Origin of the sequence: Streptomyces sp. NPDC047049 (assembly GCF_040643995.1) — a bacterium.
In the GTDB taxonomy this organism is placed as follows: domain Bacteria; phylum Actinomycetota; class Actinomycetes; order Streptomycetales; family Streptomycetaceae; genus Streptomyces; species Streptomyces mooreae.
In genome coordinates, this window is sequence record NZ_JBEYVM010000002.1 from 513,837 (window position 1) to 625,200 (window position 111,364).

Sequence of the window (111,364 nt, forward strand, 5' to 3'; positions counted from 1 at the left end):
CTCCATGGGGAAGACCCGGTGCTTGCCGAAGCGGTCCTCCAGGGTGACCGTCGGGCCCTGCGCCGTCTTCTCGCAGCGGATCACGGCGCCGCAGAAGCCCGAGGTGACCTCCTCGACGACCAGATCGGGCTCGGCCGGCACCTCGGGCGCGGGCCGCTGCTTCTTCCACGGTGGGGTGAGGTCCGGGCTGTAGTGCCTGTTCTGCATCGTGTGGGGCCTGTTCCGTCGGGAGGGGGCGGGCAGGGGGTCAGGAGCGGGGTCAGGAAGGCGCCACGCCGAAGCGGGCCGCCAGGGCGTCGCGTTGGGCGCGGACGAAGCGGGCGTCCACCACGGCGCCATGGCCGGGAACGTACCGCGCCTCCTCGCCGCCGAGGGCCAGCAGCCGGTCCAGCGCGCCGGGCCACTGCCGCGGCAGGGCGTCGGGGCCCGCCTGGGGTTCGCCGGACTCCTCGACCAGGTCACCGCAGAAGACGATCTCCGGCTCGCCGCCCCGGCCCGGTACCAGGACCGCCAGATCGTGGGCGGTGTGCCCGGGGCCGACATTGGCGAGCAGCACCTGCCGGTCGCCCAGCTCGACGGTCAGCTGGCCGTGCACCTGGTGGTGCGGGGCGACGAGCAGATCGGCGGCCTCCGCGGCGGCGTCCCGCGCGACGCCGTGCCGGATCGCGTCGTGCCGCAGCTCGTCCTTGCCGCGGCGCAGCAGCTCGCCCAGTCCGGCCGCCCCGAACACCGCGACGCCCGCGAAGGCGGCCGTGCCCAGCACATGATCGAAGTGGGGGTGGGTGAGCGCGATATGCGTCACGTCCCGGCCCAGCACCCCGCGGATCGTCCGGCGCAGATCCGCGCCGTCGCGCAGGGTCGCGCCGGTGTCGACGATCATCACCCCGGTGCTCCCCGCGATCACCCCGATCGTCTCGTCCCAGCCCGGCATCCGGCGCCTGGCGACACCGTCACCGAGCCGTTCCCAGCCGGCCTCTTCCCAAGCAGTACGCATACCGAGACGCTAGCGCCATCGCGATAGCGTTGCCCGACAGATCGGCCGATCACGGTCATCGGACGGGTACTCCGCGCGCCCGCCCTTGCCGCGCCCGTGCTACCCGGCCGTACACTGGCTCAAGGTCTGGCACTCGGCCCGTGTGAGTGCCAGGAGAAACGAAGCGGCGGACGGCCGGACTGGAGGTGCGCGGGATGCTCAGTGAACGCAGGCTGGAGGTGCTGCGCGCCATCGTCCAGGACTACGTCGGGACGGAGGAGCCGGTCGGCTCCAAGGCGCTCACCGAACGCCACCGGCTCGGGGTCTCCCCGGCCACCGTCCGCAACGACATGGCGGTCCTGGAGGACGAGGGGTTCATCGCCCAGCCGCACACCAGCGCCGGGCGGATCCCGACCGACAAGGGCTACCGCCTGTTCGTCGACAAGCTGGCCGGCGTCAAGCCGCTGTCCAGCCCGGAGCGGCGGGCCATCCAGAACTTCCTGGACGGCGCCGTCGACCTCGACGACGTGGTGGGCCGCACGGTCCGGCTGCTGGCGCAGCTGACCCGGCAGGTCGCCGTCGTGCAGTACCCGTCCCTGACCCGGTCCACGGTCCGGCACGTCGAGCTGCTGGCCCTGGCCCCGGCCCGGCTGATGCTCGTACTGATCACGGACACCGGCCGGGTCGAGCAGCGGCTCATCGACTGCCAGGCACCGTTCGGCGAAACCTCCCTGGCGGATCTGCGGGCCCGGCTCAACAGCCGGGTCGTCGGCCGCCGGTTCGCGGATGTGCCGCAGTTGGTGCAGGATCTTCCGGAGTCCTTCGAGCAGGACGACCGCGGCACGGTCTCGACAGTGCTGTCGGTGTTGCTGGAAACTCTGGTGGAAGAGACCGAAGAGCGCCTGATGATCGGCGGCACCGCCAATCTCACGCGCTTCGGACACGATTTCCCCCTGACCATCCGGCCGGTGCTGGAAGCCCTTGAGGAGCATGTGGTGATGCTCAAGCTGCTCGGGGAGGCCAAGGACTCGGGCATGACCGTACGCATCGGGCATGAGAATGCCCATGAAGGCCTGGCGTCCACATCGGTCGTCACGGTCGGCTACGGTTCGGGCGACGAGGCAGTCGCCAAACTCGGCGTGGTCGGACCGACCCGCATGGACTACCCCGGAACGATGGGAGCGGTACGCGCAGTGGCACGTTACGTCGGACAAATCCTCGCGGAGTCGTAAGTGGCCACGGATTACTACTCGGTCCTCGGCATCGGCCGCGACGCCTCGCAGGACCAGATCAAGAAGGCCTTCCGCCGGCTGGCGCGCGAGCTGCACCCGGACGTGAACCCGGATCCGAAGACCCAGGAGCGGTTCAAGGAGATCAACGCCGCTTACGAGGTGCTGTCGGACCCGCAGAAGAAGCAGGTCTACGACCTCGGCGGGGACCCCCTCTCGCAGGCCGGCGGCGGCCAGGGCGCGGGCGGCTTCGGTGCGGGCTTCGGCAACTTCTCCGACATCATGGACGCCTTCTTCGGCACCGCGTCGCAGCGCGGACCGCGCTCGCGCACCCGCCGTGGCCAGGACGCCATGATCCGGCTCGACATCGAGCTGAACGAAGCCGCCTTCGGCACCACCAAGGACATCCAGGTCGACACCGCCGTCGTCTGTACGACCTGCAGCGGTGAGGGCGCGGCCCCCGGCACCTCGGCGCAGACCTGCGACATGTGCCGCGGCCGCGGTGAGGTCTCCCAGGTCACCCGGTCCTTCCTCGGCCAGGTCATGACGTCCAGGCCGTGCCCGCAGTGCCAGGGCTTCGGCACGGTCGTGCCGACGCCGTGCCACGAGTGCGCCGGCGACGGCCGGATCCGCTCGCGCCGCACGCTCACCGTCAAGATCCCGGCCGGTGTCGACAACGGCACCCGCATCCAGCTCGCGGGCGAGGGCGAGGTCGGCCCCGGCGGCGGCCCCGCCGGTGATCTCTACGTGGAGATCCACGAGGTCGCGCACTCGGTCTTCCAGCGGCGCGGCGACGATCTGCACTGCACGGTCACCATTCCCATGACGGCGGCGGCGCTGGGCACGAAGTGCCCGCTGGAGACGCTGGACGGCGTGGAGGAGATCGATGTCCGGCCCGGTACCCAGTCCGGCCAGTCGATTCCGCTGCACCAGCGCGGCGTGACCCATCTGCGCGGCGGCGGCCGGGGCGACCTCATCGTCCACGTCGAGGTGCAGACACCGTCCAAGCTCGACCCCGACCAGGAAGATCTGCTGCGGCGGCTGGCCAAGCTCCGCGGGGAGGAGCGGCCCACGGGGCAGTTCCAGCCCGGACAGCAGGGTCTCTTCTCGCGTCTGAAGGATGCGTTCAACGGGCGATAGCCCCAGGTGAGCCCGGGGGCCGCAGCCGTTCCACCCGGCGGCGCGGCGGCCTCGGCCCCGGTTCGGAACGGTGCGGTGGGCGTGACACGATGTGCTCATGCCCACCGCACTGACCGATCTCTGCCGCCATCCGATCGTGCAGGCCCCGATGGCGGGAGGCGGCTCCGGACCGGAGCTGGCCGCCGCCGTCTGCGGCGCCGGCGGCCTCGGCTTCCTCGCCGCCGGCTACAAAACCGCCGACGGCATGTACCAGGAGATCAAACAGCTGCGGTCGCTGACCGACCGGCCCTTCGGCGTCAACCTCTTCATGCCGCAGCCCTCGCTGGCCGACGGCTCCGTCGTCGAGGTCTACCGCGAACAACTCGCGGGCGAGGCCGCCTGGTACGAGACCGAGCTCGGTGACACCGACGGCCCCATCGACGACGGCTACGAGGCCAAGCTCGCGACCCTGCGGGACGATCCGGTGCCGGTGGTGTCCTTCACCTTCGGCTGCCCCTCGCGCGCCGTCCTCGACTCCTTCGCCGCGGTCGGCACGTACACGGTCGTCACGGTCACCACCGCCGCCGAGGCGCAGGCCGCCCAGTGGTCGGGCGCCGACGCGGTGTGCGTGCAGGGCGTGGAGGCCGGCGGCCACCAGGGCACCCACCGGGACGATCCGCATGCGGACGGGACCGGCTCGGGGCTGGGGCTGCTGGCGCTGCTCGGCCAGGTCCGTGAGGCCGTGCAGATCCCGGTGATCGCCGCGGGCGGGCTGATGCGCGGGGCGCAGATCGCGTCGGTGCTGGCCGCCGGGGCGAGCATGGCGCAGCTGGGCACCGCTTTCCTCGCCACCCCCGAATCGGGCGCCAACCCGCTGCACAAGCAGGCGCTGACCAACCCGCTGTTCACGCATACCGAGCTGACCCGGGCGTTCTCCGGGCGGCCCGCCCGCGGACTGGTCAACCGCTTCCTGCGCGAGCACGGCCCGTATGCCCCGGCCGCCTACCCCGCCGTCCACTACCTCACTTCCACGGTGCGCAAGGCCGCGGCCAAGGCGGGCGACGCGCAGGGCATGAGCCTGTGGGCCGGCCAGGGGCACCGGCTGGCGCGGGAGCTGCCCGCCGGGCGGCTCGTGGACGTACTGGCGGTCGAACTGGACGCGGCGCGCGCCGCGTTGAGCCGCCCACGCGCCGGCGGCGCCGCATGACCGCTCCGGTGTTCCTCGTCGATTCGCTCGCGGACGTACGGGCCGGCGGCACGCTGACCCTGGACGGCCCCGAGGGCCGGCACGCGGTGTCGGTGCGCCGGCTGCGGGCCGGCGAGGAGGTCGTCCTGACGGACGGCCACGGCACCGGCGCGCACGGCACGGTCGCCGCCGTCGAGGGCAAGGACCGGCTCACCGTCGCGGTCGCCGAACTGCGCACCGAGGCGTCGCCGGACCCCACCATCACCGTCGTCCAGGCGCTCCCCAAGGGCGACCGCGGCGAGCTGGCCGTCGAGACGATGACCGAGACCGGTGTGGACGCCATCGTGCCCTGGGCGGCGGCGCGTTGCGTCACCCAGTGGAAGGGTGAGCGGGCCGCCAAGTCACTGGGCAAATGGCGTGCCACGGCCCGTGAGGCGGGCAAGCAGTCGCGCCGGCTGACCTTCCCCGAGGTCGCGGACCCGCTGACCACCAAGCAGGTGGCCACCCTGCTCGCCGACGCCGACTTCGCCGCCGTCCTCCACGAGGAGGGCAGCTCCCCGCTCGCCACCGCAGAACTCCCCGCCGAGGGCCGGATCGTGCTCGTCGTCGGGCCGGAAGGCGGGGTCTCCCCGGAGGAGCTGACCCTCTTCGCCGAGGCGGGCGCCAGGCCCTACCGCCTGGGCACGACCGTGCTGCGCACCTCCACGGCGGGCACCGCGGCCACGGCGCTGCTGCTGGGGCGCACCGGGCGCTGGAGCTAGGGAGACGCGTTCCCCGGCCTTCGGGGTGACGGGCGCTCCCGTGCGGTGTGCGGCCGGGCCGGCGCGGGGACCGCGCGGCGTGGGGTGGGGTGGGCGCCCGGGTACGGCCTGCCCGGTAGCATCCGAGGCCGTGCGCACCGTGCGCAGGACGGATGACCCGGAAGGAGCCACCGGTGGCGGGAGAACCGCAGGCCGACTGCCTGTTCTGCAAGATCGTGGCGAAGGAGGTTCCGGCGACGATCGTCCGGGAGACCGACACCACCGTCGCGTTCCGCGACATCAACCCCCAGGCGCCCACCCACGTCCTGGTGATCCCCAAGGCGCACTACCCGGACGCGGCGAGCCTGGCCGCCGCCGAACCGCAGATCATCGCCGACATACTGCGCGAGTCCCGCGAGGTCGCCGCCGAGGACAAGGTCGAGGACCGGGGCTACCGGGTCGTCTTCAACACCGGCGCCGGAGCGGGCCAGACCGTCTTCCACGCCCACCTGCACGTGCTCGGTGGCCGCGGCCTGCAGTGGCCCCCCGGATAACGCACCGTGTCCGTACGTGAATTGGTGGTCCTGGGCACCGCGAGCCAGGTGCCCACGCGGCACCGCAACCACAACGGCTACGTGCTGCGGTGGGACGGCCAGGGGCTGCTCTTCGACCCCGGCGAGGGAACGCAGCGGCAGATGCTGCGCGCCGGGGTCGCCGCCCACGACCTCCACCGGATCTGTGTCACGCACTTCCACGGCGACCACTCGCTCGGCCTGGCCGGGGTGATCCAGCGGATCAACCTCGACCGGGTGCCGCACCCGGTCACCGCCCACTACCCGGCCAGCGGCGAGCACTTCTTCGAGCGGCTGCGCTATGCCACCGCGTACCGGGAGACGGTCCGGCTGGTCCAGCGGCCGGTGGCCGTGGACGGGGAGCTGGAGCGCTCGGCGGCGTACGTCCTGGAGGCGCGCAAGCTCTCGCACCCGGTCGAGTCGTACGGCTACCGGCTCATCGAACCGGACGCGCGCCGGATGCTGCCGGAGCGGCTGGCGGCGCACGGCATCGCCGGACCGGACGTCGGGCGCCTGCGGCGGCTCGGCGAGCTGAACGGCGTCACCCTCGACGAGGTGAGCGAGCGGCGTCCCGGCCAGCGCTTCGCGTTCGTCATGGACACCCGGCTGTGCGACGGCGTCCATGCGCTCGCCGAGGGGGCGGACATGCTGGTGATCGAGTCGACGTTCCTGGACGAGGACGTCCAGCTGGCCACCGACCACGGACACCTGACCGCCGGGCAGGCGGCGCGGGTCGCGGCGTCGGCGGGGGTGCGGCACCTCGTGCTGACGCACTTCTCGCAGCGCTACGACGACCCCGCCGAGTTCGAGCGGCAGGCCCGCGAGGCGGGCTTCACGGGCGAGCTGACCATCGCCAGGGACCTGATGCGGGTGCCGGTGCCCAAGCGGCGCTGAACGCCCGGCGGAGGTCCGTCCGCCGGGCGTGCGCCGTGCCGCGGGGAGCGTGCGCCGCGCCCCGCCGGGCGTGCGACCCCTGCTTACGGCAGGAAGTACATCGGGTTCGGCAGCTTGAACGTCCGGTCCCCGGCGCCGCCGTTCAGATCGCTGTACTGGTCACCGAAGTTGGCGACGACGCGGTAGCCGAGGGATTCGATGTGCTTGCGGGTGCCCGACTTGTACTCGACCGTCGTGCAGGTGGCGCCGCAGGGCAGGTAGGCCGGCGGGTGCTCCTTGTTCTTCAGGTAGACGTGCCCGGCGTCCAGGGGCACGTCGTAGCCGACGTTCTTGAGGTTGCGCACGCTCCAGTCGCGCTGAGCCTCCTTGCGGCCGGTCAGGAAGAACACCTCGGCGCCCTTGGCGTGCGCCCAGTTGACCAGCCGGTTCATGCCGAAGACGGGGTCCATGTCGTGGTGGGCCAGGTACTTGTCCTGGCTCTCCTCGGTGTAGTGGAAGCCGACCTGGAGCTCGTAGTTGTAGGTGAGCAGGGTCGTGTCGTCCATGTCGAGGACGATGGCCGGCTTGGGCTGCTTGCCCTGCTTGCCCGTCCGGCCCTGCTGCGCAAGGGCCTTGGACAGGTAAGTGCGGGCCTTGGCCTCGATGCCGCGGACCTGGCGGGCGTAGTTGCTGTGCGGGGAGGCGTAGTGCTCGCCGTCCGCCGTCACCGTGTCGCCGTAGTACGCCTTGATCTTGTCCTGCACCTGCGTGAGGTTGGGGATCTCCTTGTCGGTGCGCGGCACGGAGTGTTCGGCGGTGGCCTGGCCTATGCCGAAGACCGCGGTGCCGGTGACGAGAGCGGCGACCGTCGCGGCGCCGAGCCGGGCCCTTCGGGTGAGGGCGGGGCGGAAACGGGCGGGGCGGGGCATGCGCGGCTCCTTGGGAGGCATCAGTGGACTTCGTAGGTCTAACAGAGCATCAAGTCGGTATCTACGCGCGAAGATTCAACGCTTGGTAAAGGCTCATGGGCACTGGCCGTGGAGATCGCCGCGGTCCGGACGCCGGCCTGGCGGCGGAGGGCACCCGAGAGGGCGCGCGGCCGGCGGCCCCGGGCCGGAGATCACGGACCCGGCCGTGGTCCTGTGCGGGGTGGCCCGGCACGCGTACGGTGAGGCACGGATCGGTGGCGGTGCGCCACAGTGGTCCCGTACGTGATCTTTGAAAGGGGCTGTTCCGATGGCACAGGAAGTGCGCGGCGTGATCGCGCCGGGGAAGAACGAACCGGTCCGGCTGGAGACCGTCCTGGTGCCGGATCCGGGCCCCGGCGAGGCCGTGGTGAAGATCCAGACGTGCGGGGTGTGCCACACCGATCTGCACTACAAGCAGGGCGGCATCAACGACGACTTCCCGTTCCTGCTCGGACACGAGGCCGCCGGCGTCGTGGAGTCGGTCGGCGCCGGGGTCACCGATGTGGCCCCGGGGGACTTCGTCGTCCTGAACTGGCGGGCGGTGTGCGGCCAGTGCCGCGCCTGCCTGCGGGGCCGCCCCCAGTACTGCTTCGACACCCACAACGCCCGGCAGAAGATGACGCTGAAGGACGGCACGGAGCTGTCCCCGGCGCTGGGCATCGGCGCCTTCGCCGACAAGACGCTGGTCGCCGCCGGACAGTGCACGAAGGTCGACCCCCGGGTGGCGCCCGAGACGGCCGGACTGCTGGGCTGCGGGGTGATGGCAGGCATCGGCGCCGCGATCAACACCGGAGGCGTCGGGCGGGGCGACTCGGTCGCGGTCATCGGCTGCGGCGGCGTCGGCGACGCGGCCGTGGTGGGCGCGCGGCTGGCCGGTGCGGTCACGATCGTCGCTGTGGACATCGACGACCGGAAGCTGGAGACCGCGCGCTCCATGGGTGCCACCCACACGGTCAACTCCCGTACCACCGACCCCGTCGAGGCGATCCGCGAACTGACCGGCGGCTTCGGCGCGGATGTCGTCATCGACGCGGTCGGCCGCCCCGAGACCTACCGGCAGGCGTTCTACGCCCGCGATCTGGCCGGGACCGTCGTCCTGGTCGGCGTCCCCACCCCGGAGATGACCCTGGAACTGCCCCTCCTGGACGTCTTCGGGCGCGGCGGTGCGCTCAAGTCCTCCTGGTACGGCGACTGTCTGCCCTCCCGCGACTTCCCGATGCTGGTCGATCTGCATCTGCAGGGCCGGATCGACCTGGGGGCGTTCGTGACCGAGACCATCGGCATCGAGGACGTGGAGCAGGCCTTCGCGCGGATGGAGTCGGGCGATGTCCTGCGTTCGGTGGTGACGCTCTGATGGCGGCCCGCATCGACCACCTGGTCACCTCCGGAACCTTCTCCCTCGACGGCGGCACCTGGGACGTCGACAACAACGTATGGATCGTCGGCGACGACGACGAGGCGATCGTGATCGACGCCTCCCATGACGCCGACGCCATCCTCGAAGCCCTCGGTGGCCGGACGCTGCGCGCGATCGTCTGCACCCATGGGCACGACGACCACATCGACGCGGCCCCGGCGCTGGCCTCCCGCACCGGCGCCCGGATCCATCTGCACCCCGCCGACCTGCCGTTGTGGAAGATGACCCACGCGGACACGGCGCCGGACGCGGAGCTGGCGGACGGCCAGGTGCTGACCATCGCCGGAACGGATCTGACCGTGCTGCACACCCCGGGCCACGCGCCCGGCGCGGTCTGCCTCTACGCCCCCGACCTGGGCACCGTCTTCACCGGCGACACCCTCTTCCAGGGCGGCCCCGGCGCCACCGGCCGGTCCTTCTCGGACTCCCCGACGATCGTGGCCTCGATCCGGGACCGGCTGCTGACCCTGCCGCCCGCGACCCAGGTCCGCACCGGACACGGCGACCCGACGACGATCGGGGCGGAGGCCCCGCATCTGGACGAGTGGATCAAGCGGGGGCACTGAGGGGCGCGGGGCCATTAAGGGGAGGGGCGGCCGTATCCCGTAAGGGTTGCGGAGGCCCCTTGCGGGCCACAACGTGGGGGAAGCGGAGGGTATTCCGGCGGAGGACAGAGGGTGTTCCGCTCCCGGCCTCCGCCCCCTCACACCTCCCTGGCCGCCCGTTCCAGGATGCGGGCGGCCACCGCGGGGGAGTCCACCAGCGGATGCAGCGCCAGCGCCCGCAGCGCGGCGTCCCTGTCCTTGTAGACCGCCGCCTCAACCGTCGCCCGCTCCACCGCCTTGACCTGCAGCATCAGCCCCAACTGGTCCTCGGGCAGCGGCGCGCAGGGCAGCGGCCTGGCGCCCTGCGACGTCACCTCGCACACCGTCTCCACGATCGCGTCCGGCGCCAGCTGCGGCACCGTCGTCCCGTTGCGGACGTTGAGGATCAGCCGGGTCCCGCTGCCGCCCACGATGGCGTGCATCAACGCCAGCGCCACCCGGTCGTAACCACCGCCCTCCAGGTCGTGGCTGTCGCGCTGCCAGCCGCCACTGGCCTCCCTGCTGTGCGCCATATACGTCTCCTCGCGCTCCAGCCGGGTGCGCTCCCACAGCTCGTACGCCCCCTCCGGGCCGCCGGCCGACGCCGCCCGCTCGAAGAAGCCGCCCTGCTGCTGGTCGAGGAATTCACCGCGGGTCTCGGTGGTCTCCCGTACGGAGTCGAGGGTTTCGCGGCGGAAGTAGTAGTAGTGCAGGTACTCGTTGGGCAGCGCGCCCAGGGTCCGCAGCCAGTCGGCGCCGAAGAGCCGGCCCTCCTCGAAGGAGCCCAGGGCGGCGTCGTCGGCGAGCAGCCCCGGCAGCAGCTCGGTACCGTCCAGCGTCAACGACCGCAGCCAGCCGAGGTGGTTGAGCCCCACGTAGTCGTAGTCGACCCGGCCGGTGTCGTCGAAGGCCGCCGGCTCCACGCCGGCCGCCCGTGCCGCCCGGCGCACCAGCCCCACCGGCGAATCGCAGATCCCGATGACCCGGTCGCCCAGCACCTGGGACATCGCCTCGGTGACCGTGCCCGCCGGGTTGGTGAAGTTGATGACCCACGCCTTCGGGGCGAGGGCCGCGATCCGCTCGGCGATGTGCAGGGCCACCGGGACCGTCCGCAGGCCGTAGAGGACACCGCCCGCGCCGACCGTCTCCTGGCCGAGCACCCCCTCGGACAGCGGGATCCGCTCGTCGCGGATCCGGCCCGCGGTGCCGCCCACCCGGATCGCCGAGAAGACGAAGCCGGCCCCGGCCAGCGCGTCGTCCAGCCGGTGCTCGACCCGTACGGGCACCGGCGCCGGATGCCCCCGGGCCAGCCGCGTCAGCACCTCGGCGATCACCGCCACCCGGCGCGGATCGGTGTCGTGCAGCACCACCTCGGAGACGGCGTGCGCCGGGTCGTCCAGCAGCGCGCGGTAGACCAGCGGCACCCGGAAGCCGCCCCCGCCCAGAATCGTCAGCCTCATGGGGCGGAACGTACCGCAGCATCAGGCACACTGGCGGCACGTGCCGATACGAGAGGAGCGAGCACGGTGAGCAGCCGACGCGATGACCTTTTGCCCGCGGGACCGGCCGCAGTGCCACCGGCCCTCGATCCGCTCGCCGCGGTGCGCGCCGACGGCGATCCGTACACCGACGTCTATCTCACCGGCACCGTCTTCCTGGACATCATCTTCACCGGCCTGGACAGCGCCCCCGTCCGCGGCACCGAATCGTGGGCCCGCGGCATGGGCTCCAGCCCCGGCGGCGTCGCCAACATGGCCACCGCGCTGGCCCGGCTCGGCCTGCGCACCTCCCTGGCCGCCGCGTTCGGCGACGACCACTACGGCGAGTACTGCTGGGAAGCGCTCGAACAGGGCGAGGGCATCGACCTGGCGCTGTCCCGCACCGTCCCCGGCTGGCACTCCCCGGTGACCGTCTCCATGGCGTACGAGGGCGAGCGCACGATGGTCTCGCACGGCCACGAGGCACCGCCGCCCGACTTCGCCTTCGACGGCAAGCACGCCCCGGGCTGCCCGCCGCCGTCCCGCGCCTGCGTCGCCTCGCTGGTACCGGGCCGCCGGGAGGGCTGGCTGGGCTGCGCGGCCGGCCGCGGCAGCCGCATCTTCGCGGACGTGGGCTGGGACGACACCGGCCGCTGGGACCCGGCCGACCTCGCCGACCTCGAACACTGCGAGGCGTTCCTGCCCAACGCCGAGGAGGCGATGCGCTACACCCGCACCACCTGCCCGCGCGACGCCGCCCACAAGCTCGCCGACCGGGTGCCGCTGGCGGTGGTCACGCTGGGTGCCGAGGGCGCCTACGCGGTGGACGGGCGGACCGGGGAGAGCGCCGAGGTGCCCGCCATCGCCGTGGAGGAGCTGGATCCCACGGGCGCCGGCGATGTCTTCGTCGCCGGATTCGTCACCGGCACCCTCGCCGACTGGCCGCTCGCCGACCGGCTCGCCTTCGCGGGGCTGAGCGCCGCGCTGTCCGTCCAGGAATTCGGCGGCTCGCTGTCCGCACCGGGGTGGGCCGAGATCGCCGGCTGGTGGCAGCAGGTGCGCGCCTACGAGGCGGGTGCGCCGGGCGCGCTGCGCCGCCAGTACGCCTTCCTCGACGAGGTGCTGCCCGCGGCCTACCGGCCCGCCCCGCTGGCCCGCGCCGTCCCCACGATCGGCTTCCGCCGCCCGGCCTGAGCGGCCCCCGGGCCGGACCGGACGCGCACCGGCCCCCACGGACGCGCACCGGCCGCCCCCGGCGGCGTCCCGGCCCCGGCAGGAAAAGACCTCGGGCTTGTCAGTGCCCCGTCGTACTCTTGTATCCCAAGGAGTCGAGTGCAGGTCATTGCAGGCAGGCACCTCTTACGAGCAAAGGATGGGGGTTGAGCAGGCCACCGAGCCGCCCCATGACGCAGACACCCACGCAACCGCAGGCGCGCGCCCAGTTCACCGTCCCGGCCAAACACCCGATGGTCACGGTCCTGGGATCCGGAGACTCCCTTCTGCGCGTGATCGAAAAAGCCTTCCCGGCGACCGACATCCATGTCCGGGGCAACGAAGTCAGCGCGGTCGGCGACGCCGCCGAGGTCGCCCTGGTCCAGCGCCTCTTCGACGAGATGATGCTGGTGCTCCGCACCGGACAACCGATGACGGAGGACGCAGTGGAACGCTCCATCGCCATGCTGCGCGCGGCGGAGGACGGCGAGGGAGCGGTGAGTGAGACACCCGCCGAGGTGCTCACCCAGAACATCCTGTCCAACCGCGGCCGCACGATCCGGCCCAAGACCCTCAACCAGAAGCGCTACGTCGACGCCATCGACGAGCACACGGTGGTCTTCGGCATCGGCCCGGCCGGCACCGGCAAGACCTACCTCGCGATGGCGAAGGCCGTGCAGGCGCTGCAGGCCAAGCAGGTCAACCGCATCATCCTGACCCGCCCCGCGGTCGAGGCCGGCGAACGGCTCGGTTTCCTGCCCGGCACCCTCTACGAGAAGATCGACCCGTATCTGCGCCCGCTCTACGACGCGCTGCACGACATGCTCGACCCCGACTCCATCCCGCGCCTGATGGCCGCGGGCACGATCGAGGTCGCTCCGCTGGCATACATGCGCGGCCGGACGCTCAATGACGCGTTCATCATCCTCGACGAGGCGCAGAACACGAACCCCGAGCAGATGAAGATGTTCCTCACCCGCCTCGGTTTCGACTCGAAGATCGTCATCACCGGCGATGTCACCCAGGTCGACCTCCCCGGCGGCACCAAGAGCGGTCTGCGCCAGGTCCGGGACATCCTGGACGGCGTCGACGATGTGCATTTCTCCCTGCTCACCAGCCAGGATGTGGTCCGCCACAAGCTGGTCGGCCGTATCGTCGACGCCTACGAGAAGTACGACAGCCGCAACGGCAAGTGAGTGCGGGCCGGCCGGGAGCACCGGCCGGCCCGTGCCCGGCACACAGAAGCGAGAAGCGACCCCCCCCATGTCCATCGACGTCAACAACGAGTCCGGCACGGCCGTCGACGAGCAGGCCATCCTGGATGTCGCCCGCTACGCCGTCGCCCGGATGCGTATCCACCCGCTCTCCGAGCTGTCCGTGATCGTCGTGGACGCCGAGGCCATGGAACAGCTCCATCTCCAGTGGATGGACCTGCCGGGACCGACCGATGTCATGTCCTTCCCGATGGACGAGCTGCGTCCGCCGGCGAAGGACGACGAGGAGCCCCCGCAGGGTCTCCTCGGTGACATCGTGCTGTGCCCCGAGGTCGCCAAGAAGCAGGGCGAGGAGGCCCCGACGGGGCACAGCATGGACGAAGAGCTCCAGCTGCTCACCGTCCACGGCGTGCTCCACCTCCTCGGCTACGACCACGAAGAGCCGGACGAGAAGGCCGAGATGTTCGGCCTGCAGGCGGCGATCATCGACGGCTGGCGGACCGAGCAGGGCCTGACCGGCCCCTCGCCGGCCCCCACCGTGACCTGACGGGACGCCGTGATGACCACCCAGCTGATCGCGGTCGCGGTCCTGCTCGTCGTGATCGCCTGGCTCGCCGCCTGCGCGGAAGCCGGTCTGGCCCGTACGACGAGTTTCCGGGCCGAGGAAGCCGTCCGCTCCGGCCGCCGCGGCAGCGCCAAGCTCGCCGCGGTCGCCGCCGACCCCACCCGCTACCTCAATGTCGCCCTGCTGGTGCGGGTCGGCTGCGAGATGGCCGCCGGTGTCCTGGTCACCTACGCCTGTCTGCGCTCCTTCGACAAGACGTGGCAGGCGCTGACCGTCGCCATCGCCGTGATGGTGCTGGTCTCCTATGTCGCCGTCGGCGTCTCGCCCCGGACCATCGGCCGCCAGCATCCGCTGAACACCGCGACCGCCGCCGCCTATGTGCTGCTGCCGCTGGCCCGCGTCATGGGCCCCGTCCCGCAGCTGCTGATCCTCCTCGGCAACGCCCTCACCCCGGGCAAGGGCTTCCGCAAGGGTCCGTTCGCCTCCGAGGCCGAGCTGCGCTCGCTGGTCGACCTCGCGGAGAAGGAGTCGCTGATCGAGGACGAGGAGCGCCGGATGGTGCACTCCGTCTTCCAGCTCGGCGACACCCTCGTCCGCGAGGTGATGGTGCCGCGCACGGACCTGGTCGCCGTCGAGCGCTTCAAGACCATCCGCCAGGCGCTCACCCTGGCCCTGCGCTCCGGCTTCTCGCGCATCCCGGTGACCGGCGAGAACGAGGACGATGTCGTCGGCGTGGTCTACCTCAAGGACCTCGCCCGCAAGGTCCACATCAGCCGCGACGCCGAGAACGAGCTGGTCTCCACGGCCATGCGCCCCGCCGTCTTCGTCCCCGACACCAAGAATGCCGGTGATCTGCTGCGCGAAATGCAGCAGGACCGCAATCATGTCGCGGTGGTCATCGACGAATACGGCGGCACCGCCGGAATTGTCACCATCGAGGACATCCTGGAAGAGATCGTCGGCGAGATCACCGACGAATACGACCGGGAACTGCCGCCCGTCGAAGATCTCGGCGAAGGCCGCTATCGCGTCACCGCCCGGCTGGACATCGGCGACCTCGGCGAGCTGTACGGGCTGGCCGAGCTGGACGACGAGGATGTCGAAACGGTCGGCGGGCTGCTCGCCAAGCTCCTGGGCCGGGTGCCCATCGCCGGCGCCACCGCCGAGGTCGACCTCTCCGAGGACGTGTCCGACCCGGGCCTGAAGGCGCTCCGGCTGACCGCGGAGTCCCCGGCCGGCCGCCGCAACAAGATCATTACGGTGGTCTGTGAGCCGGTGCGCAGCGAGGGGGCGGACGCGTCCGAGGAGCCCTGGGCGGGCGGCCGTTCCGCCGGCTGAACGGATGCGGAATTCACCGCGTAATTCTTTGTGGCGGCGGGAATAATTCTCGCCACAGAACTCCACAAGGCTACTTATCTCCAGTGCACCGGAAATGTTCTGCAAGTCATTTCCGGTGGGGCTGGATTCTTTCGTGTGCCGCATGGAAAGATCTTCGGGCGGTCGCTGGAAGCGCGGCCGTCACGCGTGAGAGAAATCGTCACAGAGATCTTCCCGCGCAGGCTGCCCCGGAGCGGGGGACCGGGGCAGCCACCTCTCCCTTCCGCCGCGGCGCCGGACCGGCCGCCCCCTTTCCCACCGCCGTCCGCGGCCCCGCATATGCTCGCCCGTATGAGCGAAGCCGCACCGCTGGACCCGGAAGACCGCAAGATCATCACGCTTGCCCGCTCGGCGCGGGCCCGTAACGGCGTGCCGGAGGGCGCCGCCGTCCGCGACGAGACCGGCCGCACCTATGTCGCCGGCACCGTCGCCCTGGAGTCGCTGCAGCTCAGCGCGCTGCAGACGGCCGTGGCGATGGCCGTCGCCAGCGGGGCCACGTCCTTGGAGGCCGCGGCCGTGGTCACCGACGCCGAGCGCGCCGCCGACGCGGACCGTGCGGCCGTACGGGACCTCGGCGGGCCCGCGACGCCCGTCCTGGTCGCCGGCCCCGACGGCACCCTGCGCAGCACCGTCCCGGCGGGCGACGCACCGGCCTGAGCGCGGGGCGGTACGGGCGGACGGGCACGGGTGCCGTACGGACGGAGTGCGGACGGCGTGCGGGGGTGGCCCGCCGGTTGCGGCCCCTCGGCCGCGGCGGGCCGCTCCGTCCCGGCCGCCCCTCCCGGCCACCCCGGGCCGGCCGCCGCGGCCGTTTGGTCGGAGCCGCGCCCGGCATCGGGGAGAATGGGCGCCATGAGCGTTCGTACAGAGTCCTCCGCCGCGCACCGCGCCGGCTTCGCCTGCTTCGTCGGCCGCCCCAACGCGGGCAAGTCCACCCTCACGAACGCTCTCGTCGGCACGAAGGTGGCCATCACCTCCAACCGCCCGCAGACCACCCGCCACACGGTGCGCGGCATCGTGCACCGCCCCGAGGCGCAGCTGGTCCTCGTCGACACCCCCGGTCTGCACAAGCCGCGCACGCTGCTCGGCGAGCGGCTGAACGACGTCGTGCGGACCACCTGGTCCGAGGTGGACGTGATCGGCTTCTGCCTGCCCGCCGACCAGAAGATCGGCCCCGGCGACCGCTATATCGCGGCGGAGCTGGCGGGCATCAAGAAGACCCCCAAGGTCGCCATCGTCACCAAGACCGACCTCGTCGACTCCAAGGCGCTGGCCGCCCAGCTGATCGCCATCGACCAGCTCGGCAAGGAACTGGGCATCGAATGGGCCGAGATCATCCCGGTCTCGGCGGTCGCATTGGAAGAGGCGGGGCGCAGCCCCTCGGACAACGGCGGTGGCGGGCGAGGGGCCGGCCAGGTGGCGCTCCTCGCCGACCTGCTCGTGCCGATGCTCCCGGAGAGCCCGCCGCTCTACCCCGAGGGCGATCTCACCGACGAGCCCGAGCAGGTCATGGTCGCCGAGCTGATCCGCGAGGCCGCGCTGGAGGGCGTCCGCGACGAACTGCCGCACTCCATCGCGGTGGTCGTCGAGGAGATGCTGCCGCGCCAGGACCGCCCCGCCGAGAAGCCCCTCCTCGACATCCATGCGAATGTCTACATCGAGCGCCCCAGCCAGAAGGGGATCATCATCGGCCCCAAGGGCAAGCGCCTGAAGGAGGTCGGCATGAAGTCCCGCAAGCACATCGAGGCGCTGCTCGGCACGCCGGTCTTCCTGGATCTGCACGTCAAGGTCGCCAAGGACTGGCAGCGCGACCCGAAGCAGCTGCGCAAACTGGGCTTCTGAGCCCGGCCCGGCTCCCGGCCGCGGGGCGCCGCGGCCCTCGGAGGCCACGCCCCGGATGCCGCGCAGCCGCTCAGGCCACGCCCCGGATCCGGCGCACCAGCAGCGCCCCCACCAGCCCGACCGCCGCCGCGACGGCGTACAGCATCCGGTAGCCGCCGAGGTGATGGACGATCGGCGCGGCCAGCGCGGGGGCGGCGACCTGCGGCAGCGCGTTGGCGATATTGATGACGCCCATGTCCTTGCCGCGGTGCGCGGCGGCCGGCAGCACCTGCGTCATCAGCGCGAAGTCGACGGCGGTGAAGACGCCGAACCCCACCCCGAGCAGCGCCGCGGCGCACAGCGCGCCCGGCCAGGTCTGCCAGCCGGCCAGCAGCCCGGTCGCCACCGTCATGATCACCCCGGACCACAGCACGAACGGCTGCCGCCGCCCCGCCCGGTCCGACCAGAAGCCCCCGACCACGACCGTGCCCAGCAGGGTCACGCCGTTGACCGCGGTCAGTACCAGCACCCCGCCGCCCGGGTCCGGCCGGTGCAGCACATCGCGCAGGTAGTACAGCAGGTACAGCAGGGCCAGTGCGTTGCCCAGGTTGATCAGGAACCGGGTCAGCCAGGCCCACCCCAGATCGGGATGGCGGCGCGGACTGATCCAGAACCCGGCGGCCAGGGCCCGCAGGCTCAGCGCCGGGCGCCGCCCGGCGGGCAGCACCGGGTCCCGGTGCCACAGCACATACGGCAGGGTGCCCAGCACCACGAAACCTGCGCAGGCCAGATAGCCCGCGGACACTCCCCCCGTGGCCACGCCTCCCTCCGCCGCACCTCCGGCGGCCACGCCTCCCGCTGCCACGCCCCCCGCCACCGTCGCCAGGCCCGTCCCGGCCACCACGCCCAGGATCTGCGCGGCACCCAGCCAGCCGCCCACCGCCCCGCGCTGCCGCCGCGGCACCCGGTCGGGCACCGCCGCGGTGATCGCCGCGAAGGCCGCATTGAGGGTGAGCTGCACCAGACACCACCCCAGCACCATCACCGCCACCGAGCGCGCCCCGGCCAGCAGGGCGAGCGCGCCGGCCCCGCCGGCGACCCCCGCGGCGATCCACGGCGTACGCCGCCCGAACCGCGAGGCCGTACGGTCCGACAGCGCCCCGAAGAGCGGGTTGGCCACCATCGAGACGACGGCCCCCGCCCCCGTCACCCACGCCAGCACCGACTCCTTCGGCGTCCCCGGCGGCGCGAGCTCGGCGGCCTGCAGCGCCAGCAGGATCTGCAGCGGCCCGTACCACCCGACCCAGATCGCCCCGTTGGCCAGCGACAGCGCGGCGGTCCACGCCCGCCCGGCCGGCTGCGACGGCTCCGCAAGCGCCCCGGGAGCCGGGCCGCTCATCCCCGTGCCTGCTCCCGCAGCACGCCTTGCAGCCAGCGGTACGAGGCCTTGGGCGTCCGCTCCAGCGTCGCGTAGTCCACGTGCACCAGCCCGAACCGCCGGGCGTACCCCTCCGCCCACTCGAAGTTGTCCATCAGCGACCACACGAAGTAGCCCCGCACGTCCACCCCGGCCGCCATCGCCGCGTGCAGCGCCCGCAGATGCCCGTCCAGGAACGCGATCCGCTCCCGGTCCTCGATCCCCTCGTACGAGCACCCGTTCTCGGTGATCACGACGGGCGGCAGCCGGTCCCCGTACCGCTCCCGGAACGACACCAGCAGCTCGGTCAGCGCCTCCGGCACCACCGGCCAGCCGAAATCGGTGCGGGGGTAGCCCTCGATCTCCCGTGGCGCGAAGGGAAGTTCGGGCGGCAGCCGGATCCCGCCGAAGTCGGTCCCCGCGGCCTCTTCCGCCCCCGTAGCCTCATCCGTCCCCGCGGCTTTCTCCGTCCCCGGGGCGCCCACCAGCGTCGGCTGGTAGTAGTTGATCCCGTACCAGTCCACCGGCTCCGCGATGACCTTCAGATCCTCCGCGACCGGCCCCGGCAGCAGCGCCGCCAGCTCCTCGTCCGGATACCGGCCCAGCAGCACCGGCTCCGCGAACAGCCGGTTGAGCAGCAGGTCGTAGAGGCCGGCCGCCGCGGTGTCCGCCTCCGACGCGCTCGCCGTCCAGGTCGGCCCGTGGGAGTTGGCGATCCCGATGTCCGTCGCCCCGCGGGCCCGCAGGGCCTGCACGGCCAGCCCGTGTCCCAGCAGTTGATGGTGCGCGGCCGGCAGCGCGTCGAACAGCAGCTGCCGCCCCGGCGCATGCTGTCCCAGCCCGTAGCCCAGCAAGGTCACCTCGGCGGGCTCGTTGAGCGTGATCCACCGCTCCACCCGGTCCCCGAGCCGCCCCGCCACCACGTCCGCATACGCCGCGAAGCGCTCGGCGGTCTCCCGCCGGAGCCAGCCGCCGCGCTCCTCCAGCGCCTGCGGGGTGTCCCAGTGGAAGAGCGTCGGCACCGGTGCGACGCCCGCCGCCAGCAACGCGTCCACCAGCCGGTCGTAGAAGTCCAGCCCCGCGCCGTTGACCGCCCCGTCCCCGTCCGGCACCACCCGCGGCCAGGCCACCGAGAACCGGTACGCCCCGACCCCGAGCTCCCGGAGCAGTCCCACGTCCTCCCGGTACCGGTGGTAGTGGCCGGTCGCCACCCGGGCGTCCGACCCGTCCTTGATCCGCCCGCCCCCCGCCGCGAAGACATCCCAGACGGAGCGCCCCCGCCCGTCTTCCTCCACCGCCCCCTCGATCTGCGGGGCGGACGTGGACACCCCCCATAAGAAGTCACGTGGGAAGCGGGGCAGCGGGGCGGGCACCGGTTCGGTCGTCATGCGCCGGATCTTTGTAACCGGCGGTAACGGTGTCAAGGGGTGGGCGGCGACGGGAAGTCGGGGCGCCGCGCCAGCCACCCCCGGCGGGTGGTAGCGCCCAGGCCCTAAGCCCCTTCCTTCATCACCTTGGTGATCAGCTTGCGCTGTTCGTCCGTGAGCCGGGGGTCGGAGCAGTAGACCGTCCGGCCGTCGACCGTGATCTGGTAGCTGAAGCCGTCCGGCACGCCGACGGGGGGCTCGGTGCGGCCGGTGGCGACGGCGTCCTTGGCCAGGGTCTGCCAGTCCTCGGCGTCCGGGCGGCCCGAGGTGTCGACCTCGGCGCGGCGGTCGACGCCCGCAAAACCGCCGGTGCGATGAACGTGAATGCGCATAACGACTCCTCCGACGTCACGACTCCTCCGACGTCCTCCGACGGACGTCTACCCCGTACGGCCACGCTAACCGTGCGCGGGGCGGGCGCGCCTGCCGGCGGCGCCCGCCCCGCGGACCTCGTGGCGCCGTTACTTCGGGGTCACGCCGACCTGCGTCCAGGCCTTGACCACGGCCTCGTGCTCATCGCCCGCCCCGAAGCGGGCCTGGGCGGCCTTGACGGTGAGGGCGGCGAAGTCGGCGAACTGCGCGTCGGTGGAGAGCTTGCCGCCGGTCAGGACGTCGTACCAGACCTGCCCCGCCCGCTCCCAGGCCTTGCCGCCGAGGGCGGTGGCGGCCAGGTAGAAGGCGTGGTTGGGGATACCGGAGTTGATGTGGACGCCGCCGTTGTCGTCGTTGGTGCGGACGTAGCCCTTCATCGTGGCGGGCTGCGGGTCCTTGCCCAGGACGTCGTCGTCGTACGCGGTGCCCGGAGCCTTCATCGAGCGCAGCGCCTTGCCGGTGACGTTCGGGCCGAGGAGGTCGGCGCCGATCAGCCAGTCGGCCTGGTCGGCGGTCTGGCCGAGGGCGTACTGCTTGATCAGCACGCCGAAGACGTCGGAGACGGACTCGTTGAGGGCACCGGGCTGGCCCTCATAGGTGAGGTTGGCGGTGTACTGGGTGACGCCGTGGGTGAGCTCGTGGCCGATGACGTCGACGGGGATGGTGAAGTCCTTGAACAGGTCGTTGTCGCCGTCGCCGAAGACCATCCGCTCGCCGTCCCAGAAGGCGTTGTCGTACTTCCGGCCATAGTGGACGGTGGCGTTGAGCGGCAGGCCGGCGCCGTCGATGGACTTCCGGCCGTAGATCTTGAGGTAGAGCTCGAAGGTGGCGCCGAGGCCGGCGTGGGCGCGGTTGACGGAGGCGTCCTTGACGGGGCCGTCCTTCTCCGAGTGCACCTTGTGACCGGGCAGGTTCTCCTGGTGCCGGGCGTCGTAGACGGTGCGGTTCGGCTTGTCGGGGGAGGCGCCGGGCTCGCCCGGGGTCAGCCCGCCGCGGGCGGCGAGCTCGCGGCGCTCGATGCGCCGTGCGTGGTCGTGCTCCAGGGTCCGGCGGGCGGGCTCGTGCCGCTCCGGGTCGTCGGACTGCGCCAGGTTGTCGAGGATGTGCGGCGGGATGATCGTGCAGAAGACCGGGGTGTGGCCGGTGGCCTGATCTGACTGCGCATCGTTGAGGTCCATGAACAAACGGTGGCACTGTGTGATGCGGCTGTCACTCCCCGCGTCCAAGATTCCCGAAAAAGTGTGGTTGGTCGCATTTAGGGAACAAAGTCCGCCCGGTCCCGCATACTGATACGCGACCGCCCTCCAGGGCCGACCTCGGCTAAGGTGCTGTGCATCATGCGTTTCGGGCTGCTTCTCCTTAGCTGCCGCGGTGAGGGCCTGTAGTCGTAGGCCGACCCCCTCCCCGCGGAGTTCGGTGTTGCGATCTTTTCGCCCCGTCGGCCCTCCCTGACTCCCCAGGAGCAGGGGGACCCCAGCGGACACACGAGGAGCCCCACGCACCATGACGAATCCGTCGAGCCCCGCAGGCCATCCCGTCGGCCGGCGCACCCCGGTCACCAACGCGACGCAGCTGCAGCGGCCCTCGGGCATGCCGGTCCACAAGTACGGCCGCTACGAAGCCGTCGACATCCCCGACCGCACCTGGCCCGACAACCGCATCACCGCCGCGCCCCGCTGGCTCTCGACCGACCTGCGCGACGGCAACCAGGCGCTGATCGACCCGATGTCGCCGGCCCGCAAGCGCGAGATGTTCGATCTGCTGGTACGCATGGGCTACAAGGAGATCGAGGTCGGCTTCCCGTCCTCCGGTGAGACCGACTTCGCCTTCGTCCGCTCCATCATCGAAGAGGGCGCGATCCCCGAGGACGTGACGATCTCCGTCCTGACGCAGGCCCGCGAGGAGCTGATCGAGCGCACCGTGGAGTCGCTGCGCGGCGCCCACCGGGCCACCGTGCACCTGTACAACGCCACCGCGCCCACCTTCCGCCGGGTCGTCTTCCGCGGCTCGAAGGAGCAGGTCAAGCAGATCGCGGTGGACGGCACCCGGCTGGTGATGGAGTACGCCGACAAGATCCTGGGCGACGAGACGATCTTCGGCTACCAGTACAGCCCGGAGATCTTCACCGACACCGAGCTGGACTTCGCGCTGGAGGTCTGCGAGGCGGTGATGGACGTCTGGCAGCCCGAGGAGGGCCGCGAGATCATCCTGAACCTGCCCGCCACCGTGGAGCGTTCGACGCCCTCCACCCACGCCGACCGCTTCGAGTGGATGTCGCGCCACCTGTCCCGGCGCGAGCACGTCTGCCTGTCCGTGCACCCGCACAACGACCGCGGCACCGCCGTCGCCGCCGCCGAGCTGGCGGTCATGGCGGGCGCCGACCGCATCGAGGGCTGCCTGTTCGGCCAGGGTGAGCGCACCGGCAACGTCGACCTGGTGACGCTGGGCATGAACCTGTTCTCGCAGGGCGTCGACCCGCAGATCGACTTCTCGCAGATCGACGAGATCCGTCGCACCAGCGAGTACTGCAACCAGATGGAGATCCACCCGCGCCACCCCTACGCGGGCGATCTGGTCTACACCGCCTTCTCCGGCTCCCACCAGGACGCCATCAAGAAGGGCTTCGACGCCATGGAGGCCGAGGCCACCGCCGCCGGCAAGACCGTGGACGACATCGCGTGGGCGGTCCCGTACCTGCCCATCGACCCCAAGGACGTCGGCCGCTCCTACGAGGCGGTCATCCGCGTCAACTCGCAGTCCGGCAAGGGCGGTATCGCCTACGTCCTGAAGAACGACCACCACCTGGACCTGCCGCGCCGGATGCAGATCGAGTTCTCCCGGATCATCCAGGAGAAGACCGACACCGAGGGCGGCGAGATCACCCCCACCGCCATCTGGTCGGCCTTCCAGGACGAGTACCTGCCCAACCCGCACAACCCGTGGGGCCGCATCCAGGTCAAGAACGGCCAGACCACCACCGACAAGGACGGCATCGACACCCTCACCGTCGAAGCCGAGGTGGACGGCGCGGAAACCGTGCTGGTCGGCACCGGCAACGGCCCGATCTCCGCGTTCTTCCACGCGCTGCAGGGCGTCGACATCGACGCGCGGCTGCTCGACTACCAGGAGCACACCATGAGCGAGGGCGCCTCCTCGCTGGCCGCCTCGTACATCGAGTGCGCGATCGGCGACAAGGTGCTGTGGGGCATCGGCATCGACGCGAACACCACGCGTGCCTCGCTGAAGGCCGTCGTCTCCGCCGTGAACCGCGCGGGCCGCTGACCCGGCCCGGCAGCCGCACCGTCCCGCACGCGCCCCCGTCGCTCTCCCCGAGCGGCGGGGGCGCCGTGGTGCGACGCCACCTGAAGGTGGGGTTTGAATCCCCTCCATGTCACTCTTGGTGAGTGCGTCAGTACTTTTGGTGACCGGGCGCTCGTCGGACAGGCCGCGACGCCGGACACCAAGGACGTGCAGATGAGCAGACACGGCATGCCCGCACTCTCCCGGCTCCTCCTGGCGGCGGCCGCCTCGCTGGCCGTGGTGGCCTCGGCCCTCGCCCCGGCGGCCTCGGGCGCACCGGCCCGGGTGGCCGACCGTCCGGAGTACGTGGCGCTCGGCGACTCCTACAGCGCCGGCGTATGGGTCCGCCCCTGGGAGGAGGACGACGGCTGCGGCCGCTCCGCGCGCAACTATCCGCACCAGGTCGCCCGTCAGCTGGGGTTCCACCTGACGGATGCGACCTGCGGGGCCGCCGAGGTGGTCGACGGGGTCCTGGGGCCCCAGCCGGCCGCCAAGATCTACGGACCGCCGTCGGTCCCGCCCCCGGGCGGCTGGTCCGATCTGCCCCCGCAGGTGGAGGCGCTGTCCCCCGATACCGACTACGTCACCGTCGGCATCGGCGGCAACTCCCTCGGCTTCGGGTCCATCGTGAGCACCTGCCTCGAACTGGGCATCACCAAGCCCCTGCAGACCAAGCCCTGCACCGACCGCTACACCGGCGCGGGCGAGGGGGCGGGCTGGCTGGAGGAGCGGTTCGCGCAGCTCGACGCCGACTTCGACCGCATGATGACGGTGATCCACCGTCGCGCACCGCAGGCGAGGATCGCCGTCGTCGGCTACCCCGCCATCGTCCCGGACGGCGCCGGCTGTTCGTTCCTGCACTGGAACCAGCTCGGCAGCGTCAAGAAGGGCGACATGCCCTGGCTGGACGGCCTCGAAAAGCGCCTGAACGGGCTGCTCCACCGGCACGCCGAGGAGCACGCCGCGCTCTACGTCGACACCTACGGGCCCAGCCTGAACCACGGGGTGTGCCACAGCGGGGACGCGAAGTGGATGTACGGCGTCCGGGACAACCTCACCGGTGACGGCGACCAGACCGACACACCGTCGGAGCTGTGCAAGGACATCCCCGGCTCCGGCGAGGCCTGCACCTTCGTCCACCCCAACGCCCGCGGCCTGGACAACCAGGCGCACCAGGTGACCCGCGCCCTGATGACCTCGATGGGGTGACGGGAAGCCCGGTGCGCTCCCGCCCTGCCCGCACCGTTTTGGCCAAGCCCGGCCCGCGGCGCCACCGGGGCCCGCGGCCGCCCCGCCCGCCGCCCGCCTCCTGACAGCCACGCAGTTCACCGCGCCCCCAGGCCTCTGCCCCTCCCGTGCAAGGGGGCAGAGGCCTTCGTCATCCGGCCAGTTGTCCGGTACGAGGTGCTGACGCCACATCATGTATGTGGCTAACATCACGTCCCATACGGCGAGGGCGCCATGGGGTACTCCCTGGGAACCCCACCCGTACCCGGAGGGCTACGGGGGAGTTACGGAGGGCTGACGTGAGGCACAAGATGTGTGTGATGGGTGTGCGCACGTCCTGGCGCACCGTCGCCGATGGCGAGTTCTTCTGTCCGGACTGCGGCGGGGACCGCAACTACCTCCGCCGGACCGGTCGCCGCCGTCTCACCGTCCTCGGCGTCCCGCTCATGCCCCGCGGCGCCACCGGCCCGGTCCTGGAGTGCTCGGCCTGCCACGGCCACTTCGGCCCGGACGCCCTCGACCACCCCACCACCGTCCGCTTCTCCGCGATGCTCAGGGACGCCGTCCACACCGTCACCCTCGCGCTGCTGGCCGCCGGGGGCACGTCCTCCCGCGCCGTCCGCGACACCGCCGTCGACACCGTCCGCGCGGCCGGCTTCGCGGACTGCTCCGAGGACGAACTGCTGACCCTGCTCGCCGCCCTCGCCGCCGACACCGGCCGGCTCACCGGCACCTACGACGCGGTGACCGGCGGCCACTGCGCGCCCCAGGGCCTGGACCCGTGCGGCACCGCACTGGCCATCGAGCTCCACGAGGCGCTGGAACCGCTCGCCCCGCACCTCGCCCCCGCCGGCCGGGAGGCGATCCTCCTCCAGGGCGCCCGTATCGCTCTCGCGGACGGCTCCTACACGCCCGCCGAGCGCGAGGTGCTGAGCACCGTCGGCAGCGCCCTGACGCTCCGCCCCGCCGACACCAGCCGGCTGCTGGCGGCGGCGCGCACCCCGTCCTGAGGGGCGGGGCGGCCGGCCGGAGGCGCCGGCACCCACGTGACCGGCCCGCGGCGCGACGGCCGCACGGGAACCCGGACGACCCCGCCACCACAGCAGGGCGACGGGGCCGGACACCGGCAGCGGCCGGGCGGTTCAGGCCGGCGTCAGACGCACCGGCAGGCTGCGCAGACCGCCCGAGATGAAGCCGTCCGTCGGCGCCAACTCCTCCGGCGGCACGGCCAGTTGCATCCCCGGGAAACGGGCGAAGAGGGCCGGCAGCGCGATCCGCGCCTCCATACGGGCCAGCGGGGCACCCAGGCAGTGGTGGACGCCGTGGCCGAACGCCAGGTGCTCCTGACGGGTGCGCCGGACGTCGAAGCCGTCGGCGCTCTCGCCGTGGAACGCGGGGTCACGGCCGGCCGCCGCGTACGCCGGGAGGATCGCCTCGCCCTTGCGGATGGTGGGACCGTCCGGGATCTCGATGTCCGCCACGGCGAAGCGCAGCGGGAGCGCGGCGATGCTGGGTGCCCAGCGCAGCGTCTCCTCGATCACGTCGTTCCAGGGCACCTCGCCCGACAGCACCGCCGTGAGCTGTTCGGGGTGGGTGAGCAGGGCGTGCACGGCGTTGCCGAGGAGGTCGACGGTGGTCTCGTGACCGGCGCCGATGACGAGCAGGAGGGTGTCGAGCAGTTCCTGCTCGGTCATCCGCTCGCCCTCGTCGTCCCGCGCGGAGACCAGCAGGCTCGTCAGGTCGTCGGCCGGGTGCTCGCGCTTGGCGGCGACCAGGTCCGACAGCAGCGCATGGACGGCCGCGCCGGTGGCGGCGGCCTGCTCCGGGGTGGCCGTGGTGTCCATGATGGCCGCGACGAGGCGGGCGAGTTCGGCGCGCTGCTCGCCCTCCGGGAAGCCGAACAGCTCACAGATCACCTGCATCGGCAGCGGATGGTGGAAACGGGCGCGCAGGTCCACGGGCTCGCCCGCGGGGTGCGCGGCCAGGTCGTCCAGGAGGGCCCCGGTGATGGCCTCCACGCGCGGGAGCATGGCGTCGGTGCGGCGGGCGGTGAACGCCGGGGCGATCAGCTTGCGCAGCCGTCGGTGGTCGGCGCCGTACGCGGTGAACATGTTCGTGACGCCGATCCACGACTGCAGCCAGCTGCCGCGGATGTCGTCGCGCTGCCACAGGGGCCAGTGCTCCCGCGGGTTCTTGGAGACCCGGTCGTCGGTCAGCAGCTGCTTGAGCAGGGTGTGGCCGGTGACCGACCAGGCCTCGACGCCGCCGGGCAGCTCGGTGCGCGCCAGCGGGCCTAGCGCGCGGAGACGGGCGGCCTCTCCATGGATGTCGCTTCCGACCGGGTCGATGACGTAGGGCTGCTGTCCCTGTTGTGCCATGGAGTGGCTCCTGCCTGGTCGGGGGTGATCGGGGTGAAGCGGGCCGGGAGCGCGGCCAGCGCCCGGTGGAACGCGCCGTTGCGCCACTGCAACTCGCTCGCGTCCACGGCGAGTTCGATGTCCGACAGCCAGGCGGTCAGCCGCTCGATCGCAGTGGTGGCGATCAGCAGCGCATGCCGCTTCACGGGGCAGGCGTGCGGGCCCGCCGCCCAGGACAGGTGCGAGCCGCCGCCCCCGCCGGGGCCCGTCTGCGCGGTGGTGTCGAACTGGCTGTTGGCGGCCGCGTACGACACCATCACCAGCTGCCCCTTGCGCACCCAGGTGCCGTGGAAGAAGACGTCACGGACCGGGAAGTGCGCGGAGTAGTTGGTCAGCGGCGGGTCGTTCCACAGCACCTCGTTGATGGCGTCGTGCGCGGTCAGCGCGCCACCGGAGAGGGTGTGGTAGTAGCGGTCGTCGGAGAGCATCCGCGACAGCGCGTTGCCGATGAGGTTGGCGAGCGGTTCGTTGCCCGCGCCCATCGTGAGGATGACGTTGTGGATCAGTTCCTCGTCGTTGAGCGCGTTGGGGTGGTCCATGAACCAGGAGGTCAGGTCCGGCCCGCGCTCGGCCTTCTTCATGCCGACCAGCTCCATGATGTAGCTGGTGTAGGCCTCGTTGGCGGCCGCGGCCTCCTCGGGGGAGTTGCCGTCCAGCATGCCCCCGATGGCCGTGATCAGCCGGTCGCTGTACGAATCCGGCATCCCGAAGAGGTTGTTGAACATCAGCAGCGGGATCAGCCGCGCGTAGTCGGCGATCAGGTCGACCTCGCCGTGCGCGCCGAAGCGCCGGATCAGGGAGTCCGCGGCGTGGTGGACGCGGGCGCGCAGCTCGTGCGGCTCGACGAGCTTGAAGCTGTCGACGACCACGTCCCGGTAGCGGACGTGCGCCGGCCCGTCGGCGTAGAAGATGTTGGGGCGCCACATCAGCATCGGCATGACCGGCGAGTCCGCCGGGACCGTGGTCATCCACTCACGGGAGTCCTTGGACCAGGTGGCGTCGTCGTGCAGCAGGTCGAGGGCGGCCCGGTAGTCGGTGACCAGCATCGCGGTCACCTCCGGCGCGATCTCGACCGGCGCCAGCGCACCGAACTGGCGCAACTGGGCATAGATGCGGCGCGGATCGGCGGCGAAGTCCGGTCCGTAGAGCTTCACCGGGGTGTGGGCGTCGGGCCGGCCCGGCGCCTGCTGGTACGGGGCGGCGGCGTGCGCCGGGCAGCCCGGTGGCGGTGCGGCTCCCGGCTGGTGCGGGGAAGTCACGGGTTCGGGTTCTCCTCGGGGGTGTGGGCCAGGACGTGCCCGACCAGCGAGATCAGCGCGTCGACGGACTGCTCCCGGTCGCGGGCGTCGCACAGCACCAGCGGCGTCTCGGGGTGCAGATCGAGCGCTTCGCGGAGCTTTTCGGCGTCGTACTGGGGCGCGTCGGGGAAGGTGTTGACCGCCACCGCGTAGCGCAGCCCGGCTTCCTCGACGATGTCCATCACCTCGAAGGAGTCCGCCAGGCGGCGGGTGTCGGCGAGGACGAGGGCGCCCAGCGCGCCCCGGGCGATGTCCTCCCACAGGGGGCGGAACCGTTTCTGCCCAGGGGTGCCGAACAGATACAGCACCAGGTCCCCTGGCAGCGTCAGCCGCCCGAAGTCGATGGCGACGGTGGTGGTGGTCTTCTCCCGGACGCCGGCGAGGTTGTCGACGCCCGCGCCCGTCTGGGTCATGACCTCTTCGGTGTGCAGCGGCGGGGTTTCGGACAGCGCGCGGATGAGCGTGGTCTTGCCGACGCCGAACGGTCCCGCCACCAGGAGTTTGACCAGGGTCTGGTGCTCGCCGGAGAGGTACATGCTGCCGTTGCTCGCGTCGGCGTGGGCGCTAGGACTTGAGAGAGCGGAGTCCATCGAGAACCCTCTCCAGGATCTGTCGGTCGAATTGCTCGGCTTCGGGAATGGGGGCACGGGCCTTCAGCCGCCCGGCATCGACGAGGTCGGCCACCAGCACCTTCACCACGCTCACCGGCAGGTGAAGGTGGGCGGCGACCTCGGCCAGAGACAGCGCCCCGGGCTGCAACAGCTCCAGGATGCGGTGCTCCTCCGGGCGTACCTCGCTGGTGATCGGCATCCCGACGCTGTGCAGCAGGGTGAGCCGGTCCAGGGTGTTGCGGCTGGGGCGGGCGCGTCCGCCGGTGGCCAGATAGGCCGGTACGAGGCGCCTGCCGCTGCTCTGGCGCGGGGTCATACGGCGTTACCCGTATCCCGTGCCGGGCTGTTCATGACCTTGTTGCCCAGGGTCGTGACCTGGATCTGCATGTGGTGGGCGACGACGCCCATGTTCACCTCCGGACCGGCGAAGACGGCGAGGCAGGTGTTCTCGCCGGCGGGTATCGCGAAGACGAAGCCCTCGTCGGACTCGATGACCGTCTGCCGCAGCCGGGTGTCGTCCTTCCCGGCGAACGCCGCGGTCACGGCACGGCCCGCGCCCTGGAGCGCGGACATCATCGCGGCGACACCCTCGCCGGAGTCACGCTGCAGGCCCGGCGAGGCGCCCTCGATGAAACCGTCACCGGAGATCACGGCTGCGTGAATAACATGCGGCAACTCCATGAGGGGCGCCAGGACCCAGGACTTGTCCTCGGCGACACGGCGGCGGTTGGGGCTGTTCATTACTGAGCGTTCCCTTCGGGACTGCGAGGGGGTTCTGACTGGGCGGCTGCCCGGCCGGTTTCGGTACCGCGCTGGAGCGCGGCCCAACGGGTTCCGGTCTCTTCCGGGGAGCGCGGGGGAGCCGACTCGGTGCGCGGGGCACTCTCGTCGAGTTCGGACACGGGCTTACGGCGGCGCCGGCGCGGCAGCTCGCCCTCGGCCTGCGGGACGGGCGCCTCGTACGAGGCCGCGGAGGGCGTGGCGGGCCCGGACGGCGCGGCGGGGGCGGCAGCTGCCGGGGACGGCGTCGCGGCCCCGGTCGGCAGCGCGGAGCCGGTCCGGTCCGGCACCCCGGAACGGTGCGGCAGGGGAGCCATCACGGACATCGGCTGGGCGCTCTCGTCGAGGACGGTGAGGAGGGGGTCACCCGGGAGGTACACGACCGCCCGCACACCGCCGTACGGCGACGGCTCGACGTGGACCCCGAAGCCGTACTGGCGCACCAGCTGGCCGGCCGCCGCGAACCCGGACCGCGGCGGGTCGCCGAGCTGGGTGAGCAGCAGGTCGTCGTCGCCCGACAGCAGCTCCATCGCGGCCTTGATCTCGTCGTCGTGCATGCCGACGCCGTAGTCGTCGACGATGACCGAGGCGCCGCGGTTGCCCTGCTGCAGCGTGATGGTGACGGGAAGTTCACGGTGCGAGTGGTGCAGCGCGTTGGCCAGCAGCTCGGTCACCACGATCGCGACCGGCTCCACGGCCCGCGCCACCACGGCGACCGGGTCGCGCAGCTGGTTGCTGACCTGCACCCGCTCGTAGCCGCGCAGCCGGGAGGTGGCGCCGACGACCAGCTCCGCGAGGTAGGAGTCCTCACGGGTCAGGCCCGGCCACGCGCCGCAGACGACGCCGGTGGCCTGGACGCGCCGCAGCGCCTGCTCGTTGAGGAAGTCGGCGTTCAGCAGGTCCTGGGCGACGTTCGGGTCGTCGTAGCGGTGCTGCATCTCCTGCAGCGCCGACTGGAGCTGGTAGAGCAGCGCCTGGATGGTGGTGGTGGCGCCGCGCAGGGTGGACTGGGCGGCGGCGTCGACGCGCGCCCGCTCCTTGGTGATCGCGTCGCTGACCTGCTCCAGTACGGCGTTCAGCGCCTGGTCCGTCTCCGTCCCGGCGAACCGCGCGTCCAGCAGCCCCGGTACGGGCACATGCGGGTGGGCCAGCGCCAGCGTCAGGTCGGGGAGCCGGGTACCGGCCAGGTGCCGGATCTCGGCCTCGGTGGCGCGCAGCCGGGCCGTCAGCTCCGTATTGCTGTGGAGCGTGGCGCTGTTCTGTTCCTCAGCGGCGGACAGACGCGATCTCAGACCGGCGCGCTGCCCGCGCGCGCGGATCGAGAGCGCCGCCAGGACCACGGCGGCGGCCGTACCTGCGCTGAGGCACCACAACAGCGCCTCCGGTATGGATGTCATCGAGATCCTCAATTGGGGTACTGACGGGGTCGGCCGGCCTTCACGGCGTTGTGCTGCCGATCATCACGGGATGCTACCGGGCAGGTGACGTGCCGTGAGGGCCACTTCCCTCGAGGGACGGAGAAGTGCGGAAGGTCGCCTTCCGCCCGCGATGCCCCGGACCATAACGTGATGTGGCCCCGTCATCCAGTGGGATGGCGGGGCCTTTGTGTGCCTGGTGTGAACGGTAGGTGAAAGACGGTCAGGCGCCGGTGAAATGCGGGTTTTTGACGGCGTCGACGAACGCGGTCCAGGCGGTCGCGGGGAAGACGATCGCGCGGCCGTCAGGGGCCTTGCTGTCGCGGACGGGGACGATGCCGGGGATGTCGTCGGCGACCTCGACGCAGTTGCCGCCGTCCCCGTCGCTGTAGCTGCTCTTGCGCCAGGAGGCGGCGCCGGGGAAGTCGTGGGCGACCTCGACGCAGTTGCCGCCGTTGGTGTCGCTGTAGCTGCTCTTACGCCAGCGGGCGGCGCTCAGGTCGTACTCACGCATCGTCTGTAGTCCTCCACCGCCGATTCGATCAGGGCCCGGGACGCCTCCGGCGACAGTGCGGCGGCCCTGAGCAGATCGTAGTCCTGCTGTACGCGCTTCACCACGGCCGGATCGTCCAGCAAGTTCCCCGAATACACGCCTTCTGTATAGGCGGTTGGCGGGGCATCCTCGAACTCCATGAGCCGAATTGATTTGCCGATCACTGGATGCGCCCCCGCCGCGAACGGGAGGGTCTGCAGCAGGATTTTGCGCTCGCGTGAGAGCCGCACAATGTGCTCCAACTGGTCAGCCATGACGCCCGGACTGCCTACCGGTACCCGCAGCGCCGCCTCGTGCAGCACAGCCCAGTAGAGGGGTCGTGAAGCGTCCTTGAGGATGACCGTCCGGTCCACGCGGCCGCGTACCTTCTCGTCGATGTACTCGTCCGTCGCGAGCGGGTTGCCCGCGAGCAGCAGCGACCGTGCGTACGACGGTGTCTGGAGCAGCCCTGGCACGATCATGGGCTCGAACTCGCAGATTTTCGCTGCCAGCGGTTCCAGCTCCGCCGCTACTGCAAAATAATCCGGATACCGCTTGTCATCGATCAGCTTCCGCCAGGTCCGCTCGAAAAAGCCATCGGTTTGCAGGACTCCGTCGATCCGGATCGCCACATCCAACTGCGGCTTCCTGATCGCCTGCTCGAACTGGCCGATGTAGCCGCCGGACACGAAGACCATCCGGCCCAGCGCCTCTTGGGTTAAGCCCGCGTCCTCTCTCCGGCGCTTGAGCTCCGTGCCCCAGAATTCCCAGGCGGCCTGTCGCGAAGTATTGGCCATGGCCTACGTCCTTTCTCTGCCCGGCAGTTGCAGTGCCTGCGCCATTGCCCAGCCTAGTTCCGCACCGTCACGCTCTGAATGCGAACAGTGAAACCCCTCACGGAAAGTGCGGACGATCATGAACCAGCCCAAGGAAGTGGAAACCGTGACGACGGATCTGCGGGAAGCCCTCGCCCGCGTCGGCGTCGTGCTGCCTTCCCTGCGCCCCGACCCCGTCTCGTACGAGCATCGGTATCTGCCGCCACTCGTGGAGCTGGGGCGCTGCACGATGGACGTCGCCCGGCGGCTGGCCCGTGCGCTCGACGGGGCTCCGCCGGGCCCGGACGAGCCCGCGCCGCACCCGCAGGACACCGTCGCCGAGCGGCTGAGGATCGCGACCGCGTACGTCAATGCCCGCAGCAGGGGCGAGCGGGCCTGAGGGACGCCCGCCCCCGCCCATGCGCGAGAATGGCGCCATGAGTCTGTTCCGCGACGACGGCATCGTGCTGCGCACCCAGAAGCTGGGTGAGGCGGACCGGATCATCACGCTGCTCACCCGGAGTCACGGCCGGGTCCGTGCGGTGGCGCGTGGGGTGCGGCGGACGAAGTCGAAGTTCGGGGCGCGGCTGGAGCCGTTCTCGCACGTCGATGTGCAGTTCTATGCGCGCGGCAGCGAGCTGATCGGGCGCGGGCTGCCGCTGTGCACGCAGAGCGAGACGATCGCGGCGTACGGCGGCGGGATCGTCACGGACTACGCCCGCTACACGGCCGGCACGGCCATGCTGGAGACCGCCGAGCGGTTCACCGACCACGAGGGCGAACCCGCCGTACAGCAGTATCTGCTGCTGGTCGGCGGGCTGCGGACGCTGGCCCGCGGCGAGCACGAGCCGCATCTGGTGCTGGACGCCTTCCTGCTGCGCTCGCTCGCCGTCAACGGCTATGCGCCGAGTTTCGACAGCTGCGCACGGTGCGGGATGCCCGGTCCCAACCGGTTCTTCTCCGTGGGGGCGGGCGGGGTGACCTGCGGTGACTGCCGGGTGCCGGGGAGCGTCGTACCCTCCTCTGAGGCCATCGGGCTCCTCAGCGCGCTGCTGACCGGCGACTGGGAGACCGCGGACGCCTGCGAGGCCCGTCATGCCCGGGAGGGCAGCGGGCTCGTCACGGCGTATCTGCACTGGCATCTGGAGCGGGGCCTGCGTTCCCTCCGGTACGTAGAGAAATAGCGAACACCACCCTCAAGACACATACGCCCCTCAAGGCAAAAACGCCCTCAAGACACATAGGAGACGTGGGCCGCATGGCACGACGCGGGATTCTGGGCCGTAATCGACGTGAGTACGTGACGCCCGAGCCGCACCCTTCCGGTGCGCGGCCGCCGAAGATCCCCGGTGAGCTCGTCCCGAACCATGTGGCGGTCGTCATGGACGGCAACGGCCGGTGGGCCAAGGAGCGCGGACTGCCGCGCACCGAGGGGCACAAGGTCGGCGAGGGCGTCGTCCTGGACGTCCTCAAGGGCTGCATCGAAATGGGCGTGAAGAACCTTTCGCTGTACGCCTTCTCGACGGAGAACTGGAAGCGGTCGCCCGACGAGGTGAAGTTCCTGATGAACTTCAACCGCGATGTGATCCGGCGGCGCCGCGACGAAATGGACGCGCTGGGTATTCGCATCCGGTGGGTCGGGCGGATGCCGAAGCTGTGGAAGTCGGTCGTGCAGGAGCTCCAGATCGCTCAGGAGCAGACCAAGAACAATGACGCCATGACGCTGTATTTCTGCGTGAATTATGGCGGGCGGGCCGAGATCGCCGATGCGGCGGCGGCCATCGCGGCGGATGTGCGGGCCGGAAAGCTGGACCCGTCGAAGGTGAACGAGAAGACCGTCGCGAAGTACATGTACTACCCGGACATGCCGGATGTGGATCTCTTCGTGCGGCCGTCCGGTGAGCAGCGGACCTCGAATTACCTGATCTGGCAGAGCGCGTATGCCGAGATGGTTTTCCAGGACATTCTGTGGCCGGATTTCGACCGCCGGAACCTGTGGCAGGCGTGCCTGGAGTACGCGAAGCGGGACCGCAGGTTCGGCGGCGCGCAGCTGGCGGAGGGCGAAACCGCGACGTAGGGACGGCGGACAGACGGCGAAGGGCCGCCTCCGGTCGTCGGAGGCGGCCCTTCGCGCTGTCGTGTGCGTGCTGTCTGCCGCTACTGCTTCTCGGCGGCCCGTTCGGCGCACTCCCCGCAGGTCCCGAAGATCTCGATGGTGTGCGCGACGTCCCGGAAGCCGTGCTCCGCGGCGATCTGGTCGGCCCACTTCTCCACCGCGGGGCCCTCGACCTCGACGGCCTTGCCGCAGGCCCGGCACACCAGATGGTGGTGGTGATCGTCGGTGCTGCACCGGCGGTAGACGGCCTCGCCCTCGCTGGTGCGCAGTACGTCGACCTCACCGGCATCGGCGAGGGACTGCAGCGTCCGGTAGACGGTGGTCAGCCCGACCGAGTCGCCCTTGTGCTTGAGCATGTCGTGCAGCTCCTGCGCACTGCGGAACTCGTCGACCTCGTCGAGTGCGGCCGACACCGCGGTCCGCTGCCGCGTCGACCGGCCGCGTACCGGAGATCCCGCGCTCGTCGCCACCGTTGCCTCCCTAGGACGTCAGGACTTCCCCCTGCACGTGCGTCCCGCCATTGTGCCAGGTGATGACGGTGCCACCGGGGGAACGCTTACGCGTACGCCGCTGTGCTCACGCTACCCGCCGGCACCTGCCTGCCCGCGCTCATCCGGCCACGCTCACATCGTCCGGGGCGGCGCGGCCGCCGGGTACCTCCAGGGTGCACCCCTCGGAGCCCTCCGCGGCAGCCCTGGCGCGCTTTTTCGCGAGCGGCGCGGCGAGCGCCGTGAAGAGCACGAACAGTCCGATGGCGAACAGCACGATCGTGGCGCCGGAGGGCACGTCCACGTAGTACGAGGTGGCGGTGCCCGTAAGAGTGACCGCGACACCGATCGCGACGGCCACCGCGAAGGTGAGCGCGAAGCTGCGGCTGATCTGCTGGGCGGCCGCGACCGGGATCACCATCAGGGCGCTGACCAGCAGCAGCCCGACGACCCGCATGGCGACGGTGACGGTGACCGCGGCGGTGACGGCGACCAGCAGATTGAGCAGCCGCACCGGCAGACCCGTCACCCGGGCGAACTCCTCGTCCTGGCAGACGGCGAACAGCTGGCGGCGCAGGCCGATCGTGATCGCCAGCACCAGGGCGGCCAGGATGTAGATCGTCGTCATGTCCTGGGGCGAGACGGTGGTGATCGAGCCGAAGAGGTAGGTGCCGAGGTTGGCGTTGGAGCCGGCGTCGGAGAGGTTCATCAGCATCACGCCGCCCGCCATACCGCCGTAGAACAGCATGGCCAGCGCGAGGTCACCGCGGGTCTTGCCGTACCAGCGGATCAGCTCCATGACGACGGAGCCGGCGATGGCGACGGCGGTGGCCACCCACACCGGGCTGGTGTTGAGCAGGAAGCCGAGGCCGACGCCGGTGAGCGCGACATGGCCGATGCCGTCGCCCATCAGGGCCTGGCGGCGCTGGACGAGGTAGATGCCGATGGCGGGGGCGGTGACGCCGACGATCAGGGCGGCGATCAGGGCCCGCTGCATAAAGGCGTAGTCGAGGATTTCCATCAGCTCAGCAGCCCCGTCCGGATCGGTTCCGCCGCCGCGTCGGCGTGCGGGTGGACATGGTCATGGCCGGGCAGCGCATGCTGGCCCACGGCCTCGGGCGGCGGGCCGTCGTGGACCACGCAGCCGTCGCGCAGCACCACCGCGCGGTCGATCAGCGGCTCCAGCGGGCCCAGCTCGTGCAGCACGAGCAGGACGGTGGTGCCGCGGCCGACCTGTTCGCGCAGTGCGGAGGCGAGCACTTCCTGGCTGGCCAGGTCGACGCCGGCCATCGGCTCGTCCATGATCAGCAGGTCCGGTTCGCCGGCCAGCGCGCGGGCGATCAGCACCCGCTGGTGCTGTCCGCCGGAGAGCGCGTTGACGGAGTCCTTGGCGCGGTCCGCCATGCCGACCAGCTCCAGGGCGCGGTGCACCGCGGCGCGGTCGGCCTTGCGCAGGATCCCCAGCTTCGTACGGGCGAGCCGGCCTGCCGTGACGACCTCGCCGACGGTGGCGGGGACGCCGCCGGCCGCGGTGGTGCGCTGCGGTACGTACCCGATCCGGGCCCAGTCCCGGAAGCGCCGGAACGGCGTGCCGAAGAGGGCCAGCTCGCCGCCGGTGAGCGGGACCTGGCCGATCACCGAGCGGACGGCGGTGGACTTGCCGGAGCCGTTGGCGCCGAGCAGCGCGACGACCTCGCCGGTGCGCACCGCCAGGTCGACGCCGCGCAGTACGGGCCGGGCGCCCAGGGAGGCGGTGGCCCCGCGCAGGTCGATGACCGGCTGGCCGGGCGACTGGTTCATGGTGACCTCCGTCACGTGTGGTGCGGTCTCCGTCACTTGCGGGCGTCCGTCACTTGTCCGGTCTCCGCCGTTCGTCCGGTGTCCGTGGCTCGTCCGGTGTCCGTCACTTGCTGCCGAGCGCCTTCTGGAGCGCGGCGAGGTTGGCGCGCTGCACCCCGAAGTAGTCCCTGCCGCGGGACTTGTCGTTGATCCCCTCCAGCGGGTCGAGGACATCGGTCTTCAGGTGCAGGTCGCCGGCCAGGGCCTTGGCGGTGGCCGGGTTGGCGATGGTCTCGAAGAAGACGGTCGAGACGTGGTGCGCGGCGGCGAGGGTGTGCAGGTCCTTGATGCGGTGGGCGCTGGGCTCGGACTCGGGGTCGAGGCCGCTGATGGCCTCCTCGGTCAGGCCGTAGCGCTCGGCGAGGTAGCCGAAGGCCGCGTGGGTGGTGAGGAAGGTGTCCGAGGACCGCTTCTTCAGCCCGTCCCGGAACTCCTTGTCCAGCCCCTCCAGCTTCTTCACCAGCGCGTCGGTGTTCTTCTGGTAGTCGGCCCGGTGGTGCGGGTCGGCCTTGGCGAGGGTCTTGTTCACGCCCTCGGCGACCTCGGCGTACTTCACGGGGTCGAGCCAGATGTGCGGGTCGTCGCCGCCCTCGGACCCGGAGTGCGAGTGGTTGTCGCCGGTGGTGTGGTGGTGGCCGTCGACCTCGGTGCCGTGCTTTTCGAGGGAGGTGAGCGCGGCGGCGTCGGCGACGTGCTGGTTGCCGGACTGCGCGACGGCGTCGTCCACGGCGGGCTGCAGGCCCTTGAGGTAGACGATCGCGCCGGAGTCGCCGAGCTGACCCGTCTGCTTCGGGGTGAGCTCCAGGTCGTGCGGCTCGACGCCCGGCTTGGTGAGGTCGGTCACCTCGACGTGCTTCCCGCCGATCTGCCGGGCGAGGAATTCCATGGGGTAGAAGGACGCTGTCACCCGCAGCCTGCCGTCCGCGGTGCGGGCCCCGCCGGCGGGGGAGCAGGCGGAGACGGCCAGCAGGCCGAGCACCGAGACTCCGGCGAGGGCCGCGGTGGATATGTGACGGCGTATGTTCATGACACTCATTTTCAACAATGTTGGAAACGATTGTCAACAACGTCTGGGCGGGTGTGAGCGGGGCGACAACGGGGCGGGAACCGATTTGATCCAGAGGGTACGGCCGCCGGTACCCTGAACTATTCGCCCACCCGTCTCCCCACCACCACCCCCCATCGAGGCGTTCGGGCGCCGCCCATCCATCGTTCGTCGTCGTAATGAAGAGAGCACCGTGGCCGCCGACAAGATCGATACCATCGTCAGCCTGAGCAAGCGCCGTGGCTTCGTCTACCCCTGCAGTGAGATCTACGGCGGCTCCCGCGCTGCCTGGGACTACGGTCCGCTGGGCGTCGAGCTCAAGGAGAACATCAAGCGCCAGTGGTGGCGCGCCATGGTCACCTCCCGCGAAGACGTGGTCGGTATCGACTCGTCGGTGATCCTGGCCCCCGAGGTGTGGCAGGCGTCCGGCCACGTCGCCACCTTCACCGACCCGCTCACCGAGTGCACCTCCTGCCACAAGCGCTTCCGCGCCGACCACCTGGAAGAGGCGTACGAGGCCAAGCACGGCAGGCTTCCGGCGAACGGCCTCGCCGACGTGAACTGCCCGCACTGCGGCAACAAGGGCAGCTTCACCGAGCCCAAGCAGTTCTCCGGCCTGCTCTCCACCCACCTCGGCCCCTCGCAGGACACCGCCTCGGTCGCCTACCTGCGCCCCGAGACCGCGCAGGGCATCTTCACCAACTTCGCCCAGGTGCAGCAGACGTCGCGCAAGAAGCCGCCGTTCGGCATCGCGCAGATGGGCAAGTCCTTCCGCAACGAGATCACGCCCGGCAACTTCATCTTCCGGACCCGTGAGTTCGAGCAGATGGAGATGGAGTTCTTCGTCAAGCCGGGCGAGGACGAGAAGTGGCAGGAGTACTGGATGGCCGAGCGGTGGAACTGGTACCGCGACCTCGGCATCCGCGAGGAGAACATCCGCTGGTACGACCACCCGGCGGAGAAGCTCTCGCACTACTCCAAGCGCACCGCCGACATCGAGTACCGCTTCAACTTCGGCGGCACCGAGTTCTCCGAGCTGGAGGGCGTGGCCAACCGCACCGACTACGACCTGTCCGCGCACGCCAAGGCGTCCGGCCAGGACCTCTCCTACTTCGACCAGGAGGCCGGCGAGCGCTGGACTCCGTACGTCATCGAGCCGGCGGCCGGTGTGAACCGCGCGATGCTCGCCTTCATGCTCGACGCGTACATCGAGGACGAGGCGCCCAACGCCAAGGGCAAGATGGAGAAGCGCACCGTCATGCAGCTCGACCCGCGTCTGGCGCCGGTCAAGGTCGCGGTGCTGCCGCTGTCCCGTAACCCGCAGCTGTCGCCGAAGGCGAAGGGGCTGGCCACGGACCTGCGCAAGAACTGGAACATCGAGTTCGACGACGCGGGCGCGATCGGCCGCCGCTACCGCCGCCAGGACGAGATCGGTACGCCGTTCTGCGTCACGGTGGACTTCGACACCCTCGACGACAACGCGGTGACCGTGCGCGAGCGCGACACCATGAAGCAGGAGCGGGTCAGCCTGGACCAGATCCAGGCCTACCTGGGCGCGCGGCTGCTCGGCTGCTAGTCCCTCACGGGGCGGGCCGCTTTTCGCGGGGCTGCGCCCCTGCGCGTGACCTCAAGCGCCGGTCGGGCTCGGATTCTTCCGGGGCCGGCCGGCGCTTTTGTGCTCTCACGTCCGCCGCGGCGTGAGCCAGGCGCACAGGCCCGCCAGGGGGAGTTCCGCCCCGACGGCCATGGCGAGGGCGGTGGCCAGCTCCGTGCCGGGGGCCGCGGTGGCCAGGTCGAGGCAGGCGTCGGCGAGGAGCAGGACCGCCGCGGCGGCCGCGGGGGCGCGGTGGTGCGGGCCGCCGCGCAGCAGCCGGGTGCCGGCGGTGAGGAGGGCGGCAGCCTCCAGGGCGTCCAGGACGACCCAGGCGGCGGCCTCGGAGGGCGGCAAGGTGCCGGCGAGGTAGCCGAGCCAGGGGAGGAGGGCGAGCCCTGCGCCGGTCAGGATCCTGCCCTGCAGGCGGCGCGCCGCGGTGAGCCGTAGGGGTCCGCCGGTGCTGCCGACGGCCGGGCAACTGCCGCTGCTGAACGGGGTGTTGAAGGCGGTCAGAGTCATGGAAAGAGTCGCTTTCGGAGTCGTGAACCCGGCCCTCGGGCTCGTGATCAACACTCCGGTTTCCGCGGGCCACCGTCAGTAACGTCGCTGTCCGACTTGGGGTGGCACCAGCTACACCCCCGATGCGGACCCTGCTGTCATGGCCGCCGGACGAACCCGCCCCATACGGTTGGATCATGACCGTCCCGCCCCGGCTGCGCCGGGCCCTCGTCCGTATGCGGCGTGACCTCGCCTTCACAGCCGCCGGGATGACCCTGCATCTCATCCCGCTGGCGCTGCACGTCTGGGTGGTGATGCTGGCCCTCGGCACCGCGCTCGACCCGGACCCCGGGACGCCGGTGGTGCTGGCGTTCACGCTTCCCCTGCTGGTCGTCGCGGGCTGGGGGCTGACCGGGCCGCAGCGCTGGCGGTTCCGGGCGCTGTGCGGGGTGGAGCTGCCGCGGCTGCGGTTCACGGAGCTCAAGCGGCAGTTCGGCTACAACTTGCTGATCGGGCCGCTGCTCGGGGTGCTGGAATTCCTGCTGCTGGCACTGCTCTTGGCGGCGCTGGCGGCGTCGTCGGTCCTGGTGTGGGTCTGGGCGGTGTCGGCGGAGTGGCGGGGAAGCCACCCCGGCTACACCACCACGGGCTCCTACCTCACCGTGCTGGGGCTGGTGGCGCTCGCCGCGGTGCCGGCACTGGCCGCCGGACTCGTCCGGCTGGAGATCCTGGCCGGGCAGGCGCTGCTGGGCGTGAGCCGGTCCGACCAGCTGGCGCGCCGGGTCGAGGACCTGACCGAGAGCCGGGCCGGTGCCGTGGACGCCGCGGATGCCGAACGGCGGCGTATCGAGCGGGATCTGCACGACGGCGCGCAGCAGCGGCTGGTGTCGCTGGCGTTGAATCTGGGGCTGGCCAAGGCCACGCTCACGGATCTGCCACCGGAGGCGCGGGAGGTCATCGACGCCGCGCACCGCGCGGCGAAGGACGCGATCGAAGAGCTCAACAACCTGGTGCGCGGGCTGCATCCGGCCGTTCTGGACGAGCTGGGGCTGGACGCTGCGCTGTCCGGGCTCGCGGCCCGCGCCCCGCTGCCCGTCCGGCTGCGGGTGGATCTGCCGCCCGGCCTGCCGCAGCGCGCGGCACCGGCCGTCGAGACGGTCGCCTACTTCGTCGTCTCCGAGGCGCTGACGAATATCGCCAAGCACGCACGGGAGGCGACCCGGGCGGACGTGACGGTCACCCGGCTCGGCGGGATACTGCGGGTGGTGATCGCCGACGACGGTGTGGGCGGCGCCGATCCGTCCAAGGGGAGCGGTCTGAAGGGGCTCGCCCAGCGTGTGCGGTCCGTGGACGGAACCTTCCGGATGAGCAGCCCCGTGGGGGGCCCGACCGTGATGAACGTGGAGCTGCCGTGCCCGATGTGAGGCGTGCCGTGATCGCCGAGGACTCCGTGCTGCTGCGGATCGGGCTGGTCAAGGTGGTGGAGATGGCCGGGTTCGAGGTGGCGGCCGAGGCGGGGGACGCGCAGGAGCTGCTGGCGGCGGTCGGGGAACACCGGCCCGGCCTCGCGGTGGTGGACGTCCGGATGCCACCCGGCTTCACCGACGAGGGCGTGCGTGCCGCACTGTCGATACGTCAGCACCATCCGGAAACGGCCGTGTTGCTGCTCTCCCAGTACGTCGAGGAGCGCTACGCGGCCGATCTCCTCGCGGCGAACACCAGCGGCGTCGGCTATCTGCTCAAACAACGGGTCGCCGATGTCGAGGAGTTCATCGAGGCGCTGCGGAGGGTGGCGGCCGGCGGGACGGCGCTGGACCCGCAGGTCGTCGCCCAGTTGCTGGTGCGGCGGTCCAGCGATCCGCTGGAGCGGCTGACGGCCCGCGAACGGGACGTGCTCGCCCTGATGGCCGAGGGCCGCTCCAACGCGGGCATCGCCGCACAGCTCGTGGTGAGCGAGAGCGCGGTCGCCAAGCACATCAACAACATCCTCGCCAAACTGGACCTGCCCAGGGCGGACGCCGATCACCGCCGGGTGCTGGCGGTGCTGCACTTCCTCGGGGTGGGCGGTTAGGGGACACCCCCTGGGGCGGCGGCACGTCCAGTGGCTGGGTGCGCGGGAGCATCTGGCCGGGGCATCTAGTAGTCGAGCGCGGCGAACCAGTTGCCCCGGCCCTTGCGGGTGAGGTCGAGCAGGTGCCATACCGGGCTGAGCAGGTCGATGCCTCGCTGGTCGATGTCGTCGGACATCCGCGGGTGCACCGAGTAGACGTGGCGTACCGACCCGTTGTCGTCGCGGGTGAACACGGACACCGTCGAGTCCTGGTTGCCCTCGGCGTCCTCGCTGCCCAGGTCGTATTTGAAGGTCCCGGAGCCGGCGCTGAGCAGACGCAGATTCGTCCACTTCCGGTCCCGGGCGTGCGCGCGGAGCGCGGGCAGGCCGGCCGCGGCGACGATCGCGAGGTCGACGTTCTGCGCGAGGTGGCGGCCCACGCCGTTGAATCCGTCGAGCCACATCGTGCACATGGGGCACGGCTCGGTCTGCTTCTTGCCGTACATGAGGTGGTAGACGATCAGGTCACGTCCGGGCCGGGTGAAGAGTTCACTCAGCCGCACGGTCCGTGCCGGCGCGTCACCGGCCTCCAGATCAGCAGGGCCCTCCTCGAACACGTAGTCATCGACGGCGGGGCCCAGCGGCAGCCGCCGGCGCAGGTCGGCGACGCGTTCACGATGACGCATCAGCTCGATCTCGGCTTGCCGCAGCTCCTCGCGGGCGCTGACGTAGGCGGCCGGCTCCCCGGTGAGATTGGTCTGGCGCATCGCTACCCCTGGCTCAGCGGCTGGCTGGATTCTGGTGGGCATCCTCTGCTCCGGCGCCTCTGGCGCCTCTGGCTCACCAAACGTATGTCTGCGCACCGGTTCACCAGGCTGCGAAACGACAAGGACCGGGGCGGTGCACTCCTACGGATCAACCGGGGTCCACCGGGCCGGGCCTCGCTGCGGGTGGGCGCGGCCCGGCGCCGGGCGGTGCCGTCCGACCACGACCATTGCTTCGGCCCATCCTGATCACTAAGGTCATCCGGGTGACTGCCGGGTCGGCCATGGGCCATGCACGAGTGGGGTTCCCGGCCTCGGCGTGAGCGCGAGGCGGGCCAGAGCCCCGCCCCCTTCTTCGAGTCTTTCGCCTGGCGCCCCTGCGCGGCGCCCTTCCCAGCGGATCCCAAGACCCGGAGACACCCACACTCATGCCGCACGAGCTGAACAAACCGCACGAGCTGAACGACGTAAACGATCAGCAGTACCCGCAGGAATCCGAGCTGCCGACGACCTCCGTGCAGCTGAACCACACCGCCGTCTACGCCAGGGACCGGCAGCTGTCGGCCGAGTTCCTGGCCGTGATACTGGGGTTGACGGTCGGCGCTCCCTTCGGGCCGTTCCTTCCCGTGGACCTCGGCAACGGCGTGACGCTCGACTACTACGAGAAGCGTGACGAGCCGGTTCAGTCACAGCACTACGCGTTTCTCGTGCCTGACGAGCAGTTCGACCACATGATCGCCCGCCTGGAAGCGGTCGGGGTCACCTACTTCGCCGACCCCGGCCACACCGAACCCGGCCGGATCAACCGCCTGTTCGGCGGCCGCGGCGCGTACTTCGCCGACCCGGACGGTCACAACATGGAGATCATGACCCGGCCGTACGTCCGGCCCTAGCCGAGTTGCTTGATCGCTCGGCCGAAGAGGTATGGGGCAGCCCTTAGTTGGCCCAGGGTGGCGCCATGCTGCTGCCGTCGGCCAGCTCGGCGGTCAGGCCGGCACGGGTGGTGACCCACATCCGCGCCGGCTCGTCGGCCGGATTGGCCACCGTCAGTGCGGAGCCTGCGGGTGCCACCGCCGCATCTCCGGGGCCGAGTTCGGCGGTCTCGCCGTCGATGGAGAAGCGCAGCCGGCCGGACAGGACGTAGCAGGCCTCCTCCTGGCTGATCACATGAGCCGGGGGCACCGCTCCGGCCGGTACCTCGCACGTCCAGGCCGCGAGGTCCCGGCTGCCGGTGGCGGGTCGGACATGGGAGATCCGCGCGTGGCCGGGCGGCGACGCGCGCCGCCGACCAGGCGGCCCGGGCTGCCGTCGCGCCGTGGCAGGAGGCGCTGGGCGCGGAGCGCTTTGGCGCCCTCGCCGCCGACCTGGCCCGGCTTGCACCCAACGGCCCGATCCGTCCTGCCTGGTGAGTCGGGGCCCGGGAAAGTGCCGGGCAGGGGACCCTGTGAAAGTGCATGGTCCGGTCGCCTCAGGAAAATGCCTTGCCCGGGTGTGGGCGGCGGGGGAGGCTTCCGGCATGTCTGACCATCAGTCGAGTGGTTCGCAGGGGGTGGCCTCCCTCTTTTCCCGGGGGCGGCTGACGGCGATCCCGCGGAAGGCGGCCCGCCGCGAGCAGTTGCTCGCACATCTCGCGGAGACGCTGTTCGAGCGGGACCGGGAATACAGCGAGCGCGAGGTCAACGAGGCGCTGCTGACGGTGCACGAAGACTGCTCGGCGCTGCGCCGCTACCTCGTCGTGGCGGGCTTGCTGGCCCGGCCCAAGGATGGCAGCAGCTACCGGAGGGCCGGGTAGCGCCTTTTCCGCCGGGCCGGGTGTCCCGGGGGCGTCTGCCTTTGCGTGCCCGGGACTTCGCAGACAGGCGGCAGGCCCTCTGGCAGGTCCTCGCGGGCCCCGAAGCGGCGGCCGGTGTCGATAGGGTCGTTCCACGTACGGACACGGAGGAGCCATGAGAGCCCTGCAGACCGGCACGCTCCTGGTCGCGACCCTCGGCGCGGGCCTGATGGCCGGCCTGTTCGCCGCCTTCGCCTATGCCGTGATGCCCGGCCTCGGCCGGTCCGCCGACCGCACCTTCGTGCAGGCCATGCGGAATATCAACCGGGCGATCATCAACGGCTGGTTCCTGCTTCCCTTTCTGCTGCCGGTCCCCCTGCTCCTTCTCGCCACGGTCCTGGCCTGGAGCGGGCCCGGGCAGGCGGCCCTGCCCTGGATCCTCGCGGCGCTGGTGCTGTATGTGGCGGGCTTCTTCGTGACCGGCGGTGTCAACGTCCCGCTCAACAACCAGCTCGACAACGTGCCGGGCGACGCTCTCGACAACGCGGCGTGGGAGGGGAGCCCTCCTGGTGCCCCGGCCGGCCGGCCCGGTGCGCTCAAGGCCGCGCGGGAGAGCTTCGAGGGGCGGTGGGTCACCTGGAACATCGTGCGCGCCGTCGTCCACACCGCCGCCTTCGGCACGCTCGCCTGGGCCCTCTTCCTGCACGGCACGGCCGGCACGGGGTGAGACAGCTGCCCGAGGGCCGTGCGCGCCCGCGCCGCTCGGATCATCCCGCGCCGACCGGCGGTAAGTTCGGGCCTTATGACTTGGCTGCCTGACGACTTCGTCCACCCCGTCCACGTGCCCGTGCCCGGCACCGCGGTGCACCTGCGGCCGATCCGGGAGGCGGATACCGCGATCGACTACCCCGCCGTGATGGGCTCCCGCGAACGCTTGTGGGAGATCTTCGGCCCGGCCTGGGGCTGGCCCGAGGAGACGATGACCTATGAAGAGGACCGCATCGACCTGCTGCGGCACGAGAAGGAGATAGCCGCGCACCAGTCGTTCAACTACGCGCTGTTGGACGAGGAGGAGACGGCGATCCTCGGCTGCGTCTACATCGACCCGCCCGAGCGCACCGGTGCCGACGGAGAGGTCTCCTGGTGGGTGGTGGACGACCTCGTCGGCAGCGACGTGGAGCGCGCGCTCGACGCGCTGGTGCCGCAGTGGATCGCCGCCGACTGGCCCTTCCAGCAGCCCCGTTACCTGGGCCGCGACATCACCTGGCAGGACTGGCTCGCGCTGCCGCCCGCTCGGGAAACGTCCGAGGCGGGACCGGCTGAACCAACTGATCCCACAGACACGCCCTAGCCGCGCAGGCCTCGGAGGACCAGGTCGCGGACGGCCTCGAAGTCGGCGGTGATCTCGGGGCGGGACCACTCGGGGGCGTAGCACGGGTCGTGGAAGCGGCCGGTGGCGTCGAAGACGGCGCGGGCGGTGGCGGCGGGGGAGGGGGTGTGGAAGGTGCCCTGGCTGACGCCGGCTTCGATGATGGTGGTGAGTTGGGCTTCCAGATCGGTGACGTGCCGGTCGACCACGCCGCCGCTCTCGCCGATCAACGTCATGTAGGTGGCGAAGAGTTCGGGATCGTCACCGGCCTTGTGCCGCTTGGCCTCGAACAGGGCGGTCAGCCAGCGCTCCAGCCGCTCCGGAGCCGGCCCTTCCGTCGCGACGATGACCGAGAGTTCCTTGCTCGTACGGTCCAGCCAGCGCTCCGTGACCGCCTCCCGCAGCGCCGTTTTCGTACGGAAGTGGCGGTAGACGCTGCCATGGCTGACGCCCAGGGCGCGCGCCACATCGACGACCGTGGCCTTGGCCGGGCCGTAGCGGCGCAGTACCTCCTCGGTGGCTTCGAGGATGCGCTCAGGTGTCAACGTCTCGGGCGGCATGGGGTGGTCGGCCTTTCGGGAGGGGCGGGGTGAGGCGGGCTGGGCCTGCGAGCGGTCCCGGTGGCGCACCAGGTGGGTGTGCCGGTGCCGGCACCTGCGCCGGTCCGTAGGTGCGTGAGTCCATCGGACCCGTGGGCCCCTACGGATCCGTGCGCCGGGTCCGTAGGGACGGTACCTGTCCCTGCCCCGTACCCGCTCCGTCGGTCACGCTGCCCCCGGGGTCAGCGCTCGCTGTCCAGGTGGGCCATCTGGTCGGTGGGGTAGCGGTCACCGGCGGCGGCGTTCGGGGGGACGGCGCGTTCGATGGCGGCCAGATCGTCGGCGTCGAGGGTGACCTCCAGGGCGCCGAGTGCTTCGGTCAGCCGGTCGCGGCGGCGGGCGCCGACCAGCGGAACGATGTCCTCGCCGCGGGAGAGCACCCAGGCGATGGCGGTCTGGGCGACCGAGATGCCCTTCTGCTCGGCGATCTTGCGCAGTGCGTCCACCAGGTCGAGGTTGCGGTCGAGGTTCTCGCCCTGGAAGCGCGGGCTCCTGCCGCGGAAGTCGTTCGCGGCGAGCTTGCGGTCCCGGCTGAAGTGGCCGCTGATCAGGCCGCGGGACAGGACGCCGTACGCGGTGACGCCGATGCCCAGTTCGCGGGCGGTCGGCAGGATCGCCTCCTCGATGCCGCGGGAGATGAGGGAGTACTCGATCTGGAGATCGGAGATCGGGGCGACGGCGGCGGCCCGGCGCAGGGTCTCCGCGCCGACCTCGGAGAGGCCGATGTGCCGGACGTGTCCGGCCGCGACCAGCTCGGCGATGGCGCCGACGGTCTCCTCGACCGGGACATCCGGATCGAGCCGGGCGATCCGGTAGATGTCGATGTGGTCGGCGCCCAGGCGCTGGAGGGAGTACGCGGCGAAGTTCTTGACCGCATTCGGCCGGCCGTCATAGCCGGTGAAGCCGCCTTCGACCGTGCGCAGCGCGCCGAATTTGACGCTGATCTGCGCCCTTTCGCGGGCCGCCGCGGGGGCTGTGCGCAGGGCTTCGTTGATCAGCAGTTCGTTGTGGCCCATGCCGTAGAAGTCGCCGGTGTCGAGCAGGGTGATGCCCGCGTCGAGGGCGGCGTGAAGGGTGGCGATGGACTCGCCGCGGTCGCTGTCGCCGTAGAGGGCGGACATGCCCATGCAGCCGAGGCCGAGGGCGGAGGTCTGCGGGCCGGTGGTGCCCAGGGTGCGGGTCTGCACGGCGTGCTCCTGGAGTACGGGAGGGATGGGGGAAGGGAGGGAGGGGCGACGAGAGGTGCGGATGAGGGCGGTTGGCTGTCCCGCCATCACTATGACATGACGGCTGACAGATTTCAATATTTGTCAGCCGTCATATGAAAGTCGCGTCCCGGCCCTTCGTTCCCTCCCGCTTAAGTCCAGGTCAGCCCAGGTCAGCGCACCTGTCGGGGCAGGCACAGGGCGAGCGCCGTCGTGCCCGCGACGATCGCCAGTTGCGTCAGCAGGGCGGCGAGCATCGCGTCGCGGATGCCGAGGGACGGCATCAGGGCGAGGAAGAGGGTGCCGAGGGTGGCCACGCCCAGCGCGAGGCCGGACTGCTGGGTGGTGACCATGACGCCTCCGCCCACACCCGCCTGTGCCACCGGCAGTTCGCTCAGCACGATGCGCATCAGTACCGGCAGCACCAGGCCCTGCCCGAGGCCCAGCACGGCCATGCTCGACGCGAGGCCGGCCACCGATATGCCGGGCCAGCCCGTGTGCACGGTCAGCGCCAGGGCGACCAGACCGGCGCCCTGGATCAGCGAACCGGCGATCACCACCCGCCGCCCGAACCGCCCCACCAGCCGCGGACCGGCCAGCGAGGCGAAGAAGAACGTGACGCACAGCGGCGCCAGGGACAGCCCTGCCGCGAACGGGCCGTAGTGCAGCCCGTTCTGGAGGGCGACGGCCACGACGAACATAAAGCCGCCGAAGCCCACCGAGAACGGGATGATCATGGTGAGTCCGCTGTTCGCGGAGGGGATGCGCAGCAGCGAGGGCGGGACGAGCGGGGTGCGGCCGGCACGTTCGGCCCGGTGCTCGACGAGCAGGAACGCGGCGGCGGCGAAGGGGAACACGGCCAGCAGGACCCAGGACCACACGGGCCAGCCGGCCGCCCGGCCCTCGGTCAGCGGCAGCAGCAGCGTGATCAGGGTGGCGGCGAGCAGTGCGGTACCGGGGCCGTCCACCCGGCTCGGGTGCGGCGACCGGGTCTCGGGGACCGTACGGGCGGCCAGCAGCCAGGCCGCGGCGGCGAACGGGACGTTCACCAGGAAGACCGCGCGCCAGCCGGTGCCCGCCAGGTCGGCGGCGACCAGCAGGCCGCCGAGTACCTGGCCGACGGCGCTGGCGACACCGGCCGTGCCCCCGTACAGGCTGACGGCCTTGGCGCGCCGCTTGCCCGTGGTCGTGGCCTGGATGGTGGCCAGTACCTGTGGCAGCAGCAGCGCGGCCGCGGCGCCCTGGGCGACCCGGGCCGCCACCAGCGTTCCGGCGTCCGGCGCGAGACCGCAGGCGAGTGAGGTGAGGCCGAAGGTGGCCAGGCCCCACAGGAACAGCCGACGGCGGCCGATCATGTCGCCGAGCCGGCCGCCGAGCACCAGCAGCATGGCGTAGGCGACGCCGTAGCCGGCCACCACCATCTCCAGCATCGCCGGCCCCGCGTGGAGGTCGTGGTCGATGGTCGGCAGCGCGACGTTGACGATAAAGAAGTCGATCATGGGCAGGGCCGCGCCCAGCAGCACGGTCAGCAGGCCGAGCGGGGTCAGCGCGGTCGTGGCCGGCTGCTGCACGGCGGGGCCGGGGGCGGCCGGTACCGCTGGGACCTCCCGGGTCTCCGGGGCGGTCGGTGCCATCGGTGCGGCCGGCGCCCCCGGGGGCTTCGGGATCGCGGCATCCGCGAGGGCGGCCGGGGCTCCAGAGGGCGCAGCCGGGGCTTCCGCAGTGGTCGTCAGTGCTCGGGTATCGCTCACGGAACCGACGATCGTCGACCGCTCAGGCTGGTACCAGAGTGTTCTTATCCTGGTACCGGTGCTACCTGGCAACCGGCTCCGGACTGCGGCACCCTGGAGCCATGACCGTGGACACGCCCCTGACGCAGCCTGCCACAGGCCCTGCCGGCGACACCGCCTCGCGGCCCGCCACCGCTTCATGGCCCGCCGTCGGCCCACGGCCCGCCACCGCCCCGCGCGACGACGCCGCCCGCCGGGCCGAGCTGGCCGCCTTTCTGCGCAGCCGGCGGGAACGGATCACGCCCGAGCAGGTCGGGCTGCCGCGGGGCGCCCGCCGTCGCACCCCCGGACTGCGCCGCGAAGAGGTCGCGCACCTGGGCGCCGTCGGGGTCACCTGGTACACCTGGCTCGAACAGGCCCGGGACATCCACGTCTCGCCGCAGGTCCTGGACGCGGTCGCCCGTGCGCTGCTGCTCGACCGCGCCGAGCGCAGCCATCTGTTCGCGCTGGCCGGGGCGATCGACCCGACGCCGGGCACGGAGTGCACCGGGGTCACGCGCGAACTGCGGCAGATGCTGCGCCAGTTGGAGCCGTTCCCGGCCGTCCTCCAGAACAGCCGCTTCGACATCCTCGCCTACAACGCCACATACGGCCGTCTGATGTGCGACCTCGACGCGCTGCCCGAAGAGGACCGCAACTGCATGTGGCTGGCGTTCACCCACCCCGAGTGGCGGGCGAGCGTGGTCGACCTGGACGCCACGATGCGGGTGATGGCCGCCAAGTTCCGGGCGTCGATGGCCGAGCATGTCGCGGAGCCGGCCTGGAAGGCGCTGGTCGCGCGGCTGACGGAGGCGTCGTCCGAATTCCGGGAGATCTGGGCACAGCATGAAGTCATCCGCCCGATGAGTGCCGTCAAGCTCTTCCGGCATCCCCGGGTGGGCACACTGCAGCTGTCCGCGACGAGCCTGTGGACGGGGCCCAACCCCGGCCCCAAGCTGCTGTCCTACACACCGGTCGACGAGGTGACCCGGGAGCGGCTGGATCTGCTGGCGGCGGAGGCAGCGGAGGCAGCGCGGTCGGCCAGGCCGGCGGAGCCCACCGCACTCGTCACGGCCTGAGGGGCCCCGGGAGAGACACCCTGCCCCGGCCACAGCCCCCCGGCCCAGCCCCGGCCCCGGCCCCGGTCCAGCCCGGCCCAGACACCCCCCGCCCTACGGCTACGACCGTGCGTCCGCCGCCTGCTGCCCCCGGGCCCCGTCGTCGAACAGCGTCGCCGTGCGGTCGGCCGTCGCCTTCGCCCACCGGCCCGTGGTCAGGGCCCCGAGCAGCAGCACGGCCGCACCGCAGCCGGCGATGATCCACCACGCCGGGCGGCCGGCCGCGACGAAGGCGTCCGCGGAGGCGGCGGCGTGAGCCCCGCCCGCCAGTACGGCGCCGATCACCGCGACGCCGAGCGACTGCCCGACCTGCCTGCTGGTGGAGGCGACGGCGGCGGCCACCCCTGCCTGGGCACGCGGCATACCGGACACCGCGGTGTTGGTGATCGGGGCGTTGACCAGGCCGAATCCGATGCCGAACAGGACATAGCCGGTGAACAGCAACGCATTCGTGGCCTGGGCGTCGAAGGCCGCGAAGAGCAGCCCGCTCGCCCCCATCGCCGTACCGGCGAGGAGCAGCGAGAGCCGGGGCCCCCGGTTGCCGACCAGCCGCCCCGATACCGGGGCGAAGATCAGCGTCATCCCGGCCATGGGGAGCATGTAGAGACCGGCGTCCAAAGCGGACAGACCGCGGATGTTCTGCAGGTACAGCGTGTTGATGAAGAGGAAGCCGGCGAGCGCGGCGAAGGCGCACACCGCCACGACCATGGCTCCGCTGAACGGCACGCTGTGGAAGAACCGCAGGTCGATGAGGGGTTCACTGCGGCGCCGCTCGTAGGCGACCAGACCGGCCAGGGACACCAGCGCCACCAGGACGAACACCAGGATCTCGGGGGACGTCCAGCCGGCATCCGGGGCCTCGATGATCGCGTACGTCAGCGAGCCGAGCAGCGCGATCACCAGCAGCTGGCCGACCGGGTCGACGCGGCGCGGCTGGGGAGCGCGGGATTCCGGGACGTAGCGCAGGGTCAGGAAGAACGCCAGCGCCCCGATCGGGACGTTGATCCAGAAGATCGAGCGCCAGCCGACGCTCTGCACCAGCAGCCCGCCGATCACCGGCCCGGCCGCCATGCTGATGCCGACGACCCCGCCCCACACCCCGATCGCGCGGGCCCGCTCCCGCGGGTCGGTGAAGGTGTTGGTGATGATCGACATGGCGACCGGGTTGAGCATCGAGCCGCCGACCGCCTGCACCATCCGGAAGACCACCAGCCACTCCAGCCCCGGCGCCAGGCTGCACAGCAGCGAACCGACCGCGAAGACCACCAGCCCCACCAGGAAGATCCGGCGCCGGCCGAGCCGGTCGGCGGTGGAACCGGCCAGCATCAGCAGCGCCGCCAGGACCAGCGTGTAGGCGTCGATCGTCCACTGCATACCGGCGACCGAGGCGTGCAGCTCGTGCTGAATGGACGGCAGGGCGACATTGAGGATGGTGTTGTCGAGGCTGACGATCAGCAGGCTCATGCAGCAGATCGCCAGCACCAGGAGACGCCGTCGGCGGCTGAGATCAGGCATGGTTGAACGCTACAACGATCGCGGATGCCCGGTCCCGGCAGGGCCGCTCCCGCGGTGCGGGACAATGGGAGATCGCGGTGGCCGGACCGCCCGTACGGCCGCGGCCCGACCGTCCCGCCGAAGGAAGCCGAAGGTATCGCCGTCATGACTCTGCTGCAGATCGGTCCGCATGCGGTGCAGCCGCCCGTGGTGCTCGCGCCCATGGCCGGGATCACCAATGCCCCGTTCCGGACGCTGTGCCGGGAGTTCAGCGGCGGCAAGGGCCTGTTCGTCAGCGAGATGATCACGACGCGGGCGCTGGTCGAGCGCAACGAGAAGACCATGCAGCTGATCCACTTCGACGAGACCGAGAAGCCGCGCTCGATCCAGCTGTACGGCGTCGACCCGGACACCGTCGGCAAGGCCGCCCGCATGATCGCGGAAGAGGACCTTGCCGATCACATCGACCTGAACTTCGGCTGCCCGGTCCCGAAGGTGACCCGTAAGGGCGGCGGCTCGGCGCTGCCGTACAAGCGGAACCTGCTGCGCTCGATCCTGCGCGAGGCGGTGGCGAACGCGGGGGCCCTGCCGGTCACGATGAAGATGCGCAAGGGCATCGACGACGACCACATCACCTACCTCGACGCGGGGCGGATCGCCGCCGAGGAGGGCATCACGGCGATCGCCCTGCACGGGCGGACCGCGGCCCAGCACTACGGCGGCACCGCCGACTGGGACGCCATCGCGCGCCTCAAGGAGCACGTCCCGGAGATCCCGGTGCTCGGCAACGGCGACATCTGGTCGGCCGACGACGCCCAGCGGATGATGCGGGAGACCGGCTGCGACGGGGTGGTCGTGGGGCGCGGGTGCCTGGGGCGGCCGTGGCTGTTCGGCGATCTGGTCGCCGCCTTCGAGGGCACGGGTACCGGGGGCGACGCCTCCGAGGGGTACGCGCAGCCCACCCTCAAGGAGGTCGCGGCGGTGATGCTGCGGCACGCCACCCTGCTCGGCGAGTGGATCGGCGACGAGACCCGCGGAGTGATCGACTTCCGTAAGCATGTCGCCTGGTACACCAAGGGCTTCTCGATCGGCTCCGAGATGCGCCGCGGTCTCGCGGTGACCTCCTCCCTCGACGAGCTGGACGCGCTGCTGTCGGAGCTGGACCTGGACCAGCCGTGGCCGGTGGGCGCAGACGGCCCGCGCGGCCGCACCTCCGGCCGCAACCGGGTCGTCCTGCCGGACGGCTGGCTGGACGACCCCTACGACTGCGCGGGCGTGGACGCCGACGCGGAGCTGGACACGTCGGGCGGCTGACGCCGGACCCTGGTGAACGGAGCCCGGTACCTCCCCCGTACGGCGGAGGTGCCGGGCTCACTTTCGTGCGGAAGGCCGAGGCGCCCCCACTGGCGTGCGGTGCACCCTTGCCGAAGGTACGCACGGGGTACTGACCGGCTCCTCACCGGCCGGGGCTTGACCCTGACGTTACGTCAGGCAGCAGCCTGAGGTGCGGCGCGCCCGTGGCCGCCCGGAGGAATCGGTGACCCTCTGCCGGGCCCGTACGGGGGACGGGCCCGGCAGAGCGTCGGCGCGGCTCCCCCGTACCGGACAGAGGGCCACGCGGAGGCACCCGGGGCGGCGTGCGGGGCGTGTCGGCGGGCGGGCGACCACCACCCGCCGCTACCGTTTGAGGCCATACCGGCACTGGGTGTCATGGGCCGGGCGCATGCGGGCGCCGGGCCATACGGACCGGGCGGAAGCCGAGGGGGCTGTTGTGGTGAGCGGGCACCGGTCCCTCGCGGACACGGAGAAGGCGGTCCAGGCCAGACTCGGCGACACCCCCGTCCCCGTCTGTCACGAGCGGATGGCCGCGGTCGCGAGCATCTATCGCGCCGCGGCCGCCGTACGGCAGCACTTCGAGAACTCCGTATTGCGCGACGCCGAGCTGACCTGGACCGCCTTCGTCGTGCTGTGGGTGGTCTGGATCCGGGGTGAGCGGGAGACCCGGCGGGTCGCCGAGGACGCGGGCATCTCCAAGGGCACGCTCACCGGCGTCGCCCGCACGCTCCAGGGCCGCGGCTTGCTGGAGCGCAGGACCCATCCGGCCGACGGGCGGCTCGCCCTGCTGTCCCTGACCCCCGAGGGCGAGCGGCTGATGATCAGGGTCTTCCCGGAGTTTCACACCGAGGAAGCCTTTGTCACCGAGCCCCTGAGCGATGACGAGGCGCTGGATCTGGCGGATCTGCTGGGCCGGATCGTGCTGCAGGTCGAGACCCGGGGCGCGGACCGGCGTCTGGAGCTGCTGGACGGCCAGGACCCCCGGCCACGACGGAGCGGACGCCGGGCCAAGGGGTAGGGCGGGAGAGGGAAGAGGGGAAGAGAGGCGGTCGGCAACCAGGGATCGAAAACTTGGCCCGATGGCGATGCCCGGATCCGCCGGCCGCAGGCGACCGGGGGCGCGTCCCGGTGGATGTCTTCCTTGGACAGGTCGTGGAGCGAGACACTGAAGTGGGTCCAAATGATGGGACCGGGTCACACATGAGCGCGTGATTCTCGCCACCCCTGATAGGGGTTGCGCTCAGATGAGCACCCCGGGCGGGGCTCCACCTCTCCAATGGTGGCACCGGGTGCCATGCGTCATGCGTTCGAGTTATTACGCCATTCGTTGCTCCGAGTAGCACATCAACGCTATTTCGACTACGTAGCGGAGTGGTGCATTCAGGTAATGAAGCTACGTCCAAATGCATGATCACTTTCGATCCAGTGGCGGACGGCTGGTTACGCACGCATGTCGACCAAGTGGACGTACCCATGCGCCTTCGATCTGGGTATGTTCCTCGCCGTCAGGGCAGCCCGTCGGCGAGGAGTCAGTGCCGTGCCGGAAACGCAAGATCCCCACGTAACCCAGCCTTCGTCCGTGAAGTTCGTCTACGACTTCACCGAGGGCAACAAGGAGCTCAAGGACCTCCTCGGCGGCAAGGGTGCGAACCTCGCCGAGATGACCAACCTGGGACTTCCGGTCCCTCCCGGCTTCACGATCACCACTGAAGCCTGCAAGGTCTACCTCGAGAGCGGCACCGAGCCCGCGGCACTGCGTGCCGAGGTCTCCGAGCACCTGGACGCCCTTGAGCAGCAGATGGGCAAGAAGCTCGGCCAGGCCGACGACCCGCTGCTCGTATCGGTCCGTTCCGGGGCGAAGTTCTCCATGCCCGGCATGATGGACACCGTCCTCAACATCGGCCTCTCCGATGCATCGGTTTCCGGCCTCGCCGCGCAGGCCGGTGACGAGCGGTTCGCGTGGGACTCCTACCGCCGCCTGATCCAGATGTTCGGCAAGACCGTGCTGGGCGTGGACGGCGAGCTCTTCGAGGAGGCGCTGGAGGAGGCCAAGCAGGCCAAGGGCGTCCGCGTCGACATCGAGCTCGACGCCGCCGACCTCAAGAGCCTGGTCGCGCACTTCAAGGACATCGTGTCCAAGGAGACCGGCCGGGACTTCCCGCAGGAGCCCCGCGAGCAGATGGACCTCGCGGTGCGCGCGGTCTTCGACTCGTGGAACACCGACCGCGCCAAGCTCTACCGCCGCCAGGAGCGCATCCCCGGCGACCTCGGCACCGCGGTCAACGTCTGCTCCATGGTCTTCGGCAACCTCGGCCCGGACTCCGGCACCGGCGTCGCCTTCACCCGCGACCCCGCCAGCGGCCACCAGGGCGTCTACGGCGACTACCTGCAGAACGCGCAGGGCGAGGACGTCGTCGCCGGTATCCGCAACACCGTGCCGCTCGCCGACCTCGAGAACATCGACAAGGCGTCGTACGACGAGCTGATGCAGATCATGGAGACGCTCGAAACGCACTACAAGGACCTGTGCGACATCGAGTTCACCATCGAGCGCGGCAAGCTGTGGATGCTGCAGACCCGGGTCGGCAAGCGCACCGCCGGTGCCGCCTTCCGGATCGCCACCCAGCTCGTCGACCAGGGCCTGATCGACGAGGCCGAGGCCCTGCAGCGGGTCAACGGCGCGCAGCTGGCGCAGCTGATGTTCCCCCGCTTCGACCTGGGCGCGAAGTCCGAGACGATCGGCCGCGGCATCGCCGCCTCTCCGGGCGCGGCGGTCGGCAAGGCCGTCTTCGACTCGTACACCGCCGTCAAGTGGTCGCGCTCCGGCGAGAAGGTCATCCTGATCCGCCGCGAGACCAACCCCGACGACCTCAACGGCATGATCGCCGCCGAGGGCATCCTCACCTCCCGCGGCGGCAAGACCTCGCACGCCGCCGTCGTCGCCCGCGGCATGGGCAAGACCTGTGTCTGCGGCGCCGAGGAGCTGGAGGTCGACACCAAGGCCCGCCGGATGACGACCCAGGAGGGGACCGTCATCGAGGAGGGTGACGTCGTCTCCATCGACGGCTCCACCGGCAAGGTCTACGCCGGTGAGGTGCCGGTCGTGCCGTCCCCGGTCGTGGAGTACTTCGAGGGCCGGATGCACGCCGGGGCCGAGGACGCTGACGAGCTGGTCAAGGCCGTCCACCGGATCATGGCCTACGCGGACCGGGTACGCCGGCTGCGCGTACGGGCCAACGCCGACAACGCCGAGGACGCCGCCCGTGCCCGCCGGTTCGGCGCCCAGGGCATCGGCCTGTGCCGCACCGAGCACATGTTCCTCGGTGAGCGCCGCGAGATGGTCGAGCGCCTGATCCTGGCCGACACCGAGACCGACCGGGACGCCGCGCTCAGCCAGCTGCTGCCGCTCCAGAGGGCCGACTTCATCGAGTTGTTCGAGTCGATGGACGGACTGCCGGTGACGGTCCGGCTGCTGGACCCGCCGCTGCACGAGTTCCTGCCCGACATCACCGAGCTGTCGGTCCGGGTCGCGCTCGCCGAGGCCCGCAAGGACGCCAACGAGAACGACCTGCGGCTGCTGCAGGCGGTGCACAAGCTGCACGAGCAGAACCCGATGCTGGGCCTGCGCGGTGTGCGCCTCGGCCTGGTCATCCCCGGTCTGTTCGCGATGCAGGTGCGTGCCATCGCCGAGGCGGCCGCCGAGCGCAAGAACGCCAAGGGCGACCCGCGTGCGGAGATCATGATTCCGCTGGTGGGCACCGTCCAGGAGCTGGAGATCGTCCGGGAGGAGGCCGAGCAGGTCATCGCCGAGGTCGAGAAGGCTCATGGCGTCAGCCTCAAGCTCACCCTCGGCACGATGATCGAGCTGCCCCGCGCCGCCCTCACGGCCGGACAGATCGCCGAGTCGGCCGACTTCTTCTCCTTCGGTACGAACGACCTCACGCAGACGGTCTGGGGCTTCAGCCGCGACGACGTCGAGGCCAGCTTCTTCACCGCGTACCTGGAGAAGGGCATCTTCGGCGTCAGCCCGTTCGAGACCATCGACAAGGACGGCGTGGGCTCCCTGGTCCGCAACGCCGCCGCGGCCGGCCGGGCCACCCGCCCGGACCTCAAGCTCGGCGTCTGCGGCGAGCACGGCGGTGACCCGGAGTCCGTCCACTTCTTCCACGAGGCCGGACTGGACTACGTCTCCTGCTCCCCGTTCCGCATCCCGGTCGCACGGCTGGAGGCGGGCCGCGCGGCCGCGGAGTCCAAGGGCAGCGACAGCCGCTGACCGCGCCGGGGGCGGTGAGTACCACTGCCCCCGCCGGTCACCGCGGGCGCCGGGTGCGCCCGCGGTGGCGTGAAAGACCCACCGGAGCCCGGCAGTACGGGCACCAACCCTCAGCCGCCCGGCTGTCGGCTCCGGCACCCCAAGAGGGCGGCACCTGTGCGGAGGTGCCGCCCTCGGTCTTTGGTCCCGGACGCCCGTTTGCGGGGCCCCGGTGTCGCTGCGGTGCGGCGAGGCAACGCCCCGGCACCGGCGGGAAGTTGAAGGACGGCCGGAGGGCAGTCGCAGGCCGGTCGCAGGCCGGTCGGAAGGTCCCGTTGGTTAGATCACAGAAAAACCTGCGGCAAAGAGGGCAACTGCCGGGTATTGCCCCGTTTTACCCGCTGAGGGTGAGGGTGGGAGCACTCCCGCCAAGTAATTTTTTCCTTGCCCTTAGGCCTTATATCGGTCATAAGATCCCAGGCATCCCGCACGCCTGAGCGCTCTGCCCACGCGGCGGATTCCCTTCTCTTGACCAGGAAAAGGTCTCCAGTGAACCTTCGCCGTACCCTCGCGACCGCAGCCGTTGCCGCTGTGACCGCGCCTGCGGTCCTGCTCTCCGCGAGCACCGCCTTCGCCGACACCAAGGCCCCGGCGCAGACGCAGCAGAAGCCGACCTACGCGGAACTGAAGAAGGCCGCCGACGACGCGAAGAAGGCGTACGAGGACGCGGTTGCCGCCGAGAAGGCCGGCCGCGAGAAGATCAACGCCACCATGGCCGCCCTGGATCAGGACTCCCACCCGCTCAAGGCGGCCTTCCTCGCCGCGGACAAGGCGGCCAAGGCCGCCGCCGCCGGCAAGACCGCCGCCGACAAGGCCGTCGAGGACGCCAGGGCCGCGCTGGACGAGGCCACGGACGAGGACGGGAAGGCCAAGGCGCAGGAGGCACTGAGCGCCGCCGAGGCGCAGGCCAGGACTGCCGCCGAGGCCAAGACGAACGCGGACGCCAAGCGCAAGGCGGCCAGGGACGCATGGGACGACGCCAAGGTCGCGGCGTTCCGGGAGTGGAACAAGGTCCTGACCGCCTCGGCCGAGGCCCGCAAGGCCAAGGACGCGGCCGAGCAGGCGCTCGCCGCTGCCGCCGAGTGCGTACGCGTGCCGGGCCTGACCGTCCTCGCGAACCGCCTGCCCGCGAAGGTGGTCGCCGGGACCACGGTCGACTTCTCGTTCACCGTGGCCAACGCCACCGACCGCACGCTGGACGTGGACCCGCTGGTCTTCTTCCGCTTGACCGCCAGGCACCAGGAACAGCACTTCATGAAGGTGCAGTGGGCCGACGGTTCCGGCTGGAAGGAGCTGGACTCCACGAAGGGCGGCTCCCACATTGCCTCCGTCAAGGGCATGAAGCCCGGCGCCCGCACCGAGGTGAAGATGCGGATGACGCTCGAAAAGGAGGCCCCGGCCCTCGATGCCTTCGCTCTGTTCGCGGGTGACGCCGCTGATGCGTACCACCCGTGTGTTCTCGGCCCCATGAAGCGCTACGACTTCAAGGTGCTGCCGGCCGGCAGCAAGCCCGGCACGGTCGGCGACGCGAAGCCCGGCAAGGTCGAGGAGAAGGACCGCCCGAAGCCGGAGTCGAAGCCGGCCGCGCAGACCGGTTCCCCGGCTTCCGCCGGCTCCACCGCCTCCGCCCAGCCGGCGTCGGCAGTCACCGGCGGCACTCTCGCCTCGACCGGTGCGTCGCCCGCCGTGCCGCGGTTCGCCCTCGTCGGCGGCGGCGCCGTGCTGCTCGGCACCGGCGCGGTCTTCGCCGTACGCCGTCACCGCGGGGCCCGGGGCACCAACTGATCCAGGGCAGCAACTGCCCCGGGTGTCGTCAACTGGCCCCGGGCAGCACCTGATCCCGGGCGCCGGCTGACCCCAGGCGCCGAAGAGGGCCCGCATCCGAGTGCTGGACGCGGGCCCGTGCGACTTCTGCCCGTGTGGCATCTTCGCAGGTCAGAATGGCGAGGGCGGCACCTGTGCGGAGGTGCCGCCCTCGCTCTTTCCGGACTCCCCCCTCGGGAGCTGCCGTCACCCCGGTCGGCGCGGGGTGCGGCCTTCAGCGGGGCTGGCGAGCGGCCGGGTGGTTGCCCATCACCCCCCACGGGATCGAGCAATCCGGTCCGTTCGCACCGCCGCTGAATTGAGTACAAGCTTTCCTCCACCGGGCCCGGTGGCGCGACCACTTTCAAGTCTGGCCAAAAGGGCATGGTGACCGCACGTGTTGGCGTGCATACTCAGGCGTGCCGGGGGCCGACTGAGGAAACCAGAGGTGGGGGTTTCGGTGTTACGCGTCCATTTCAGTGGACTCGATCTGGCCCGTGTGCGCATTGCGGCACGCCCGGACGCACTGTGGGAGACCGTCTTAAGCTTTCACCGGCTGCGCGACCGACGGGACGATTCGGCGTTCGGCAAATGGCGATCGGAAACGCGCGGAAGGTTGAATGGCGAAGCGCGACTGCTGGCGCCGCTCGTGCCCACCCGCGGGTATTTTCCCGATTTCCTGACGCCCGCCGAAGGGCTCCTCGGCATGACCGACGCGCTCGCCGCGCTGCGCGAGACGCCGTCCGCCCGGCTGCACGAGGAGCTGTCCCGGCTCTCCGCGGCCACCCGCCCGTTCCCGTCGTGGATACGGGCGATGGCCGAGGGCGACACCCGCGCCCTCGGCCGGCTCGCCGGGATCCTCCGGCGCTATTACGAGGCGGCCGTCGCCCCGTACTGGCCGCGCGTCCAGTGCCGTATCGAGGCCGACCGGGCCGCCCGCGGCAGGGCGCTGCTCGACGGCGGCGCGGACCGGCTGCTGGCCTCGCTCCCGCCGATGATGCGCTGGCGCCCGCCCGTGTTGGAGGCCGACTATCCGGTGGACCGCGATCTCCACCTCGGCGGCCGGGGGCTGTTGCTGCTGCCGTCGTACTTCTGCCGCCGCACCCCGGTCACCTTCCACAACACGGATCTGACGCCCGTGCTGGTCTACCCCGTGGAACACCCGGTGCCGCGGATCACCCCGCCGGTACCGCCGGAACGTTCCCTCGGCCGGCTCGTCGGCCAGACCCGCTCCGCGATACTCCAGGGCGTCGGCGTCGGCTGCACCACCAGCGAACTCGCCCGGCGCGCCGATGTCTCGCTGGCCTCCGCCAGCCAGCATGCGACGGTGCTCCGCGATGCCGGCCTGCTGGTCACCCTGCGGCAGGGCAACGCGGTGCTGCACACCCTCACCCCGCTGGGCGCGGCCCTGCTGCGCGGTGCGCGTCCGGCGGAAGCGGCGGCGTACGAACGGCTGGGGTGAGCGGCGCCGGGCACACCTGCGGGCGCGTGCGGGACGCCGTGGCGCGCGACGGGTGCGCCATGCCGCCTGCCGGGGACGTCGTGCCGCGTGCCCGGAACGCCGCGCCGTGCGTCCGGCGCCTCCTGCCGCAGCCGGAGCCCGGCTTGCGGCAGGTCCGGCTCCGGCTGCCGCAGGTCCGGCTCCGCCTGCCGCCCCTCAGGCACGTCCTGACGGGCGGCGCAGATACCGGGCCCGCGGTCAGTAGGGGCGGTCGCCCGCGATGGCGACCCGCTCCGCGACCCGGCGGTGCGTTCCGTAGTCGTTCACCGCGTAGTGCTGGGTGGCACGGTTGTCCCAGAACGCGAGGTCCCCCGCCTGCCAGCGCCACCGCACCTGAAACTCCGGCACCTGCGCCTGCTGGAACAACACGCGCAACAGCCGGTCGCTCTCCGCCTCCTCCAGGCCCACGATCCGGGTGGTGAAGGAGGCGTTGACGAACAGCATCCGCCGCCCGGTCTCCGGGTGCCGGCGCACCACCGGATGCTCGACCGGAGGGAATTGCTCCTGAAATGGTGCCAGTTGAACGCTGGAGTAGAAGCGCGCGAAACCCGGGAGATAGTCGTGCACCGCCCGCGCCCCATTGACCCGTGCGCGGATTTCCGGAGGCAAATTGTCGTATGCCGCGGCCATATCGGCCCACAGGGTGTCCCCGCCCGCGGGCGGCACCTCCCGCAGTTGCAACACCGCGCCCAGCGCCGGGCGTTCGCGGAACGTGACATCCGTGTGCCATACGTTCTCGAACGTCAAGGCCCCGCCTGCCGCCTTGTCGAACCGCACCACATCCCTCGAATCGCCCCACGCCAGCAACGGGTTGGACTCCAGCTCACCCCAATTGCGCGCGAATTCGCGCTGCGCCGCGGAGCTCAGATGCTGCCCGCGGAAGAACAGCACCTTCCACTCCAGCAACGCCCGGTTCAGCTCCGCGCGCAGGCCGGCGGACAGCGGCCGGGACAGGTCCAGCCCACGGATTTCGGCCCCGATGGTGGCCGCCTGCGGCACGACCTCGAAGCGCTCGTACGGCCGGTCCTCCCAGTCTTCGGGGGTGCGGCGCAGGACGCGGTGCCCTTCGTAGAGGCCGTCGGCGGGGATGCGGTGGGGGCGCAGGACGGGGGTGGGCACGGGGGCGGGGGAAGCCGCGGAATCGGCGAACGTCGTCAACTGATCCTCCTGATCGGGAGAAGGGGAGGCGGGTGGGTGGGAGGAAGGGAGAGCGGGAGGCGGGAGCCATGTGCCTGGCGGCCGGGGGATGGGTGTGCGGCCACGGCGGCCGCGGTCGTCGGGCGGACCACCGCCCGCCGCACGTCAGGGCAGGAACCCGTCAGTGCAGGTGGCCGTCAGCCCGTGAACCCGTCAGCCCGTGAACCCGTAGCCCGTGAACCGGTCAGCGTGTGAACCCGCCAGGGCATGACGCCGGCGACGCCTGAAGCTGCCGGTGCGGGAAGCCGCCACCGCGGGAAGCCGTCAGGCCGTACAGGAACAACCGGCCGGGGGAGATCCCACCCGGCCGCGGCGGCGCAGAAAGCTCAGGCCGCGGGGCGCGCACTCGCCGTGGGGGCCGCTCTCGCGCGGGGCCACCTCACGGACGGTCGGGTGCGTGCTCATGCCAGGCACCGTACCCCCTCCTGGCGGGCGGGCTCAATGCCTCAGTCGTCGATCCCGCTGCGCTCCACCCCCGCCACGATGTACCGCTGGAGCAGCAGGAAGACCACCACCAGCGGGGCGATCGAGACCGCCGCGGCCACGAACAGCTCATGCAGATTGAGGTTCTGCGCGGTGGTGAACGTCGACAGCGCCACCTGTACCGTCCAGGCCTCCTGGTCCTGTCCGATCACCAGCGGCCACAGGAACGCGTTCCAGGCACCGATGAAGACGATGGTGGCGACGGCGGCGAAGACCGGCCGGGCGTTGGGCACCACGATGCGCCAGTACGTCCGCCAGTAGCCGAGCCCGTCGACCCGTGCCGCGTCCTCCAGCTCCTTGGGGAAGCCCAGGAAGTACTGCCGGAAGATGAAGCAGGCGAACGCGCTGAACAGCGTCGGAATGACCAGGCCCCGCAGGGTGGAGATCCAGCCGAGCGACGACACCAGCACGAAGCTCGGCACGAACGTCACGGCCGCCGGGACCATCAGCGTCCCCAGGATCGCGTAGAAGACCACAGGGGCGTGCCGGTAGGGGATGCGGGCCAGGCCGTATCCCGCGAGCGAGGCCAGCAGGACCGTACCGAGGGTCGTCGAGACCGCGATCAGCGTGGAGTTGAGCAGCGCCCGGCCCAGGGGGAGGCCCGGATCCCGGAAGACCTCGGTGAGATGCGACCACTGCAGCTCGTGCGGGAAGAACGTCCAGTCAGGGGACGTGATCTCCCGCTCGGTGGCCAGCCCGTTCCGCACCAGCAGGTAGAAGGGGACGAGGAACAGCAGCGCGAGGGCGATCACGGTGACGACCCGCAGCGCGCGCCCGGCTCTGGTCAGCGCGTCATGCATCGGTGCTCACTCCTCCTTGCGGCCGAGGCCGAACCAGCGGGCCTGGACGACCGTCGCCACCGCGATGATCAGCGCCAGGATCACCGCGCCCGCGCTGCCCAGCCCGAGATTCTGGTCCTGTCCGAGCGCCGTGTAGTACAGATAGACCAACGGTGGCCGGGCGTAGGGCGGATAGCCGCGCGCATCGCTCAGCAGGTTGTAGAACTCGTCGAACGCCTGGAACGCGTTGATCACCAACAGCAGCACCACCGCCACGGACGTGGCGCGCAACTGCGGAAAGGTGAGGTGCCGGAAGACCTGCCAGCCCGGCCGCGCCCCGTCCACCGCCGCCGCCTCGTACAGCTGCGGTGAGATCCGCTGCAGTCCGGCCAGGAACAGGATCATGTAGAACCCGGCCTGCAGCCACAGCCGTACGGTCACGATGACCAGCCAGTACCAGGGCGGATGGGTCGTCGACAGCCAGGCGGTCTGGTCCGCGCCGAACCACCCCAGCACGGTGTTGGCCAGCCCGAACCGCACCCCGTTGAAGACCGACAGCTTCCAGATCACCGACGCGACGACATAGGAGCAGGCCGTCGGCAGGAAGAACACCGACCGGAAGAACGCCTGGGCGAAGCGCAACCGGTTCACCATCAGCGCCAGGGCGAGCGACAGCGCATAGGTCGCCGGCACGATGAACACCGTGAACAGCGCAAACGTGCCCAGGCTGCCGAGGAACGCCGGATCGCTCAGCATCGTGCCGTAGTTGCCCAGCCCGACGAAATCCGAGCCGGACGGACTCACGGTGTTGTGCGCGTCGAAGAAGCTCAGGTAGACGCTCCACACCAACGGCACGTACGTGAACAGCCCCAGCCCGATCGCGAACGGCCCGACGAAGACCCAGAACCAGAGATTCCGCCGCTGCGGGCCGAGCCACCGGGTGCCGGGCGAGCGGGGCCCGGCTTCCGGCCCCGCCGCGGCACGCGGGGCCGGTACGTCTGTGACCGCTTCCTCGGTCCCGCCCGCGGTCACTTCTTCTTGACCCGCTGGAGCTCGGCATTGACCTTGCGCACCACGCTTTTCAGCTCGCTCTCCGGATTGGCGCCGTCCTTGATGATCCGGCTCAGCGCGTCCTGATAGGCACTACGGTCCGCGGTCGTCCACAACAGCGGCTCGGCGTAGCCGTGATCGGTCGAGAACCGCACCGCGTCCGCCGCCGGGCCGGACTGCAGCTGCCGGGCCTTCTTCGCCAGTGAGACCCGCGCCGGGATGTGGAATCCGTACGACAGCGCGAAGTCCTGCTGGTAGTCGGTGCGGTCCACCCACAGCCACTTCGCGAAGGCCTTGGCCTCCGCCTTGCGTGCGCTCCGCGCGCTGACCGCGGAGCCATAGGCACCCACCTGAACGGAGGGTTTCCCTCCGCTCCCGTCCTTCGGGAACGGCAGCACCCCGAAGTCGTCCCCCAGCGCCTTCTTGATCTGCGGCAGCGCCCACAGCCCCGACCACTGCATCGCGGTCAGCCCCTGGATGAAGGCGGCCGGATCGGACCAGTCCGTGGGCGCCCCCAGCAGCAACGACTTGTCCGCGTACAGCTGCCGGATCTTGCCGAGGGTACGCGCCGCGGCCGGATCGTCGAACCCGACCTTGCCGTCCGGGCTGATCAGGCTCAGCCCGGCGGCGAACAGCGGCGTCCCGCCGAGCACCCCCACCCCGCCGTCGTTCCCCAGGAACAGCCCCTTGGACTTCTTGTCGCTGAGCTTCTTCGCCCCGTCCACCAGTTCGTCGAGCGTCTGCGGCGGCTGCACCCCGGCCTTCTTCAGCAGGCTCTTGCGGTAGTACAGCAACTGCATGTCGACGACCTGCGGGATGCCCCAGATCTTGTCCTGCCAGATCTTCGGCGCCAGCACGGCCTGATGGAAGTCGTCCTTCACCGGCTCGATCTCGGCGGTCAGATCGACCACCTGACCGCCCCGGATCTGGTCCAGCAGCGGCCCGTTGGCCTCGAAGACGTCCGGCCCCGAGTCGGTGAGCAGCGCGGCCGCCGTCTGCCGGTCGTAGTCACCCGGCCGCCACTGCACCGAGACGTCCGCCTTCCGGTACGCGGCGGCGTACCGCTTCACGGCCTGCTGGGTCCCGGGCTCCCCGTACTGGTGGTACCACTGGCTGAGCGCGGGCCCCGAACCGCCGCCGCCCCGCCCGGTGTTGGACCCGCACGCGGTCGCCGTCCCCGCGGCAAGGGCCATCCCGGCGCCGGCCGCCAACAGCCGCCGCCTGTTGATCTCCGTCATGGCACGTCGCCCCCTGAGCTCGTAACCTACCGGTGATCGACGATCACCGACGGTGCGACCGTCCACTCTGCCGCACGACTGTGAAGCGCGCATGGCATCCGCACGAAACGGGGCCGCGGGGCGGGCTGTCGGTGTGCGCCCACGCGCGACAGGAGCCGGTCGCCGTCCAGCGCTTCAGCAGTGGCTCATCCTCGTCCCCGCCCACCTGGCCGGCAGGACAATGCGAGCATGAACTCGCTGCACGGAGCCTCGCTTCAAGGCGCCTCGGTCGTCCTCCGGCCGACAGCGGACGGCGATACCGCCACGCTCGACCGCATCGTCCGGGAGCCGGAGGTCGCGGCCTGGTGGTCGGTGCCGGACGACTACCGGGACATGCTCGCTGTCGTCGTCGACGGTGAGGTCATCGGGGCGATTCAGTTCGACGAGGAGACCGACCCGGAATTCCGTCACGCCACCATCGACATCTTCCTCACGGCACAGCGGCACGGCCAGGGCCTCGGCACGGACGCCGTACGCACCCTGGCCCGCTGGCTGATCCGCGAGCGCGGCCACCACCGCCTGACCATTGACCCGGCCGCCGCCAACACCGCCGCCATCCGCAGCTACCGCAAGGTCGGCTGCAAGCCCGTGGGCATCATGCGCGCGTACGGCCGCGACTACCGGACGGGCGGCTGGGCGGACGGGTTGCTGATGGATCTGTTGGCGGATGAGGTGACGTGAGGGGCGGGAACGGGGCCGGCGCCGCTGCGGAGGGCGGCGAGGGCCTGGACACTTCGCAAGGCGAAGAGCGGGTCAGGCCGTGAACGACCTGTCCTCGGTGAGATTGCCGTCCTTGTCCCAGCGCCGGCGCCGCGTTCGCCTGCCCTGCTCGCTGAACACGGAATGCTCGGCCAGCCGGCCGTTCGGGTGCCATCTGCGCCAATCCCCGACGGCGAGCCCCCATCTGACCCGGCCTTCGGTCTTCTTCGACTCGTCGGAATACCACTCGGTCTGCGGGCCGGAGGGCACCCCTTCGACGTAGGAAATGAGGGCGCTCACCCGGCCCGTGGCATCCCGGTGGACGACTTCGCCGGTGAAGGGCTCGTCCTCGTAATGGACACGCATGTCGTCGTCGCGGTAGGAGTCTTCGGCTTCGATGCGCAAGGTCACTCCAGCAGGTCCGGCAGGTCCGGAACATCCAGCACGTCCAGCACGGGAGAAGTGTCCGTTCCGCTATGCCGGGGCCTGGCGCTGCTTGCGGTAGAGCTCGATGGCCGCCTCGGTGGGGAAGTTGGGCACGGGGACGGTTTCGCCGGTGTCCTTGGCGACGATGATCTTTGACCCGCCGGGCGGGGCCGGCTGCGGGGGGCCGGACGCGTCCGGTGTACCGGGGGAGGCGGCGTACACGAGGTAGCCGATGTCGAATTCGTGGACGTGCAGGGGGGCGGGGGAGCCGTCGGGCAGCTTGGGCTCGGCATAACGGCTGCGGACGAGGGCGAGCGCTTCCTCGGGGGTGATGGGTGGCGTGTGCTGGTCTGGCGAACTGGTCATTTTCTGCTCCTGTTGCGCACAGGAGGTCCGGCGCCTGTAGTGCCGGTGGTAGAGCTCCACTGCCGATTCCGGAGGGAAGTTGGGCACGGACGACACCTCGCCGTCGATCTTGGAGATGACGACGTGGCTGCCGCCGGGCTCCGCGGGAGGCGCGGTGGGGTCCTCGGGGCGTGGCCAGCTCGCGTGGATCAGATAGCCGATGTCGAATTCATGGACGTACAGGCCGGTGGGACCGCCGGGTGAGCCGACCTCGGGGAAGTGTTTCCGGCCGATCGCCAGTGCCTCGGCCTGGTTCGTCGGCAGAGGCTCGGGGCCGAGCCGCGGACGGTACGGGGGAGGCGTGGGAGGCAGGCCGGGGGTGCTGCCCGGCGGCCGGTCGGACTCGGTCATGGGGCTCTCTCCTCGGGTGGGTCGGTGCGTGTGGGCCGTGCCTGGGGGCGAGGCCAACTTAATCCACGCGCCGGTGGCCTGATGGGTTCCTCTCCGGGGTGGGGCAGGGCAGGGCGGGGTGTGGTGAGGGGGTGAGGTGGGTGCCGGCCGGGACCCGGTCCTCAGCCGAACAGCACGCGTGCCAGCCAGAATTCCAGCAGTTCCGCGTCGCCGGTGATCTCGAAGGTGTCGTTGTCGGCGGGGGTACGGCCGTAGATGAGGAGCAGGAGGTCGGTCAGCGGGGCGCGGACGGAGACGGCGGCCGGCTCCTGGGCGCGGCGCCAGGCGAGGGTGTCGCCGGTGAGGTCGACGAGCCAGTCGGCGGCGGCTTCCGGTGGGGTGTCCGTGGCGTGGAAGTGGAGGGTGCGGCCGGGGCCGAGGAGTTCGCGCCGGTCGGGGTGGAAGTCGAACATCTCGGGGAGGGAGCCGAGTTCCATCCATTCGTCGAGGGTGTCGAGGGCGAGGCGCTGGTCGACGGTGAAGTCGCTGCCGAGCGCCAGCGTGACGTCGGCCCGGTGCATGACCGTCTCGTGGGCCATGCGGCGGGCGAAGAAGCGCGGGGAGCCGGAGGGGAGCGGGGTCCAGATCCGGATGTCGGGGCCCGTGGAGCGCAGCGTGTCCGCAAGGCGCCGGGCGCCCTCGAGGAGCCAGGCGGCGGCCTCGGCCGGGGACTGGGTGGTGTCGCGGGGCAGGACGCGGAGGGCGGTCTCGGGCGGGGGTTCGGTCGCCCGGGTCCGTACCAGGTCCTCGACCCAGCGATGGGCCTCGCCCAGATGCCGGAGCAGCTGGGCGAGGTTCCAGTCCGGGCACGAGGGGACGGTGGTCGTCAGGTCGGCGTCCCGCTCCGTGAGGCAGGACGCCAGCAGTGCGGCCTGGTCGACGAGGGCGGCGCAGTGACCGTCGTAATCCATGCTCATTGCGGGGTGTGCGGAGTTCATGACCTCACGGTAGGACGCACCACTGACAACGGAGCGTCACGACGAGCGGTTCCGTGTCACGAGCAGTGAGCAGGCCCGCCTCACGAGCGGTGGCCCCGGCAGGAGCAGATCCGCATCACGAGTCGTTCCCCCTCCCGAGCCGAGCTGTTCCCCCTCCCGCTCAGCCCGGCGTCACGATCCGGCGCTAGGAACGGCCGGCACGGGGATCGCCGGTACAGCGAACGGCTGGCACAGGGATCGGCCGGCGCGGGGGACCACACAGGGAACGGCCGGTACAGGGAACGGCCACCGCGCCGCACCCGTCGGTCAGAATGCCGCGGCCGGCCGTGAGAAGTCGTAGTGGACGCCGGTGAGCTCTTCCGACGCGGCCCACAGGCGCTCGCCGTTGGCGTCCTTCTTGGTCCAGGGGGCGCGGAAGGACTGGGCGGGGGCGCCGCGCAGCCCGTTGCGCGGACCGATGAAGGAGTCCGGCCGCATATGAGGCGCGGTGGCCGCGCAGAGGGTGCCCAGGGCGCCGCCGTCCGGGGACTGGCCGATGAGGCCGGTCCCGAAGTCGATGATCCGCTCGGCGGAGGTGCGCCCCTCCATGCGGACGCCCGCGGTCATGAGGTTGGTGGAGGCGTATCCGGGGTGCGCGGCGGCCGCGACGACCTGGGAGCCGGCCGCGGCCAGCCGCCGGGTCAGTTCGTGGGTGAAGAGCAGGTTGGCGCTCTTGGAGCGGCTGTATGCGATCCAGCGGCGGTAGGAGCGCGTGCTGTTGAGGTCGGTGTAGTCGAGGTCGGCGAGGGCGTGCAGCATGCTGGAGACGGTGACGACCCGGGCGCCGGGCGTGGCGAGGAGCTTGGGCAGCAGCAGCCCGGTCAGCGCGAAGTGGCCGAGGTGGTTGGTGCCGAACTGCATCTCGAAGCCGTCGGCGGTGGTCCGGTACGGCAGTGCCATCACGCCGGCGTTGTTGATGAGCAGGTCGAGGCGGTCGCCGTCGAAGTCGTCGAGGGCGGCGGCGAAGTCCCGTACGGAGGAGAGATCGGCCAGGTCGAGGGGCCGGAACTCGGCCTCGGCGGTGGGGACGTCGGCCCGCAGCCGGTCCAGGGCGGCCATGCCCCGCGCCTCGTTGCGGCAGGCCAGCAGCACGCGGGCGCCGTGCCGGGCCAGTTCACGTGCCGTGGCGTAGCCGAGTCCGCTGTTGGCGCCGGTGACGACCGCCGAGCGGCCGGTCTGGTCGGCGATGTGGCTGGTGTTCCACCGGGTCACGCCTGTGCTCCTCCGTACGGGGGCGACCAGAGTACGTGGGAGGGGCGGCCGGGACCGGAGAGGGCCGGAGGCGGGCCCGCTGCCCGCCGGCTGCCCGCCCTCCGTCGTCCTCCGCGACCCGTCCTCCGCGACCTGTCCTCCGCGCTCCGTCCTCCCTGTGCCCCGCGCGTCGCGCCCGTGCTCACTCCTCCTCGGCGAGGCGCTTGATCGCCGAGAGACGGGTGTCCCAGGTGGCGGCCACCCGGTCCATCCACCGGGCGGTGATCCCCAGCCGCTCCGGTATGACCCGGTAGCGCGCTTCCCTGCCCTCCCGGTGTCCTGCGACCAGACCGGCGCGGTCCAGGATCCCCAGGTGTTTGACGATGGCCTGGCGGCTGACCGGCAATTCGGCCGCCAGGATCGTGGCAGTCGCCTCGCCGTGCGCGGCGAGGGCGTCGAGTATCCGGCGGCGGGTCGGGTCCGCCAGCGCGGCGAAGACCTCCGCCACGGCGTCCGGGCCCGAGCCCGCCCCCGAGCCCTGACCACCGCCTCCGCCCGGCCCCCCGCCCGCCTCTCCAGCCCTCGTCATGCCCCGAGCTGCTCCGCGTACCGCCGGATGTTCTCCACCTGGCCGGACCAGCCTGCGGAGTGGCTTTCGTACCCGGCGGTCCGCTTCCGGTCCTCGGGGATGCGGAGGCCGGCGAATCCGCTCTCCACCACGCGCAGGCGGGTGCCGTCGCCCTCCTCGGTGAGGGTGAATTCGACGAGGGTGGAGTTGCCCTCGACCGCCACTTCACCGGGGTGCGCACTGGCCCAGCGGTACGAGAAGTGGTGCGGCGGGTCCACCTTCACGATCTTGGTCAGGAACTGGCCGTACTCACCGTGGTCGAGCTCCATGATCCCGCCCGGCCGCAGGTCGACCGGCGCCGGCTCGCCCTGGCCGAACCAGGAGCCGACGTGCTCCGGCTCGGTGAGCACGGCCCAGACGCGCTCCACGGGCGCGGCGATGCTGATCTCCCGCTCGATGCGGTCGCGGGCGCCGCCCGCGCCGCCGTCCTCGTGCTGATTGCTGCCGGTGCTCATGGGGTGCTCCTCCTGTCGTGCCCTTCCGGTACTCACGTGCTACCTGATGGTTGCACGTGACGAAAGGAGGTGCAACCGGTGGGTTGCGCTTATGTCTCCCTGCCTGATGGGCGGGGGAGGGGCGGGGCGGGCCTCAGGAGTCGCGCTCCCCGCCCCGCGTCCGTACGGGATAGGCCGCCACCGCGACCTCCGGGTCGTCCAGGCAGTCCCCGGACGCCAGGTCGAAACGCTGCTTGAGCAGCGGCGATGCCACGAACGCCCGGCCGTCGGCCGAGCCGGTCAGGCCGCGGGAGAGGACCTGGGCGCCGGTGAACGGATCGCGGTTGGCGATCGCATACGTCTGCCCGGCGCGGTCGGCGAAGAGCGCGGCCTGGGTGCCGTCCGGGAGGAGGGCGGCGACCCCGCGCCCCGGGGTGAGGTCGTCCGTCGTGCACACCGCGACCCAGCCCTGGGGGCAGCGGATCTCGACCGTGGCGGCCGTGCCGGAGGCGGTGGCCGTGGCGGAGGCGGTGGCCGCGGCGCCGGTGGCGGGACGGACGGGGGAGGTGCGGGAGTCGAGAGGGGTGATCGCGGTGGCCATCAGACGGAAGTCCCTTCCAGAGTGCGAACGGGCAGAGTGGGGCCGGCCAGCAGCGTCAGATCCGGCTTGACCTGGTCGCGCTCCGGCACGAAGCGGACGGACGGATCCGGTGCGCCGGGCGCGTTGACGAAGGACACGAAGCGGGCCAGCCGTTCGGGATCGGCGAGGGTTTCGGCCCACTCGTCGCGGTAGTGGGTGACATGGGCGGCCATCAGGGCCTCCAGCTCGTCGCACAGCCCCAGGGAGTCGTGGACGACGACATCCCGTACGTGGTCGAGCCCGCCCTCGATCCGCTCCAGCCAGGCCGAGGTGCGCTCCAGGCGGTCGGCGGTGCGGATGTAGAACATCAGGAAGCGGTCGATCAGGCGGATCAGCCCGGCGTCGTCCAGGTCCTGGGCGAGCAGGTCGGCATGGCGCGGGTCCGCACCGCCGTTGCCGCCCACGTACAGGTTCCAGCCCTGGGAGGTGGCGATGACGCCGAAGTCCTTGCCGCGGGCCTCCGCGCACTCCCTCGCGCACCCGGAGACCGCGGACTTCAGCTTGTGCGGGGAGCGCAGGCCCCGGTAGCGGAGCTCCAGTTCGATGGCCATACGGACCGAGTCCTGGACGCCGTAGCGGCACCAGGTCTGGCCGACGCACGACTTCACGGTGCGCAGCGCCTTGCCGTACGCGTGCCCCGACTCGAAGCCGGCCGCCACCAGCCGGGCCCACACCTGCGGGAGCTGGTCGACCCGGGCGCCGAACAGGTCGATCCGCTGACCGCCGGTGATCTTGGTGTAGAGGCCGAAGTCGCGGGCCACCTCGCCGATCACGATCAGCTTCTCCGGGGTGATCTCCCCGCCGGGGATGCGCGGCACGATGGAGTACGAGCCGTTGCGCTGGAGGTTGGCGAGGAAGTGGTCGTTGGTGTCCTGGAGGGCGGCCTGTTCCCCGTCGAGGACGTAGCCGTCGGCGCCGACGGCCGGCGCGAGGGAGGCGATGATCGAGCCGACGGTGGGCTTGCAGATCTCGCAGCCGTCGCCGTTGCGTGCCTCCGGGCGGCCGTGCGAGTCCAGCAGTGCCGCGAAGCTCGTCAGCCGCAGGGTACGGACGATCTCGTAGAGCTCGGCGCGGGTGTGCGGGAAGCAGCCGCACAGACCGGTGTCGAGGCTGACGCCGGACGCGGCCAGTTCGTCGTTCATCACGGCGGTCACCGATTTGACGCAACTGCCGCAGCCGGTACCGGCCTTGGTGCACTTCTTGACCTCGGGGAGGGTGCCGCAGGAGTGCTCGGTGACCGCCGCCCGCACCGTCCCCTTGGTCACGTTGTGGCAGTTGCACAGCACCGCGTCGTCCGGCAGCGCGGACGGGCCGAGCGCGCCGCCGCCCCCGGCCGCCACCCCGGCGGGCAGCACCAGCTGCTCGGGCGCCAGCGGGGGAACGGTGCCGGTCAGCGGCCGCAGCATCCCGTACGCCTCGGCGTCGCCGACCAGCACACCGCCCAGCAGCTCGCCCGCGGCACCGATCACCAGCTTCTTGTAGACGCCGCTGCGGGAGTCGGCGTAGACCACGTCCAGGCAGCCGTCCGTGGTGCCGTGCGCATCGCCGAAGGACGCGACGTCCACGCCGAGCAGCTTCAGCTTGGTGGACAGGTCCGCGCCGGTGAAGCCGGTGGGCTCCCCGGTGTCGCCGCCGAGCTGCCCGTCGATGCTGCCGGCCGCCACCCGGGCCATGTCGTAGCCCGGGGCGACCAGCCCGTAGACCCGGCCGTCCGCGGCCAGCGCGCACTCGCCGATCGCGTACACGGCGGGGTCATCGGTGCGGCACCGCTCGTCGACGACGATGCCGCCCCGCTCGCCGACCGGCAGCCCGCAGTCCCTGGCGAGCTGGTCGCGGGGGCGGACACCGGCCGAGAAGACCACCAGATCGGTCTCGATACGGGAGTCGTCGGACAGGCCCATGGCGGTGACCGCGCCCGCCCCGTCCGCGACGATCTCCTTGCCGCCGACGCCGGTGTGCACCTCCAGCCCCATCCCCTCGACGGTACGGCGCAGCGCCCGGCCGCCGCCCTCGTCGACCTGGAGGGCCATCAGCCGCGGGCTGAACTCCACGATGTGGGTGCGCAGCCCGAGCCCCTTGAGCGCCCCGGCCGCCTCCAGGCCGAGCAGTCCGCCGCCGACCACCACACCGGTGCGGGCGTTCTCGGCGTACTCCTCGATGGCGAGCAGGTCCTCGATGGTGCGGTAGACGAAACAGCCCGTGCTGTCCTTGCCCGGCACCGGCGGCACGAACGGGTACGAGCCGGTGGCCAGCACCAGGGCGTCGTAGCGGACGGTCAGGCCGGAGCGGGCGGTGACCGTACGGGTGGTGCGGTCCACGGCCGTGGCCGGGTCGCCGAGGTGCAGTTCGATGCCGTGCCGGGCCATGAAGTCCGGATCGGCCAGGCTCAGGTCCTCCGGGGTGCGGCCGGCGAAGTACGACGTCAGCTGGACGCGGTCGTAGGCCGGGCGGGGCTCCTCGCACAGCACGACCACCCGTGCCCGCTCGGTGACACCGCGGTCGGCCAGCTCCTCCAGGAAGCGCTGGCCGACCATGCCGTGGCCGATGAGGACGAGGGTGGGGGAGCCGGGGGCGGAGCCTGGCGTGGCATCGGGGTGCGGCGGCATCGAGGTCATGTCGTCAGCCTGCGGCGCGGCTGTTACCCGCCCGCATCTGCACTGTTTCCCGGGCGGAACGCTGCCCTCAGTGGCGCGGCGGCCGCCGTGTGAGGGCGGCCGCCGCGCGGGCCGCCGCCCTCCGGAAGGTCAGCAGGTCAGCTGGGGTGCCGGCCGGCCGGTCAGCCGTTCAGCTGCGCCGGGCACAGCCGCCGCGGCTGCTGGTCGGTGGCCAGCTCGGCATCCACACAGCCGCCCGGCAGGCCGCCGTGGGCCTTGCTGCCGAAGTTGGCGGTGACGGTCAGCGCGCCCTTGCCGAAGACCGTGCGCTGAACGCTGCGATCACCGGTCAGCCACCGGAACGAGGTCAGCTGCTGCGTGCCGGCGGCGCGGTGCAGCGGCGAGAAGAACTTCTGCAGCGCGGCGAGCTGTGGCCCGTCCTTCTGCAGCGTCGGGCCGTCGAGAACGAAGTTCAGCGGGGTGTTGTAGAGCATCGCCAGCAGCGCCCGGGTGGTCTTCTGGGCCGGCAGCTTCTGGTACGACAGCTCCCAGCGCTCCACGTTCACCAGCGAGCCGTGCAGTGCGGTCTCGTAGAGCGGCGCGCGGTACTTGGGGTCGTACATGGCGGTGGCCATCCGGGCGGGCAGCCGGACCGGCTTGAAGAAGGCGCCGGGGGCCTTCTCCGGCGCGTAGCCGCCCCACGTCTTCTTGTCCCGCTCCAGGGCCCACAGGCCGTCGTCGACCGGGGTGCCGGAGCCGTGGTTGTAGGCCAGCACCTTGTTGGCCCACGCCTGAGCGCCCTCCGAACCAAGGACGAGGTTCTTCGACAGCCGCACCATCCGGGCCAGCCGGCTCGCGCGGTCGCCGGCCTTGGTCATCTCATGGCCCTTGCCGTGATCGCGGAACAGCTCTCCCGTCGCATCCACGTCGAGGAAGTAGCTGTCCGCGCCGTTGGCGACCATCGTGCGGGTCCGGTCGGCGAGGTAGTGCTTCGTCGGCTCGGCCTTCTCGAAGGCGTGCGAGCTGAGGTAGCAGCCGCGGTTGCCGAAGCCCGTCACCGGGGTGCCGTCGGCCTTGCGTACACAGAAGTCGGGATAGACCCGGTCCGGCCAGACGGAGGTGGGGCTGTCGGCCTTCTCGGGGTCCTGGCCGTTGGCGAAGGTGTCGTACGGGCCGACGAGGTAGCCCGCCTTCTTGGCGGCCTGCACCGCCGGCGCCTTCATCGGGTCGGGACCGGAGTCGTAGCCCAGCCACATCCGGTCCACGCCCAGCTTCTTCAGCGCCTCGACCCCGGGGGCGGTGCGCGCCTCGCCCCACACATAGGCGTGGAACGCACCCAGCAGCTTTTCGGTGGCCGGGTTCTGCCGGATCTTCTTGCGCAGGCTGCCGAGCCGGCCGTGCTGCGCGAGATAGGAGCGGTAGTCGGCGGCCGGGGCGACCGGATTGCCGTCGGTGAGGGCGAAGGAGACCTCGTAGTCGCGGGTGCCCTCCCCGGCGTCGAAGGCGTGCCGGGCCGTGGTGCGCAGCCGCCCGCCGGTGGAGGCGAAGTGCAGCGAGGTGCCGAGGTCGGTGGGGGTGAGGTAACTGACGCCGCTCCCGCCCTTGCCGCTCGCCCCGCCCTTGCCGCTCGCCCCGCCCTTACCGTCCGCCCCGCCCATGGAGTAGCCCCACAGGGGCAGGGACAGGGCCTCGCCCATGTCGACGGTGCTGCCGGCCAGCCCGCCCTTCTCCGGTCCGGCGTTCCAGAAGGCGTCCTTCACCGGGATGTCCAGCCCCTCACCGCGCGGGACCTGCACGGCGGAGGCGGCCCGGTCGGTGCCGGTCACCGGCCAGTCGACCGACCCGTCACGGTCCGCCCGCAGCCTGATCCGCAGCCGTCCGCGCACCGAACTCGCCGTCACCTTCAGCCCCTTGCCGGGGTAGCTCCAGCGCGCCCCGTCGGCCGTACGGGTCACCGGCCCCGGCTCGCCGAGCCCGCCGCCGGCCGGGGCCGACAGCACCAGCTGCCGCCCGTCCTCGGTGTGTGCCTTCACGGCCAGCGAGGCGGTGTCGACGACGGCCGTGCCGCCGGAGACGGGGAGCGTAAGGCGGCTGCCCTCCAGGGTGCCGGCCGAGGCGCTGTCACAGCCGGTGAGTCCGACGGTGGTTGCGGTGAGCGCGAGTGAGGCGGCGAGGGCCCGGGTGCTGCGGCGGCGTCGGCCCGTGACCGTGGGGAGGTGGAATGTCATACCTGAGTGAATAGGCAACGGGAATAAGAGAGTTCTAAGAGGGCGGCGATGCCGCTCGGGCTCGTGCGCGTCGGCCGGTCTCGCGCGGCGGTGCCACGGCCGCCCCGCTGCCTCGCCGGGACGCGGCTGCGCCGGCCGATGCCGCGTACCCCCTTCGGATCACCTCACCGACCGGGCGAGCGCGATGCCGCCGGCCCAGGACTCAGGAACTCGCCGTGTTGCTGCCGTGTTTCCTGCCCCTCCTTGCCGGGAGGGACATCCGGCCAATGAGGTGATCCAGAGAAAGGGCGCTAGCTGACGACGAGGCAACTGGCCTTGTTGTCGAAGGCGTTGTTGCTGAAGTCGGAATCGGTGCTTTCCTTGCGGGCGTTGTAATGCCTGCCCGTGCAGTCGCCGTCCTGATAGAGCCCCACGGCCACGCCCATGTTGTTGATCATTGAGCTGGCGTTGTCGCCCACCGTGACGCCGTTGTCGAACTCGCGATATCCCAGATGCCTGGTGGTTTTGTGAAACACGGCTCGTCCGCCCAGGAAGTTGTCGTGCTCGAACAGGCAGAAACTGTTCTTCGGGCACGCGCCGTTGTCAGCGTGAGCGACCGGACCGAAACCGATCAGGGCCATGACGCTCAGTGACATGGCTCCGGCGCTCAGAATCGCCTTGCGCATCATCCGCATTCTTCCTCTCGTGAGTGCGGGGCCGTTCCCCGCTATAGGCTCGATTCAAGAGGCAGTCACGCATGCGTGGAAGGCCATTCGACGAGGTTCGAATGGACGCGACGCGTGAGGTGTGACGCGTGACGCGTGACGTGTGACGTGGCGCATGGCATGGGTTTACGGGGGAGTTGCCGGTGATCCGGATGAAATTGAGTGCACGGTCTCTGGAATCGATCCGCTTTGCGGTATCGCCCATGATGGAGACCGTGACGGCGATTCAGCACAGATGGTTCGCGCCGCACACCATGCCGGGAGAGCCGCCGTGGGCTCGTACGGCCCGTGACCCGCGGCTGTGGAAGCGGCTGCAGTTCCTTTCCCACCTGCTGGGAGACAGCGGCGAACTCGTGCCCACCGCCGTCCGCGGCTCCTCGCTGGAGCGGGTGTCCGGCTCGGCCTCCTCCCGGGCGGTGCAGGCCGTTCCCGACGAGGCGAAGGCCTGGTACCTGGCCCTCTCCCTGTCGTCGTCCACCACGTCCCGGCCCCGCGCCCGTGCGCTGCAGGCCCTCCAGGAGGCAGCGGTGCGAGGGGACGACAGGTTCACCCAGCGGTTCGTGGAAGAGATCGAGCGGTTCTTCCGGCTCTGTCTGGAGCCTCACTGGCCGGTGATCGAGGAGCAGGCGGAGGAGGACATCCTCTGCCGCGCGGGCGTCATCGCCAAGCGGGGGCTGGCCCATTGCCTCGCCTCGCTCCACCCCTCGGTCTCCTATCGCGACGGCACCCTGTGCGTCGCCAACGACACCGAGCTGAACTCCGCGTACGACCGGGAGATCGCCCTCGTCCCGTCCACCCTGGCCACCCGGTGCTTCCTGGCGCTGGACCACCGTGCGGGCTACCGGCTCTGCCTTGTCTATCCGGCCCTGCGGCCGTCCGGGGGCGGCGGCCGGCCCCGGACGCCGCAGCGAGCGGGTGAGGTACTGAGTGAAGTTCTCGGCCATACGCGGCTGATGCTGCTCTCCAGCCTGGACCGGCCGTTCACCACCACCCGCCTCGCCGCGGTGCACCACCTCAGCCCGTCCACGGTCTCGTACCACCTCACCCGCCTGTACCGGGCGGGCCTGCTCACCCGGATGCGGGACGGCAGCAGTGTCCGCTACCAGCGCACCGGCGAGGCGGACCGGCTGCTCGCGCATGCCATGTGACCACCGGGCGAGCGGCGAGCGGCGCGCGGTCAGCGGGCGAGGCAGAGCCGGCGGCGGCCGGACGGGCGGTCGGCCGAACGGGCGGAAGATGACGGCCCGACCGCCACCGGACCTCTTCTGCGGGAAGAGCGAGGACATGAGGGCTTTCGTTCTCCGGAGGGTCGGTGAGGTCGCCGTCATCGAGAAGCCGGTCCCCGAACCCGGCCCCACCGATGCGGTCGTGCGCACCACCGCGGCCATGGTGTGCACCACCGATGTGCACACCATGAGGGGCGCGATGCCGGTCGCGCCGGATGTGACGCTGGGACATGAGGCGGTCGGTGTCGTCCATGCGCTCGGCTCGGCCGTCGAGGGGCTGGCCGAAGGCCAACGGGTCGCGGTGGCCGGGATCACGCCCTGCTTCCAGTGCGATTCCTGCCAGCGCGGGTTCTCCTCGCAGTGTCAGGGGCGGATGCTGGGCGGCGCGCGCTTCACCACCCGGCGGGACGGGAACCTCGCCGAGTACTTCCTGGTCAACAACGCCGAGGCCAACCTCGCCCCGATTCCCGCCGCGCTCTGTGACCACCAGGCCCTGTACGCCACCGACATGCTCTCCACCGGCTTCGTCGCCGCCGAACACGCGGAACTCGCCCTGGGGGAGACCGTCGCGGTCTTCGCCCAGGGCGCGGTGGGGCTGTCGGCGACGATCGGCTGCGGGCTGCTCGGCGCGGGCCTGATCATCGCCGTCGAGTCGGTCCCCGCCCGCCAGGAACTCGCCCGCCGCTTCGGCGCCGATCTGATCGTCGACCACACCCGGTGCGATCCGGTCGCGCGGATCATGGAGCTGACCGACGGCCAGGGGGTCGACGCCGCCATCGAGGCGCTGGGCACCCCGCAGACCTGGGAGGCGGCCTTCCGGGTCACGAAGCCGGGAGGCCGGATCTCCAATGTCGGATACCACGGCGAGGTGCACGAGCCGCTGCGGATCCCCCTGGAGCCGTTCGGCTACGGCATGTCCGACAAGCAGGTCTACGCCGGGTTCAACCGTGGCGGCCGGGGGTGGCTCCGGCGGATCTTCCGGTTGCTGGAGAACGGAAAGGTCGACCCCACCCCGATGACCACCCACGCATTCGGTTTCGACCAGATCGAACGCGCCTTTGCCATGATGGCCTCGAAAGAGGACGGAATCATCAAGCCGCTGATTCACTTCGATGCGGGTGGTGCGTAGGCGGTCATCGCCGGAACGAGAGATTTCCTGTTTATCGTCTCCCGTCCCGTCTCTCCCTTCCCGGCTCAATCGAGCCACCGGGAAGCCAGCCCGGCGAGATAGGCGAGGGACAGCGCCGTCGCGATGATCTGGAATCCGGTGGTTCCTCCGGTCCAATGAGCGAGCGGGGCCGTGGCGGACGCCACCCAGATGCCGGCACACCAGCTGCAGCTGACCAGATAGGCGGGTTTGGAATCGTCGCCGAACCGGCCGGCCACCCAGGAGCGGAATCCCGCCGCGAGCGAGTCCTTGGTCAGGAATCTGGTGATCCGGCACGTCGCGCCGAGAGAAAGGAGAAACACCACAAGGCTCATGAGATCCACCCCGTCACCGTGCGGGCACCCGGCCGGCCGCTACTGATTGAGGACGAGGATGGTGCCGATGCCGCCCGCGCGCTGATTGGCCGCGTCGGCCTCCTGCCAGGTGTAGTACTGGCGCACGGTGCCGTCGGGCAGGTTCAGCTGGTAGATGGTGACGGTCGGGCGGGCACCGCCGCCGCAATTGCAGCCCATGTTCCGCTCCTTCTGTTCCTTCTGTGGCGTCTTGCCATACGGGTCGACGGCCCCGTCGGCCGGCAGGCGTACCGCCGTGCCCCGGGGCCTATCCTTGGGGTCCAGCGGCCGTCCCCCGTACTTGCACTACGGGGGACGGCCGTTCTGCCGACTTTTCGCCGGCCGTTCAGCTGGCCTTTCAGTCGGTCGTGCTGCCGTGCCGTTCACCAACTCCTTTGCCGGTCAAGCCGGTTCAGGTGAGCTGCGGTACGGCGTTTCCGGCCGCGGTACGCGAACCGGGGCCGGCTGTCAGGGGAGGCAGATGGACAGGGTGCTGGACGACGAGGCGCCGCCGCTGGTCGCGGTGTAGCTGGTGAACAGCACCTGGCCGACGGTGAGGGTGGCCGTGCAGCTGGCGTTCCCGCTCGCGTCGGCGACGGCGGTGCACACCACCGGGCCTGCGGCACCGTCCAGGTGGAAGGTGACCGTCGAGCCGGGGGTTGCGCCACTCGCGCTGAACGTGGCAGTGGCGAAGGCCGAGGGCAGCGGGGGAGTGTTGATCCGGTAGCAGGCGGGGTGCGCCGTGAGGCCCGTCCCGCCGCCCACGCCCACGGTCACGGTCACGGTCCCGAAGGCACCGAGGCAGTTGCAGCTGGGGCTGGCGGTGAGCACGGTGGCGGTGACGACGGTGCTGCCGGCGGGCAGCGCGCTGGTGGTGACGGTGGCCTGGCCGGAGGCGTTGGTGAGGCCGAGGCCGACCGGGCCGCCGGTGGTGCTGAACAGCACGATCGCGCCGGGGACGGGTACGCCGTTGCAGGTGACGGTGGCGGTGAGGGTGACCGGCTGCCCGGCGGCCGGCTTCTCCGGCGACGACGTCACGGTGACGACACAGGCCGGCGTCGCCCCGACGGTCACGGTGGTCGTCGCGGCGACGCCGACGCAGTTGCAGCTGGCGTTGGCGGTGAGCACGGTGGCGGTGACGACGGTGCTGCCGACGGGCAGCGCGCTGGTGGTGACGGTGGCCTGGCCGGAGGCGTTGGTGAGGCCGAGGCCGACCGGGCCGCCGGTGGTGCTGAACAGCACGATCGCGCCGGGGACGGGTACGCCGCCGCAGGTGACGGTGGCGGTGAGGGTGACCGGCTGGCCCGCGGTCGGGTTGGCCGGGCTGGACGTCAGGGTGACGGCGCAGCTCTGCGCGGCTCCGACGTTCACGGTTGCCGTGGCGGCCACACCGATGCAGGTGCAGGTGCTGGTGCCCGCGATCACGGTGGCCGTGACCACGTTGGCACCGGCGGGCAGCAGGCTGGTGGTGAGGGTGGCCTGGCCCGCGGCGGTCGTGACGCCGACCCCCAGGGGCCCGTTCGTGGTCGCGAAGAGCACGGTCGCGCCGGGGACGGGTACGCCGCCGCAGGTGACGGTGGCGGTGAGGGTGACCGGCTGGCCCGCGGTCGGGTTGGCGGGCGTGGAGGTCAGGGTGATCGCGCAGTTCTGCGGCGCGGTGACGTTCACGGTTGCCGTGGCGGCGGTGCCGATGCAGGTGCAGGTGGTGGTGGCCGCGATCACGGTGGCGGTGACGACGTTGGCCCCGGCGGGCAGCGAGCTGGTGGTGAGGGTGGCTTGGCCCGCGGCGGTCGTGACGCCGACCCCCAGGGAACCGCTCGTGGTCGTGAAGAGCACGGTCGCGCCGGGGACGGGTACGCCGCCGCAGGTGACGGTGGCGGTGAGGGTGACCGGCTGTCCGGCGGCCGGGTTGGCGGGCGTGGAGGTCAGGGTGATCGCGCAGTTCTGCGGCGCGGTGACGGTCACGCTTGCCGTTGCGCTGACGCCGATGCAGATGCAGGTGGTGGTGGCGGCGGTCACGGTGGCCGTGACGGCGTTCACTCCGACCGGCAGCGCGCTGGTGGTGAGGGTGGCTTGGCCCGCGGCGGTCGTGACGCCGACCCCCAGGGAACCGCTGGTCGTGGCGAAGACGACGGTCGCGCCCTCGACGGGGGTGCCGTTGCAGGTGACGGTGGCGGTGAGGGTGACCGGCTGCCCGGCGGTCGGGTTGGCGGGCGTGGAGGTCAGCGTGACCACACAGTTGACGGGTGCGGTAACGGTCACGCTTGCGGTGGCGGCGCCACTGGTGGCACCGGCGGCCGTCACCGCGCCCGACGTGGTCCCCGTGAAGGTGACGCTGGCATTGCCGGTGCCGTCGGCGACCACGGTCTGCGGGACTGCCGCGTCGTACGTGAAGGTGATCGGCTCTCCCGCTACGGCACCGGTGACAGCGGCTTGGAAGGTCTGGCCCGTCGTGACCGAGGACGGAGTGAGTGTGAGAGCGAGTGCCATGTTGGACAGCCCCTTTCGAAGGCTCCATGAAGGAGGTGGGGAGCTGCTGCGCGCAGGAGGGCAGGGAACCGCCCGGGCGCGCTCACCTGTCGGGGGTGCCCTGAAGAACACGACGAAGCCGCATCGCACCGGCAGCCGTCCATGGTCCCCCGACAGGGGATGGGCACCCCACCGTCGGTAGCACCGATTGAAGGGAACCGCCGGACGCCGCGCCATGGTTGACGATCGGTTTCGCCCGTATGGCGCAGCGCGCGTCAGCGGCGCGTACCGACCCCTTCGGCCGCACGCCGGCATGACGACGGCCCCCGCCGGGCAGCGGGGGCCGTCATCCTGCAGAGGTGCCGCCGGGACTCAGCCGGCGAACTCACCGCCCTTGACCGCGGTGATGAACGAGGACCAGCCACCCGCGGGGAAGACGAGCGCCGGTCCGTCCGGGTTCTTGGAGTCGCGGACGGGGACGAGGCCGTGGGCTTCGGTGAGGGCGCGGGAGAATTCGACGCACGCCCCGCCGTTGCCTTCGCTGTAGGACGACTTGGTCCACGTGAAATCGCGGGAGAACTCGATGCAGTCTCCGCCGTTGCCCTCGCTGTAGGACGACTTGACCCACGTGGCGACGGCAAGATCCAAGTCGGGGCTCATGCTCGGTACTCCTTCAGCAGAGACTTGATCAGGGGTAACGACTCATCCGGGGACAGCGCATTCGCCCTAAGCAGATCATAGTCGTCCAGGGCCGCCTCGACCGCTTGTTCGGAGTCGTGCATCCGGGCCCCTACTCGGGTCTCCGTGTATAACACCGTGCGGGAAGTCGGAAAGCGCAACACGATGAAGGGCATCGAGGACGTGGCCGGGATGCCTGCGGAGAAGGGCATCACCTGGAGCTCGACGCGTGGTGATGTGCCCACCGTCAGCAGGTAGTCGAGCTGTCCGGTCATGACCTCGGCGCCACCGACCGTGGTTCGCAGGCAGGCCTCATGAAGGATGACCCACAGGTGGGGCGGAGCCTCCCGCTCGAACACCTCACGCCGTCGTAGTCGCGCCGCAACCTTGTCCTCGATCGCCTCCGCACTCGCATGAGGGTTGGATACGCGGAAGACGGACCGTGCATAGCCCTCTGTCTGGACCATTCCTGCCACGAGGTTCGTCTGGTAGGTCAGGATCCGCGAAGCCTTCCGCTCCAGGTTGAGATACGGCACGAACCAACTCGGGTGCTCCCCGTCGTCAATCCTCTCCAACATCCCCGAGAACAAGTCGCCCGTCCCGAAGGTGAGATCGCAGCCCTTGGCGAACTTCTGGCTGGGTCTGGGGAGCAGCGTGCCGGACTCGACCTTGCTGACGTACCCCTCGGAGTAGCCCGTGGCCCTGCCCAGCTGCTTCTGCGTGAGCTTGCGGGCCAGCCGGACCTGTCTGATGTCGCGGCCGAATCGCTCCAGCGGATTCAAGTGCTCGGGCGGCGTCGTCTCGTCCAACGCGGTGACCTCTCGTCCTGTGCGTGCATACCGGCCTCGCGGCAGGTCGCAGACTTGAGCGAGGCCGGTTCAAGCGCCCCCATTTTATTGCCTGTTGCGTTGTTCGGGTGACCATTTGGCTACACCCGGTATCCGAGCCGGGTCCAGCCGGCGCCACGCACAAGCCCGTAGTTACGGAGTGGACAACATGACCGACGCCATCGCGCGGCTCCTGCCGTGGACCGGCCCGGAGGGCAAGCCGTGCTTTCTCGTCAGCGACGGGACCGGGTACGTGTCCCGTGTCGCCGACGCCATGGAGGCGGCGCAGATGGCGCTGGCCGCCGAACTCCTCGCCCAGGCGCGGCGCGTCCTGGCGGGGCGGACCTGGACCTCCGGCGAACTGCACCTGCTGACGGTCGAGTTGACCGAATCCCTCGCCGAGGTGCACCGCGTCGCGGAGAGCCTCGGCGCCCGGCTGGCCGCACGGGACGGCGAGGGCTGAGCGGACCCGCAGCTTGTGCCGGAGGCGTTCGGGATGACGTCCGCGCCCACCATGGAGCGGGCTGGGGAAGCCGCGGTTCTTAACCCTCGGTCAGCCGATCCTCAAGGCTGCCTTAAGGATCGGCGGAAAGGGGCTTGACCTGCTCTTTCCGGTGTCCGGGCAGCCGTATTTTCGAGGCCGTGACGATCCAGGCCGACCTCAGCGACGGGTACGCACCGGGCGGTGCGCCCGGTGCTGGTGCCCCGACTCCGGGCCCCGCCGACCCGCCGCCCACCCATCCGCTGTACGCGCGACTCGACCCCCGGCCCCTGCCGCCCCGGCCCGTCCGCGCGCCGCGCAGGGTGCCACGCAGGACACAGCGCAGGTCGCCGGTGCCCGCGCCTCCGCCGCGCCTGACACCGACGGCGCTGAGGCGGGTGCTGGCCGGGGGTGCGGTGCTGGTCGTCGGCCTGTGGCTGGTGCAGGCCGAGCCCTCGATGCGGCTCGACGCGCTGTTCGCCACCCTGGCCCACCTCAGTGGACTGCTCGCGGGCTCCGGAATCCTGGTGATGCTGCTGCTGATGGCCCGGGTCCCGGCCGTCGAACACGGCGTCGGCGCCGACCGGCTGGCCCGCCGGCACGCGCTCGGCGGCCGCCATGTCCTGACCCTGTGCCTCGCCCACACCGGATCACCGTGAAGGCGTGCGGCGACCACCCTGCCGGGCGACCCGGGTGACCTCACGCTCCTCTACCGGGCGGGCAACGCCGCCCAGTTGGTGCTGCGCGAGGAGCTGGAGCGGATCGCCGCCGCCAGGGGCGCGGCGCTGCACTACCTCCTCGGTCCGTCCGACGGCCCCTTCGACCCGCTGGCGCCCCGGGCCCTGCGCAACCTCGTCCCGGACCTGGTGGAACACGATGTCTATCTGTGCGGCCCGCCCGGTATGTCCACGGCCGCGGCTGCCGCCCTGGTGTCCCGGACGGTCACCCCGGCCGCCCCGCCCGCACCCGACCGGGCACCGGCCGGGTACAGCGTCCCGGACCGCGGTGGCGCCGTGGAACTGGTGGGGGCGGAGCGATGAGGGCCGTCGGCGCCGCCTCCTGTCCGGGTGTCTGCGGGCCGCGTGGCTACCCCGAGGCGTCCAGCCGGGCCAAGTCGGCCAAGTCCCCTTCCGTGAGGGCGATATCCGTCGCGGCCAGGTTCTCGTCGAGGTGGGCGGGTGAGCCCGTACCGGGGGTGGGCAGCAGGACGGGGGAGCGGTGCAGCAGCCAGGCCAGCGCGATCTGGCCGGGGGTCGCGCCGTGCCGGGCGGCGACGGTGGCGAGCGTCGGGCCGGCGCCCCCGGCCAGCGTGCCGTTGCCCAACGGGAACCACGGCAGAAACGCCGTGCCCCGCTTCTCGCACAGCTCCAGGACGTCCTCCGCGGCGCGGTCCAGCAGGTTGTAACGGTTCTGCACGGAGGCGACGGTGGCGAGCCGCTGGGCCTGCGTCAGTTCGGCCGCGCTGACGGAGTCCAGGCCGATGTGCCGGATCTTTCCCGCCTGTTGGAGCTCGGTCAGCGCGCCCAACTGGTCGGCCATCGGCACCTGCGGGTCCAGCCGGTGCAACTGGTAGAGGCCGAGGGTGTCGGTGCGCAGCCGCCGCAGGCTCGCCTCGCACATGGCGCGCAGGTCCTCCGGGCGCCCGGCGATGTGCCAGCGGTCCGGGCCGGTACGGACCACGCCGCCCTTCGTCGCGATCACCAGACCGTCCGGATACGGATGCAGGGCGCGCGCCACCAGCTCCTCGGCCACGTCGGGCCCGTAGTTGTCGGCGGTGTCGATCAGGGTGACCCCGCGCTCGACGGCCCGGCGCAGCAGCGCGACGGAGCGCTGCGGATCGTCGTGCCGCGGCCCCCAGTACCCGGGCCCGACGAGCCCACCGGTCCCGAACCCCACCCGCCGGACGGGCAGTTCCCCACCGATCACGAAGACGTTTCCCATGGTCGCGGCCCCCTCGCTGTCGCCATCCCCATCCCCATCGCCACCAGTATCAGTCTCGGCATCGGTATCGGTATCGGCATCCGGTATCCATGATTGCCGTGCATGCGGAGCCTGAACTGCCCCGCGCCGTTCTTACATCCCTCTTATGACTGGACGGCACGATCGGCTTCATGGTGACCAAGCGCATTGCTGCCGGTGTCGGAGTGCTCATGACGATAACCCTGGCGGGTGCGGCCTGGACGGCCTCCGGGGCTCCCGCTTCGGTGTCCGACAAGGCGTCCGCATCGGCATCCGGCAACAAGGAGACGAAAAACTACCTGTACGCATCCATGGGAGATTTCGATGCGGAGGTGAAACCCCTGATCGATCGTCCCGACATAGCCGGTGTGCAGTTGGTGGTGCCGTGGAAGATGCTCGAACGGAAGAAGAACCAGTACGACTTCTCGGAGATCGACCGTGTGCTGGGCGAATTGCAGCCCCGCCACAAGAAGCTTTTCCTCCAGATCCAGGACCGGTTCTTCACGGCGCCCACCAGGCTCCCGGACTACCTGTTGAACGATCCGGAGTACAGGGGTGGCGCGGCTCCGACCACGAACGAGAACGGCCTGGGGGCCGGTGAGCCCGGAGCGGTCGCAGCCCAATGGAACCCGCAGGTGCGCGGCCGTTTCCAGCACCTGCTGAAGGCGCTGGCCCAGCGGTTCGACGGTCGCCTCGCCGGGGTGAACCTGCCGGAGACCGCTACCGAGGTGGACACCAAGAAGGATCGCACCGGATACAGCGACGAGGCCTACTTCAAGGCGGAACTCGCCAACATGGCCTACGGCAAGAAGGTCTTCACCAAGACGCCGTTCATCCAGTACGTAAACTTCTGGCCGGGTGAATGGAACAACAGCCGCGGCTACATGAAGCGCACCTTCGAGTTCGCCAAGGCGCACGGAATCGGCCTCGGGGGACCCGATATCCTGCCGAACCGCCCGGCGCAGATGCAGAACTCGTACCCCTTCTTCAAGAAATACCGAGGGCAGCTCCCGATCGTTGCCATGGCCGTACAGGAACCCGACTTCCAGTACAAGAACCCTGATACGAAGAAGCCGTACACCCGGCAGGAGTTCGCCGATTTCGGCACCAACACCCTGGGGGCCGACGCCATCTTCTGGGCCACCAGCTCACCCTGGCTCCACCAGCCGGCGGCTCGGTAGGCAAGGGCTCTCAGGGGCTCGGAGCGTCCGGGGGGCGGGTCGCCGTGCGAGCCGGCTCCCGGCGCGGTGACCGACTCAGCTCCCGACGGGCTCCCGACGTGGCTCCCCGCGCGGCTCCCGTGCGGGAGCCACACCCTCGGGGCGGGACGTGGTTCATAAGATCAACCGGTGCCTCCTGACATATCGCTGTTCACCGTGACCCTGCTCTCTCTGGCCGCCCTCGCGGCGGGCTGGATCGACGCCGTGGTGGGCGGCGGCGGACTGCTGCTGCTCCCCGCCCTGCTGGTCGGCCTGCCGCACACACCCGCCGCGTACGTCCTCGGGACCAACAAGTCCACCGCCGTCGTGGGCACCACCGCGGCCGCGATCACCTACGTCCGCAAGGCCCCGGTCGATGTCCGGAGCGCTTTGCGCATCGGCCTCGCCGCGATGGCCGGTTCGCTGACCGGGGCGTTCTTCGCGGCGGGTATCCACAGCGAGGTGCTGCGCCCGCTGATCATGGCCGTCCTGCTGGGGGTGCTCGCCTTCGTCCTCTTCCGCCCGGCCTTCGGGACCGCGCCCGCGCCCTCGGGCCCGGTCTCCCGCCGCCGCGTCGTGGCGGCCGTCCTCGTCGCGGGCCTGGGCATCGGCTTCTACGACGGCCTGATCGGGCCCGGGACCGGCGCGTTCCTCGTCGTCGCGCTCACCGCGATCCTCCACATGGACCTGGTCAGCTCGTCGGCCACCGCCAAGGTCGTCAATGTCTGCACCAATGTCGGCGCGCTGGCGATGTTCGCGGTCCAGGGCACCGTGCTGTGGCAACTCGGCGCACTGCTGGCGCTGTTCAACCTCGTCGGCGGCCTGGTGGGCGCCCGGATGGCCCTCAAGCGCGGCGCCGGCTTCGTACGGGGCGTCCTGGTGGTGGTCGTCGTCGCCCTGCTGTGCAAGCTGGCCTACGACCAGTGGCTGGCGGCCTGACCCCGGCGCGGGCTGTCGCGGTCCGCCCGCCGCGGCCCTGCCCCGGGGCGCCACCGCGCCCCTACCCAGGGGCCCCCGCCGCAGCCGCCGTACGGCGCTCGCTCAGCGGAACTCCCGTGACGGCCGTCAGCACCACCGCCGCGTTCTCCAGGGCCAGCAGCCCGTGCCGTTCGCGCGGGAGCATCGCGACCTGACCGGCCTTCAGCTCCGGACCGCCACCCTGCCCGGTCAGCCGGACCCGGCCGTACAGGACGTGCAGGCTCGCTGCCGGGGGAGTGTTGTGCTCGTCCAGCTCGGTGCCCGCGGTCAGGGCGATCACGGCCTGCCGCAGCGGGCCGTCGTGCAGGAAGAGGTGGGCGCTGCGTCCGTGCGCGGAGGTCATGGCCTCGTCGAGCAGGTGACGGGCGAGTGCATCGAGATCGTCCATGAGGCCGGCCTTTCGCGTGCGGACGCGGCGGAGCTTCCTTTCCATCGTTGCCGGTGCGCCCCGGGACGCAACCGGGGAGCGTGACCACGGGCCGGGGACCGGCCGGAAACCGTCCGGGAGCCCGCTCACGGAGGGGCGGCGTCCGGGTGCATACCGCTGTCGGGCGGGCCGGTCCCTTCCGGGATGATCATCTCGGTCCGTACGATGCGGAGCGGTTCCGTGGCCGCCGGGCGAGCCGGCCCGGCGGCGGCGCGGGCCCACCGTCCCGTCTGTCCCGATCCCTCCCGCCCCCCACCGCGAAGGATGCACCTGTGGCCGACCCGACCGACCCGACCGACCCGACCGACCCCACCGAATCGACCCGGCCACCCGGACCCGCCGGGCTCCCGGACGCCCGGTTCCTGACCGTCATGACGACCGTCGACAGCGAGGCCAAGGCCGTGGACCTGGCCCGCGGCGCGATCGAGCAGCGAGTCGCCGCCTGCGCGCAGATCAGTGCGCCGGTGACCTCGGTGTACCGCTGGGACGGCGCCATCGAGACCGGCCAGGAATGGCAGGTGCTGTTCAAGACGGCCCAGGCGCGCTACGCGGCCCTGGAGGCCTACCTCCTGCAGGCGCACGACTACGACACCCCCGAGATCATCGCCACGCCGGTCACCCACGGTGGCGCCGGCTATCTGTCCTGGGTCGCGAAGGAGACGAGCTGACGTGGAACGCATTACCACTGGGCGCGGTGCGACGACGCGGCACGTGCGGAAGCGGCCGGTCCGGCGGCGCTGGATCGCGGCCGGGACCGCGGTGGCCGGTGTGGCGGCCTGCCTGACCCTCGCCTCCGTGGGCCATGCCGCCCAGGACGCTGCGCACGTGGCGGCGCACGGCGACGGGCCGAGCCCCAGCCCGCGCCCCGGCGCCACCTGGTCCAGCCGGGACGCCGCCGCCTACTGGACGCCGGACCGGATGGCGGCCGCCGCCCCGGCCGGCCCCGGGCGCGGCACCTCGGACCGGGCCGCCCACGCCCGGTCCGCGCCCGTCACCAAGGCCGCCCCCGCCGCCAAGTCGGCCGCTCGCGCGCGGCACTTCGACGGTGTGCCGTCCGTCGGTGTGCTGTTCTCCGTCGACGGGGACTCCCGCGCGCACCACTGCACCGCCAGCGTGGTGCACAGCCCGCACCGCAATCTGATCCTGACCGCCGGGCACTGCAATCCGGGCACCAGGGCGGCTTTTGTCCCGCAGTATCGTTCCGGCGCGGACAAGCAGCCGTACGGGGTGTGGGCGATCGAGGACACCTTCGCCTATCCCGGCCGTGGCACCACCGGCGCCGGGGCGGACCTCGACTTCGCCTTCGCCACCGTGGCCCCCGACGAGGACGGCCGGCCCGTCGAGGAGATCACCGGCGGCAACACCCTCTCCCCGACGCCCGGTTACACCAATGACGTCACCGTCGTCGGCTACCCGAACGTCCGTCACGACCCCCAGGACAAGGCCGTACGCTGCGCCACCCGCACCAGCCGGCTGTCCGGCACCCATGAACTGCGCATGGACTGCGGCGGGTTCTACGGCGGCACCTCCGGCAGCCCCTGGCTGGCCGACTTCGACGAGGACAGCGGGACCGGCCGGGTCATCGGCCTGATCGGCGGCCTCAACGGGGGCGGCCCCACGGGCCCGGACAGCGACCGCGTCTCCTACAGCCCGTACTTCGGCGAGAAGGTCCTCAACCTCTACGCGCGGGCGTCCCAGGCGTGATCGTGGTCTACGCGATCGTGGTCCAGGTGATCGTGATCTAGGTGTGTGGTCCGGGTTGGCGGGGCGCTCGCTAACGCAGCGCCTCCGCCACCCCCTTCTCGTGCGGTCCGAGGAAGTGCGGATCGGGCCGCAGCAGCGCGTCCGCCGCCGCCTTCCCGGCCGCGAAGATCTCCCGGACACCGCCGTAAGCCCAGGTCACATCGTGCTTCGCGGCCACCCCGACGCCGTACGAGTCGACCCCGGCCGCCGTACACAGCGCCAGCGCGCGCCGGATGTGGAAGCCCTGGCTGACCAGCACCGCCCGGTCCACGCCGAAGACCCGGTGCGCACGGCTGCAGGAGTCCCAGGTGTCGAAGCCCGCGTAGTCGCTGACGATCTTGCGGGCCGGGACGCCGTGCCGCAGCAGGTAGGCGCGCATCGCATCCGGCTCGTCGTAGTCGTCCCGGCTGTTGTCGCCGGTCACCAGGACCGCGCGGACCGTGCCCCGGTCGTACAGCGCGGCGGCCGCGTCCAGCCGGTGGGCGAGGTACGGGGACGGCGCGCCGTTCCACAGCCCCGCGCCGAAGACGATGGCGACGGGTGCGGCGGGCGCGTCCGCGACACCGCGCACCCGGGGGCCCGCCGCTGCGTTCATCCAGGTCGCGGGCGCCAGCGCCAGCACCGTCAGGGCGACGACGGCCTGATAGGCGCGCCGCTGGTCACGCCGGGTCCGCGGCAGCCGTATCCGGCGTATTCCGCTCTCTGCGCGCTGCCGTACGCGCTGCCATACGCGCAGCCCTGCGCCCGGCACTGGCCCCGGTTCCTGCCCTCGCATCCGTGCCCCCGTTTCCGACCACACCCGTCGTGATCGATCTCGTTGGCTGCGACGCCTGCCGCGCCGTGTTGGTTGCGCCGGCGGCCTGGCATCGTGGCAGAGGGAGCACCACGGCCCGGAGAGGAAGCACCGCCATGACCACCGAGCCCGAGCGGCTGCCGTTCTTCGTCTACGGAACGCTGCGCCCCGGCGAGGCCAATCACGCCTGGGCCCTGCGCGGCCGGACCGCGGCCGAGGAGCCCGCCCATATCGGTGGCGCGCTGCTCTACGACGGCCCCGGCTACCCGTACGCCACAGCCGGACCGGCCGGCGCGGTGGTCCACGGCGACCTCGTCCTGCCCCGCGACACCGACTACGACGAGGTGTGCGCCACCCTGGACCGGCTGGAGGACTACGCCCCCGGAGACCCGGAGAACCTGTACGAGCGGGTGCGCACCGACGCCGTGTGCGCGGACGGCAGGACCGTACGGGCCTGGGTCTACCTGGCCGCCGACCGCCTCGCCGCCCGGCTGCGCGCCACCGGCACCCCCATCGAGGGCGGCGACTGGCCGGCGTCGAGAGCGGCGGCCGGCTGACGGCTCCGCCGCAGAACGCCCCCGTCCCCCGCCGCCGGGACGCCACCGGCGCGCGGGCGGGCAGGGCGCCGCCGCGGCACCGGCGACCGGCCCGGATAACCTGGCGACTCCTCGCCGGACGAGCCCCTTCCGGTCACCGGCCGAGGCCCCCGTAACCGCTGACCGCAACCCTTCCCGAACCGCAGAACGCTTCCGAACCGCAGACGAACCGCAGAACAGGTGTGACCCGCGTGGCTTCCTCCCCGTCCTCCCCCTCCGCCGCAACCGCCCCCGCGCCGCTGCCCAAGGCGGAGCTGCATCTGCACATCGAGGGCACCCTGGAGCCCGAGCTGGCCTTCGCGCTCGCCGAGCGCAACGGCGTCGCCCTGCCGTACTCCACCGAGGACGAGCTGCGCCGCGCCTACTCCTTCGACGATCTGCAGTCGTTCCTGAACCTCTACTACGCGCTGATGGCCGTACTGCGCACCGAGGACGACTTCGCCGACCTCGCCCACGCCTACCTCGCCCGCGCCCGGGAGCAGGGCGTACGGCACGCCGAGATCTTCTTCGACCCGCAGGCGCACACCGCGCGCGGCGTCCCGATCGCGACGGTCATCAACGGCCTGGCCCGCGCGCTCGACAGCGCCCTGGAGACCTACGGCATCAGCACCCGCCTGATCATGTGTTTCCTGCGCGACGAGAGCGCCGATTCCGCCCTGGCGACGTTCGAGGCGGCCCGCCCCTTCCTCGACAGGATCACCGCCGTCGGCCTGGACTCCGCCGAGGTGGGGCACCCGCCGTCGAAGTTCAAGGAGGTCTTCGCGCTGGCCCGGGAGGCCGGGCTCAAGTGCGTGGCGCACGCGGGGGAGGAGGGGCCCCCGGCCTATGTGTGGGAGGCCCTGGACGTCCTCGGCGTGGACCGGATCGACCACGGGGTGCGCTCCCTGGAGGACGAGCGGCTGGTGGCCCGGCTGGCGGCCGAGCAGGTGCCGCTCACCGTCTGCCCGCTGTCCAACGTCCGGCTGCGGGTCATCGACGACCTCGCCGACCACCCGCTGCCCGCGATGCTGGACGCCGGACTGCTGGTGACCGTCAACTCCGACGACCCGGCCTACTTCGGCGGCTACGCGGGCGACAACTTCACCGCCGTACGCGACGCCCTCGGCCTCGACGCCGAGACGCTGCGCACCCTCGCCCGCAACTCCTTCCGCGCCTCCTTCCTCGACGAGGCGGACCGCGCGGCGTATCTGCGGGAGGTCGACGCGCACGGGGCGTAGCGCGGGCGGGAAGCGGGCGGCGGGAACCCGGGCGGCCGGAACCCGGCGGGGCGAGCCCTGCCCGGGGCCCGGCCGCCGGCCCCGTCCGCTCAGCCCGCCCTTCGCACGCCGCCGGGGCCGCCGCCAGCCGGAAGGAACACGGAGTTCGCCGCGGGGAAACGGCACCGCAACGCGCGCCTGCCACGCTCACGGCATGACGGCGCCGATACCGCACCCGCCCTCCGCGTTCCCCGGCCCCCTCGGCGCGGGAGACCTCGCCGCCGAGATCAGCGCACAGCTCGGCACCCGGCTCGGCCGGGTCCGGCTGCACGGCTTCCGCCGGCCGGCACCGCCGCCCCCCACCCTCGTCGCCGTGGCGCACGGCAGCCGCGACCCCCGCGCCCTGCCCACCGTCCGGGCACTGCTCGACCGGGTCCGTGCACTGCGCCCCGGGCTGCCCGTACGGCTCGGGCACATCGAGCTGAACCGTCCCCTGCTCGCCGACACCCTCGCCGAGCTGGACGGTACGGCCGTCCTCGTCCCGCTGCTCTTCGGCCGGGGCCACCACGTCACCCACGACCTGCCCGCCGCGCTGACCGGCGCACCCCATCTGACCGGCCGGGTCGCCGAGCCCCTGGGGCCGCACACCCTCCTCGCCGAGGCGCTGCACGGCCGCCTCCTGGAGGCCGGATTCCCCGACGGCCGCTGCCCGCGCAGCGCCGTGGTCCTGGCCGCCGCCGGCTCCCGTGCCCCGCGGTCCGCCCAGGACACCGAGCGCACCGCGCAACTGCTCTCGGCCCGCCTCGGCGGCATGCCCGTACTGCCGGCCTACGCCTCGGCCCTCCCGTCGCCCGCCACCGCCCCAGCCCGAGACGCTTCGCGTCGCCCCTCTCAGATTGCGCCCACCGTCCCCGACGCGGTCGCTGCGCTGCGCGCCTGCGGCCACGACCGGATCGCCGTCGCCTCCTGCTTCACCGCCCCCGGACGCTTCGCCACCCAGTGCGCGGCCGCCGCCCCCCAGGCCGCCTCCGCACCCCTGGGCGACCACCCCGCACTGGCCCGTCTCGTCCTGCACCGCTACGACCAGGCGCTCCTCACACGCAGCGGATCCGGCCCCGAGAGCACCAAGGCGGCTACCGTCGCGGTATGACGGGCACCTCGACGGGCACCTCACCCACCCTCCCCAGCTACACCGCGGCCGATACCGAGCGCTGGGTTTCCGAGCCCGACAAACGCCCGGGACGCACCGCCTTCCAGCGCGACCGCGCCCGGGTGCTGCACTCCGCCGCGCTGCGCCGGCTGGCCGGCAAGACCCAGGTCGTCACCCCCGGTGCCCACACCCCCGCCTGGGACGCCAGCCCGCGCACCCGGCTGACCCACTCCCTGGAGTGCGCCCAGGTCGGCCGGGAGCTCGGCGCCGCCCTCGGCTGCGACCCGGACCTGGTCGAGACCGCCTGCCTGGCGCACGATCTCGGCCACCCGCCCTTCGGGCACAACGGCGAGCAGACGCTCAACGAAGTCGCCGCGCCCTGCGGCGGTTTCGAGGGCAACGCCCAGTCGCTGCGGCTGCTGGCCCGTCTGGAGCCCAAGCGGTTCGTGCCCGCCGCGGACGGTTCGGCGGTCAGCGTCGGGCTGAACCTCAGCCGTGCCGCCCTCGACGCGGCGACCAAGTACCCCTGGCCGCGCGGCGCCCACCCCACCGACCCCGCGTCCCCGAAATTCGGGGTCTACGAGGACGACCTGCCGGTCTTCGAGTGGTTCCGGAGGGATGCGCCGGCCGGTGCGCAGAGCTTCGAGGCGCAGGTCATGGACTGGTCCGACGATGTGGCCTACTCGGTGCACGACGTCGAGGACGGGCTGCACGCCGGGCATCTCGACCCCAACCTCCTGCTCGCGGACGCCGAACGTGCCGAGATCTTCGCGGTCGCCGGTGAGCGCTATGCGCCCGGCGCCGGATCCGAGGAGCTGGCCGCGGCGCTGGACCGCCTGCTGGATCAGGAGTGGTGGCCGCACGGCTACGACGGCTCCGCACTGGCCCAGGCCCGTCTGAAGGACGCCACCAGCCAGCTGATCGGCCGCTTCTGTCTCGCCGCCGAGGCCGCGACCCGGGCCAGGTGGGGGACCGGGCGGCTCACCCGCTACGGAGCCGAACTGGTGGTTCCGGCCGAAACGCGGTGGGAATGCGCCGTTTTGAAAGCCGTCGCCGACCGGTACGTCATGCAGCGCCCCGACCAGGAAGCGCTCCGTGCCGAGCAGCGCATCGTCATCGCCGAACTGGCCGAGGTACTGCTCGCCCGCGCCCCCGACGGCCTTGATCCGCAGTTCCGTTCACTGTTCGACGCCGCCCCCGACGACACCGCACGGATGCGTGCCGTCATCGACCAGATCGCGGCGCTGACCGACACGTCGGCCCGCTCCCTGCACGCCCGCCTCACCCGTCACCCTGGTCACGCGCCGGGCAACCGAGGGTGACCCTAGGGGGAAGCCCCTCATCCCCCTCATGCTCTTCCCCCCTCACGCTCCGTGCGGGACGCTCGAATCCGACCGCTTTCGAACGGAGCACCCTGACAACAGTGAACAGAGAACCCTGACCACGGCGAACGGGAACCTGACCACGGCGGACGGGAACCCCGGCGGCACCGGGGACATCAAGAGGGGGAGCAACCGGGGGCACACAGGGGGGCGTTTACGGACGCGGACGCGGACGTACGGCACCGCAACGAGGAGGAAAACAAGTGGTCGACGCACACCAGACGTTCGTCATCGTCGGGGGTGGCCTGGCCGGCGCAAAGGCCGCGGAGACTCTCCGCGCGGAGGGATTCACCGGCCGGGTGATCCTCATCTGTGACGAGCGCGACCACCCGTACGAGCGCCCCCCGCTCTCCAAGGGGTTCCTGCTCGGCAAGGAAGAGCGCGACAGCGTGTTCGTCCACGAGCCCGCCTGGTACGCCCAGGCCCACATCGAGCTGCACCTCGGCCAGCCCGCCGTCCGCCTCGACCCCGAGTCCAAAACGGTTCGCCTCGGCGACGGCACCCTGATCGCCTACGACAAGCTGCTGCTGGCCACCGGCGCCGAACCCCGCCGCCTGGACATCCCCGGCACCGGCCTGGCCGGCGTGCACCACCTGCGCCGCCTCGCCCACGCCGAACGGCTGCGCGGCGTCCTGGCCTCCCTCGGCCGGGACAACGGCCATCTGGTCATCGCCGGGGCCGGCTGGATCGGCCTGGAGGTCGCCGCGGCGGCCCGTTCCTACGGCGCCGAGGTGACCATCGTCGAGGCCGCCCCGACCCCGCTGCACGGCATCCTGGGCCCCGAACTCGGCGGCCTGTTCACCGATCTGCACCGCGAACACGGCGTCCGCTTCCACTTCGGCGCCCGTTTCACCGAGATCGTCGGGCAGGACGGCGTGGTGCTCGCGGTGCGCACCGACGACGGCGAGGAGCACCCCGCCCACGACGTGCTCGCCGCGATCGGCGCCGCCCCGCGCACCGCGCTCGCCGAACAGGCCGGGCTGGACCTCGCCGACCCGGAGGCCGGCGGCGGGGTGGCCGTCGACGCGGCGCTGCGCACCTCCGACCCGTTCATCTACGCCGCCGGGGACGTCGCCGCCGCCGATCACCCCCTGCTGGACACCCGGTTGCGGGTCGAGCACTGGGCCAACGCCCTCAACGGCGGCCCGGCCGCCGCGCGCGCCATGCTCGGCCAGGACATCAGCTACGACCGCATCCCGTACTTCTTCTCCGACCAGTACGACATCGGCATGGAGTACTCCGGCTACGCCCCGCCCGGCTCGTACGCCCAGGTCGTCTGCCGCGGCGATGTCGCCAAGCGGGAGTTCATCGCCTTCTGGCTCGGCGCGGACGGCCGGCTGCTCGCGGGGATGAACGTCAACGTCTGGGACGTCGCCGAATCCATCCAGCAACTGATCCGCGGCGGGGCACGGTTGCGGCCCGAGGCACTGGCCGATCCGGAGGTTCCGCTGGCCTCGCTGCTCCCGTAGCGTGCGCGTATGACGCAGAACCACCACGGTTCCACCGGCTCCGGCTCCGGCGCTGCTCCTGGCTCCGGCTCGGGCTCCGACCCCGGCAGCGCCGGCGTCCCGGCCGTCACCTTCGACGACGTCCGGGACGCCGCCCGGCGGCTGGCAGGCGTGGCCCACCGCACGCCGGTCCTGCGCTCCCGCACCCTGGACGCGCTGACCGGCGCCGAGGTCCACCTCAAGTGCGAGAACTTCCAGCGGGTCGGCGCCTTCAAGTTCCGCGGCGCCTACAACGCCCTCTCCCGGCTCTCCCCGCAGCAACTGGCCCGCGGGGTCGCCGCCTACTCCTCCGGCAACCACGCCCAGGCCGTCGCCCTCGCCGCCCGGGAGCTGGGCAGCCACGCCGTCATCGTGATGCCCGAGGACTCCCCGAAGTCCAAGCAGGACGCCACCGCCGGATACGGCGCCGAGATCGTCACCTACGACCGGTACACCGAGGACCGCGTCGCCCTCGGCCGCAAGATCGCCGAGGAGCGCGACCTCGTCCTGATCCCGCCGTACGAGCATCCGCACATCATCGCGGGCCAGGGCACCGCCGCCCTGGAACTGATCGAGGAGACCGGCCCGCTCGACGCCCTGCTCGTCCCGGTCGGCGGGGGCGGCCTGATGGCCGGCGCCGCCACCGCCGCGACCGCCCTGGTCCCCGGCATCCGGATGATCGGCGTGGAACCGGAGGCCGGCGACGACACCCGGCGCTCACTGGCCGCCGGCCACCGCGTCACCGTGCCCGTCCCGCGCACCATCGCCGACGGCCAGGCCGTCGAAACCCCCGGCGAGCTGACCTTCTCCCTCAACCGGTGGCTGCTCGACTCGGTCGCCCTGGTCAGCGACGACGAGATCCGCGCGGCCATGAAGCTGGCGTTCGAACGCCTCAAGATCGTCACCGAGCCCAGCGGCGCCACCGCCCTGGCCGCCCTGCTCGCCGGGCGCATCGACCTTCCGCCGGCGCCTGAACGGCCGGGGCGGCCTGGGCGGCCTGGGCGGTCCCCCCACCCGCCCCGCGTCGGCGTGATCATCTCGGGCGGCAACGTGGGACTGGCGAGGTTCCTGGAACTACTGGGGTGAACGGCGGGGCGGCCTGGTGGGAGGTCTCCCGGCTTACCGGCGGCTCCCCCGCCCCCTCCCCCTCCTCCCCCTTCGGGGGAGGGGGCGGGGGTGGGTTCGGGGGTGGGGGGAAAGCCACCGGCACTCGCGGACGCCTCCCGGCCACCCGCCGGCGTCTCCCGACGTCCCCCGGCGCCTCCCGGCCAGGAGTGTCCGACCCCGGCCGTAGAATTCACGCGTGGCAGGCAGGATCAACGATGACGATGTGAAGGCGGTGCGGGACGCGGTCCCGATCGACGCCGTCGTGTCCGAATACCTCCAGCTCCGCAACGCCGGCGGCGGCAACCTCAAGGGCCTGTGCCCCTTCCACGACGAGAAGTCCCCGTCCTTCCACGTCAGCCCGGCCAAGGGGCTCTACCACTGCTTCGGCTGCCAGGAGGGCGGCGACACCGTCGACTTCATCATGAAGCTCGACCACCTCTCCTTCGCCGAGACCATCGAGCGTCTGGCCTCCCAGGCCGGCATCACCCTGCGCTACGAGGAAGGCGGCTACACCCCCGGCCGCCAGCAGGGCGAGCGCACCCGCCTGGTGGAGGCGCACAAGGCCGCCGCCCAGTTCTACGTCGAGCAGCTGGACGGCCCCGAGGCCGAGATCGCCCGCAAGTTCCTCGCCGAGCGCGGCTTCGACCAAGCAGCCGCCCAGCACTTCGGCGTCGGCTACAGCCCGGCCGGCTGGGACCACCTCACCCGCTTCCTGCGCGGCCGCCGCTTCAGCGACCAGGAGCTGGTGCTCTCCGGCCTCTCCCAGGAGGGCCGCCGCGGCCCCATCGACCGCTTCCGCGGCCGCCTGATGTGGCCGATCCGCGATATCGCCGGCGAGGTCGTCGGCTTCGGCGCCCGCAAGCTCCGCGACGACGACAACGGTCCCAAGTACCTCAACACCCCCGAGACCCCCATCTACCGCAAGTCCCAGGTCCTCTACGGCATCGACCTCTCCAAGAAGGAGATCGCCAAGACCAACCGCGCGGTCGTCGTCGAGGGCTACACGGACGTCATGGCCTGCCATCTGGCCGGCGTCACCACCGCCATCGCCACCTGCGGCACGTCCTTCGGCGAGGGCCACATCAAGATCCTCCGCCGCCTCCTGATGGACAACGCCGGCTCCGAGGTCGTCTTCACCTTCGACGGCGACGCCGCGGGCCAGAAGGCCGCCCTGCGCGCCTTCGAGGACGACCAGAAGTTCGCCGCCGAGACCTCCATCGCCATCACCCCCGGCGGGATGGACCCCTGCGACCTGCGGCTCGCCAAGGGGGACGCGGCCGTCGCCGACCTCGTCGAGGCCCGCACCCCGCTCTTCGAGTTCGCGCTGCGCCATGTCGTCTCCCGGCACAACCTCGACACCACCGTCGGCCGCGCCGCCGCCCTCGACGAGGCCGCCCCCATCGTCGCGAACATCAAGAACAGCTCCATCCAGCACGAATCCGCCGTCCAGCTCGCCGGCATGCTCGGCATCCTGGACACCCAGTTCGTCGTCCGCCGGGTCAGCCAGCTCGCCCGCTGGGCCCGTGAGCGCGGCCGCGACGGCGGCCCCGAACAGGGCCGTCAGCAGCGCCGGGGCCAGCCCCCGGCCGCCGAGCAGCCCCGCCCCGCGCCCGGCCCGCGCGGCCCGGCGCTCAACCTCCGCAGCCCCGCCCACCGCGTCGAGCGCGAGCTGCTGAAGCTCGCGCTGCAGCGCCCCGACCTGGTCTCCCCGGCCTTCGACGCCTACGGTGCCGACGAGTTCACCGCCCCGCCCTACGCCGTGGTCCGCCAGTGCATCGAGGCCGCCGGCGGCGCCGCGGCCGGCGCCGCCGACAACGCGTACGTCCCCCGGGTGCGGGAGGCCGCCCCCGACGACACCGTCCGCGCCATGGTCACCGAGCTCGCCGTCGAACCGCTGCACACCCGCCGCGACCCCGACGAGGCCTATGCCGGCGTCCAGTTGGTCGCCGTCCGCCTCGCCGCCGTCAACCAGCGCGTCACCGAAATCCGCGGCACCCTCCAGCGCCTCGGCCCCCGAGCCGACCCCGAACACCTCGCCGCCGTACAGAACGAACTCTGGGTCCTCCAGCAGTACGGCCAGTCCCTGCGCGAACGCGGCTACGCGGCCCTGTAGGACGTCCCGTCGGGGGCGGCGCCAGGGGCGTCCGGGGCGCGTCCGGGGCGCCCCCTCAGGGTGTCCTGTGACGCCCCCTAACACCCCCGGACACTCCCCGCGGTAGCCGTCCGGTCACGGACCGGACTCAAAAAGTGGTCGCACGCCCCTCGTGGCGGGAGTGTGTCGTACTCCACACTGAGAAGCGGTGCCTGAGTCCTCGGAGCGCTGCGGGCCCGGTCGCACCGCGCCGGAATCCCCCGCACCACCGCTTGTGACGTACGGGACGGACAGCGGCTCGGCCGCAACCGTGCCCGACCTTTCTGCCGCCTCAGCAGCGATCACCCTGGAGGTCGCCCCCGTGCAGACCCAGACCCTCGCCGACGCGCCGCCCGCAGCAGAGCCGGTCACGGAACCGGACGCGGAACGGGAAGCGGAACCCGACGCCGACGCCGAACCGGACGCGGAATCATTCCCGGAACAGGCCCCGGAACAGGTCCCGGAACAGGTCCTGGACCCGCTCACCGTGCCGCAGCAGGCCGAACCTCCCGCCGCCGAAATGATCATCGAGGAGATCATCCCGGAGCCGGCACCGCGCCCCGAGGCCGGCAGCCCGTCCGCCGATCTCTTCCGCCAGTACCTCCGCGAGATCGGCCGGATCCCGCTGCTCACCGCCGCCGAGGAGGTCGAGCTGGCCCGCCGCGTCGAGGCCGGCCTCTTCGCCGAGGAGAAGCTCACCACCACCCCCGACCTGTCCTCCCAACTCGCCCACGACCTCGACCGGCTGGTGGTGCTGGGCCGGATGGCCAAGCGCCGCCTGATCGAGGCCAACCTGCGTCTGGTGGTCTCCGTCGCCAAGCGCTATGTCGGCCGCGGGCTGACCATGCTCGACCTCGTCCAGGAGGGAAACCTCGGACTGATCCGCGCCGTCGAGAAATTCGACTACGCCCGCGGCTACAAGTTCTCCACCTACGCCACCTGGTGGATCCGCCAGGCGATGTCCCGCGCGCTGGCCGACCAGGCCCGGACCATCCGCGTCCCGGTCCATGTCGTCGAGCTGATCAACCGCGTGGTGCGGGTCCAGCGCCGGATGCTCCAGGAACGCGGCCACGAGCCCACCCCCGAGGAGGTCGCCGCCCACCTCGACCTGACCGGGGAACGCGTCAGCGAGGTGCTGCGGCTGGCCCAGGAACCGGTCTCGCTGCACGCCCCCGTCGGCGAGGAGGAGGACGTCGCGCTCGGCGACCTCATCGAGGACGGCGACGCCGCCTCACCCGTCGAATCCGCCGCGTTCCTGCTGCTCCGCGAACACCTCGACGCGGTCCTGTCCACCCTCGGCGAACGCGAACGCAAGGTCGTCCAGCTCCGCTACGGCCTCGCCGACGGCCGCCCCCGCACCCTGGAGGAGATCGGCCGGATCTTCGGCGTCACCCGCGAACGCATACGGCAGATCGAGTCCAAGACCCTCAACAAGCTCCGCGACCACGCCTTCGCCGACCAGCTCCGCGGCTACCTCGACTGAGGCGGCCAGGGCCGCGGGACCGCGGGGCTGTGGCGCCGTGGGACCGCCGGGCCGCGGGCGCACCCGACCACCGGGCGCACCCGACCACCGGGCCGCACGAGGGCCGGACCACCGGCCTCCCGGACGACTGGCCCGGGGGCTTTTGCCCCCTCACTCACGCCGACCGCTGAAACGCCCCCGGATGGATCTCGTCACGCACCGTCGTGTACTGCTGGCGCACGGCCTGTCCGACCGCCAGCTCCTCACCGGGCTCGAAGACCTGGCTCGCGGCGGCCGGCCACTGCGGCGGATCGACCCAGGCGGCCCCGCCGCCCGCGCCCGTCTCCGCACCGGGCACCGGGGTGAGCGTGCCGTGCGCCACGCCCCACGCCCAGGCCGCCTGCCGCGCCGCGCCCAGCGCCGCGTAGTCGGCCGGCTGCGGCACCACGACCGGCACCCCGAACAGCCCCGGCGCCACCGCCTGCACGGCACCCAGCTCGGCGGCCGCCCCCAGCAGGAACACCCGGCGCACCGCCACGCCGCGCCCGCGCAGCACATCCAGCGCGTCCGCCAGCCCGCAGAGCATGCCCTCCACGGCCGCCCGCGCCATGTGCTCCGGCTTCATGCTCTCCCGGCGCATCCCGTGCAACGACCCCGCGGTGTGCGGCAGATGCGGCGTCCGCTCGCCCTCCAGATACGGCAGCAGCACCATGCCGTACGCACCGGGCGAGGACTTCAGCGCCAGCTCGGACAGGCCCTCCAGATCCGTCCCCAGCATCTCCGCCGCACCGCGCAGCACCCGCACGGCGTTGCTGGTGTGCACGACGGGCAGATGCCGGCCGGTCGCGTCCGCGAACGAGCTGATCGTCCCGGTCGGGTCGGCCAGCGCCTCGTGATGGATCCCGAACACCGACCCCGAGGCGCCCAGCGACACCACGGCGTCACCCACCCCGACACCGAGCCCGAAGGCCGCCGCCATCGTCTCGCCCGTACCCGCCGAGATCAGCAGCCCCTCCGGGGTGAACCCGGCCGTCCCCGACGGGCTCAGCACCTCCGGCAGCCGCACCTGATGGCCCAGCGCCAGCTCCACCAGATCCGGCCGGTAGGTCTCGGTCGCCGCCGACCAGAAGCCCGTCGCCGAGGCCCCGCCGCGGTCCGTCGTACGCCGCGCGGGACGCCCCAGCAGCTGCCACGCCAGCCAGTCGTGCGGCTGCATGATCTCCGCGATCCGGGCCGCATGAGCCGGCTCCGTACGCGCCAGCCAGCGCATCTTCGTCACCGCATGCGTCGCCTGCGGCACCGCCCCGACGGCCTGCGCCCACGCGCTGCGCCCGCCCAGCGCGTCGATCAGGTCCGCGGCCGCGCTCTGCGCCCGCTTGTCATTGCCCACCAGCGCCGGGCGTACGAGATTGCCCTCGACGTCCAGCGGGACCAGACCGTGCGGCTGCGCGGAGACACCGATCGCCTGCACCCCTTCGAGCAGCCCCCGGCCCGCCGCCTCGCCGAGTGAGATCAGCCATGCCTGCGGATCGGCCTCGGGCCCCTTCTCGACAGGGTGCGGCGCATACCCCTGCCTGATGACGGCACCTGTGTCCGCATCGCAGACGACGATCCGTGTGCTCTCGGACGAACTGTCCAATCCGGCGACTATCCCCATGCACCCAGATGATGCCCCATACGACGCATAGGAGCAGCGTCAGGGTTTGCCGCCGGGGGCCCCGGCTCAGGTATTGCTCGTGCCCCAGTCGTCCTCGTCGGGGGAGCGCCGCTCGCGCAGCGAGCGGACCCGCGCGCTGACCGAGTCGGGCAGCCGGTCGCCGACCTTGGCCGACACCGTCCCGAACGCCTTCGACGCCGCCTCGCGCCCGGTCAGCGCGGCGGACTCCGCGGTGTTCCGGACCGCCGGGTTCTGCGCGACCCGCTGGGCGGCCTTGCGGAGCTGTTCGTACCGTTCCCGGCCGGCCCGTGAGCCGAGCACATACCCCGTGGCCAGTCCCGCGATGAACGTGAGCCGGTAGCGCATTGCTCCACCTTCCTGTCGTCGGACCCCTCCGGCGCCGGTACGCACCGGAGTGTCTGGCTGTGACGCGCGCCTACCCTCCGGGGCCGGAGATCACCCGAGGTGACCTGAGGCGATACCGATTGGCGGAGCACCCCCCTGCTTGCGCTAATGTATGTGTCGCAGCGAACGCGCGCCGTCCGGAAGCCCGGACTGCGGTGCATTCGAGGCACACAGAGCAATCCCCTGTAGCTCAATTGGCAGAGCAGCCGGCTGTTAACCGGCAGGTTACTGGTTCGAGTCCAGTCGGGGGAGCTCGGTCCCCTGTAGCTCAATTGGCAGAGCATTCGGCTGTTAACCGGAGGGTTACTGGTTCGAGTCCAGTCGGGGGAGCAGAGAGAAGAGGGCCCCGGGAGGGGTCCTTTTTCTTGTGCCGTGGAACCGAACGGCCCGTGATCGAAGTCCTCTTGGGCGTGCGTGGTCGTGCGACGGCAGCCCTCACGGGCAACAGATCGTATGAGCGGCTATGCTGCGGCAGACGGCGCGCACAAATGTGCGCGACGCGCCGTGGGGGGCGGTAGCTCAGCCGGTTAGAGCAGCGGACTCATAATCCGTCGGCCGTGGGTTCGAGTCCCACCCGCCCCACCGCAGCACCCAGGGCGAAGCCCCTTTCTACCTGGGGAAACGTCAGAACGGGGGCCACCACTCCACTGTGGTGGCCCCCGTTCAGCCGTTCAGGCCAAGATCCAGGGGACGCGCGGGGGACTCCCAGGGACCGCCGGGCCGCACGGAGGACCGGGGCCGCATTCCCTCACCCTTGGGCAAGTTGAGAGCGCGCGCCGCCTCTCGGTTCGGACCCTCGCCCCGCAGGGCCTGCCGGCCTCGACTGGCGCAGTGGCCGCGTACCCAGGTGGGAACCGAGCCGACCGCGTGCTCCTGCCCCCCCGGCGTCCTGAGCGGCCCCGAGCATCGGGCTGTCCGGACGTGTCTGCGCCCCCCCGGTGACCCGGACGGAGAGCGCGTGTCCGGACGACTGCCGATCGGGCGGCCCCGGTGGCCGTCCCTGAGGGCCTGGGTGCCCGGCGAGCCGACAGTCGGGCAGGTGGCCGGAAATGGGTTCGATGTCCCTGGAAGTTCACGTACTGTGTGCATCGCCCGAAAGCGAACATGTGTCGCAGTCGTCGTGAACGTGACTGCGCAGGGGGAAGGAAGAGTTCCATGCAGGCATCCCGCATCCGGCGCGGCGTCGCCGGCGCCGCCACCGTCGTCGCCCTGGCCGGCGCCGGCGTCCTGGCCACCGCACCGATGGCCGCGGCCAAGGCCAACTTGATCGCGATCAACAAGGTCTCGCCGGCCGGGTCGGGTCTGAGGGTGAACGTCACGTACTCCTGCGACCCCGGCATGAACCACCAGCTGGTCGCCAACGCCGAGGAGATCACCTCGTCCAAGCTCAAGGGGTACGGCGCGGGCACCATCAAGGTCGGCAAGCTCGTCTGTGACTACGCCGACCACACCGCACAGGTCCAGCTCAAGCCGGCCGCCACCCTGGGCTTCGAGAAGGGCGACAAGGTGAAGGTCACCGTCTTCTACTTCGACGACGACGGTTTCCGTTACGCCGACGCGACGGCCACCGCCACCGTCTGACGCGTCACCGTGTGACCGCGCCACCGTCCGACGCGGTGCCGCCCGCCGCGAGGGCCCTCGACCCGGCCACGTCTCCCGAAACGGACGTGTCACCACCGGAGTTGAGGGCCTTCAACGGTCCACCGCACCGTCCGGGGGGGGGAGACGGAGATCAGCGGCCCTCTTGAGGAGTCTGGGGACCGGCCCCGCATATCGGGGAGGGCCCCCGTCGCGGATCGGCCCGGGGCGTCTTTCCGCCGCGAGTGTCAGCGGCGGCCGGGTTCGCCCGGCGGGTCGGTCAGGCGGTCGCCGTCGACTCGGGTTCCGGCCTGCTTGAGCTGGCGGTAGACGGGGCTGATCTCCATGCCTTCGACACCGGGCAGGGTTCCGATGTGGTCGGTGGTGAACTCGAAGAGCTCGTCAAGATCGCGGCACTGTACAACGGCATGGAGGTTGTACGGTCCGGATACCGCGGCCGCGAATCCCACCTCCGGCATCTGCGCCATGGCCCGCCCGACAGCCTTGATCTTGCCTGGGTGGGCTCGCAGCCACAGGATCGCCCGGGCTCGGTATCCCAGGGCCGGCGGCGCGATCTCCACGTCGATGTGGACCACTCCGCCGGAAAGCAGCGCGTGCAGTCGTCGTGACGCCCGGCCCGGTGTGAGGTCGGCCGCGGCTGCGAGGTGGACGAGACTGGCCCGTCCGTCGGCGGCGAGGGCCGCGAGCAGCTTCTCGTCCTGGGCGCTGAGCTGCGATGACTGGTTCCGTACGACCGGCCGTTCGGTGAACGGGGTGTCTGCGGCTCCCAGGGCGGACTCCTGCTCGGGGGTCAGGGTTCCGGCGAGCGCGGCCCAGTAGTGCCCCCGGCCGCCGACGAACTGGCGGAGCAGCACCGACGCCTGGAGGTCGAGCACGGCGGCGGTGCGGGGGAGCCGGCGGCCGAGCAGGTCATCGCGTTGTTCCGGTGACCGTGAGCGCACGGCGCAGGTGACCTCGGAGCCGGCGGCGTTCAGGGCGACCCAGCTGACGTCGTCGCGTTGCGCGAGTGCCTCGGCGATGGCCGTGGCGCTGCCGGGCCGGCAGCGCAGGCGCACCATCCACCGGCTCTGCCCGAGCGCTCCCGGATCGACGACCCCGATCACCCGGATCGCCCCGGCCCGCCGCATGCGGCGGTAGCGGCGGGCGACGGTCAGCTCGGAGAGCCCGAGGACGGTCGCCACCGTCGCGAACCCGACCCGTGGATCAATCTGAAGGGCGCGAAGGATTCGCACATCATCCGGATCCAGGATGTCGGAATCAACGATCTGAGGGCGCGACATGGCGGTAATTCTATAGAGAGCGCCGTTCCCGAGTCGTCGTCCACCCCGCGTGGCCGAGGCTTGCACGGGGGTGACCGCAGGGGTGGGGAGGCGCAAGCCAAGCCTGCTCGGTCTGCGTATCCCGCGCACCCCGCGCACCCCGCGCACCCCGCGCACCCCGTGCATCCCGGTCTCCCGGCATCGACGAACGAACGAAGGGCTCTGACCTATGTCTGCTCCCACCTCGAACGAAACCTCCCCAACCGTTTTGATCGTTGCCGCCGGGCGCGGGTTGGGCCACGCCCTCGCCGAGCAGTTCCTCGACAAGGGATGGCGGGTCGTCGGTACGGTCCGGCCGGACAGCCCGAGAAGCAAGCTCCACGATCTCGCCGAGACCGCCGGCGGCAGGGTGGAGATCGAAACGTTGAACATCAACGAGCCGGAGCAGATCGCGGCGCTGCGCAGGCGCCTGAACGGCCGGGCGCTGGACCTCCTCTTCGTCAACGCGGGAATCACCACCCGGGACGAACACATCCCCATCGGCGAGGTCACGACCGACGAATTCAACGACGTCATGCTCACCAACGCACTGAGCCCAATGCGCGTCATCGAATCCCTGCAGGACCTCGTCACCCCGACCGGCCTGATCGGCGTGATGTCGTCCGGCCAGGGCAGCATCGCCAACAACGAGACCGGGCTACGAGAGGTCTACCGAGGCAGCAAGGCAGCCCTGAACCAGTTCATGCGAAGCTTCGCCGTCCGCCAGCCCGAACCGGCACGCACACTGCTGGTCATGGCACCCGGCTGGGTCCGCACGGACCTGGGAGGACCGGACGCCCCTCTTGGTATCGAGGACAGCATCCCCCGGCTGGTGAACGTCATGCTCGCTCAGTTCGGCACTCCCGGCGTGCAATTCCGTGACTACCAGGGCCGAACCGTTCCCTGGTAGACGGCGAGTTGGCCAGGTGACGGCACTCACTGAAGGCGGGCTCCCGTCCGACGGCCCCGCTCGGCTTCCCGGGAGCCCGGCCACGGAGGCGGAAGCCCGCCGCGCTGTTGCCACCCGGGGAGAACCACCAGCAAACAGAAGAGGACAACGGCATCACGACATGACGCTCATCGCTGTAGAAGAACACTGGACCATGCCGGACCTGACGTCCGCCCTCCGAGCCGCCCCGCCCGGGCGCCGCGACGAAAGCCTCGTCCTGAACGAGAGGGGCGACAACCGGCGGCATCTGGAAGACCTGGGCACGGGCCGGATAGCCGCCATGGACGCTCAAGGCATCGACGTAGCGATCATCGCCCTGACCCCGCCCGGCACCCACCCGCTCGCCCCCGACGACGCCGTGCGGCTCAGCCGCGCCGCGAACGACGTCGCCGCCGAAGCCGTCGCCGGCCACCCGTCAAGGCTCCGGGCGCTCTCGACCCTGCCCATGTCGGCGCCACATGAGGTTGCCGGCGAGCTCTCGCGAGCCGCCGCCTCGGGGCACGTCGGCACCATGGTCTACGGCCGGTCAGGCGACCTCTTCCTGGACGACCCGGTCTACGACGACTTCTTCGCCGCCGCGGCACAGGTCGGCCAGCCGGTGTTCATCCACCCCCAACTGCCCTCCTCCGCGCTTCGCGACGCCTCCTACCGAGGATTCGACCCGATGACGGACCTCGCTCTCGCCACCTTCGGCTGGGGGTGGCATCTCGACGCCGCGACAGCCGCGCTGCGACTGATCCTGCGGGGAACCTTCGACCGGCACCCCGACCTGCAGGTCGTACTCGGACACTGGGGCGAAACGCTGTTGTTCTGGCTGGACCGGGCCGACAGCCTTTCCCGCGTCTCCGGCTTGCCACGACCGGTGTCGGATTACATACGGTCGAACTTCTTCATCACCGCCTCCGGCATGCTCAATCCGGCGCTCCTTCACCACACCCTCTCGGTGACGACCGTGGACCGCTTGCTGTTCTCCACCGATTACCCCTTCCAGCGTCCGACCCGAGAAGACATCACGACCTTCCTCGGCCATTTCGCCTCCGATGCGGACCGCGAGAAGTTCGCGTCGGGCAACGCGGCAGCCTTGTACGGCCTCGGCCACCTGGCCCAGGACCGCCCCTGACCCGACCGGTCAAGGGGCCGGTGACGTGAGTTGACGGCAGATCAGCTCGTGGGCGAGGTGCGCGGTCGTCAGCAGGTCCTCGCGGGATGTGCCGAGGCTGGCTCGCACGGACAGTCCGTGCACGACGGACTGGACGAGTCCGGTCAGGGCCGCCACGTCGGTCCCGGCGACGAGTTCGCCGTCCTGGGCCGCTCGCTCGATGCGTGCGTGGAGGGCGCGCTCGTTCCAGCCGTGGAGTTCGGCGTAGTGGGCGCCGGTGTTGAGCGTGCTCGTGCTGTCGGTCATCGCGGCGCTGCTGAGAAGGCAGCCTGGATGAGCGTCGCCAGGCTGGGTGAACTCGTGGACCGAGTTGATGAGGATCTGGTCGATGACGGTCCGGAGGTCCTGCTCGGCGACGGCCTGGCGGTAGATCTCCCGGTAGCGCTCGGCGTAGGTCCGCACCGTCTCCTCGAACAGCCCGGCTTTGCTGCCGAAGGCGGCGTAGAGGCTGGAGGTGGAGAGTCCGAGGGCCGCGGTGAGGTCGCGGGTCGACGTCCCGGAGTAGCCGCGCCGCCAGAAGAGGCGGGCGGCGTCGAGGATCGCACGGTCGCGGTCGAAGGCTCGTGGCCGTCCACGGGTGGGCTGAGGCACCCTTGCATTGTAGAGCGTTTGCTCCATAATGATTTTATGGAGCGAACGATCCAGAAAAGACTGTCGGTCGGCGGAGGCGGTTGGGTGACGGTCGAGGTCTACGGGGAGCCTGATGCTCCGGGTCTCGTCGTCGTCCCGGGCGCGATGAGCGACGCCCACGGGTGGCGTCATGTCGCGGCCGCCGTCGACGCCTGGCCGTCGGTGACGGTCGTCAATCGCCGGGGCCGTGCCCCCTCGGGGCCGTTGACCAGTGCATACTCGCTGCAAACGGAGGTCGACGACCTCGGCGTCATCCTCGACGAGTGCAAAGGTACGCAGGCGCTCTTCGGCTGGAGCTACGGCGGCCTGATCGCTTTGCTGGCCACCAATGATCGTCCGCTGCGCCAGGTGATTGCCTACGAGCCGGTGATGCGACCGTTCGGCCGTCACGTACTGCCGGATCTGCGGGCTGCTGAAGAGGCGGCGGACCGGGAAGCCACCGTGGAGATCGTGAGCCGGCGGATCGCCGGCCTCGACACGGCGCAGGTCGAGGCGCTACGGGCCGACCCTCAGGAATGGGCGGCCCTGCGGGACTTGAGCGGGCCGGCACGCGCCGAACTCGCCGCGCTCAACTCGGCACCGCCACCGGATGAGGTGGCGCGACGGGCGGCCCGTGTCGACCTGATCATCGGCCAGTGCAATCAGGGAACGGCCCCCTACGGGGCGTCGTTCGACGACGTCCGGCGGCGCGTCACCCGTGCCGAAGTCCATGTGCTCCCCGGTCAGGGGCACCTGGCCCACGTCCAGGCACCTGAAGAACTCGGCCGGCTGATCAATGGCCTCGCCGCTGACCGCTGACCCCTGGCCGCTGTCCGCCCGACGAGACCCCTCCTGCCGCCGCGGAGCCAAGAAAGTCCGCCCCCGGTACAGCCCGGTACGGCATCGGTACGGCACCGATGCGACACGCCGGGACGGCGGACTTTTCGCTTCACGGGCCCCTGCCGGGCGTGTCCGCTTCGCGCCGCCTCCCGCCGGAGGCGCGAGGAGCAGGTGCGGCGCCGTCGCGGTCGGCGCTCCGGCCCGCGGCGCCGCCGTCGGCCGACTCCGACCCGGCCGTCGGCCGACTCCGACCCGCCAGGGCGCTATGTCCCCTTTGCGTAGATATTCTGTGAAGTGTGATCGAGTCTGAACGGCCGCGGCTTCGTCGTCGCCGCGGCCGGGGGAG

General features: G+C 71.4%; 109 protein-coding genes and 3 tRNA genes (2 of these 112 only partly in view). 59 read left to right on the top strand and 53 right to left on the bottom strand.

Annotation, left to right across the window (positions count from 1 at the left end):
* Together ABZ851_RS06295 and ABZ851_RS06300 are read right to left on the bottom strand one after the other, a co-directional pair.
* On the bottom strand, positions 1-207 hold the 5' end (the start) of the coding sequence (locus ABZ851_RS06295) for a DUF3097 domain-containing protein (RefSeq protein ID WP_361122856.1). It extends 627 nt beyond the left edge of the window; 207 of the gene's 834 nt are visible here — the first part of the coding sequence; the start codon lies at positions 205-207; its stop codon lies beyond the left edge, outside the window.
* A gap of 52 nt (positions 208-259) precedes the next feature.
* Positions 260-994, bottom strand: a complete 735-nt coding sequence (locus ABZ851_RS06300) for an MBL fold metallo-hydrolase (protein WP_361122859.1) — start codon at positions 992-994, stop codon at positions 260-262.
* A gap of 194 nt (positions 995-1,188) precedes the next feature.
* Between ABZ851_RS06300 and hrcA the strand changes: the two genes are divergently transcribed.
* The 6 genes from hrcA (at position 1,189) to ABZ851_RS06330 (ending at position 6,713) form a co-directional block, all read left to right on the top strand.
* The gene (gene hrcA, locus ABZ851_RS06305) at positions 1,189-2,205 is read left to right on the top strand and encodes a heat-inducible transcriptional repressor HrcA (protein WP_311623693.1); all 1,017 of its coding nucleotides are present in this window, start codon (positions 1,189-1,191) and stop codon (positions 2,203-2,205) included.
* Positions 2,206-3,342, top strand: a complete 1,137-nt coding sequence (gene dnaJ / locus ABZ851_RS06310; protein WP_336049031.1) for a molecular chaperone DnaJ — start codon at positions 2,206-2,208, stop codon at positions 3,340-3,342.
* 97 nt (positions 3,343-3,439) lie between these two features.
* A complete protein-coding gene (locus ABZ851_RS06315) occupies positions 3,440-4,528 on the top strand; it encodes a nitronate monooxygenase (RefSeq protein WP_361122863.1) in 1,089 nt (362 codons plus the stop codon).
* Positions 4,525-5,268: a 16S rRNA (uracil(1498)-N(3))-methyltransferase gene (locus tag ABZ851_RS06320; RefSeq protein WP_093492653.1), complete on the top strand. Its 744-nt coding sequence runs from the start codon at positions 4,525-4,527 to the stop codon at positions 5,266-5,268. The genes ABZ851_RS06315 and ABZ851_RS06320 overlap by 4 nt, the downstream gene beginning before the upstream one ends.
* Positions 5,269-5,441: 173 nt before the next feature.
* Positions 5,442-5,801 carry a histidine triad nucleotide-binding protein gene (locus ABZ851_RS06325; protein WP_361122867.1) on the top strand — a complete coding sequence of 120 codons (360 nt, stop codon included), beginning with the start codon at positions 5,442-5,444 and terminating at the stop codon, positions 5,799-5,801.
* 6 nt (positions 5,802-5,807) lie between these two features.
* Entirely contained in the window at positions 5,808-6,713 is a 906-nt protein-coding gene (locus ABZ851_RS06330) for a ribonuclease Z (RefSeq protein WP_361122870.1), read from the top strand.
* 83 nt (positions 6,714-6,796) lie between these two features.
* Here ABZ851_RS06330 and ABZ851_RS06335 read toward each other — a convergent pair whose 3' ends face one another.
* Positions 6,797-7,621, bottom strand: coding sequence for an HAD family acid phosphatase (locus ABZ851_RS06335; RefSeq protein WP_336049027.1), 825 nt, complete (start codon positions 7,619-7,621; stop codon positions 6,797-6,799).
* A 307-nt stretch (positions 7,622-7,928) separates the two neighbouring features.
* Here ABZ851_RS06335 and ABZ851_RS06340 point away from each other — a divergent pair, with 307 nt between their 5' ends.
* Together ABZ851_RS06340 and ABZ851_RS06345 are read left to right on the top strand one after the other, a co-directional pair.
* A complete protein-coding gene (locus ABZ851_RS06340) occupies positions 7,929-9,014 on the top strand; it encodes an S-(hydroxymethyl)mycothiol dehydrogenase (RefSeq protein ID WP_361122873.1) in 1,086 nt (361 codons plus the stop codon).
* Positions 9,014-9,643 carry an MBL fold metallo-hydrolase gene (locus tag ABZ851_RS06345; protein ID WP_361122876.1) on the top strand — a complete coding sequence of 210 codons (630 nt, stop codon included), beginning with the start codon at positions 9,014-9,016 and terminating at the stop codon, positions 9,641-9,643. Before ABZ851_RS06340 ends, ABZ851_RS06345 begins: the two co-directional genes overlap by 1 nt.
* A 137-nt stretch (positions 9,644-9,780) precedes the next feature.
* Here the strand turns inward: ABZ851_RS06345 and ABZ851_RS06350 are convergent, their stop codons facing one another.
* The gene (locus ABZ851_RS06350; RefSeq protein ID WP_361122879.1) at positions 9,781-11,121 is read right to left on the bottom strand and encodes a 6-phospho-beta-glucosidase; all 1,341 of its coding nucleotides are present in this window, start codon (positions 11,119-11,121) and stop codon (positions 9,781-9,783) included.
* A gap of 66 nt (positions 11,122-11,187) precedes the next feature.
* Here ABZ851_RS06350 and ABZ851_RS06355 point away from each other — a divergent pair, with 66 nt between their 5' ends.
* The 6 genes from ABZ851_RS06355 to ABZ851_RS06380 all read left to right on the top strand — a co-directional run bounded on the left by ABZ851_RS06355 (position 11,188) and on the right by ABZ851_RS06380 (position 17,349).
* Entirely contained in the window at positions 11,188-12,333 is a 1,146-nt protein-coding gene (locus tag ABZ851_RS06355) for a PfkB family carbohydrate kinase (RefSeq protein WP_361122882.1), read from the top strand.
* Positions 12,334-12,542: 209 nt separating this feature from the next.
* Positions 12,543-13,547, top strand: a complete 1,005-nt coding sequence (locus ABZ851_RS06360) for a PhoH family protein (RefSeq protein ID WP_311625103.1) — start codon at positions 12,543-12,545, stop codon at positions 13,545-13,547.
* A 67-nt stretch (positions 13,548-13,614) separates the two neighbouring features.
* Positions 13,615-14,112, top strand: coding sequence for an rRNA maturation RNase YbeY (ybeY, locus tag ABZ851_RS06365; RefSeq protein WP_088797596.1), 498 nt, complete (start codon positions 13,615-13,617; stop codon positions 14,110-14,112).
* Between the two features lie 12 nt (positions 14,113-14,124).
* Complete coding sequence (locus ABZ851_RS06370; protein WP_361122887.1) at positions 14,125-15,468, top strand: hemolysin family protein; 1,344 nt, start codon at positions 14,125-14,127, stop codon at positions 15,466-15,468.
* Between the two features lie 330 nt (positions 15,469-15,798).
* Positions 15,799-16,164 carry a cytidine deaminase gene (locus tag ABZ851_RS06375; protein WP_336049021.1) on the top strand — a complete coding sequence of 122 codons (366 nt, stop codon included), beginning with the start codon at positions 15,799-15,801 and terminating at the stop codon, positions 16,162-16,164.
* A gap of 195 nt (positions 16,165-16,359) precedes the next feature.
* A complete protein-coding gene (locus tag ABZ851_RS06380) occupies positions 16,360-17,349 on the top strand; it encodes a GTPase Era (protein ID WP_361122890.1) in 990 nt (329 codons plus the stop codon).
* Between the two features lie 70 nt (positions 17,350-17,419).
* Here ABZ851_RS06380 and ABZ851_RS06385 read toward each other — a convergent pair whose 3' ends face one another.
* The 4 genes from ABZ851_RS06385 to ABZ851_RS06400 form a co-directional block, all read right to left on the bottom strand.
* Positions 17,420-18,727, bottom strand: a complete 1,308-nt coding sequence (locus ABZ851_RS06385) for an MFS transporter (RefSeq protein ID WP_361122893.1) — start codon at positions 18,725-18,727, stop codon at positions 17,420-17,422.
* Positions 18,724-20,133, bottom strand: coding sequence for a family 1 glycosylhydrolase (locus tag ABZ851_RS06390; RefSeq protein WP_361122896.1), 1,410 nt, complete (start codon positions 20,131-20,133; stop codon positions 18,724-18,726). Before ABZ851_RS06390 ends, ABZ851_RS06385 begins: the two co-directional genes overlap by 4 nt.
* A gap of 104 nt (positions 20,134-20,237) precedes the next feature.
* Positions 20,238-20,504, bottom strand: coding sequence for a protealysin inhibitor emfourin (locus ABZ851_RS06395; protein WP_361122899.1), 267 nt, complete (start codon positions 20,502-20,504; stop codon positions 20,238-20,240).
* A 129-nt stretch (positions 20,505-20,633) separates the two neighbouring features.
* On the bottom strand, positions 20,634-21,722 hold the full coding sequence (locus ABZ851_RS06400; protein WP_361122902.1) for a M4 family metallopeptidase: 1,089 nt from the start codon (positions 21,720-21,722) through the stop codon (positions 20,634-20,636).
* A gap of 325 nt (positions 21,723-22,047) precedes the next feature.
* On the opposite strand from ABZ851_RS06400, the gene leuA reads away from it, so the two are divergent.
* The 3 genes from leuA (at position 22,048) to ABZ851_RS06415 (ending at position 26,081) form a co-directional block, all read left to right on the top strand.
* Positions 22,048-23,826 carry a 2-isopropylmalate synthase gene (gene leuA, locus ABZ851_RS06405; protein WP_361122905.1) on the top strand — a complete coding sequence of 593 codons (1,779 nt, stop codon included), beginning with the start codon at positions 22,048-22,050 and terminating at the stop codon, positions 23,824-23,826.
* A 192-nt stretch (positions 23,827-24,018) separates the two neighbouring features.
* Positions 24,019-25,053 (top strand): SGNH/GDSL hydrolase family protein, encoded by a 1,035-nt coding sequence (locus ABZ851_RS06410; RefSeq protein WP_361122908.1) that lies wholly within the window; start codon positions 24,019-24,021, stop codon positions 25,051-25,053.
* A gap of 329 nt (positions 25,054-25,382) precedes the next feature.
* The gene (locus ABZ851_RS06415; protein WP_361123759.1) at positions 25,383-26,081 is read left to right on the top strand and encodes a TerB family tellurite resistance protein; all 699 of its coding nucleotides are present in this window, start codon (positions 25,383-25,385) and stop codon (positions 26,079-26,081) included.
* A 132-nt stretch (positions 26,082-26,213) separates the two neighbouring features.
* On the opposite strand, the gene ABZ851_RS06420 is transcribed toward ABZ851_RS06415, so the two are convergent.
* The 8 genes from ABZ851_RS06420 to ABZ851_RS06455 all read right to left on the bottom strand — a co-directional run bounded on the left by ABZ851_RS06420 (position 26,214) and on the right by ABZ851_RS06455 (position 32,921).
* Positions 26,214-27,449, bottom strand: coding sequence for a cytochrome P450 (locus ABZ851_RS06420; protein ID WP_361122911.1), 1,236 nt, complete (start codon positions 27,447-27,449; stop codon positions 26,214-26,216).
* On the bottom strand, positions 27,365-28,747 hold the full coding sequence (locus tag ABZ851_RS06425) for a cytochrome P450 (protein WP_361122914.1): 1,383 nt from the start codon (positions 28,745-28,747) through the stop codon (positions 27,365-27,367). Before ABZ851_RS06425 ends, ABZ851_RS06420 begins: the two co-directional genes overlap by 85 nt.
* Positions 28,744-29,322: an ATP/GTP-binding protein gene (locus ABZ851_RS06430; protein ID WP_361123763.1), complete on the bottom strand. Its 579-nt coding sequence runs from the start codon at positions 29,320-29,322 to the stop codon at positions 28,744-28,746. The genes ABZ851_RS06425 and ABZ851_RS06430 overlap by 4 nt, the downstream gene beginning before the upstream one ends.
* 28 nt (positions 29,323-29,350) lie before the next feature.
* On the bottom strand, positions 29,351-29,713 hold the full coding sequence (locus ABZ851_RS06435; protein WP_093492664.1) for a DUF742 domain-containing protein: 363 nt from the start codon (positions 29,711-29,713) through the stop codon (positions 29,351-29,353).
* Complete coding sequence (locus ABZ851_RS06440; RefSeq protein ID WP_361122917.1) at positions 29,710-30,138, bottom strand: roadblock/LC7 domain-containing protein; 429 nt, start codon at positions 30,136-30,138, stop codon at positions 29,710-29,712. Before ABZ851_RS06440 ends, ABZ851_RS06435 begins: the two co-directional genes overlap by 4 nt.
* Entirely contained in the window at positions 30,138-31,574 is a 1,437-nt protein-coding gene (locus ABZ851_RS06445; RefSeq protein WP_361122920.1) for an ATP-binding protein, read from the bottom strand. The genes ABZ851_RS06440 and ABZ851_RS06445 overlap by 1 nt, the downstream gene beginning before the upstream one ends.
* Before the next feature lie 241 nt (positions 31,575-31,815).
* Positions 31,816-32,106: a DUF397 domain-containing protein gene (locus ABZ851_RS06450; protein WP_361122923.1), complete on the bottom strand. Its 291-nt coding sequence runs from the start codon at positions 32,104-32,106 to the stop codon at positions 31,816-31,818.
* Positions 32,088-32,921, bottom strand: a complete 834-nt coding sequence (locus tag ABZ851_RS06455; protein ID WP_361122926.1) for a helix-turn-helix transcriptional regulator — start codon at positions 32,919-32,921, stop codon at positions 32,088-32,090. The genes ABZ851_RS06450 and ABZ851_RS06455 overlap by 19 nt, the downstream gene beginning before the upstream one ends.
* A gap of 118 nt (positions 32,922-33,039) precedes the next feature.
* Here ABZ851_RS06455 and ABZ851_RS06460 point away from each other — a divergent pair, with 118 nt between their 5' ends.
* The 3 genes from ABZ851_RS06460 (at position 33,040) to ABZ851_RS06470 (ending at position 35,016) form a co-directional block, all read left to right on the top strand.
* Positions 33,040-33,339 (top strand): hypothetical protein, encoded by a 300-nt coding sequence (locus ABZ851_RS06460; protein WP_361122929.1) that lies wholly within the window; start codon positions 33,040-33,042, stop codon positions 33,337-33,339.
* A 37-nt stretch (positions 33,340-33,376) separates the two neighbouring features.
* The gene (gene recO / locus ABZ851_RS06465) at positions 33,377-34,123 is read left to right on the top strand and encodes a DNA repair protein RecO (protein ID WP_361122932.1); all 747 of its coding nucleotides are present in this window, start codon (positions 33,377-33,379) and stop codon (positions 34,121-34,123) included.
* A 74-nt stretch (positions 34,124-34,197) separates the two neighbouring features.
* Positions 34,198-35,016: an isoprenyl transferase gene (locus ABZ851_RS06470; protein ID WP_088797581.1), complete on the top strand. Its 819-nt coding sequence runs from the start codon at positions 34,198-34,200 to the stop codon at positions 35,014-35,016.
* Between the two features lie 80 nt (positions 35,017-35,096).
* Here the strand turns inward: ABZ851_RS06470 and ABZ851_RS06475 are convergent, their stop codons facing one another.
* The 4 genes from ABZ851_RS06475 to ABZ851_RS06490 form a co-directional block, all read right to left on the bottom strand.
* Positions 35,097-35,525, bottom strand: coding sequence for a transcriptional repressor (locus ABZ851_RS06475; RefSeq protein ID WP_088797580.1), 429 nt, complete (start codon positions 35,523-35,525; stop codon positions 35,097-35,099).
* A 139-nt stretch (positions 35,526-35,664) separates the two neighbouring features.
* A complete protein-coding gene (locus ABZ851_RS06480) occupies positions 35,665-36,564 on the bottom strand; it encodes a metal ABC transporter permease (protein WP_093492666.1) in 900 nt (299 codons plus the stop codon).
* A complete protein-coding gene (locus ABZ851_RS06485) occupies positions 36,564-37,343 on the bottom strand; it encodes a metal ABC transporter ATP-binding protein (protein ID WP_361122937.1) in 780 nt (259 codons plus the stop codon). The genes ABZ851_RS06480 and ABZ851_RS06485 overlap by 1 nt, the downstream gene beginning before the upstream one ends.
* 103 nt (positions 37,344-37,446) lie before the next feature.
* Positions 37,447-38,409 (bottom strand): metal ABC transporter substrate-binding protein, encoded by a 963-nt coding sequence (locus ABZ851_RS06490; RefSeq protein WP_361122940.1) that lies wholly within the window; start codon positions 38,407-38,409, stop codon positions 37,447-37,449.
* Positions 38,410-38,620: 211 nt separating this feature from the next.
* Here ABZ851_RS06490 and ABZ851_RS06495 point away from each other — a divergent pair, with 211 nt between their 5' ends.
* Positions 38,621-40,003: a glycine--tRNA ligase gene (locus ABZ851_RS06495; RefSeq protein WP_361122943.1), complete on the top strand. Its 1,383-nt coding sequence runs from the start codon at positions 38,621-38,623 to the stop codon at positions 40,001-40,003.
* Between the two features lie 105 nt (positions 40,004-40,108).
* Here the strand turns inward: ABZ851_RS06495 and ABZ851_RS06500 are convergent, their stop codons facing one another.
* Entirely contained in the window at positions 40,109-40,540 is a 432-nt protein-coding gene (locus ABZ851_RS06500; RefSeq protein ID WP_361122946.1) for a hypothetical protein, read from the bottom strand.
* 176 nt (positions 40,541-40,716) lie between these two features.
* Between ABZ851_RS06500 and ABZ851_RS06505 the strand changes: the two genes are divergently transcribed.
* A complete protein-coding gene (locus ABZ851_RS06505; RefSeq protein WP_361122949.1) occupies positions 40,717-41,943 on the top strand; it encodes a sensor histidine kinase in 1,227 nt (408 codons plus the stop codon).
* Positions 41,944-41,951: 8 nt separating this feature from the next.
* The gene (locus tag ABZ851_RS06510; protein WP_361123766.1) at positions 41,952-42,590 is read left to right on the top strand and encodes a response regulator transcription factor; all 639 of its coding nucleotides are present in this window, start codon (positions 41,952-41,954) and stop codon (positions 42,588-42,590) included.
* Positions 42,591-42,655: 65 nt separating this feature from the next.
* Here the strand turns inward: ABZ851_RS06510 and ABZ851_RS06515 are convergent, their stop codons facing one another.
* The gene (locus ABZ851_RS06515) at positions 42,656-43,336 is read right to left on the bottom strand and encodes a DUF899 family protein (protein WP_361122952.1); all 681 of its coding nucleotides are present in this window, start codon (positions 43,334-43,336) and stop codon (positions 42,656-42,658) included.
* Positions 43,337-43,761: 425 nt separating this feature from the next.
* On the opposite strand from ABZ851_RS06515, the gene ABZ851_RS06520 reads away from it, so the two are divergent.
* Positions 43,762-44,226, top strand: a complete 465-nt coding sequence (locus ABZ851_RS06520; protein ID WP_361122955.1) for a VOC family protein — start codon at positions 43,762-43,764, stop codon at positions 44,224-44,226.
* A 43-nt stretch (positions 44,227-44,269) separates the two neighbouring features.
* Here the strand turns inward: ABZ851_RS06520 and ABZ851_RS06525 are convergent, their stop codons facing one another.
* Positions 44,270-44,851 (bottom strand): cupin domain-containing protein, encoded by a 582-nt coding sequence (locus tag ABZ851_RS06525; protein ID WP_361122958.1) that lies wholly within the window; start codon positions 44,849-44,851, stop codon positions 44,270-44,272.
* Here ABZ851_RS06525 and ABZ851_RS06530 point away from each other — a divergent pair.
* From ABZ851_RS06530 to ABZ851_RS06540, 3 genes are all read left to right on the top strand, one after another.
* On the top strand, positions 44,850-45,125 hold the full coding sequence (locus ABZ851_RS06530; protein WP_361122961.1) for a DUF2087 domain-containing protein: 276 nt from the start codon (positions 44,850-44,852) through the stop codon (positions 45,123-45,125). The two genes, ABZ851_RS06525 and ABZ851_RS06530, sit on opposite strands and share 2 nt — an antisense overlap.
* Before the next feature lie 154 nt (positions 45,126-45,279).
* The gene (locus ABZ851_RS06535) at positions 45,280-45,831 is read left to right on the top strand and encodes an anthrone oxygenase family protein (RefSeq protein ID WP_361122964.1); all 552 of its coding nucleotides are present in this window, start codon (positions 45,280-45,282) and stop codon (positions 45,829-45,831) included.
* 75 nt (positions 45,832-45,906) lie between these two features.
* Positions 45,907-46,455: an N-acetyltransferase gene (locus tag ABZ851_RS06540; protein ID WP_361122967.1), complete on the top strand. Its 549-nt coding sequence runs from the start codon at positions 45,907-45,909 to the stop codon at positions 46,453-46,455.
* Here the strand turns inward: ABZ851_RS06540 and ABZ851_RS06545 are convergent.
* From ABZ851_RS06545 to ABZ851_RS06555, 3 genes are all read right to left on the bottom strand, one after another.
* On the bottom strand, positions 46,452-47,033 hold the full coding sequence (locus ABZ851_RS06545; RefSeq protein ID WP_361123769.1) for a TetR family transcriptional regulator: 582 nt from the start codon (positions 47,031-47,033) through the stop codon (positions 46,452-46,454). The genes ABZ851_RS06540 and ABZ851_RS06545 overlap by 4 nt on opposite strands.
* A gap of 221 nt (positions 47,034-47,254) precedes the next feature.
* Complete coding sequence (locus tag ABZ851_RS06550; protein ID WP_361122970.1) at positions 47,255-48,259, bottom strand: aldo/keto reductase; 1,005 nt, start codon at positions 48,257-48,259, stop codon at positions 47,255-47,257.
* 191 nt (positions 48,260-48,450) lie between these two features.
* Complete coding sequence (locus ABZ851_RS06555; RefSeq protein ID WP_361122973.1) at positions 48,451-50,028, bottom strand: MFS transporter; 1,578 nt, start codon at positions 50,026-50,028, stop codon at positions 48,451-48,453.
* Positions 50,029-50,129: 101 nt separating this feature from the next.
* Here ABZ851_RS06555 and ABZ851_RS06560 point away from each other — a divergent pair, with 101 nt between their 5' ends.
* Positions 50,130-51,125, top strand: coding sequence for a helix-turn-helix transcriptional regulator (locus ABZ851_RS06560; RefSeq protein WP_361122976.1), 996 nt, complete (start codon positions 50,130-50,132; stop codon positions 51,123-51,125).
* 99 nt (positions 51,126-51,224) lie between these two features.
* Here the strand turns inward: ABZ851_RS06560 and ABZ851_RS06565 are convergent, their stop codons facing one another.
* Positions 51,225-52,679, bottom strand: a complete 1,455-nt coding sequence (locus tag ABZ851_RS06565; protein WP_361122979.1) for a DHA2 family efflux MFS transporter permease subunit — start codon at positions 52,677-52,679, stop codon at positions 51,225-51,227.
* A 144-nt stretch (positions 52,680-52,823) separates the two neighbouring features.
* Between ABZ851_RS06565 and dusB the strand changes: the two genes are divergently transcribed.
* From dusB to ABZ851_RS06590, 5 genes are all read left to right on the top strand, one after another.
* Positions 52,824-53,972 (top strand): tRNA dihydrouridine synthase DusB, encoded by a 1,149-nt coding sequence (gene dusB, locus ABZ851_RS06570; RefSeq protein ID WP_361122982.1) that lies wholly within the window; start codon positions 52,824-52,826, stop codon positions 53,970-53,972.
* Between the two features lie 460 nt (positions 53,973-54,432).
* Positions 54,433-55,011, top strand: coding sequence for a MarR family winged helix-turn-helix transcriptional regulator (locus ABZ851_RS06575; RefSeq protein WP_361122985.1), 579 nt, complete (start codon positions 54,433-54,435; stop codon positions 55,009-55,011).
* A gap of 474 nt (positions 55,012-55,485) precedes the next feature.
* Positions 55,486-58,266: a pyruvate, phosphate dikinase gene (gene ppdK / locus ABZ851_RS06580; RefSeq protein WP_311625193.1), complete on the top strand. Its 2,781-nt coding sequence runs from the start codon at positions 55,486-55,488 to the stop codon at positions 58,264-58,266.
* 528 nt (positions 58,267-58,794) lie between these two features.
* On the top strand, positions 58,795-60,090 hold the full coding sequence (locus ABZ851_RS06585) for a hypothetical protein (protein WP_361122987.1): 1,296 nt from the start codon (positions 58,795-58,797) through the stop codon (positions 60,088-60,090).
* 634 nt (positions 60,091-60,724) lie between these two features.
* Positions 60,725-61,570, top strand: coding sequence for a winged helix-turn-helix domain-containing protein (locus tag ABZ851_RS06590; RefSeq protein WP_361122990.1), 846 nt, complete (start codon positions 60,725-60,727; stop codon positions 61,568-61,570).
* 237 nt (positions 61,571-61,807) lie between these two features.
* Here ABZ851_RS06590 and ABZ851_RS06595 read toward each other — a convergent pair whose 3' ends face one another.
* The 4 genes from ABZ851_RS06595 to ABZ851_RS06610 all read right to left on the bottom strand — a co-directional run bounded on the left by ABZ851_RS06595 (position 61,808) and on the right by ABZ851_RS06610 (position 66,356).
* Positions 61,808-62,767, bottom strand: a complete 960-nt coding sequence (locus tag ABZ851_RS06595) for a TauD/TfdA family dioxygenase (protein WP_361122994.1) — start codon at positions 62,765-62,767, stop codon at positions 61,808-61,810.
* Between the two features lie 485 nt (positions 62,768-63,252).
* Entirely contained in the window at positions 63,253-64,089 is an 837-nt protein-coding gene (locus tag ABZ851_RS06600; RefSeq protein WP_361122997.1) for a carbohydrate ABC transporter permease, read from the bottom strand.
* A 6-nt stretch (positions 64,090-64,095) separates the two neighbouring features.
* Entirely contained in the window at positions 64,096-65,100 is a 1,005-nt protein-coding gene (locus ABZ851_RS06605) for a sugar ABC transporter permease (protein ID WP_361123000.1), read from the bottom strand.
* Positions 65,097-66,356: a sugar ABC transporter substrate-binding protein gene (locus tag ABZ851_RS06610; RefSeq protein WP_361123003.1), complete on the bottom strand. Its 1,260-nt coding sequence runs from the start codon at positions 66,354-66,356 to the stop codon at positions 65,097-65,099. Before ABZ851_RS06610 ends, ABZ851_RS06605 begins: the two co-directional genes overlap by 4 nt.
* 228 nt (positions 66,357-66,584) lie before the next feature.
* Here ABZ851_RS06610 and aac(6') point away from each other — a divergent pair, with 228 nt between their 5' ends.
* The gene (aac(6'), locus tag ABZ851_RS06615; protein ID WP_361123006.1) at positions 66,585-67,076 is read left to right on the top strand and encodes an aminoglycoside 6'-N-acetyltransferase; all 492 of its coding nucleotides are present in this window, start codon (positions 66,585-66,587) and stop codon (positions 67,074-67,076) included.
* 72 nt (positions 67,077-67,148) lie between these two features.
* On the opposite strand, the gene ABZ851_RS06620 is transcribed toward aac(6'), so the two are convergent.
* The 10 genes from ABZ851_RS06620 to ABZ851_RS06665 all read right to left on the bottom strand — a co-directional run bounded on the left by ABZ851_RS06620 (position 67,149) and on the right by ABZ851_RS06665 (position 77,675).
* Complete coding sequence (locus tag ABZ851_RS06620; RefSeq protein WP_361123009.1) at positions 67,149-67,499, bottom strand: hypothetical protein; 351 nt, start codon at positions 67,497-67,499, stop codon at positions 67,149-67,151.
* Between the two features lie 69 nt (positions 67,500-67,568).
* Complete coding sequence (locus tag ABZ851_RS06625; RefSeq protein ID WP_361123012.1) at positions 67,569-68,276, bottom strand: hypothetical protein; 708 nt, start codon at positions 68,274-68,276, stop codon at positions 67,569-67,571.
* Between the two features lie 161 nt (positions 68,277-68,437).
* Positions 68,438-69,253 (bottom strand): maleylpyruvate isomerase family mycothiol-dependent enzyme, encoded by an 816-nt coding sequence (locus ABZ851_RS06630; RefSeq protein WP_361123015.1) that lies wholly within the window; start codon positions 69,251-69,253, stop codon positions 68,438-68,440.
* A gap of 306 nt (positions 69,254-69,559) precedes the next feature.
* Positions 69,560-70,504 carry an oxidoreductase gene (locus ABZ851_RS06635; RefSeq protein ID WP_361123018.1) on the bottom strand — a complete coding sequence of 315 codons (945 nt, stop codon included), beginning with the start codon at positions 70,502-70,504 and terminating at the stop codon, positions 69,560-69,562.
* Positions 70,505-70,685: 181 nt separating this feature from the next.
* Positions 70,686-70,991: a metalloregulator ArsR/SmtB family transcription factor gene (locus ABZ851_RS06640; protein ID WP_361123773.1), complete on the bottom strand. Its 306-nt coding sequence runs from the start codon at positions 70,989-70,991 to the stop codon at positions 70,686-70,688.
* Positions 70,992-71,068: 77 nt separating this feature from the next.
* On the bottom strand, positions 71,069-71,566 hold the full coding sequence (locus ABZ851_RS06645; protein WP_361123021.1) for an SRPBCC family protein: 498 nt from the start codon (positions 71,564-71,566) through the stop codon (positions 71,069-71,071).
* 133 nt (positions 71,567-71,699) lie between these two features.
* Positions 71,700-72,146: a nitrite reductase small subunit NirD gene (gene nirD, locus ABZ851_RS06650; protein WP_361123024.1), complete on the bottom strand. Its 447-nt coding sequence runs from the start codon at positions 72,144-72,146 to the stop codon at positions 71,700-71,702.
* On the bottom strand, positions 72,146-74,800 hold the full coding sequence (gene nirB, locus ABZ851_RS06655; protein ID WP_361123027.1) for a nitrite reductase large subunit NirB: 2,655 nt from the start codon (positions 74,798-74,800) through the stop codon (positions 72,146-72,148). Before nirB ends, nirD begins: the two co-directional genes overlap by 1 nt.
* 161 nt (positions 74,801-74,961) lie before the next feature.
* A complete protein-coding gene (locus ABZ851_RS06660; RefSeq protein ID WP_361123030.1) occupies positions 74,962-77,007 on the bottom strand; it encodes a glycoside hydrolase in 2,046 nt (681 codons plus the stop codon).
* 290 nt (positions 77,008-77,297) lie between these two features.
* Positions 77,298-77,675: a peptidase inhibitor family I36 protein gene (locus tag ABZ851_RS06665; RefSeq protein WP_164993060.1), complete on the bottom strand. Its 378-nt coding sequence runs from the start codon at positions 77,673-77,675 to the stop codon at positions 77,298-77,300.
* Positions 77,676-77,926: 251 nt separating this feature from the next.
* Between ABZ851_RS06665 and ABZ851_RS06670 the strand changes: the two genes are divergently transcribed.
* Positions 77,927-78,859 (top strand): helix-turn-helix domain-containing protein, encoded by a 933-nt coding sequence (locus ABZ851_RS06670; protein WP_361123033.1) that lies wholly within the window; start codon positions 77,927-77,929, stop codon positions 78,857-78,859.
* Between the two features lie 136 nt (positions 78,860-78,995).
* Complete coding sequence (locus ABZ851_RS06675; RefSeq protein WP_361123036.1) at positions 78,996-80,066, top strand: alcohol dehydrogenase catalytic domain-containing protein; 1,071 nt, start codon at positions 78,996-78,998, stop codon at positions 80,064-80,066.
* 65 nt (positions 80,067-80,131) lie between these two features.
* Here the strand turns inward: ABZ851_RS06675 and ABZ851_RS06680 are convergent, their stop codons facing one another.
* The 5 genes from ABZ851_RS06680 to ABZ851_RS06700 form a co-directional block, all read right to left on the bottom strand.
* Positions 80,132-80,419 carry a hypothetical protein gene (locus tag ABZ851_RS06680; RefSeq protein ID WP_361123039.1) on the bottom strand — a complete coding sequence of 96 codons (288 nt, stop codon included), beginning with the start codon at positions 80,417-80,419 and terminating at the stop codon, positions 80,132-80,134.
* 39 nt (positions 80,420-80,458) lie between these two features.
* Positions 80,459-80,617 carry a hypothetical protein gene (locus tag ABZ851_RS06685; RefSeq protein ID WP_336048968.1) on the bottom strand — a complete coding sequence of 53 codons (159 nt, stop codon included), beginning with the start codon at positions 80,615-80,617 and terminating at the stop codon, positions 80,459-80,461.
* A 288-nt stretch (positions 80,618-80,905) separates the two neighbouring features.
* Positions 80,906-82,927 (bottom strand): Ig-like domain-containing protein, encoded by a 2,022-nt coding sequence (locus ABZ851_RS06690; protein WP_361123043.1) that lies wholly within the window; start codon positions 82,925-82,927, stop codon positions 80,906-80,908.
* A gap of 351 nt (positions 82,928-83,278) precedes the next feature.
* Positions 83,279-83,566 (bottom strand): DUF397 domain-containing protein, encoded by a 288-nt coding sequence (locus ABZ851_RS06695; RefSeq protein ID WP_361123046.1) that lies wholly within the window; start codon positions 83,564-83,566, stop codon positions 83,279-83,281.
* Positions 83,563-84,393 carry a helix-turn-helix transcriptional regulator gene (locus ABZ851_RS06700; protein WP_361123049.1) on the bottom strand — a complete coding sequence of 277 codons (831 nt, stop codon included), beginning with the start codon at positions 84,391-84,393 and terminating at the stop codon, positions 83,563-83,565. The genes ABZ851_RS06695 and ABZ851_RS06700 overlap by 4 nt, the downstream gene beginning before the upstream one ends.
* 187 nt (positions 84,394-84,580) lie before the next feature.
* On the opposite strand from ABZ851_RS06700, the gene ABZ851_RS06705 reads away from it, so the two are divergent.
* From ABZ851_RS06705 to ABZ851_RS06715, 3 genes are all read left to right on the top strand, one after another.
* The gene (locus tag ABZ851_RS06705) at positions 84,581-84,874 is read left to right on the top strand and encodes a hypothetical protein (protein ID WP_361123052.1); all 294 of its coding nucleotides are present in this window, start codon (positions 84,581-84,583) and stop codon (positions 84,872-84,874) included.
* Between the two features lie 179 nt (positions 84,875-85,053).
* Complete coding sequence (locus tag ABZ851_RS06710; RefSeq protein ID WP_361123055.1) at positions 85,054-85,551, top strand: hypothetical protein; 498 nt, start codon at positions 85,054-85,056, stop codon at positions 85,549-85,551.
* A gap of 18 nt (positions 85,552-85,569) precedes the next feature.
* On the top strand, positions 85,570-85,932 hold the full coding sequence (locus ABZ851_RS06715; protein ID WP_361123776.1) for a hypothetical protein: 363 nt from the start codon (positions 85,570-85,572) through the stop codon (positions 85,930-85,932).
* A gap of 46 nt (positions 85,933-85,978) precedes the next feature.
* On the opposite strand, the gene ABZ851_RS06720 is transcribed toward ABZ851_RS06715, so the two are convergent.
* A complete protein-coding gene (locus ABZ851_RS06720; RefSeq protein WP_361123058.1) occupies positions 85,979-86,833 on the bottom strand; it encodes an aldo/keto reductase in 855 nt (284 codons plus the stop codon).
* Between the two features lie 170 nt (positions 86,834-87,003).
* Between ABZ851_RS06720 and ABZ851_RS06725 the strand changes: the two genes are divergently transcribed.
* Both ABZ851_RS06725 and ABZ851_RS06730 read left to right on the top strand, forming a co-directional pair.
* Positions 87,004-88,032: a hypothetical protein gene (locus ABZ851_RS06725; RefSeq protein ID WP_361123061.1), complete on the top strand. Its 1,029-nt coding sequence runs from the start codon at positions 87,004-87,006 to the stop codon at positions 88,030-88,032.
* A 168-nt stretch (positions 88,033-88,200) separates the two neighbouring features.
* Positions 88,201-88,989 carry a TSUP family transporter gene (locus tag ABZ851_RS06730; protein WP_361123064.1) on the top strand — a complete coding sequence of 263 codons (789 nt, stop codon included), beginning with the start codon at positions 88,201-88,203 and terminating at the stop codon, positions 88,987-88,989.
* A gap of 61 nt (positions 88,990-89,050) precedes the next feature.
* Here the strand turns inward: ABZ851_RS06730 and ABZ851_RS06735 are convergent, their stop codons facing one another.
* Positions 89,051-89,416: a cupin gene (locus tag ABZ851_RS06735; RefSeq protein WP_361123067.1), complete on the bottom strand. Its 366-nt coding sequence runs from the start codon at positions 89,414-89,416 to the stop codon at positions 89,051-89,053.
* Positions 89,417-89,826: 410 nt separating this feature from the next.
* Between ABZ851_RS06735 and cutA the strand changes: the two genes are divergently transcribed.
* Entirely contained in the window at positions 89,827-90,123 is a 297-nt protein-coding gene (gene cutA, locus ABZ851_RS06740; RefSeq protein WP_361123779.1) for a divalent-cation tolerance protein CutA, read from the top strand.
* Between the two features lies 1 nt (position 90,124).
* Complete coding sequence (locus ABZ851_RS06745; RefSeq protein ID WP_361123070.1) at positions 90,125-91,159, top strand: hypothetical protein; 1,035 nt, start codon at positions 90,125-90,127, stop codon at positions 91,157-91,159.
* A gap of 70 nt (positions 91,160-91,229) precedes the next feature.
* Here ABZ851_RS06745 and ABZ851_RS06750 read toward each other — a convergent pair whose 3' ends face one another.
* On the bottom strand, positions 91,230-91,892 hold the full coding sequence (locus ABZ851_RS06750; protein WP_336049067.1) for an ElyC/SanA/YdcF family protein: 663 nt from the start codon (positions 91,890-91,892) through the stop codon (positions 91,230-91,232).
* 215 nt (positions 91,893-92,107) lie between these two features.
* Between ABZ851_RS06750 and ABZ851_RS06755 the strand changes: the two genes are divergently transcribed.
* The 8 genes from ABZ851_RS06755 (at position 92,108) to ABZ851_RS06790 (ending at position 102,523) form a co-directional block, all read left to right on the top strand.
* A complete protein-coding gene (locus ABZ851_RS06755) occupies positions 92,108-92,548 on the top strand; it encodes a gamma-glutamylcyclotransferase family protein (RefSeq protein WP_361123073.1) in 441 nt (146 codons plus the stop codon).
* A 230-nt stretch (positions 92,549-92,778) separates the two neighbouring features.
* A complete protein-coding gene (locus ABZ851_RS06760) occupies positions 92,779-93,804 on the top strand; it encodes an adenosine deaminase (RefSeq protein WP_361123076.1) in 1,026 nt (341 codons plus the stop codon).
* Positions 93,805-93,997: 193 nt separating this feature from the next.
* On the top strand, positions 93,998-94,933 hold the full coding sequence (locus ABZ851_RS06765; RefSeq protein ID WP_361123079.1) for a sirohydrochlorin chelatase: 936 nt from the start codon (positions 93,998-94,000) through the stop codon (positions 94,931-94,933).
* Positions 94,930-96,255 (top strand): deoxyguanosinetriphosphate triphosphohydrolase, encoded by a 1,326-nt coding sequence (locus ABZ851_RS06770; RefSeq protein WP_361123082.1) that lies wholly within the window; start codon positions 94,930-94,932, stop codon positions 96,253-96,255. Before ABZ851_RS06765 ends, ABZ851_RS06770 begins: the two co-directional genes overlap by 4 nt.
* Before the next feature lie 263 nt (positions 96,256-96,518).
* On the top strand, positions 96,519-97,784 hold the full coding sequence (locus ABZ851_RS06775; RefSeq protein WP_361123085.1) for an FAD-dependent oxidoreductase: 1,266 nt from the start codon (positions 96,519-96,521) through the stop codon (positions 97,782-97,784).
* A 9-nt stretch (positions 97,785-97,793) separates the two neighbouring features.
* On the top strand, positions 97,794-98,888 hold the full coding sequence (locus ABZ851_RS06780; RefSeq protein WP_361123088.1) for a pyridoxal-phosphate dependent enzyme: 1,095 nt from the start codon (positions 97,794-97,796) through the stop codon (positions 98,886-98,888).
* A gap of 217 nt (positions 98,889-99,105) precedes the next feature.
* Positions 99,106-101,022 carry a DNA primase gene (gene dnaG, locus ABZ851_RS06785; RefSeq protein ID WP_336048951.1) on the top strand — a complete coding sequence of 639 codons (1,917 nt, stop codon included), beginning with the start codon at positions 99,106-99,108 and terminating at the stop codon, positions 101,020-101,022.
* Positions 101,023-101,209: 187 nt separating this feature from the next.
* Complete coding sequence (locus ABZ851_RS06790) at positions 101,210-102,523, top strand: RNA polymerase sigma factor (protein ID WP_361123092.1); 1,314 nt, start codon at positions 101,210-101,212, stop codon at positions 102,521-102,523.
* A gap of 154 nt (positions 102,524-102,677) precedes the next feature.
* Here the strand turns inward: ABZ851_RS06790 and ABZ851_RS06795 are convergent, their stop codons facing one another.
* Positions 102,678-104,159, bottom strand: a complete 1,482-nt coding sequence (locus tag ABZ851_RS06795) for an FGGY family carbohydrate kinase (RefSeq protein ID WP_361123095.1) — start codon at positions 104,157-104,159, stop codon at positions 102,678-102,680.
* A 66-nt stretch (positions 104,160-104,225) separates the two neighbouring features.
* Positions 104,226-104,525: a YtxH domain-containing protein gene (locus tag ABZ851_RS06800; protein ID WP_361123098.1), complete on the bottom strand. Its 300-nt coding sequence runs from the start codon at positions 104,523-104,525 to the stop codon at positions 104,226-104,228.
* Between the two features lie 218 nt (positions 104,526-104,743).
* On the opposite strand from ABZ851_RS06800, the gene ABZ851_RS06805 reads away from it, so the two are divergent.
* The 4 genes from ABZ851_RS06805 (at position 104,744) to ABZ851_RS06820 (ending at position 106,145) form a co-directional block, all read left to right on the top strand.
* A tRNA-Asn gene (locus ABZ851_RS06805) sits at positions 104,744-104,816 on the top strand.
* Between the two features lie 5 nt (positions 104,817-104,821).
* Positions 104,822-104,894: transfer RNA gene (locus ABZ851_RS06810), tRNA-Asn, on the top strand.
* Positions 104,895-105,072: 178 nt separating this feature from the next.
* Positions 105,073-105,146: transfer RNA gene (locus tag ABZ851_RS06815), tRNA-Ile, on the top strand.
* 573 nt (positions 105,147-105,719) lie between these two features.
* Positions 105,720-106,145, top strand: coding sequence for a hypothetical protein (locus ABZ851_RS06820; RefSeq protein WP_361123101.1), 426 nt, complete (start codon positions 105,720-105,722; stop codon positions 106,143-106,145).
* Between the two features lie 245 nt (positions 106,146-106,390).
* On the opposite strand, the gene ABZ851_RS06825 is transcribed toward ABZ851_RS06820, so the two are convergent.
* Positions 106,391-107,443 (bottom strand): Lrp/AsnC family transcriptional regulator, encoded by a 1,053-nt coding sequence (locus ABZ851_RS06825; protein ID WP_361123104.1) that lies wholly within the window; start codon positions 107,441-107,443, stop codon positions 106,391-106,393.
* Positions 107,444-107,651: 208 nt separating this feature from the next.
* On the opposite strand from ABZ851_RS06825, the gene ABZ851_RS06830 reads away from it, so the two are divergent.
* Both ABZ851_RS06830 and ABZ851_RS06835 read left to right on the top strand, forming a co-directional pair.
* Positions 107,652-108,371, top strand: a complete 720-nt coding sequence (locus ABZ851_RS06830) for an SDR family oxidoreductase (protein WP_361123107.1) — start codon at positions 107,652-107,654, stop codon at positions 108,369-108,371.
* Between the two features lie 160 nt (positions 108,372-108,531).
* Positions 108,532-109,530: an amidohydrolase family protein gene (locus tag ABZ851_RS06835; RefSeq protein WP_361123110.1), complete on the top strand. Its 999-nt coding sequence runs from the start codon at positions 108,532-108,534 to the stop codon at positions 109,528-109,530.
* A 9-nt stretch (positions 109,531-109,539) separates the two neighbouring features.
* On the opposite strand, the gene ABZ851_RS06840 is transcribed toward ABZ851_RS06835, so the two are convergent.
* The gene (locus tag ABZ851_RS06840; protein ID WP_361123113.1) at positions 109,540-110,160 is read right to left on the bottom strand and encodes a TetR/AcrR family transcriptional regulator; all 621 of its coding nucleotides are present in this window, start codon (positions 110,158-110,160) and stop codon (positions 109,540-109,542) included.
* Positions 110,161-110,196: 36 nt separating this feature from the next.
* Between ABZ851_RS06840 and ABZ851_RS06845 the strand changes: the two genes are divergently transcribed.
* Both ABZ851_RS06845 and ABZ851_RS06850 read left to right on the top strand, forming a co-directional pair.
* On the top strand, positions 110,197-110,997 hold the full coding sequence (locus ABZ851_RS06845; RefSeq protein ID WP_361123116.1) for an alpha/beta hydrolase: 801 nt from the start codon (positions 110,197-110,199) through the stop codon (positions 110,995-110,997).
* A 317-nt stretch (positions 110,998-111,314) separates the two neighbouring features.
* A protein-coding gene (locus ABZ851_RS06850; RefSeq protein ID WP_361123119.1) for a PP2C family protein-serine/threonine phosphatase crosses the window boundary here: on the top strand, positions 111,315-111,364 show its 5' portion. Its footprint extends 1,048 nt past the window's final position; only the first 50 of its 1,098 coding nucleotides appear in the window; the start codon lies at positions 111,315-111,317; its stop codon lies off the right edge, out of view.

Coding starts and splice junctions, on each gene's coding strand:
- ABZ851_RS06300 (WP_361122859.1), bottom strand. CDS start 994: ATGCGTACTGCTTGGGAAGAGGCCGGCTGGGAACGGCTCGGTGACGGT.
- hrcA (WP_311623693.1), top strand. CDS start 1,189: ATGCTCAGTGAACGCAGGCTGGAGGTGCTGCGCGCCATCGTCCAGGAC.
- ABZ851_RS06315 (WP_361122863.1), top strand. CDS start 3,440: ATGCCCACCGCACTGACCGATCTCTGCCGCCATCCGATCGTGCAGGCC.
- ABZ851_RS06320 (WP_093492653.1), top strand. CDS start 4,525: ATGACCGCTCCGGTGTTCCTCGTCGATTCGCTCGCGGACGTACGGGCC.
- ABZ851_RS06335 (WP_336049027.1), bottom strand. CDS start 7,621: ATGCCCCGCCCCGCCCGTTTCCGCCCCGCCCTCACCCGAAGGGCCCGG.
- ABZ851_RS06340 (WP_361122873.1), top strand. CDS start 7,929: ATGGCACAGGAAGTGCGCGGCGTGATCGCGCCGGGGAAGAACGAACCG.
- ABZ851_RS06345 (WP_361122876.1), top strand. CDS start 9,014: ATGGCGGCCCGCATCGACCACCTGGTCACCTCCGGAACCTTCTCCCTC.
- ABZ851_RS06350 (WP_361122879.1), bottom strand. CDS start 11,121: ATGAGGCTGACGATTCTGGGCGGGGGCGGCTTCCGGGTGCCGCTGGTC.
- ABZ851_RS06360 (WP_311625103.1), top strand. CDS start 12,543: ATGACGCAGACACCCACGCAACCGCAGGCGCGCGCCCAGTTCACCGTC.
- ybeY (WP_088797596.1), top strand. CDS start 13,615: ATGTCCATCGACGTCAACAACGAGTCCGGCACGGCCGTCGACGAGCAG.
- ABZ851_RS06370 (WP_361122887.1), top strand. CDS start 14,125: ATGACCACCCAGCTGATCGCGGTCGCGGTCCTGCTCGTCGTGATCGCC.
- ABZ851_RS06375 (WP_336049021.1), top strand. CDS start 15,799: ATGAGCGAAGCCGCACCGCTGGACCCGGAAGACCGCAAGATCATCACG.
- ABZ851_RS06380 (WP_361122890.1), top strand. CDS start 16,360: ATGAGCGTTCGTACAGAGTCCTCCGCCGCGCACCGCGCCGGCTTCGCC.
- ABZ851_RS06385 (WP_361122893.1), bottom strand. CDS start 18,727: ATGAGCGGCCCGGCTCCCGGGGCGCTTGCGGAGCCGTCGCAGCCGGCC.
- ABZ851_RS06390 (WP_361122896.1), bottom strand. CDS start 20,133: ATGACGACCGAACCGGTGCCCGCCCCGCTGCCCCGCTTCCCACGTGAC.
- ABZ851_RS06395 (WP_361122899.1), bottom strand. CDS start 20,504: ATGCGCATTCACGTTCATCGCACCGGCGGTTTTGCGGGCGTCGACCGC.
- ABZ851_RS06400 (WP_361122902.1), bottom strand. CDS start 21,722: ATGGACCTCAACGATGCGCAGTCAGATCAGGCCACCGGCCACACCCCG.
- leuA (WP_361122905.1), top strand. CDS start 22,048: ATGACGAATCCGTCGAGCCCCGCAGGCCATCCCGTCGGCCGGCGCACC.
- ABZ851_RS06410 (WP_361122908.1), top strand. CDS start 24,019: ATGAGCAGACACGGCATGCCCGCACTCTCCCGGCTCCTCCTGGCGGCG.
- ABZ851_RS06415 (WP_361123759.1), top strand. CDS start 25,383: ATGTGTGTGATGGGTGTGCGCACGTCCTGGCGCACCGTCGCCGATGGC.
- ABZ851_RS06420 (WP_361122911.1), bottom strand. CDS start 27,449: ATGGCACAACAGGGACAGCAGCCCTACGTCATCGACCCGGTCGGAAGC.
- ABZ851_RS06430 (WP_361123763.1), bottom strand. CDS start 29,322: ATGTACCTCTCCGGCGAGCACCAGACCCTGGTCAAACTCCTGGTGGCG.
- ABZ851_RS06435 (WP_093492664.1), bottom strand. CDS start 29,713: ATGACCCCGCGCCAGAGCAGCGGCAGGCGCCTCGTACCGGCCTATCTG.
- ABZ851_RS06440 (WP_361122917.1), bottom strand. CDS start 30,138: ATGAACAGCCCCAACCGCCGCCGTGTCGCCGAGGACAAGTCCTGGGTC.
- ABZ851_RS06445 (WP_361122920.1), bottom strand. CDS start 31,574: ATGACATCCATACCGGAGGCGCTGTTGTGGTGCCTCAGCGCAGGTACG.
- ABZ851_RS06450 (WP_361122923.1), bottom strand. CDS start 32,106: ATGCGTGAGTACGACCTGAGCGCCGCCCGCTGGCGTAAGAGCAGCTAC.
- ABZ851_RS06455 (WP_361122926.1), bottom strand. CDS start 32,921: ATGGCCAATACTTCGCGACAGGCCGCCTGGGAATTCTGGGGCACGGAG.
- ABZ851_RS06460 (WP_361122929.1), top strand. CDS start 33,040: ATGAACCAGCCCAAGGAAGTGGAAACCGTGACGACGGATCTGCGGGAA.
- recO (WP_361122932.1), top strand. CDS start 33,377: ATGAGTCTGTTCCGCGACGACGGCATCGTGCTGCGCACCCAGAAGCTG.
- ABZ851_RS06470 (WP_088797581.1), top strand. CDS start 34,198: ATGGCACGACGCGGGATTCTGGGCCGTAATCGACGTGAGTACGTGACG.
- ABZ851_RS06480 (WP_093492666.1), bottom strand. CDS start 36,564: ATGGAAATCCTCGACTACGCCTTTATGCAGCGGGCCCTGATCGCCGCC.
- ABZ851_RS06485 (WP_361122937.1), bottom strand. CDS start 37,343: ATGAACCAGTCGCCCGGCCAGCCGGTCATCGACCTGCGCGGGGCCACC.
- ABZ851_RS06490 (WP_361122940.1), bottom strand. CDS start 38,409: ATGAACATACGCCGTCACATATCCACCGCGGCCCTCGCCGGAGTCTCG.
- ABZ851_RS06500 (WP_361122946.1), bottom strand. CDS start 40,540: ATGACTCTGACCGCCTTCAACACCCCGTTCAGCAGCGGCAGTTGCCCG.
- ABZ851_RS06505 (WP_361122949.1), top strand. CDS start 40,717: ATGACCGTCCCGCCCCGGCTGCGCCGGGCCCTCGTCCGTATGCGGCGT.
- ABZ851_RS06515 (WP_361122952.1), bottom strand. CDS start 43,336: ATGCGCCAGACCAATCTCACCGGGGAGCCGGCCGCCTACGTCAGCGCC.
- ABZ851_RS06520 (WP_361122955.1), top strand. CDS start 43,762: ATGCCGCACGAGCTGAACAAACCGCACGAGCTGAACGACGTAAACGAT.
- ABZ851_RS06530 (WP_361122961.1), top strand. CDS start 44,850: ATGTCTGACCATCAGTCGAGTGGTTCGCAGGGGGTGGCCTCCCTCTTT.
- ABZ851_RS06525 (WP_361122958.1), bottom strand. CDS start 44,851: ATGCCGGAAGCCTCCCCCGCCGCCCACACCCGGGCAAGGCATTTTCCT.
- ABZ851_RS06535 (WP_361122964.1), top strand. CDS start 45,280: ATGAGAGCCCTGCAGACCGGCACGCTCCTGGTCGCGACCCTCGGCGCG.
- ABZ851_RS06540 (WP_361122967.1), top strand. CDS start 45,907: ATGACTTGGCTGCCTGACGACTTCGTCCACCCCGTCCACGTGCCCGTG.
- ABZ851_RS06545 (WP_361123769.1), bottom strand. CDS start 47,033: ATGCCGCCCGAGACGTTGACACCTGAGCGCATCCTCGAAGCCACCGAG.
- ABZ851_RS06560 (WP_361122976.1), top strand. CDS start 50,130: ATGACCGTGGACACGCCCCTGACGCAGCCTGCCACAGGCCCTGCCGGC.
- ABZ851_RS06565 (WP_361122979.1), bottom strand. CDS start 52,679: ATGCCTGATCTCAGCCGCCGACGGCGTCTCCTGGTGCTGGCGATCTGC.
- dusB (WP_361122982.1), top strand. CDS start 52,824: ATGACTCTGCTGCAGATCGGTCCGCATGCGGTGCAGCCGCCCGTGGTG.
- ppdK (WP_311625193.1), top strand. CDS start 55,486: ATGTTCCTCGCCGTCAGGGCAGCCCGTCGGCGAGGAGTCAGTGCCGTG.
- ABZ851_RS06600 (WP_361122997.1), bottom strand. CDS start 64,089: ATGCATGACGCGCTGACCAGAGCCGGGCGCGCGCTGCGGGTCGTCACC.
- ABZ851_RS06610 (WP_361123003.1), bottom strand. CDS start 66,356: ATGACGGAGATCAACAGGCGGCGGCTGTTGGCGGCCGGCGCCGGGATG.
- ABZ851_RS06625 (WP_361123012.1), bottom strand. CDS start 68,276: ATGACCGAGTCCGACCGGCCGCCGGGCAGCACCCCCGGCCTGCCTCCC.
- ABZ851_RS06630 (WP_361123015.1), bottom strand. CDS start 69,253: ATGAACTCCGCACACCCCGCAATGAGCATGGATTACGACGGTCACTGC.
- ABZ851_RS06645 (WP_361123021.1), bottom strand. CDS start 71,566: ATGAGCACCGGCAGCAATCAGCACGAGGACGGCGGCGCGGGCGGCGCC.
- nirD (WP_361123024.1), bottom strand. CDS start 72,146: ATGGCCACCGCGATCACCCCTCTCGACTCCCGCACCTCCCCCGTCCGT.
- nirB (WP_361123027.1), bottom strand. CDS start 74,800: ATGACCTCGATGCCGCCGCACCCCGATGCCACGCCAGGCTCCGCCCCC.
- ABZ851_RS06660 (WP_361123030.1), bottom strand. CDS start 77,007: ATGACATTCCACCTCCCCACGGTCACGGGCCGACGCCGCCGCAGCACC.
- ABZ851_RS06665 (WP_164993060.1), bottom strand. CDS start 77,675: ATGATGCGCAAGGCGATTCTGAGCGCCGGAGCCATGTCACTGAGCGTC.
- ABZ851_RS06675 (WP_361123036.1), top strand. CDS start 78,996: ATGAGGGCTTTCGTTCTCCGGAGGGTCGGTGAGGTCGCCGTCATCGAG.
- ABZ851_RS06680 (WP_361123039.1), bottom strand. CDS start 80,419: ATGAGCCTTGTGGTGTTTCTCCTTTCTCTCGGCGCGACGTGCCGGATC.
- ABZ851_RS06685 (WP_336048968.1), bottom strand. CDS start 80,617: ATGGGCTGCAATTGCGGCGGCGGTGCCCGCCCGACCGTCACCATCTAC.
- ABZ851_RS06690 (WP_361123043.1), bottom strand. CDS start 82,927: ATGGCACTCGCTCTCACACTCACTCCGTCCTCGGTCACGACGGGCCAG.
- ABZ851_RS06695 (WP_361123046.1), bottom strand. CDS start 83,566: ATGAGCCCCGACTTGGATCTTGCCGTCGCCACGTGGGTCAAGTCGTCC.
- ABZ851_RS06705 (WP_361123052.1), top strand. CDS start 84,581: ATGACCGACGCCATCGCGCGGCTCCTGCCGTGGACCGGCCCGGAGGGC.
- ABZ851_RS06720 (WP_361123058.1), bottom strand. CDS start 86,833: ATGGGAAACGTCTTCGTGATCGGTGGGGAACTGCCCGTCCGGCGGGTG.
- ABZ851_RS06725 (WP_361123061.1), top strand. CDS start 87,004: ATGGTGACCAAGCGCATTGCTGCCGGTGTCGGAGTGCTCATGACGATA.
- ABZ851_RS06735 (WP_361123067.1), bottom strand. CDS start 89,416: ATGGACGATCTCGATGCACTCGCCCGTCACCTGCTCGACGAGGCCATG.
- cutA (WP_361123779.1), top strand. CDS start 89,827: ATGACGACCGTCGACAGCGAGGCCAAGGCCGTGGACCTGGCCCGCGGC.
- ABZ851_RS06755 (WP_361123073.1), top strand. CDS start 92,108: ATGACCACCGAGCCCGAGCGGCTGCCGTTCTTCGTCTACGGAACGCTG.
- ABZ851_RS06765 (WP_361123079.1), top strand. CDS start 93,998: ATGACGGCGCCGATACCGCACCCGCCCTCCGCGTTCCCCGGCCCCCTC.
- ABZ851_RS06770 (WP_361123082.1), top strand. CDS start 94,930: ATGACGGGCACCTCGACGGGCACCTCACCCACCCTCCCCAGCTACACC.
- ABZ851_RS06780 (WP_361123088.1), top strand. CDS start 97,794: ATGACGCAGAACCACCACGGTTCCACCGGCTCCGGCTCCGGCGCTGCT.
- ABZ851_RS06795 (WP_361123095.1), bottom strand. CDS start 104,159: ATGGGGATAGTCGCCGGATTGGACAGTTCGTCCGAGAGCACACGGATC.
- ABZ851_RS06800 (WP_361123098.1), bottom strand. CDS start 104,525: ATGCGCTACCGGCTCACGTTCATCGCGGGACTGGCCACGGGGTATGTG.
- ABZ851_RS06820 (WP_361123101.1), top strand. CDS start 105,720: ATGCAGGCATCCCGCATCCGGCGCGGCGTCGCCGGCGCCGCCACCGTC.
- ABZ851_RS06825 (WP_361123104.1), bottom strand. CDS start 107,443: ATGTCGCGCCCTCAGATCGTTGATTCCGACATCCTGGATCCGGATGAT.
- ABZ851_RS06830 (WP_361123107.1), top strand. CDS start 107,652: ATGTCTGCTCCCACCTCGAACGAAACCTCCCCAACCGTTTTGATCGTT.
- ABZ851_RS06835 (WP_361123110.1), top strand. CDS start 108,532: ATGACGCTCATCGCTGTAGAAGAACACTGGACCATGCCGGACCTGACG.
- ABZ851_RS06845 (WP_361123116.1), top strand. CDS start 110,197: ATGGAGCGAACGATCCAGAAAAGACTGTCGGTCGGCGGAGGCGGTTGG.